Here is a 115,343-nt window from a genome sequence, read left to right as displayed (position 1 = left end):
ACTCGATCAGCTTGCCGACGCGGGCGCCCGAGACGCCGGCCCAGCCCAGACCCTGCAGGGCGCCTTCGACGGCCTTGCCCTGAACGTCCAGAACGCCGGGCTTCAGGAAGACGTGAACCTTGACCTTGGCCATTAGTGCAGTCCCCCTTGGATCACGGTCGGCATGTCCTTCATGATGCCGAGGCGGCGGGCCACCTCGGTGTAGCTTTCGATGACGTCGCCCAGGTCGCGACGGAAGCGGTCCTTGTCCAGCTTCTCGCCGGTGGTCGAATCCCACAGGCGGCAGCTGTCGGGGCTGATCTCGTCGGCCAGGATGACGCGGGCGAAGTCGTTCTCCCACACCCGGCCGAACTCGATCTTGAAGTCGACCAGGGTGATGCCGACGGCGCCGAACATGCCCGACAGGTAGTCGTTCACGCGCACGGTCATGGCCAGGATGTCGTCCAGTTCCTGGGTCGTGGCCCAGTTGAAGGCCGTGATGTGCTCTTCCGTCACCATCGGGTCGTTCAGCTCATCCTTCTTGTAGTAGAATTCGATGATCGAACGGGGCAGGGGCGTACCCTCTTCCTGGCCCAGGCGGGTGGCCAGCGAGCCGGCGACGATGTTGCGGCAGACCACTTCCAGCGGAATGATCTCGACTTCGCGGATCAGCTGCTCGCGCAGGTTCAGGCGCTTGATGAAGTGGTTGGTCACGCCGATCGAGTTCAGGCGCGACATGATGAATTCGCTGATGCGGTTGTTGATGACGCCCTTGCCTTCGAGCGTCGCCTTCTTCTGGGCGTTGAAGGCGGTGGCGTCGTCCTTGAAATACTGGATCAGCGTGCCGGGCTCGGGTCCTTCGTAAAGGATCTTGGCCTTGCCCTCATAGAGCTTCTTGCGCTTGGTGTTCATCAATCGGGTCCCGAGGGGGAAGGAAACGGACAGCCTCAAAACGAAAAACGCGCGGCCCCGGCGACGACGGGCGGCGCGATCCTTGAATCGACGGCGGCTATATAAGACCGCACGCCCTTTAGCCGAAGGGCGTCTGTGACACAAATATCGTCCTGTGACGCGGCGTCAGCCTTGCGGCGGCGAGTCCGGTTGCGTTCGCGTGCAGGGGGGCTATAGACGGCGATGCGGACCCTCAATTCCTTCCGCGACTGGAGTGACCACGCGCATGACGACCTTCGAAGATCGGGAAAAGGGCTACGAGACCAAGTTCGCCCTCGATCAGGAACAAGAGTTCAAGGCCATCGCGCGTCGCAACAAGATGCTGGGCCTGTGGGCGGCTGAAAAAATGGGCCTGTCGGCAGAGAGCGCCGAGCAATACGCCGCCGCCGTCGTCCGCTCCGATTTCGAGCAGCCGGGCGATGAAGACGTTTTCCGCAAGGTCGCCGGCGACTTCAAGGGCTCGGGCCTGACGGTGTCCGAAGGCGAGCTGCGCATGAAGATGGACGAACTGGCCTCGGTCGCGCGCGAGCAGATCCGCGCCGGCGAATAAGGCTTCGGTTTCGACCGAACGAATTCAGAAGGGCCGCGACCGGCGAGGTCGCGGCCCTTCTTTCGTTTCCGCTCGGCCTATTTCGGCATCAGCACCGTGTCGACGACGTGAACCACGCCGTTCGACTGGGCCACGTCGGCCTGGGTGATGGTCGAGGTTCCGCCCCGGGCGTCGGTGACGGTCCACTTGCCGCCGCCGGCGTCCTTCAGGGTCAGCTTCTCGCCCTGGACGGTGGTCAGCGTGGCCGTGCCGCCGTTGGCCTGGGCCTGGGCGGCGATGTCGGCGGCGGTCAGACGGCCGGGCACGACATGATAGGTCAGCAGCTTGGTCAGGGCCGCCTTCTGGGCGGGCTGCATCCAGCCTTCGCGCGTGGCGGCCGGAATCTTCTCGAAGGCGGCGTTGTCCGGCGCGAAGACGGTGAAGGGGCCGGCACCCTGCAGGCGTTCCGTCAGACCCGCGGACTGAAGCGCGCTGACCAGGGTGGTCAGATTGGCCGCTTTCGAGGCGTTGGCGACGATGGTCTCGTTCGGGTTCATGGCTGCGCCGCCGACCATGGGCTCGGCGGCGGCGGGAGCGGCGGATTCGGCGGGGGTCGCTTCGGCCGGGGCCTTCTCGACCTTGGATTCGTTATTGCCGCAGGCGGCGAGGCCCAGAAGGGCGGCGGCCGAAACGGCCGCGAAAGCGGTCGTGCGCGTGATCGTCATGATGTCTCTCCATCGAAGGCCGCCTGGCGTGGGGCCGGGCGGCGGGATCGGAGAGAATTACGGTTAAGGCCGCCAAAGGATGCGTCGTCGATCACGTTTTTCGGCGCGCGCCGTGATCAGTCCGCGAAGACCACCGTCTTGCCGCCGTGCATCAGGATGCGGTCGTGCAGGTGGTGAGAGACGGCGCGGGCCAGGACGCGACGCTCGATGTCCCGTCCCTTGCGGACCAGGTCTTCCGGCGCGTCGCGGTGGCTGATGCGCTCCACGTCCTGTTCGATGATGGGGCCTTCGTCCAGGTCGGCGGTGACATAGTGGGCGGTGGCGCCGATCACCTTCACGCCCCGGGCATGGGCCTGATGATAGGGCTTGGCCCCCTTGAAGCCGGGCAGGAAGGAGTGATGGATGTTGATGCAGCGTCCCGTCAGCCGGGCGGCCAGATCATCGGACAGAATCTGCATGTAGCGGGCCAGGACCACCAACTCGGTCCCGGTCGCCTCGATCAGGCTCAGCAACTGGGCCTCCTGCGCGGCCTTGTCGCCCTGCATGGGCAGGTGGTGGAAGGGCAGATCGCCCAGGTCGACATGGCCGATCATGTCGCGTGGATGGTTGGAGACGACGGCGGTCACCTGCATCGGCAGTTCGTCGATGCGCCAGCGATAGAGCAGGTCGGCCAGGCAGTGATCGAACCGCGACGTCAGGATCATCACCTTGCGCGGCTCTGGCCCACGCAGTGTCCAGTCCATCTCGAACCGCGCCGCCAGGGGCGCGAAGGCGAACCGTAAAGCTTCTTCGGAATCCTTCTCGGCGGGCTCGAACACCACCCGCATGAAGAAGTAGCCGCTCATGGCGTCGCCGAACTGTTGGGCGTCGGAGATATTGGCGTCCCGTTCCAGCAAGAAAGCAGAGACGGCCGCCACGATGCCATGGCGGTCAGGGCAGGAAAGGGTCAGAATCATCTGTCAGGCGGTTTATTGAGAAATGAAGTCGCTCAATATGGCCCAGCTTTTCGCCTTTGCCGACAGAGATATTGCGTGTGCCGGGCTGGTGGACGGCAGATCGATCAGGGCGACGCCGTTCAGATCGCTCAGGATGCGACGCCCCAGCTTCGCCGCCAGCCCGCCGTTGAAGGCCACGGCGCGCAGGCAGGGCAGGCGGGCGACCAAACCGCGCAGGTCGGCGGCCTCGGGCGAGCGAATCGCGGCGTCCAGACTGCCGGAGCGCTCGGCCGAGGCGATGACGTCCCATAGGCCGACCCCGCGCGCCTTCAGTCGCTCCAATCGCGCTTCATAGAAGAGGGCGGGCAGGTCTTCGCCTAGCAACTGGCCCATCAGGGGCCAGAAGGCGTTGCGCGGATGGGCGTAGTACTGGGCGGCTTTCAGGGAAGCGTCGCCGGGTAAACTGCCCAGGATCAGGACGCGCGCGCGGTCGTCGATGATCGGACCAAAGCCGATCTTGGGCATTCAGCGAACGGGCGGATCGTCGCGGAGCCAGCCGGTGATGGAGCGGCGAGCGCTCCCGGCGTAGGCTGCGACCGGGGCCACGGAATGGTTGCGCGGCGTCTTGAACACCGTCCAGACGTTGAAGCCCGGTTTGAAGCCACGAACCACGTCCCCCGCTTCATCGTGGAACAACAATTGACCGCCCCAGTCAGGCCGCCAATCCTTCGCCAGACCCAGCGTATAGGCGGCGCGGCGTTGACCCTGGTCCGTATCGTCGTGCTGGGTCAGGAAGTCGCCCGGTCGAAACCAGGTGGCCTGGGCGTCGATCTTGGTGACGCCCGCTTCGCCCGTCACCGCCTTGGCGAAGTTCATGAAGGGCAGGTCGTTGAAGAACTGCAGCAGGGCATGAGTGGCGTGGCCCGGGTCGCGTCCGTTCAGGAAGGCGGTGATGATCGGATAGGCCAGGTAGATGAAGGAGAAGCCGGTCTGTCCGTCCGCTAGAGCGCGTTGCATATGGGCGGCCAGGGCGTCACGCCCCATGGCCGCCATCTCCTGCGGAGAAAACAGACGTCCGCCCTCCGGCGTTCTGAGCGACAGATGCCAGGGCGTATCGTGCTCCAAAGCCAGGGCCAGCCATTCGGCGCTTTCGGCCTCTAGCAGGTCCGGCACCTGCACCATGCCGTCGCGCGCATAGGCTTCCGCATAGTCCCTGGGGTCCAGCCGGGGGTTCAGTCGGATCGCGCGCTCGGCCACGGTGTCAGCTTCCGAACACGCGTTGGAACACCACGTCCACGTTCTTGGTGTGGTAGCCGAGGTCGAAGAGGGCCTCCAGTTCGGCTTCAGGCAGGGTGACGCGGGCGTCGTCCTTCAGGAAGTCGATGAAGCGGCCCTCGCCGCGCCAGACCTTCATGGCGTTTTCCTGGACCGCGGCATAGGCGTCCTCGCGCGACACGCCCGCCTGGGTCAGGGCCAGCATGACCCGTTGCGAGAAGACCAGGCCGCCTAGGCGGTCCAGGTTCTTCTGCATGTTCTCGGGATAGATGTTCAGGCGTTCGATCACGCCGGCCAGGCGATGCAGGGCGAAGTCCAGGTGGATGGTGGCGTCCGGACCGATGCCCCGCTCGACCGAGGAGTGGCTGATGTCCCGCTCGTGCCACAGGGCGACGTTCTCCATCGCCGGAACGACGGAAGAGCGCACCAGACGGGCCAGGCCGGTCAGGTTCTCGGTCAGGATCGGGTTGCGCTTGTGCGGCATGGCCGACGAGCCCTTCTGGCCCTTGTCGAAGAATTCCTCGGCTTCCAGGACCTCGGTGCGCTGCAGGTGGCGGATCTCGGTGGCCAGGCGCTCGATCGAGGAGGCGACGACGCCCAGGGCGGCGAAATAGGCGGCGTGGCGGTCGCGCGGGATCACCTGGGTCGAGACGGGCTCGACGGACAGGCCCATCTTGTCGGCGACATAGGCTTCAACTTCCGGCGAGACGTTGGCGAAGGTGCCGACGGCGCCCGAGATGGCGCAGGTGGCGATCTCCTCGCGCGCGGTGACCAGGCGACGACGGGCGCGCTGGAACTCGGCGTGGTAGCCGGCCAGCTTCAGGCCGAAGGTCACGGGTTCGGCGTGGATGCCGTGGCTGCGGCCGACCGTGACGGTGTACTTGTGTTCCTTGGCGCGGGTTTCCAGCGCCGCCAGGACGCGATCGACGCCGTCCAGCAGCAGGTCGGTCGAGCGCGCCAACTGCACCGCGAAGCAGGTGTCCAGCACGTCCGAAGACGTCATGCCCTGGTGCAGGAAGCGGGCTTCCTCGCCGACGATTTCCGACACATGGGTCAGGAAGGCGATGACGTCGTGCTTGGTGGTGCGCTCGATCTCGTCGATGCGGTCGGCGTCAAAGGTCGCGTCCTTGCCGTTGGCCCAGATGGCCTCGGCCGATTCCTTCGGAATCACGCCCAGTTCCGCCATCTTGGTGGCGGCATGGGCCTCGATCTCGAACCAGATCTTGTACTTGGTCTCTTGCGACCAGATGGCGACGGCGTCGGGGCGGGAATAGCGCGTGATCATGGACGCGTCGTGTCGGTCGCGAAGGCCCGTGAGTCAAGGTTCGCCATTGACTTCGGCGCCTCTTGTCCCAGATAGGGCGGATCAGAGGACGACCTCTCCCGTTACGGGCTGGACGCCGGGACGACCCGGCACGCCATGCAAGGGAGATTGTCGTGGCCTGGATTCTTCTGCTTCTCGCCGGTCTGTTCGAAATCGTCTGGGCCTTCCTGATGAAGGCGTCGGAGGGTTTCACCAAGCCCTGGCCGACCGTGGGCACCATCGCCTTCATGATCGTCAGCTTCGGCCTTCTGTCCATGTCGATGAAGAGCCTGCCCCTGGGCACGGCCTACGCCATCTGGACCGGCATCGGCGCGGTCGGCGCCTTCGTCGTCGGCGTGGCGGTGCTGGGCGAGGCCCTGACGCCGATGCGCGTGGGCGGCGTCCTGCTGATCGTCTCGGGCCTGGTTGTGCTGAAGCTCTCCTCCAGCCATTGAGGGGGCAGCCATAGATGGGGTTCGCCCCCGCCGGAGACTCGCCATGGAACTGATCATCGGACCGCGCCTCTATTCCACGTGGTCCCTGCGGCCCTGGCTGGTTCTGAAACGGGCGGGGGCGGACTTCACCGCCCGCGAGGTCTCCTATCGCACCGAGGAGCAGAAGGCCGAGCTGCGCCGCCTGTCCCCCTCCGGCTTCGTTCCCCTGCTGAAGGTGGACGGTGAGACGATCTGGGACACCTTGGCCATCAGCGAATGGGCCGCCGAGCACTATCCCGACGCGCACCTGTGGCCCGTCGATCCGACCGCGCGGGCCCTGGCCCGCTCTGCGACGGCGGAGATGCACTCCGGCTTCCCCGCCCTGCGCGACCTGTGCGGCATGGGGCCCGATCATCCCTTGGCGGGAGAGGTGCGTTCGACCGCGCCGTCCGATCCCGCCCTGGATCGCGACCTGGGCCGGCTGGTCGTTCTCTGGCGTCAGATGCGCGCCCGGTTCGGCGTGAACGGGCCGTGGCTGTTCGGAGACTGGTCGATCGCCGACGCCTTCTTCACCCCGGTCGCGGCGCGGGTGCGTCACTATCAGATCGACCTGGGCGCCCACGGCGATGTGGACGGGACGGCGCGGGCCTATGTCGAGGCCTTGCTGGCCCAGCCCGATTTCCAGGCCTGGGAAAAGGACGGCTTGGCTAACGTCGCTTAACGGCGGACGAAAACCGACGATTAAGGAGCGTCGTTACATTCTGTCCCTCGGCGGCGAGACGCCGCGGGGGACGGATGCATGCGCACCATCAGCAGAAAGACCGACTGGAGCCGGACGGCGCGGGCCTATTTCATCGCGGCCCTGGCCATGGCCTTCATCTGGGCCCTGTTGCTGTCCAGCCTGGGCTGAGGCTCAGCGGGCGCCGCCCGGAACCACGGCCTCGGCCACCTGCAGGGCGGTCGTGACCGGCTGGGGCGGCGGGGCCACATAGTCCAGGCGGATCGGCACGGCCTTGGCGCCGGACGCTACGGCGTCCAGGGTGTTCACCGGCGCGCCCAGCATACGCTGATAGATCCAGTAGGCCGCCACGACCTTTTCCACATATTCGCGCGCCTGGGGCACGTCGATCGTCTCGATCAGCAGCAGGGGGTCGGCGTCTGCGCCCAGCTTGCGGATCGCCGCCAGCATCGGACCCGGCCCGGCGTTGTAGGAGGCCACGGCCTTCAGCAGATCGCCCTGGAAGGACTCGATCTGGAACAGGCGGTTCACATAGTCCTGGCCCAGCTTCAGGTTGGTCGCGGGGACATAGAGGCGTTCCGGGTTGCGGACATAGCCCTGGTCCCCGGTCATGTAGGCGGCGGTCGCGGGCATGACCTGCATCATGCCGTAGGCCCCGGCGCCGGATCGCGCCCCGGCGTTGAAGTCCGTCTCCTTGCGCGCGATGGCGTAGACGAGCGCCTTCTCGATGGTGAAGCCGCCCTCGGGCAGCAGTTCCGGCATCGGATAGCGGGCCGCGTCGATGCGCGCGGCGTCGGACTGGGCGGCGCGGCCGGGGGCCACGGTGCGGTACAGCCCGGCCCACAGGCGGCGGGCGCCGTCGTCGACGGCCGTGCGCAGGCCGTCGCGCGCCGACTGCTCGGCGTCGTTGCGGCGGCCGACCTCGTACAGGGCGACCGTGCGGCGGGCGGTCTCGTCGGCACGGATGAAGTCGCTGAGTTCGCGGGCGTCGACGCCGGTCGGTTCGGGCGTATAGGCGGCGTGGCGCAGGCTCGCCTCGGCATAGGGACGCGGTCCCTGGCTCTCGATCGTCGGCTCCTCGCCCAACTGGCGCAGGGCGACCTGGCCGTAGAAGGTGGCGGGCCAGCGCGCGGCGAGGCGCAGATGTTCGGTCACGCGATCCTGGCGGCCCGACTGGGCGGCGGCGCGGGCGGTCCAGAAGGCGGCGCCGGCGCGAACCCAGGGGTCCTCGGTCGGGTCCTGGGCGACGCGCTCGAAGGCGCGATAGGCGTCGGCGAACTGGTTCATCCGCCAGGCGGCCAGGCCGGCCGTCCACCAGTCGCCGATGTCGGAGCCCATGTGATAGGCGCCGGGCAGGTCGTCGTTGTTCAGGGCGACGCGCGCCGCCTTGGCCGGATCGGTGACGCCGCCGTCGCCCGTTCCGGTGACGCTGGCCCAGGTGCGGGCCAGGAAGCCGCCGGGACGCTTGGGCTCGGGCGCGCCGTCGGGCAGGCGACGCATGGCCAGGGTATAGACCCGCTGGGCCATGGGCAGGTCGGAATAGGTCTCCAGCCAGGCGGCCAGTTCGTCATAGGTGGCGACGTGGCTGGGATGGAACAGGCGTTCGAACTCGACCTGACCCAGCAGGACGCGGTCCTTGGCCTGACGCGCGGCGTCGCGGGCCATGTCCAGGTCGCCGCGACGCAAGGCGTCGAAGGCGGTGGTGTAGCTGAGGCGATCCTCGCTGCTCAGGGCCGTGGGCGTCGAGAGGCTGTTGCTGGAACCGGCGGCGGCATAGGCGCGCGCGGTGTCGTTTTCATCGACGTCCGTAGCGGCGTGGGCGGCGGTCGCAACTGTGGCGCAGAGCGCGAGAGCGAGCAGGGACGCACGACGCGTCCGACGGAAAAGATACATACGCGGCGGCCCCCTTCATCGGCGCCGTCCCGTCTCGATTCGGGATTCTGCAGCGCTCTGCGGACTGGTCTCCAAAGGCCCTAGATGCCTGAATCAGGCCGGGGGCTCAAGCTTTTCGCCCGACAGGCGAGCCGACAAATCGAGAATGTCTTTCCAAACCAAGCCCTTGGCCTGTGGTTGGCGCAGCAGGAAAGCGGGGTGCAGGGTGGCGATTACGGGGGCCGAGACGTCGCCGTCCGGCGAACGCCATTCGCGCCATTGGCCCCGGGTCCGCATGATTCCCTCCTCGATCTTCAGCACCGACTTGGCCGCCGCCGCCCCGACCAGCAGGACGGCCCGGGGACGAAGCAGGACGAAGGCGCGGTCCAGGAAGGGGGCGCAGACGGCCTGTTCCAGCGGGGTCGGGGTGCGGTTGCCCGGCGGGCGCCAGAAGACGGTGTTGGTGATGAAGGCCTGATCCAGCAGGTCCGCCGCCGCCAGGATGCGGTCCAGAAGCTGCCCCGCCTTGCCGACGAAGGGCTTGCCCTGGATGTCTTCGTCCGCGCCGGGGCCTTCGCCGACGATCATCAGGGCGCCCTTGGGATCGCCGCGCGAAAAGACCGACTGGCGCGCGCCCATTCCCTTGAGGGGGCAACCCTCGAAGGCGGCGATCGCCTCGGCCAGGTCCTCCATGCTGTTCGCCTGTGCGGCGGCGGCGCGGGCCTCGGCCACTGCGTCCGCGGCGTTCGGCGCGCGCAGGGGCGTGACGACGCCCGACGAAGCAGGGGAGGGGGCGATGGACAGGGGCGGAGCGACGAAGACCGTGCGGTCGACCGGCTCGTCCAGATAGCAGGCGTCCACGCCTGCATCCCGCCAGAAGGCGAGCAGGGCTTCGGTCGCGGCGATGTCGGGCGTCTGGAGCGTCATTCGCGGACAGGGATAAGCCTTGACCGCCGCCACGTCACCTCACGATAAGACGGATAACCACGACGATAACAAGGATTCAGGGGATCATGGGCGAGCAAGCCATCGAAGGCGGCGCGATCAACGCGTGGCAGGAAGCCGTCATCGACAAGCTCCCGCCGGCGGAAGCGCTGGAAGGCGTCGAGCGCGAGGTCATGGAATATGACGTCGTCATCGTCGGCGGCGGCCCGGCCGGCCTGTCCGCCGCCATCCGCCTGAAGCAGCGCGCCGAGAAGGACGGAAAAGAGATTTCCGTCGCCGTTCTGGAGAAGTCGGCCGAGATCGGCGGCCATATCCTGTCGGGCGCCGTGATCGATCCCAAGGCGCTGAACGAACTCTTCCCCGACTGGAAGGAACGCGGCGCGCCGCTGGAGACCCCGGTCAAGACCGACAAGTTCCTGGTGCTGGGTCCGCAGGGGCAGGCCTCGCTGCCCATGTTCGCCATGCCGCCCTTCATGCACAACCACGGTTGCTACATCGCCTCCCTGGGCAATGTCGCCCGCTGGCTGGGCGAGCAGGCCGAGGCCCTGGGCGTCGAAGTCTATCCCGGCATGGCCGCCAGCCACGTCGTCTGGGATGAGCCTTCGGGACGGGTGAAGGGCGTCGTCGCCGGCGTCTTCGGCATCGACCGCGAGGGCAAGCCGACTGGCGAGTTCCAGCCTGGTCTGGAACTGCACGGCAAGTATGTCTTCATCGCCGAGGGCGTGCGCGGCTCCCTGGCCAAGACCATCATGGCCCGACATGACCTGACGGCCAGCTCGGACCCGCAGAAGTTCGGCATCGGCCTGAAGGAGCTGTGGCAAATCCCGGCCGAGAAGCACCAGCCGGGCCTAGTCCAGCACACGACCGGCTGGCCCCTGGACGACAAGACCGGCGGCGGGTCGTTCCTGTATCACTTCGGCGACCGCTACGTGTCGGTCGGCTTCGTGGTTCACCTGAACTACAAGAATCCGTTCCTGTCGCCGTTCGACGAGTTCCAGCAGTTCAAGCACCATCCGGCCATCGCCGAGCATCTGGAGGGCGGCACCCGCATCTCCTACGGCGCGCGGGCCATCACCGAGGGGGGCTTCCAGTCGGTGCCCAAGCTGGCCTTCCCCGGCGGCGCCCTGATCGGCTGCTCGGCCGGCTTCGTGAACGTGCCCCGCATCAAGGGCAGCCACAACGCCATGAAGACCGGCATGCTGGCCGCCGACGCCGCCTATGAGGCCGTGATCGCGGGCCGCGAGGGCGACGTGCTGGAGGCCTATGAGGCCGCCTACAAGGCGTCGTGGGTCTATAAGGAACTGAAGGTCGTTCGGAACGCCAAGCCCATGCTGTCCAAGCTGGGCACCATGATGGGCGGGGCGGTTTCCATGTTCGACATGTGGGTCAACCACCTGACGGGCGGCTTCTCCTTCTTCGGCACGATGCGGCACACCAAGACGGACGCGGCCTCGACCGGCCTGGCCAAGGATTTCAAGCCGATCAAATATCCCAAGCCGGACGGCAAGCTGTCGTTCGACAAGCTGTCGTCGGTCTTCATCTCCAACACCAACCACGCCGAGGACCAGCCGGCTCACCTGAAGCTGCTGAACCCGTCCGTGCCGGTCGAGGTCAACCTGCCCAAGTACGGCGAACCTGCCCGGCTTTACTGCCCGGCGGGCGTCTATGAGGTGCTGTACGACGAGGACGGCCGCTCGAATCCGCGCTTCCAGATCAACGCCCAGAACTGCGTTCACTGCAAAACCTGCGACATCAAGGACCCGTCGCAGAACATCGTCTGGACCACGCCGGAAGGCGGCGGCGGCCCCAACTACCCGAACATGTAAGGGCGAGGGGTTTCAGCCCCTTGCGGGCGGCGGGGAAAGCGTGAAGGGTCCGTCCATGCGCTTCGTCTCCTGCCGCTCCGCCCTGTTCGCCGCCGCCTCCCTGGTCGCCCTGGGGGCGGCCGCGCCGTCTCTGGCTCAGGATACGCCGGATCCGGCGCCTGCGGCCCAGGAGGCGCCTGAGGCTCCGGCGGCCGACGAGCCGATGGGCCAGGACCCGGAGATCATCATCGCCGAGGCTCCGGAGGAGCCCAAGGTCGATCCCATTCCGGCGGAATGGTCCCCCGTGCCGACCGACGCCCAGGGCCATAGCGCCTTCGGACTCTATCTGGCGGCGCGCAACGCCCTGACCAGCGGCGAGGCCGAGGCCGGCGCCGCCTATCTGAACCGGGTCTACGCCCTGACGCCCGAGCAGCCGCGCGTGCGCGAACAGGCCTTCACCGCCGCCCTGCTGGCCGGCGACCTGGACGACGCCGCCCGCATCGCGCCGGTCGGAGAGGGGGCGACGGCGGTCATCGTCCAGGCCGGCCGTCTGGTCGGCGCGGTCCAGGCCTTCGCGCACGGCGACGCGCGCCGCGCCGACGCCATGCTGGCCGCCGCGCCGGTGGGCGAACCGCACCGTCGCGCGGGCCTCTATGTCCAGGGCTGGATCGCGGCGGCGGCCGGGGATTGGGACCGCGCCCTGGCGACGCCGCCTGTCGACCTCGATCCGATCAGCGTCCTGCTGATGCGGGCCAATCGCGCCCGCCTGCTGGAGCTGCGGCGTCGCTATGACGAGGCCGACGCCGAGTGGCGCGACCTGACCAGCCACGCCCTGGCCTCGCGCCTCTTCCGCCTGCCCTACGGCGAATTCCTCGAAAGGCGCGGCAAGCGGGACGAGGCACTGGCCCAGTACGATGCGGCCCTGACCGCCGGCGCCGAGGACCGTTCCACGACCGAGGCGCGGGCGCGCGTCCTGGCCAAGGGACGGCCGCCCGCGGCTCTGTCCTTGCGCCAGGGGGCCGCCCTGGCCATGCGCACGGCCGCCGACCAGATCATCGCCCAGCGCGGGCTGGAGTTCGGCGTGGTCTATCTGCGTCTGGCCCTGAACCTGGAGCCGGACGACCAGACCCGCCTCTACATCGGTCAGACCCTGCAGAAGGCGGAACTGGAAGCCGCCGCCCGCGCCATGCTGGCCACCGTGGGGCAGGGCGATCCGGAACTCTATTCCGCCTCTCGCGTGCAGCGCGCCCTCAGCTTCGAGAAGGCAGGGCAGTCGGAAGACGCCCTGGCCGAACTGCGCCGCGCCGTGGAGGCGCAGCCCGGCGATCCGGCGGCGGCCTATCTTCTGGCCGGGCAACTGGTCCAGATGAAGCGCTTCGAGGAAGGCCTGACGGTCTTGAACGGGCCCCAGTTGAACACGGCCGGCCAGGGATTCGAGGTCCACTTCCTGCGCGGCGCCGCCTATGAGGCACTCAAGCGCTATCCTGAGGCCGAGGCCGAGCTCTGGGCCGCCCTGCAGCAGCAGCCAAACAATCCGACGGTGCTGAACTACCTGGGCTATCTGTGGGTCGACAATGGTTCGCGGGTCGAGCAGGGGGCGGAGATGATCGCCCGCGCCCACGCCGCCGATCCGGACGACGGCAACATCCAGGACTCCCTGGGCTGGTCCCAGTACCGCCGGGGTCAGTTCGACGCGGCGGTCGAGAACCTGGAGCAGGCCGTGGCCAAGGAGCCGGCCAACGCCGAGATCAACGACCACCTGGGCGACGCCTATTGGGCGGTCGGTCGCCAGCGCGAGGCGGGCTTCCAGTGGAACCGCGTCCTGACCCTGGACGTGGAGGCGGACCGCAGGACCGAGGTGGAGGCCAAGCTGCGCGACCGGCTGAACCAGGCGCCGTCAGGCGATGCGGGCGGGGGCGATGGGGCGGCGGACTGACGTCGTGACCCTGCACGGACTGGCCCCGGCCAAGATCAACCTCTTCCTGCATGTCGGACCCGTGGCGGGCGACGGCTATCACCCCCTGGCTAGCCTGGTCGTCTTCGCCGACGTCGGCGATGCGGTGACGGTCGCTCCGGCCGAGCGCCTGTCGCTGGAGGTGACGGGGCTGTTCGGCGCGGCCCTGGCGGGCGAGGGCGACAATCTGATCCTGCGGGGCTTGCGCGCCCTGGGGCAGGCGGCGGAGATCGGCACGCCGCCCGTGGCGGTGACCCTGGACAAGCAGTTGCCCATCGCGGCGGGGCTGGGCGGCGGCTCGGCCGATGCGGGAACGGCCATCCGTCTGGCCGCGCGACTCCTGGCCCTCGATCTGGACGAGGCGGCGCTGGAGGCGGTCGCGGGCGTGGTCGGGGCGGACGGCCCCATGTGCCTGCGCGCCCGTTCGGCCTGGGCGACGGGCCGGGGCGACGATCTGAGCGATGAGCCGCGCCTGCCGCCGCTGCACGCCGTCCTGCTGAACCCCGGCCTGCCGTCGCCGACGGGTGCGGTCTATCGCGCCTATGACGACGCGCCCGCGGGCGGCGCCGACCGTCCCGAAGCGCCCGCCGACTGGTCGTCCGCCGCCGTGATCGACTGGCTGGCGCATCAGCGCAATGATCTGGAGGCGCCCGCCCTGCGCGTCACGCCGGGCATAGGCGAGGCGTTGTCGGCCATGAACGCCGCGCCCGGTTGTCGCCTGACGCGGATGTCGGGCTCGGGCGCGACGGTCTTCGGCCTGTTCGACAACGCGGCCGCCGCGCAAGGCGCGGCGCGCGCCCTGGCGCGGCCGGGTTGGTGGGTGCGGCCCTGCCTGTTGGGAAATCCCGTCTCCGGTTGAGTTTCCGGCGCGCCCGCCCTAGGGTCCGCGCTCAAATTTTGCGCTGCGAAAACGAGCCGCCGTGACGACCGAGCCCCTATCCTTTCAGGACCTGATCCTGACCCTGCACCACTATTGGAGCGAGCAGGGCTGCGCCATCCTGCAGCCCTATGACATCGAGGTCGGCGCCGGCACCCTGCATCCGGCGACGGTGCTGCGCGCGCTGGGCCCCAAGCCGTGGAAGGCCGCCTACGTCCAGCCTTCTCGTCGTCCCGGCGACGGCCGCTATGGCGAGAACCCCAACCGGCTGCAGCACTACTACCAGTATCAGGTCATCCTGAAGCCGAACCCGGACAACCTGCAGGAGCTCTATTTGGGCTCCCTGGCCGCCATCGGCATCGACCCCAAGCTGCACGACATTCGCTTCGTCGAGGACGACTGGGAAAACCCGACCGTCGGCGCCTGGGGCCTGGGCTGGGAGGTCTGGTGCGACGGCATGGAGGTGACGCAGTTCACGTATTTCCAGGGCGTCGGCGGCATTGAGGTCGACGTGGTCTCGGGCGAACTGACCTACGGGCTGGAGCGTCTGGCCATGTATGTCCAGGGCGTCGACAACGTCTATGACCTGAAGTTCAACAAGGCCAAGAACGGGGAAAAGGCGCTGACCTATGGCGAGGTCTTCCTGGAGAACGAGCGTCAGCAGTCCGAGGCCAACTTCCACGGCTATGATGTCGCCGCGCTGAAGCGCCGCTTCGAGGACATGGAGCGCGAAGCCGCCCACTTCCTGACCCTGAAGGGGCCGCAGGGCCAGCCGCTAGTCCTGCCCGCCTATGACCAGGTGCTGAAGGCCTCGCACCTGTTCAACCTGATGGACGCCCGCGGCGCCATCGCCGTCGCCGAACGCCAGAGCTACATCGGCCGCATCCGCGACCTGTGCAAAGCCTGCGCTCTGGCTCAGGTCGAACACGAACGCCAGTCCGCATGACGGTTGACGATCAGGCGCAGGCTCCCTTCCCCCTTGATGGGGGAAGGGCCGGGGATGGGGGTGTCCCCCCCGTCCGCCTGCGCCCTCGTCATCTGAACGGCGCCGTCGGCCGCGCTCGGCGCCTGCGGCGCGACATGACCTTCCCCGAGCGCATTCTCTGGGACGAATTGCGACGCCTGAAACTGAACATCCGTCGTCAGGCGCCGATCGGCCGCTACATCGCGGACTTCGTTCATCATGACAGCCGTCTGATCGTGGAAATCGACGGGCCGTTGCACGAAGAACTTGAAGCCGTCGCCTATGACGCCGAACGCACCGCCTGGCTGGAAAGCCAGGGCTTTCGCGTGATCCGCTTTTCCACCAAACAGGTGACAGGCGGCCTGCCGGACGTGGTCGATGCGATCCGTTCGGCCGTGCTGTCACCCCCATCCCAACCCTTCCCCCATCAAGGAGGAAGGGCCCTCTGGCGCGCCCGTGATCAATGGGTGCGGGACGAAAACTGATGCCCCAGCTTCTCCTCGAAATCTTCTCCGAAGAAATCCCCGCCCGCATGCAGCAGGGCGCCGCGCGCGACCTGGAACGCATGACTTCCGATCGTCTGAAGGCCGCCGGCTTGGCCTGGGACGGGTTGAACGTCTTCGCCGGGCCTCGCCGCCTGACCCTGGTGATCGACGGCCTGCCCGTCGCCACGCCCGACCGCAATGAAGAGCTGAAGGGGCCCAAGACCTCGGCCCCGGCCCAGGCTCTGGAAGGCTTCCTGCGCAAGACCGGCCTGACGCAAGACCAGTTGGTCGAACGCGACGGGATCTGGTTCGCCGAGATCAGCAGTCAGGGCCGCGCGACGACCGAGGTCGTGGCTGAAAGCGTTGATCAGATCATCCGCAGCTTCCCCTGGCCCAAGTCGATGCGCTGGGGCACGGGCACGCTGCGCTGGGTGCGCCCGATCAAGCGCATCATCGCCCTGTTCGACGGGGCGGTCGTTCCGTTCGAGGTGGACGGCGTCCAGTCCGGCGATGTGACCGAGGGCCATCGCTTCCTCGGCAGCGGCAAGCCGTTCGCGGTCAAGGACTTCGCCGACTATCGCGCCAAGCTGGAAAAGGACTACGTCCTGCTGGACGTGGCCGACCGCAAGCTGCGCATCCTGGAAGCCGCCAAGGCCGTCTGCGCGGCCAAGGGCCTGGCCCTGGTCGATGACGACGGTCTGCTGGACGAGGTCGCCGGCCTGGCCGAATGGCCGACGCCGATCCTGGGCGACATGGACCCGCAGTTCCTGTCCCTGCCGCCCGAAGTGGTCCGCCTGTCGATGAAGGTGCACCAGAAGTATTTCGCCGTGCGCGAGCCGGGCAAGGACGGCCTGGCCCCGCACTTCGTCGTCGTGGCCAATGTCGAGGCGACCGACGGCGGCAAGGCCCTGGCCGCCGGTAACGCCAAGGTCCTGTCTGCTCGCCTGAGCGACGCGGAGTTCTTCTGGACCGAGGACCAGAAGGTCGGCTTCGACGCCTGGAACGCCAAGCTGAAGGACGTCACCTTCCACGCCAAGCTGGGCACCCTGGCCGAGCGCGTCGACCGCATCGCCGCCCTGGCGCGCGAGATCGCCCCCCTGGTCGGCGCCGACCCGGCGCAGGCCGAGCAGGCCGCGCGCCTGTCCAAGGCCGATCTGGCTTCGGGCATGGTCAGCGAGTTCCCCGAACTGCAGGGGATCATGGGCGGCTACTACGCCCGTCTGGCGGGCTATCCCGACGCCGTGGCCGACGCCGTGCGCGACCACTACAAGCCGCAAGGTCCGGGCGACACCGTCCCGACCGCCCCGGTCACGATCGCCGTCGCCCTGGCCGAGAAACTGGACACCTTGGTCGGCTTCTTCACCATCGACGAAAAGCCCACGGGCTCGAAAGACCCCTATGCGCTGCGCCGCGCGGCGCTGGGCGTGATCCGGTTGGTGTTGGAGAATGGGGTGCGGCTGAGTCTGTCGTCTTTGGCGCAGTTTGGCTTCACCTCTATTCTTGACCAAGCTGGACGGAAGCACCTCGCGCGCTATCCGTACAATGGGTCCGAGGCATTCACCGACTTCATGCCTGGTGACGTGTATCAAGGCCGGGAGGCTGTTGTGGCCAAGGCGGCCGAAGGTGTTCTCGTGCTTGCGAATCCCGCTTCGCTAGGCGCAGGGAACGAAGACGGTCGCGGTTGGACCTATTCGCCCGTGCCGACGCCAGACGCGTTTGCGGCAGACCTCACCTCCTTCTTCGGCGATCGCCTGACCGTCCTCCTGCGCGATCAGGGCCAGCGTCACGACCTCGTGGCCGCCGTCTTCGCTCTGGGCGACGACGATCTGGTGCGGATCGTGCGTCGGGTGGAGGCGTTGGCCGCCTTCCTCGCCACGGACGACGGGGCCAACCTGCTGGCGGGCTACAAGCGGGCCTCGAACATCCTCAAGGCCGAGGAGAAGAAGGGGCCCTTGCCGGAGGGCATGGTTCAGACCGGTCTGGCGGGCCAGCCGACGGAGGAGGTCGCCCTGGCCCATGCCGCCGCTGCCGCCGCTTCCGCCGTGGACGCCGCCCTGGAGGCCGAGAACTTCGCCGCCGCCATGACGGCCCTGGCCGCTCTGCGCGCGCCGGTGGACGCCTTCTTCACCGCCGTCATGGTCAACTCCGACGTGGCCGAGGAGCGGGAGAACCGCCTGAAGCTGCTGGGCCAGGTGCGCGGCGTGATGAACCGCGTCGCCGACTTCGGCCAGATCGCGGGCTAGGCGGCTCAAGCCGCCGAAGGCCTAGGCGCCGCCTTCTCCCTCCCCTTCTGGGGAGGGTGGCTGGCGCGCAGCGCCAGACGGGTGGGGCGCTTCGGTTATTCAAGCGCCGCGCCTGTACCGCCACGCCTTCCCCACCCGGTCGCTGCGCGACCACCCTCCCCGAACGGGGAGGGAGAGGCGTCTTCGATACATCCTCCCACGGATTGTTACGCTCTCGGCCTCGCCTTCGCAGGTGCAGCGCGCTAGTGAAGTCCCCCGTAAGCGGGACTCACCAAATCCCGCCACAGACCACGGCTCAGGGACGGCAAGATGACCAAGTGGGTGTATGGTTTCGGCGGAGGCTCCGCCGACGGTGACGCGTCGATGAAGAATCTTCTCGGCGGCAAGGGCGCGAACCTGGCCGAGATGTCTTCCCTCGGCCTGCCGGTGCCGCCAGGCTTCACCATCACCACCGAGGTCTGCACCTGGTACTACGCCAACGGAGAGACCTATCCCGCCGACCTGGAGACTCAGGTCCAGGCGGCCCTGGCCCAGGTCGAGGGCGTGGTGGGCAAGACCTTCGGCGACGCCGCCAATCCCCTGCTGGTCTCGGTGCGCTCGGGCGCCCGCGCCTCCATGCCGGGCATGATGGACACGGTCCTGAACCTGGGCCTGAACGACCAGACGGTCGAGGGTCTGGCCGCCCTGTCGGGCGACCGCCGCTTCGCCTTCGATTCCTATCGCCGCTTCATCACCATGTATTCCAACGTGGTCCTGGGCATCGGCCATGATCAGTTCGAGGAAATCCTGGACGATCACAAGGACCGCCTGGGCGTCGTCATCGACACCGATCTGACGGCCGAGAACTGGGAGAAGGTGGTCGCGGACTACAAGGCCCTGGTCGAGCAGGAACTGGGCAAGCCCTTCCCGCAGGACCCGAAGGACCAGCTGTGGGGTGCGGTCGGCGCCGTCTTCGAAAGCTGGATGAACGACCGGGCGAAATTCTATCGCCGCATGCACGACATTCCCGAAAGCTGGGGCACGGCCGTCAACGTTCAGTCGATGGTCTTCGGCAATATGGGCGAGACCTCGGCGACGGGCGTGGCCTTCACCCGCAATCCCTCGACCGGCGAGAACAAGCTGTACGGCGAGTTCCTGATCAACGCCCAGGGCGAGGACGTGGTGGCGGGCATCCGCACGCCGCAGTCCCTGACCAGGGCCGGACGCGAGGAGATGGGCGAAACGGCCCTGTCGATGGAAGAGGCCATGCCGACGGTCTTCTCCCAGTTCGTGGACGTGACCGGGCGGCTGGAAGGCCACTATCGCGACATGCAGGACATCGAGTTCACGGTCGAGCAGGGCCGTCTGTGGATGCTGCAGACCCGCAACGGCAAGCGTACGGCCAAGTCGGCGTTGAAGATCGCCGTGGATCTGGCGCACGAGGGCGTCATCTCCCACGACGAAGCCGTGTCGCGGGTCGAGCCGGCCGCCCTCGACCAGTTGCTGCACCCGACCCTGGACCCGAACGCCGCCCGCACCGTGGTGGCCGCCGGCCTGCCCGCCTCGCCGGGCGCGGCGACGGGCAAGGTGGTGTTCGACGCCGACGAGGCCGAGCGCCTGGGCCAGCAGGGCGACGCCGTCATCCTGGTCCGCGAGGAAACTAGCCCCGAGGACATCCACGGCATGCACGCGGCGCGCGGCATCGTCACAGCGCGCGGCGGCATGACCAGCCACGCGGCCGTCGTGGCGCGCGGCATGGGGCGCCCCTGCGTCTCCGGCGCCGGTGAAATCTCGATCAATGAGAAGGCCGGAACCTTCATCGCGCGCGGCCGTGTCTTCAAGGCGGGCGAGGTCATCACCATCGACGGCGGCAAGGGCGAGGTCCTGGACGGCGCCGTGGCCATGATCGAGCCGGAACTGACCGGCGACTTCCAGACCCTGATGGCCTGGGCCGACGAGGTGCGCCGCCTGAAGGTCCGCGCCAACGCCGAGACGCCGCTGGACGCCCGCACCGCGCGCGGCTTCGGCGCCGAGGGCATCGGCCTGTGCCGCACCGAGCACATGTTCTTCGACGACACCCGGATCGCCGCCGTGCGCGAGATGATCCTGGCCGACGACGAGCAAGGCCGCCGCGCCGCCCTGGCCAAGATCGCCCCGTTCCAGAAGTCGGACTTCGTCGAGCTGTTCACCATCATGAGCGGCCTGCCGGTCACGGTCCGTCTGCTGGACCCGCCGCTGCACGAGTTCATCCCCCATTCGGACGCCGACATCGACGCCCTGGCCGCCGGTTCGGGCCTGGACGCCGAGAAGCTGAAGCGCCGCGCCCGCGAACTGCATGAGACCAACCCCATGCTCGGCCACCGCGGCTGCCGCCTGGGCGTGGCCTATCCGGAAATCTACGAGATGCAGGTCCGCGCCATCCTGGAGGCGGCGCTGGAGGTGAAGGCGGCGTCGGGCGTGGCCCCGATCCCGGAGATCATGCACCCGCTGGTCGCCCTGGGTCTGGAGATGAAGTACCTGCGCGACCTGACCGACCGCACGGCCGAGGCCGTGTTCGGCGAAGCGGGCGATCGCGTCGAATACCTGGTCGGCACCATGGTCGAACTGCCGCGCGCCGCCCTGCGCGCCGCCGACCTGGCCGAGCACGCCGAGTTCTTCAGCTTCGGTACCAATGACCTGACCCAGACGACCTTCGGCATCAGTCGCGACGATTCCGGCCGCTTCCTGCAGGCCTATCTGGACAAGGGCATCTTCGAGAACGACCCCTTCGTCCGTCTGGACCAGAACGGGGTGGGCGACCTGATCCGCATCGCCGAGGAGCGGGGCCGCACGGTCAAGCCTGGCATGAAGATGGGCATCTGCGGCGAGCACGGCGGCGATCCGTCCTCCATCGCCTTCTGCGAAGAGGTCGGCCTGGACTACGTCTCCTGCTCGCCCTACCGGGTGCCGATCGCCCGTCTGGCCGCCGCCCAGGCGGCGCTGTCGGCCCGCTCCGGCGTGGAGCGCGAAAAGGACCGCTAGGGCGAAATCGCTTCAGGCTAAAAGGCGGCCTGAAAGACAGGAATGAGAAGGCGATCCTGCAGGGTCGCCTTTTTCATGTCCATAACCTGACAATATTAGCAGAACGACGTGTGTGCCTTAGTTCTCACACGTCATAGGTGCTGTCGTTTTCGGTATGGAACGAGAAGATGGGTCTTACCATTTAGAGGCTGCTGGATGGGGCCGGTGAACAAAAGAAGTCACCGCATCTAGGAGTATGAAAAATGCGTAATCTTATTCTCGCCGCTGCTGCCGTCTCTGTTCTTGCGACGCCTGTGTTTGCTCAATCGAATCCTGAGCCGCGCGGCTATGGCTCGCTGGGCTATACCCACGTTGATGGCGACGCCGCTTCGACCGGCGCCGTGACGGGCCGTCTGGGCGTCAACCTGAACCGCTTCCTGGCCGTCGAGACCGAGGCTTCGGTCGGGGTCAAGAAGGACGACGTCACGATCAACGGCGTTGAAGGCAACATCAAGCAGGAGTGGGACGCCGCCGGTTACGTCGTCGGCAAGTACCCGATCGGCGACAAGCTGGAGTTGTTCGCACGCGGCGGCTACGGCCACACCGAGCTGAAGCGGAACGTCGACGGCGCCAAGGCCGACCTGGGCGGCGACAGCTGGAACTACGGCGTGGGCGCCAACTACTACCTGGACGGCGTCAACGGTCTGCGCGCCGACTGGACCCGTCGTGACTACCGCGACAACGCGGGCGAAGCCGACGCCTATTCGGTCAGCTACATCCGTCGTTTCTAAGATCGTCAGCTATTGAAACGACGAAGGCCCGCTCCGAAAGGAGCGGGCCTTTTCGTTGGCCGATTGGAAGAGGCCTGAGCGGTCAGGCCACGTCGGGCGCCAGGGCCCAGCGCAGTGAGCCTTCGCCGAAGGGGCGGATGAAGAAGTCGCGATAGCGTTCGAAGACCTCGATGATCTTGGCCTTCAGGTCCTGGGCGACGGATTCGCCGCGTTGGCGTTTCAACGCTGCGACGCAATTAATCACGATGTCCTGATGGGCCGAACCGCCCATATGCTGAAGCACCGTCGCCACATCACAGGCCAACGGATCGTCCAGTTTTTCCACCCAAGGTGACGCTGACTGAGTCATGCGGGCCACACCCCCTGTTTCACGACACGCGTAACCGATTGCAAAATTATACGAACAGTGCAAGCGCCGCTGGAAATAATGATTCCAGAAACCCTCGGTCAGCCGCGTTTTCTGACGAAGACCGTGCCCGCCGAATAGCCTGCGCCGAAGCTGCAGATCAGGCCCGTTTCGCCCGGCGCGAAGCCGTCGTGGTGCAGGTGGAAGGCGATGATCGACCCGGCCGAGGAGGTGTTGGCGTAGTCGTCCAGGATGATGACGTTCTCGCTCGGCTCCGGCTCGCGGCCCAGCACCTTCTTGCCGATCAGCTGGTTCATGTTGATGTTGGCCTGGTGCAGCCACAGGCGCTTCAGGCCTTGCGGGTCCAGGTCCAGTTCGGCGGCGTGGTCCAGGATCATCTCCGAGACCATGGGCACCACTTCCTTGAAGACCTTGCGGCCCTGCTGGACGAACATCTTGTCGGTCAGGCCGTCTGACGACACGGGCTCGTGCGCGTCGGTGGGCAGGGCGGCGCGGTTCAGGAAGCCGAAATTGTTGCGGATGTTGTTCGAGAAGCTGGTCTTCAGCTTCGTGCCGACAATGTCCCAGCCGCTCGGTCCGGCCTGATCCTCGGCCTCGATGATGACGGCGGTGGCCACGTCGCCGAAGATGAAGTGGCTGTCGCGGTCCTTGAAGTTCAGGTGGGCGGAACAGATTTCGGGGTTCACCATCAGCACGGCCTTGACCGAGCCCGAGGCCACGAAGTCCGCCGCCGTCTTGACGCCGAAGGTGGCCGAGCTGCACGCCACGTTCATGTCGAAGGCGAAGCCCTCGATCCCCAGGGCCTGCTGCACCTCGATGGCCATGGCGGGGTAGGGGCGCTGCATGTTTGACGCGGCGCAGATGACGGCGCCGATCTCGCTGACCGGCTTGCCCCAGGCCTTGATGGCGTCCTCAGCCGCCTTCACGGCCATCTCGGCCAGGATCGACAATTCGTCGTCGCCGCGCGCGGGCAGATTGGGCAGCATCCGCTCGGGGTCGAGGATGCCCGACTTGTCCATGACGTAGCGCGCCTTGATGCCCGAGGCCTTTTCGATGAAGGCCTCCGACGACGGCGTCTTGGCTTCCAGTTCTCCGGCGGCGATGGCCTCGGCGTTCTCGGTGTTCCAGCCTTCCGCCCAGGCGTTGTAGGCGGCGACCAGTTCGGCGTTCGAGATCGACTGCTCCGGCGTGAACAGACCGGTGGCGGAGATGACGGCTTTTTTCACTGTGTAGTTCCCTGACGCTCGGCGCGCGGCGCCTCGCTGCGTGAGGGAACATCAGGTTCCCGGCGCTCGACAAGTCTTATGTCGGCGCCTCGCGGCGAAGTTCGGGCGTCGGGCGAACGGACGAGTCCGTTGCGATGACGAACCCCCTCAATAGGCCGGTGGAAGGCTCCGGTCGAGGCTGGCCTTTATGCCTCTCCACCATCTGTTGATCCGGCCGCGCGGCGGGGCGGGCAGGGGGTGGTCGCGCGCGGCGATCAGGGCCTCGACCAGGTCCTCGGCCTCGCACGGCCAGCCGCCCGGCGTGACATAGACCGGATAGCCGATCAGGGCGGCGTGGATGACGCTCTGCAGGCTGGCGCGACGGGTGCGGCGCTCGAAGCTCAGCCGATCGTCTGTCAGGCCCCAGCCCGCATAGAAGGGGCGGCCGTAGACGCTGACCGGCTTGCCCCGCATCAGGGCCTCGAACCCGGTCAGGGAGGTCAGGGTCGCCAGCCGGTCGCAGGTGTTCAGGCAGTCGACGATGTCCAGGTCGTCGGCCGAGGCGTCGACCTCCTCCATCGCCGCATGGTCCAGCAGGCCGGGGCGGTTGCCCGCCGTCACGTCCGGGTGGTTGCGATAGATCAGGAAGGCGTCGGGATGATCCGCCCGTGCGGCCTTCACCAGGCCCGAGTTGGTGCGCAGGTCCGGCCCGCAGCCCATCATGATCGAGCGGTCGTTCTCGACCTGACCCACGACCAGCAGGATCGGCCTGTCCTTGGGCCAGTGCGCCGGAACGCCCGCGCCCTTCAGGTTGTATTTCGACAGGCCCGCCTCGACCACGCGAGCGCGCAGGGCTTCGGCCCGCGCCGCCTGATCCGGCGACGGCTCGCCTGCCTCGATCAGGCTTTCCAGGCGGCTGGGCCGGGTCGGGTCGTAGTAGACGCCCTGGTCGTCCAGGGCGACGGACAGGGCGCCGAAGAAGTCGGAGCCCAGGCCGCGGGAGCGGATGAAGCCGTCCTCCATGCGCACGACCGGCCCCTCGAAGGCGTCGGCGGCGGCGCGGATCTGCAGGGTCTCCTTGCCGGCCCACCAGATCAGCTTTCCGCCCGTGGCTCGCGCATGGGCGACGGCGGCGGACGAGCGCCAGAAATAGCGGACGCGGCCCTTGGGGCTGTTCAGCAGGCGGCGCACCGGCGGCCGCTTGGCCGGGGCGAAGCCGACGGCGGCCCAGTCGCCTGCCAGCCGGTCAGCCCGGTCGCGCAGTGCGATCAGCCGCTCCAGCGCCTGTTCGGCCTCGCACCGTTGGCCCGTCACCGGATCGACATAGCGGGTGTAGGCGATCAGGGCCGCCGCTGCGACCTGCTCTAGATCGCGCGCCTCGCCGCGTCGCCCGGTCACTACCGCATCCGTCGTCAGGCCCCAGCCCGAATAGAAGGGCGCGCCGAAGCAGCGCACGGGTAGGTCGCGCAACAGGGCCTCGAAACCAAGGGCCGAGGTCACGACATAGACCGCATCCACCGCCGCCAGCAGGTCGGCGGGCCGCACATCGCTGTCGATCAGGGTGACGCCGTCCAGTTCGCTGGCCGGGATGCAGCCCTGCTTGCGCCCCGCCGCCACGGCCGGGTGGCGCTTGACGATCAGCTGGGCGTCCGGCTCGTCGCGCCGGGCGGTCGCGAGCATGTCCGAGAAGCTCTGTTCGGTGGCCAGTCCATAGCCGATGGAGGCGTCGCCGAAGGTCTGGTCCACGATCAGCACGCGGCGGCCGGGTTTCAGCAGGGCGGCGTCCAGCGGTTCGCCCATATTGGTCTTGGACACGCCGGAAGCGGCGATACGCTCGATCAGGCCGCGCGCGCGGGTCTTCATGGCGTCATCGCACCAGTCGGGCGCGGTCTGGATCAGCTGCTCCAACCGACTGGGCCGGGTCGCGTCGTAATAGACGCCCAGATCGTCGATGATCAGGCTGAGGCTGGTCGCTCCGCTTTCGCCCAGGCCGACCGAGCGCAGGAAGCCGTCTTCCAGAGCGACATAGGGTTTGCCGCTCTTCTCGGCCCAGCGCCGTCCCGTCGCCGCCGTCGGCTTCATGCCCCAGCCGATGACGGCCTCGGTGCGCACGCCCGGAAGGGGCGACAGATCGTAGTCGGGCAGAAAGGTCGCCAGGAATGGGACTTTCAACACCCCCGGCGCGCAAACCCAGGCGCGGGTTTTCTCGGTCGGCGGCGAGGGTGCGGTCATTCGCCGTCTCTAAGGTCTGCGGAGTCGTCGCGCCAGCCTTTCGGGCCTGTGGAGCTTATCTGTCCCATTCTGGCACATCTCCGTAGAGGCCGGCCAGGAAGTCGATGAAGGCGCGGACGCGGTTCTCGGACCGCGCCCGGCCCGCCGTCAGGGCGAAGACGGCGATGTCCGAGGCGCCGGCGTACTGCGGCAGGACGGTCTGCAGCCGCCCGTCGCGAAGTTCGTCTCCCACGTCCCAGGTGGAGCGAAGCGCGATCCCGGCGCCGGCGAGGACCAGTTCGCGCGCCACCTCCGACGAATTGGTCCGCACCCGGCTACGGGCGCGGAAAACGACAGGGCCGTCGGGACCTTCCAGCCGCCATGCGGACTGGTTCTCGGCCGCCAACTGGGCGTGGCCCCGCAACTCCTCCAGGGTGCACGGCGCGCCGTGTTCGGCCAGATAGGCGGGGGCGGCGCACAGGACGCGCCGGTTGGGAGCCAGGCGGCGCATGGCGGGATCGCCGGCCTCATAGCTGCCGATACGCACCGCTACGTCCACGTCCTCGGCCATCAGGTCGACGAAGGCGTCGGTCAGGTTCAGTTCCAGGGTCAGCCGGGGATTGGCGTCGAGGAAGGGCTTCAGCAGGGGCGCCAGCCGTCGTCGCCCGAACGACGTCGGGGCCGAGACGCGCAGCAGGCCGCGCGCCTGGGTCGTGCGGCGCGATACTAGGGCTTCCAGGTCCTCGACACCGTCCAGAAGCTGCGCCGCCCGGTCATAGACCAGCCGCCCCGCCTCGGTCGGGGCCATCCGCCGCGAGGTCCGCTCGATCAGGCGGACGCCCAGTCGATCCTCCAGCCGCGCCAGGCGTCGCGAGGCCACGGCGGGCGACAGGTCCAGTCGCCGGGCGGCGGCCGACAGGCTGCCTTCCTCCAGGGCGCGGACGAAGATCTCATACTCGGCCAGCATGGCGGCGCCTCATCATTGCTATTTATGCAAAGATAATGACCGATCTTCGTCGTGGATAGCCGTTGTCCGTATCGCTAGGGTCGCGGTCGAAGGAGAACCCGCCATGTCCACGACCTATGTCCGCCACGGAAGCCTGAGCGTCGCCGCCGAACTGGACGCCTTCGTCCGCGAAGAGGCCGCGCCGGGAACGGGCGTGACGCCCGAGGTCTTCTGGGCGGGTGTCGAGGCCCTGCTGGCGGAGCATGCGCCGAAGAACCGCGAGTTGCTGGCGCGCCGCGACCAGTTGCAGGCGCGGCTGGACGACTGGCATCGCGCCCATCCGGGCCTGCCGGACCAGGACGCCTATCAGGCCTTCCTGCGCGACATCGGCTACATCGAGCCCGAGCGAAGCGACGCCCGCGCCGAAACGGCCGATGTCGATCCCGAGATCGCAAGCATGGCCGGGCCGCAACTGGTCGTGCCCCTGACCAACGCCCGCTATCTGCTGAACGCCGCCAATGCGCGCTGGGGCAGCCTGTACGACGCCCTCTACGGCACGGACGCCCTGGGCGAGGCGCCCAGGGGGGGCGGCTATGATCCGGAGCGCGGGGCCAAGGTCATCGTCCGCGCCCGCGCCCTGCTGGATCAGGCTGCGCGCCTGGCCGAAGGCAGTCATGCCGAGGCGGTCGGTTATCGCGTCGAGGGCGGGCGGCTGGTTGTCGCCCTGTCCGGCGGACGGACGACGGGCCTGGCCGATCCGATCGCCTTCGTCGGCCATGCGGGCGAAGCGTCGGCGCCCTCCGGCGTCCTGCTGCGTCATAACGGCCTGCACCTGGAGATCGTCGTCGACCGCGATCACCGCATCGGCCGCAATGATCCGGCGGGCGTGGCCGACGTCATGGTCGAGGCGGCCCTGTCGGTCATCGCCGACGCCGAGGACAGCGTCGCGGCCGTGGACGCGGAGGACAAGCGGCTGGTCTATTCCAACTGGCTGGGCCTGATGCGCGGCGACCTGTCGGCCGACTTCGTCAAGGACGGTCGGACGATGCAGCGGCGGATGAACGGCGACCGCGTCTATAGGGCGGCGGACGGATCGAGCCTGTCGCTCAAGGGACGCAGCCTGCTGATGGTCCGCAACGTCGGCCTGCACCTGACGACCGACGCCGTTCTGGACGGGGAGGGGCGCGAGGTTCCCGAGAGCCTGATCGACATCGCCATGATCGGCCTGATCGGCCTGCACGACCTGAAGCGCCCGGCGGATCAGCGCAACAGCCAGGCCGGCTCCATCTATGTCGTGCGGCCCAAGATGCACGGCTCGGAGGAGGTCGCCTTCGCCGACGCCGTCTTCGGCGCGGTCGAGAAGATGGTCGGCCTGCCGCCGCTGACGATCAAGATGGGCATTATGGACGAGGAGCGTCGCACCAGCGTCAACCTGGCCAACTGCATCGCGGCGGCCAAGGGGCGCGTGGCCTTCATCAACACCGGCTTCCTGGACCGCACCGGCGACGAGATCCATTCGGCGATGGAGGGCGGGCCGGTGGTCCGCAAGGAGGCGATCCGCAACACCGGCTGGATCAAGGCCTATGAGGATCGCAACGTCGACATCGGCCTGAAGGCCGGACTGGCCGGTCGGGCCCAGATCGGCAAGGGCATGTGGGCCGCGCCGGACCGCATGGGCGAGATGTTGGCGACCAAGGCGGGTCATCCGCGCGCCGGCGCCTCGACCGCCTGGGTCCCGTCGCCGACGGCGGCAAGCCTGCACGCCCTGCATTATCACGAGGTCGACGTCTGGAGCCGTCAGGCCGAGATCGCGGAGCGCGCGCCGACCGGCCTGTCGCCGCTGCTGACCCCGCCTTTCGCGACCGAGGCGCCCTCCGCCGACGAAATCCGGCAGGAGCTGGACAATAACGCCCAGGGCATCCTGGGCTATGTCGTGCGCTGGATCGACCAGGGCGTCGGCTGCTCCAAGGTGCCGGACATCCACGACATCGGCCTGATGGAGGACCGGGCCACCCTGCGCATCTCCAGCCAGCACCTTGCCAACTGGCTGCGCCACGGGGTGACGATCGAGGACGATGTCATGGAGGCGATGAAGCGCATGGCCGTGGTGGTCGATCGCCAGAACGCGGGCGATCCCGTCTATCGCCCCCTGGCGCCCGCCTATGACGGCCCCGCATGGCGCGCCGCCTGCGACCTGGTCTTCAAGGGGCGCGAGCAGCCGAACGGCTATACGGAGCATCTGCTGACCGCCTGGCGTCGTCGGGCGAAAAGCGGCGGATGAGCGACGTAAAAGCGTCGGTATCCCGAAATGAAACATTTTCTTGCCATTACCGAACGGTGCTCCTAGAAGCCCGGCGTTAACGTTTCATTTACCTCTTGCCGCCGGATCGGGGAGATTTCGCGGAAATATGTGCCAAAACGGGATGGCACAGGTCTTGGAACGCTGACCGAGGGTCCCCTTCGTCGTGAAGGGGGCGGCCGCAGAGCGCGGCTGGTGGGAGGCGAAGATGGGCTGGAGTTTCGGCGCATCCAGAATGTGGGCGCAGGGCGCGGCGGCGGCCGTGCTGGCGGGTTGTCTGGCGACAGCCGGCGCGGCCCATGCGGAAACCGTGGAAAGCACGAGCGGCTTCGACGTCATGGTGACGGGCCGGATCGTTTCGGACTGCGTGCTGACCGGCGGCGCCGATTTCGATCTGGGCGAACTGACGGGCGGCGAGGTCGTCAAGGCCAACCTCGGCCTGCGCTGCAACCTGCCCTTCGACCTGACCTTTGAATCCCAGCGCGGCGGTCTGGCCCATATCGCCAAGCCGCGCGGCGAGGGGCCGTTCGCCGGCCTGCTGCCCTACACGCTGCGCGTGGTCGTTCCCACCCTGGCGCCCCAGGCGGGAACCATGAGCGCGAGCTATTCGAGCGCCGACCTCATCGCTCGCCGGACCCTGTCCAGCGGCGAGGCCGTGGCGGCGGGCGGCGGCGAGATCGAGTTCCGCATGCAGCAACCCCAGGGCGCGGGCCTCCTGGCTGGAGAGTATTCCGAAACATTGAATGTGACGCTTCAGCCAAGAGTATAGATTTCACAACCACAAAATCTGCAAAGCCCGCTATCCGATGAAAATCGGGTTGCGGGCTTTTAATTTAATTTGAATAAATCGTGTCTGAATTTACCACGAAAAGAATGATTTTATTGAGAAAACATCGATTTTACGCATTGACTTGTTTTTTTACATTTCGTTTACTCCTCACCAGATCGAGGGGGTTACTTCATCTCGGTCGATCGAATTGATCTGAACCTCGCTTGGAGAAACACTATGAAAAAGATCGCTACCCTTCTGGCCGGCGTCGCCGCCGTCGCCCTGACCGCCTCGGCCGCCTCGGCCGACACCATCAACCGCGGCCAATTCGGCGGTAACGGCGCGCTAGCCGTTAACGTCCAGGGCGGCACCTTCCTTGGTGACATCGCTGCCCTTGCGAACCGCATCAATGCCCAGAGCGGCGCCTCGCCGATCTCGGCCTGGCACGCCTTCGGCGGCTCGCAGGGCAACAACGGCACCGCCGCCAACCAGGACGGCGCCACCTTCACCCTGAAGGGTGCGGTGACGACGGACTGCGCCTACTACTCGGGCAGCAGCACCTCGCAGACGATCGACTTCGGCACGATCGGCATCTACGCCTCGGACAACACCGGTCCGGCCGCCGCCTTCGACATGACCGCTCCGGCCAACGTCACGATCGACAGCAACCTGGCGGGCTGCAACACCTCCAACACCGTGACCCTGTCCAAGTCGGACATCCGGGGCCTGGTGAACAACAGCTCGGCCGGCTACGACAACAACGTCTTCCAGGCCAACCTGCCCTTCTCGGTGACCGCCAACTACACGGCCGGCGCTGTGGGTGTGGCCGGCGCCGCTTCGCCGACCTCGCTGGTTCTGGCCTCCGGCTCCAACAGCGTCAGCGCTCAGCACGGCGCCTGGAAGTCGGCCATGGCTCTGAACGTCAACATCCCGGTTCCTTCGAAGTCGCTGCTGGCCGGCAACTATGAAGGCGACCTGACCGTCAACATCGCCGCCTTCTAATCGCGACAAGACGACGACGGATGACGCGCGGCGCGGCCCAGGCTGCGTCGCGCGTTTTCTTTTCAGTGATCATTGGTCTTTACAGTTGGCAAGACTTTTCGCGCTTGGCGCGAAGTTTGCGATCCGTTGGATGAACGCCCTAGGGCGAGCAGAAAAGGGACACCGTCCGGCGGGACGGGCTGGAAGGGGAAGCGTGCAGCGATGATGCGACGGAAAAAGCACTTTTCGTGGGGCGCGCGGATCGCCTCTGGCGGGATCGCCATGCTGGTGGGCCTGCTGTGCATGACGGCGGCCTGGGCCATGCGCGTGTCGCCCATGGTGTCTGAACTGACCACGTCCGGCGCCGGCTCGGCGGCGCGGATCGAGGTAGGCAACGTCGGCTCGGCGGCCTTGCCGTTCGAGACGCGCATCACCCGCATGGACGTCGACGCCGACGGCAAGATCGTCGAGACGCCGGCCGACGACGACTTCCTGGTCTTCCCCCCGCAGGGTCTGGTGCCGGTCAACGGACGCCAGGTGGTCCGCGTCCAGTGGATCGGCGATCCGAGCATCGACGTGTCGCGCGCCTACTACCTGTGGGTGCGGCAACTGCCTGTGGCGACCGACGCCAAGGCCGCTGAGGGCGGAGGCGCGGTTTCCGTCCAGGTCCTCTATACGATGAAGGCCCTGATCGTGGTGGCGCCTCCCGGCGCGGAGCCCAAGGTGGAGGTGGTCTCGGTGACGCCCGCCATGGTGACGCCGCCGGCGCCGGAAATCGATCCTTCCCTGACGGGCGGCCAGGCCGCGCCGCCGCCACCGGCGGAGCCGGGCGTCGAGATCGTCGTCGCCAACAGCGGTAAGCGGTATGCGCTGATGAGCGGCGCCACCTGGGTGCTCGAAGGCACTGACAAATCGGGCCAGCCCTTCCGCCGCGAATACAACAGCGACGAAGTCTCGAAGACCGTGGGCGTGGGCTATCTGGCGCCCGGCGGCGCGCGACGCACCTTCAAGGTGCCGACGGGGGTCGAGCTGGACCCCGCCAAGCCGGTGAGCCTGCGGTTCGCACGATGAACGGCGAGGGGGAGGGGAAGATGCGAACGGCGGTATCGCGCATCGCACTGATCGCGGCGCTGGTGTCGGCCTCGGCCGGCGCCGTGCGCGCCCAGGATGCAGGCCAGGAACCTCAGGCGGCTGAAGCTCCCGCAGCACCCGCTGCGGCTCCGCAGACGGCTTCGGCCGATCAGACCGCGCCGACTGCGCCGCCGCGCCCGAACATCAATCCCTATGATCGCGACATCGCCATGACGGTGCCGTTGAACTTCAACCGGCGCGTGCTGGGCGAAATGCCCGTCGTCCTGACCAGGGACGATCGTTTCATCGTCGACAGCGAGGGCTTCAAGCGTCTGATCGACCCGCTTCTGACGCCGGAGGCGAAGGCGGAACTGGCGGCGCGGCTGGCGGGAATCTCCTCCTTCGCGCCCGAGGAGATCAACGAGACCGGCATCCGGCTGGAGTATGACCCCGATCAGCTGGCGGTTCTGGTCCTGCGGATCGATCCGACCAAGCGGTCGATGGAATCCCTGTTCCGCGGCGGCAGACCCGACGAGCCGGGCAGCGCGCCCGAGAACTTCTCGGCCTATCTGAACAGCAACCTGCTGGTGCAGCGCCGTCAGTCGGACGGGGACGTCAACACGCCCAGCGTCTATTTGAACGGCGCGGTCCGGTACAAGAACCTGGTGTTCGAGGCCGACGTTCAGGGCCGTGAAGACCTGTTCTCCGGCGACTACGAAGTCGATCGTCGCTACGCCCGCTTCGTCTATGACCAGCCGGAGGAATTCCGTCGCTGGTATCTGGGCGATATGGACCCCGAGACCCGGGGACGGCAAGGCTATGTGCAGATGGGCGGCGTCGGCGTGGCGCGGCAACGTCAGCGGTTCGAGGCCTTCCGCAACAATGTCCTGGCCGGCGGGCGACAACTGGTTCTGCAGGAGGCCTCGACCGTCCGCGTCCTGCGCAACGGCGTCTTCGTGCGGGAATTCCGGCTTGATCCCGGCCAGTACGACCTGTCCAACCTGCCGCTGGAAACCGGTTCCAACGACATCCAGCTGGAGATCCAGAACGAGTCAGGCCTGCGCGAGACCGTCGCCTACAGCGCCTATCTGGACGCCATCGATCTGGAGCCCGGCGACTACGAGTACGGCGCCTATCTGGGCGTGACCAACACCGGTCTGTTCGGCTCGCCGGACTATAGCGACGGCGAACTGGCCTTCACAGGCTATTGGCGCAAGGCTTTCGAGAACCGTCCGGCCATAGGCATCGGCGTCCAGGCGTCGGAGCAGGTCCAGAACCTGACCGGCCAGACCCAGTTCATCCTGCGCAACGGCGCTCGCGCCCGCATCGACGTATCCGCCAGCAACAGCGATCGCGGCGCGGGTTACGCCTACGCCCTGAGCTATGACCATGCGGTCGATCGCGGCGACACCTTCGACAGTTGGACCGTGGTGGCGGATTTCACGTCCGAGGATTACGCCAGCCTGGGCAACGCCACGGCGCAGAATCCGATTTCCTGGATCTTCACCGGCGCCTATTCGCACCGGTTCTCGGCCGATTGGCTGGCCAACCTCACGGCCTCCTATCGGATGAGCCGCAGCGCCTTCATGGATGATTCCTACAGCGTCGGCGCGACGACCACCTATCGCATCACGCCGCAGTGGGGCGTGCAGTTCGGCGCGGAATATACGGACTACGGGTCGACCTTCGGCATCAACCGCGACGGCTTCGGCTTCACCTTCGCCCTGATCTGGTCGCCGCGCTACGACCGTCGCGGCGAGGCGCGCTACAGTTCCGCCCGCAACAACGGCAGCGTCCGCTTCCAGCAGTCGACCGAGAACCGCGTCGGATCCTGGGGCTATTCGGTCCAGTCCAACTACGACGACGGGCCTGGCTCTGTGTCTGGACAGCTGGACTATGTGGGCAACCGCTTCGACGCCAGCCTGTCGCACTACGCCTTCGGTCAGGATTTCAGCAGCATCGGGGACGAGCAGGTCACCACCCTGCGCCTGGGCAGCTCCATCGCCACGGCGGGCGGCAAGGTGGCGGTCGGACGCAACATCTACGACAGCTTCGCCATCGTCTATCCTCACCGGACCCTGAACGATCACCGGGTGATCGTCGGCGAGTCCTTCGAGCGTGGGGAATATGTGTCGCGCAGCGGCGCCTTGGGGCCGGCGGTGTCCAATACTCTGACCTCCTATGTGAACCAGTCGGTGCGCTACGACGTGCTGGACGCGCCGCTGGGGTACGACATCGGCGAAGGCATCCTGCGGGTGCGCCCGGCCTACAAGAGCGGCTACGCCATCCAGGTGGGCAGCGACGCCTTCATCTCGGCCCTGGGCCGGATCGTCGGCAACGGCGGCCGCCCGGCCGCCCTGCTGTCCGGTCGCGTCCGTCCGGCGGACGAGCCGAACGCCGAACCCGAACTGTTCTTCACCAACTCCGTGGGCCGTTTCGCGGTCCAGAAGTTGAAGCCCGGCAAGACCTATCGCGTCGAACTGTTCACCAGCCCGTCTGCAGGCTTTGAGTTCACGGTTCCGGCCGACAACGAGGGCCTGCTGGACATGAAGACTGTGACCCTGCCGATCGACGTGCCTGAAGAATGACTGGAAGGAAGACGAGCATGATTTCCGCAGCTCTGAGAAACGCCGCCCTGGCGTCCCTCTTCTTCTTCGGCGTCCTGGGCGCCGGCGGACAGGCGGCGGCGCAGGCCAAATGCGCCCTGACGATCGATTCCACCTCGGATCAGTGGGTCATCCGCTACAATCCGCTGGAGGACGACGTGGCTGTGCGCGAGTTCGACCTGACGCTTCGCAACAGCGGCGGCACGCCCTGCAACGGACGCATCAACACCTCGCTTCGCGGCGAAGCCTATGGTCTGACTTCACCGGGATCTTCGGTGCGCGTCCCCTACGGCATGCGCGACCAGCAGTCCGGCGCCAACATCACGCCGACCTCCGGTCAGTCCAACATCAACTCGGGCCCGCAACTTCAAGTCCCCAGGGAAGGGCAGGTCGTGGCGAAGATCCAGGTTGCGGTGAATCCGCCCGCCAATCTGGGATATGGGCGCTACACCCAGACCGTCTACATCTCCCTGCGCGCCGCCAACGGAGAGGTGCATGCAGAAGAGCCGATCGTCCTGGTGCTGGAGGCGGCGCCCGCCGCCATCATCGGCCTGAAGGGCGAGTTCACCCGCCAGGGCGGAACGCCGACGATCGATCTGGGCCAGTTGACCCAGGGCGTCCGCACGCTGAACACCAGCGTCTATGTGCACAGCACGGGCGGCTATCGGATGTCCGTCACATCCCAGAACCAGGGGCGGCTGCGTCAGACGGGCACAGCCTGGTACATCGACTATGGGCTGAAGCTGGGAACGCGGCCGGTCAACATGACCGCGCCCTACAGCTTCGACGTGGTGTCGAGCCAGGCGCGCAACGACGACTATCCCCTGACCATCAGCGTCGGCGATACCGCCGGGAAGCGGGCTGGGGACTATAGCGACATCCTGACCTTCACCATCGCGGCCATCTGAGGACGCCTCTGGCGACTGACGAAGGAAAACGCCCCGCCGGTCGATCCGGCGGGGCGTTTCTTGTCTAGGGCGTCGATCCGATCAGATCGGCTGGATGGTCAGGGCCAGGATCAGCGGCTCGTCCAGTTCCACCTCGTCGAAGCGATAGGCGACGCTGCGAATGGTGGCCATGTTGGAATGGCGCAGTTCCTGAATGCCGGACTTGGACAGCTCCAGGGCGCGGTCGCCATAGATCATCCGCGCCTTTTCCTTATCGGAGAGAGGGCGGTAGTGGGCCGAGACCGTGAACCCGCCGGGGCTGTTGCACGCCTCGACGACGGAGCCCGTGCGGCCAGCTTCGGCCATGACGGTTTCCGCCGGGCGCACCCAGCAGGCGACGGGCACGGTGGCCCGCAGCCGGTAAGAGTGCCCGGCCGTGGATGCGGCCGACGCGCCGGTCGCCGTCGCCGCGACCATGGCGCCTGCGGCGATGGCCAGAAGCGCGCCGCGTTTTGCCAGCTTCAACTTCCTCATGACGTCCTCGTCATCCTTGATGTCGAGGGTAAGATACTGGCGGCGTCTTAAGGTAAGGCGATCAGATAGACTTAGCGGCGATTGAACGTCTATCGTAAACTATCGCTAACCTTAATGTCCGGCGACAGGCGTGAAAAAGGGCGCGACCTGGAAGGCCGCGCCCTTTTCAGGCGGAGGGAAGGGGGCGGAGCGTCAGGTCTTGGCGCCGGCCCGGCCGCGGCCCAGTTCACGATTCAGCCACAGGGCCAGCAGGGTGCAGATCGCGCCCGACAGCAGATAGCCGCCGCCGGCGACCAGGCCGAACTTGCCCGACAGGGCCAGGGCCGCCAGCGGGGCGAAGCCCGCGCCGAACAGCCAGGCCAGGTCCGAGGTCAGGGCCGAGGCGGTGTAGCGGTTGGTCAGGCTGAAGCTGGAGGCGATGGCGCCCGAGGCTTGGCCGAACGACAGGCCCAGCAGGACGAAGCCCAGGATCATGTAGGCCAGCTCGCCGACCGGTCCGCCGTCCAGCATCTGGGGCGCGAAGCCCGAGAAGGCGGCGATGCCGGCGGCCGTGACGGCCAGCAGGGCGCGACGGCCGTAGCGGTCGGCCAGCCAGCCCGAGGCCAGGATGGCGGCTAGGCCGAAGACGGCGCCGACCAGTTCGATCATCAGGAAGCGGGCGGGCGATTCCTCCGTGTAGAGGAAGACCCAGGACAGCGGGAAGACCGTCACCATGTGGAACATGGCGAAGCTGGCCAGGGGGGCGAAGGCGCCGATGACGATGCCGCCGCCTTCCTCGCGCACGGCCTTGCCGACCGGGGTGGGGTGCAGCTCAAGCGTTTCGAAGGCGGCCTGGAAGGCGGGCGTCACCACGATGCGCAGGCGGGCGAACAGGGCCACCACGTTGATGGCGAAGGCCACGAAGAAGGGATAGCGCCAACCCCAGTCCAGGAAGTCGGCGGCCGTCAGCTTGGTCAGGAAGTAGGCGAACAGGGCGCTGGCCACCATCAGGCCGAAGGGCGCGCCCAGCTGCGGGACCATGGCGTACCAGCCGCGACGGTTCTCAGGCGCGCTGACGGCCAGCAGGGAGGCCATGCCGTCCCAGGCTCCGCCCAGGGCCACGCCCTGGCCGATGCGCAGGACGATCAGCATGACCGCCGCCCAGTGGCCGACCTGGGCGTAGCTGGGCAGGAAGCCCAGGCAGACCGTCGACAGGCCCAGCAGGAACAGGGCGATGGTCAGCTTGGTCCCGCGTCCGAAGCGTCGGTCGATCTCGATGAACAGGGCCGTGCCGAGCGGGCGGGCGATGAAGGCCACGGCGAAGACGGCGAAGGACAGCAGGGTCCCGCCCAGCGGTCCGGCATAGGGGAAGACCAACTGCGGGAAGACCACGACCGAGGCGATCGCATAGACGAAGAAGTCGAAGAATTCCGACGTGCGGCCGATGATCACGCCGATGGCGATTTCGCCCGCGTCTATTTTGCCGTGTCGTGCGTTGATGTGGCTGGCGTCCCGCTCGAGGGGCTCTGAAGAAGGCGCGCCGCTGGTGGCGTTCATGACCGATGACGTTCCCTGGACCCGGGCGCGACACGCGCGCCGACACGGTAAGAATGACGAAGGCCGCCATTTGCTCCCGATCCTCGTCGGGGGGGATAGGACGGATTGTCCAATGTCGTCCCTCGACCGGCGGCGCTACGGGCCGCGCAACATGACCGAGCCAGCACCCAATTTCCGGACAGGAGCCCTCGTGCGCCGCCTGCGACCTCTCCTGCTGTTGCCCCTCCTGGCCCTGTTGCCGGGGTGCGAGGCCGTCGTCCTGTCGCCGGCCGGCGACATCGCCGCCCAGCAGCGCGACCTGCTGGTCATGTCGGTCGTCCTGATGCTGATCATCGTCGTGCCGGTGATGGCGATGATCGTCTTCTTCGCCTGGAAGTACCGGGAATCGAACAAGAAAGCCCGCTACGAGCCGGACTGGGACCACTCGACCCACCTGGAGCTGGTGATCTGGGCCGCGCCCCTGCTGATCATCATCTGCCTGGGCGCCATCACCTGGTCGGGCACCCACCTGCTGGACCCCTATCGCCCGCTGGACCGCATCCACGCCGACAAGGGCCTGGCCGCAGAGGTGCAGCCGCTGCAGGTCAACGTGGTCGCCATGGACTGGAAGTGGCTGTTCATCTACCCGGAATACGGCGTCGCCACGGTCAATGAACTGGCCGCCCCGGTGGACCGGCCGATCCGCTTCCACATCACCTCGACCGGGGTGATGAACTCCTTCTACATCCCCGCCCTGGCCGGCCAGATCTACGCCATGCCGGGCATGGAGACCAAGCTGCACGCCGTTATCAACCGCCCGGGCGAATACGTCGGCTTCTCGGCCAACTATTCCGGCGACGGCTTCTCCAACATGCGCTTCGCCTTCCACGGCCTGGACCAGGCCGGCTTCGATCAGTGGGTCGCCGGCGTGCGCGCCGCCGGCCAGGGCCTGGACCGCGAAACCTATCTGGAGCTGGAGAAGCCCAGCGAGAAGGTGCCGGTCATCCACTACGCCTCGGTCGACGCAGGTCTGTTCGACGCCGTCCTGAACATGTGCGTCGAGCCGGGCAAGATGTGCATGGGCGAGATGATGGCCATCGACAAGAAGGGCGGCCTGGGTCTGACTGCCGTCCACGCCACCTGGCCGCTGGTCTATGACAAGTACGCCCGTCGCGGCGACGCCGTCTTCGGTTCGGGCGAGTCCTACGTCATGGCCGTCTGCACCCCGCTGGAGGCCGAAAAGGCCGCCGTCGACGCGGCCCGCCGTCGTCAGGAGCTGGCCGTCCAGTTGGAGCGTTCCGCCCCGGTCGCCCGGGTGACGGGCGCCGGCCTGGCCCGTCCGGGCCAGCCGATGGAGCTGGCCCAAGAACGGGTTCCGGCCGCTCCGTCCGCCGTTTCCGCCTTCGCCGCCGCGTCGCAATCCTGAGCGCCTGACCGACATGTCTATTGATCACATCGCATCCATGATCTTCGGCCGGCTGGACTGGAACGCCCTGCCGTTCCACGAGCCCATCCTGGTCGCCACCTTCGCCGTCGTGGTGCTGGGCGGCCTGGCGACGCTCGGCCTGATCACCCGCTACAAGCTGTGGGGCTATCTCTGGACCGAGTGGTTCACGACGGTGGACCACAAGAAGATCGGGATCATGTACATGATCCTGGGTCTGGTCATGTTCCTGCGCGGCTTCGCCGACGCCCTGATGATGCGCCTGCAGCAGGCCATGGCCTTCGGCGGGGCCGAGGGCTACCTGAACGCTCACCACTACGACCAGATCTTCACCGCCCACGGCGTGATCATGATCTTCTTCGTGGCCATGCCCCTGATCACCGGCCTGATGAACTATCTGGTGCCGCTGCAGATCGGGGCGCGGGACGTCTCCTTCCCCTTCCTGAACAACTTCAGCTTCTGGATGACGACGGCGGGCGCGGTCCTGGTCATGGCCTCGCTGTTCATCGGCGAGTTCGCGCGCACCGGCTGGCTGGCCTATCCGCCGCTGTCGGGCATCGGCTACAGCCCCGGCGTCGGGGTCGACTACTATATCTGGGCTCTGCAGATCGCCGGGGTGGGGACCACCCTGTCCGGCATCAACCTGATCGCCACCATCGTGAAGATGCGCGCGCCGGGCATGGGTCTGATGAAGATGCCGGTCTTCACCTGGACCTCGCTGTGCGCCAACGTCCTAATCGTGGCCTCCTTCCCGGTGCTGACCGCCGTCCTGGCCCTGCTGTCGGCCGACCGCTACATCGGCACCAACTTCTTCACGAACGACTTCGGCGGCAATCCGATGATGTACGTGAACCTGATCTGGATCTGGGGCCACCCCGAGGTCTACATCCTGATCCTGCCGCTGTTCGGCGTCTTCTCCGAAGTCACCTCGACCTTCTCGGGCAAGAAGCTCTTCGGCTACACCTCTATGGTCTATGCGACGGTGGTGATCACCATCCTGTCCTACCTGGTGTGGCTGCACCACTTCTTCACCATGGGCTCGGGCGCCAGCGTGAACTCCTTCTTCGGGATCACGACGATGATCATCTCGATCCCGACAGGGGCCAAGCTGTTCAACTGGCTCTTCACCATGTACCGCGGCCGCATCCGCTTCGAACTGCCGATGATGTGGACGATCGCCTTCATGCTGACCTTCGTGGTCGGCGGCATGACGGGCGTCATGCTGGCGGTGCCGCCGGCCGACTTCGTCCTGCACAACTCCCTGTTCCTGATCGCCCACTTCCACAACGTCATCATCGGCGGGGTGCTGTTCGGCCTGTTCGCCGCCATCAACTTCTGGTGGCCCAAGGCCTTCGGCTTCAAGCTGGACAAGACGTGGGGGCTGGTCAGCTTCTGGTGCTGGGTGGTCGGCTTCTGGGTCGCCTTCATGCCGCTCTACGTCCTGGGCTTCATGGGCGTGACGCGCCGGATGCGGGTCTTCGACGATCCGGCCTATCAGATCTGGTTCATCATCGCGGCCGTGGGCGTGGTCATCATCGCTGTCGGCATCCTGGCCATGCTGATCCAGTTCGCCGTCTCCATCATCAATCGCGACAAGCTGCGCGACGAGACGGGCGATCCCTGGCAGGGCCGCACCCTGGAATGGGCCACCTCCTCGCCCCCGCCGGACTACAACTTCGCCAAGACGCCGATCATCCATGACTCCGACGCCTGGTGGGACATGAAGGCGCGCGGCTACCAGCGCCCGACCGAAGGCTTCAAGCCCATCCACATGCCCAGCAATACGGGCGCGGGCGTGATCCTGTCGGGTCTGGCCCTGGTCGTGGGCTTCGCCCTGATCTGGTACATGTGGTGGCTGGCGGCGCTCGGCTTCTTCGCCCTGATCGCCTACGCCATCTTCCATACCTTCAACTACAAGCGCGACTACTACATCCCGGCCGAGACGGTGCAGGCGACCGAGGACGCGCGCTCCAAGGCCCTGGCGGCCGCAGCGTCGCAGGGGTGATCCGATGAGCCACGCTTCCTCCCTGAACCCCGACTACGTCGACGAGGCCGGCCGGCCGATCTACCACCCGGTCGAGGAGCCGCATCACCCGGAAGGCCACAGCACCATGCTGGGCTTCTGGATGTATCTGATGAGCGACTGCCTCATCTTCGCGATGCTGTTCGCCGTCTATGCGGTGATCGGCGGCAACTACGCCGCCGGCCCGTCGCCCAAGGACCTGTTCGACCTGCCGCTGGTGGCGCTGAACACCTCCATGCTGCTGCTGTCGTCGATCACCTACGGCTTCGCCATGCTGGCCATGGTCAAGAACCGCACGGCCCAGATGCAGACCTGGCTGGCGATCACCGGCGTCTTCGGCCTCTGCTTCCTGGGGATCGAGCTCTATGAGTTCGCCCACATGATCCACCTGGGCGCCACGCCCCAGCGCAGCGGCTTCCTGTCGGCCTTCTTCTTCCTGGTCGGCACCCACGGCCTGCACGTCACCTTTGGCTGCATCTGGCTGGTGACGCTGATGGTGCAGGTTTGGCGCAAGGGCCTGATCCAGGCCAACAAGCGCCGGCTGATGTGCCTCAGCCTGTTCTGGCACTTCCTGGACGTCATCTGGATCGGCGTCTTCACCTTCGTCTATCTGTTCGGGATGCTGCGATGAGCGCCGAGGCCCACAACGAACACGCTGTCGATCATCATCACGACGATCACCACCACGGCGACGACCACGATCATGGCTCGTTCAAGACCTATATGATCGGTTTCCTGCTGTCGGTCGTGCTGACGGCGATCCCGTTCTGGCTGGTCATGACCGAGGCCCTGGCGCCCCAGACGACGGGCCTGATCATCACGGCCTTCGCCGTGGCGCAGATCATCGTCCACATGATCTTCTTCCTGCACATGAACCATAGGTCCGAGGGCGGGTGGAACATGCTGGCCCTGATCTTCACCATCGTGGTGGTGGTGATCGCCGTCGCGGGTTCGGTCTGGGTGATGTATCACCTGAACACCAATATGATGCCCGTCCACGACATGCAGACGATGGGCTGACCCCGCGCGGGAGACGCCCTTGCCGCCTTCGCCTGACAGTCCTGCTCCAAAAGGCCGGTTCCGGCTGGCGGCGGGGGCCGTGGTCTTCGCCGTCCTGTTCGCCGGCTTCTCGGCCCTGGGCGTCTGGCAGGTCCAGCGCCTGGCCTGGAAGCAGGATCTGATCCGCCAGGTCGAGACCCGCATCCACGCCGCGCCCGTCGCCGCGCCCGCGCCCGATCAAGTCGTCACGCGCGCCGCCGACCAGTATCGCCGCGTCGCCGTCAGCGGCCGTTTCGATCATGGCCGCGAGACCCTGGTGAAGGCGGTGACGGATCTGGGGCCGGGCTACTGGGTCCTGACCCCGCTGGCGACCGATCGCGGCTTCACCGTCCTGATCAATCGCGGCTTCGTCCCGGCCGAACGCGCCGCGCCCGCCGCGCGCGCGGAAGGCCAGGTCGAAGGGGCGCGCGACGTCGTCGGTCTTCTGCGCCTGACCGAGCCCAAGGGCGGCTTCCTGCGCGCCAACGACCCGGCGGGCGACCGCTGGTTCTCGCGCGACGTGGCGGGGATCGCCGGGGCGAGGGGCCTGTCAGGGCCGGTCGCCGCCTATTTCATCGACGCCGACGCCGCGCCCAATCCCGGCGGCTGGCCGCGCGGGGGGCTGACGGTCGTGCGCTTCGCCAACAGCCACCTGATCTACGCCCTGACCTGGTTCGGCCTGGCGGGCCTGTGCGTCCTCGGCTTCTGGCTCTTCCGTCGCGAGGAAGTCCGGCGACGGGGAGGGGGCGTCTGATGGCCCTGATGCGCGTCCTGCGCGGTCTGACCGGCCTGGACGACCGGGACGAGGCGCCGGTCTCGCCCGGCGCGGCCGGGCGGCGCAACATGCTGCTGCTGATCCAGTTGCGCTGGCTGGCGGTCATCGGCCAGGTGGTGACGATCGCCGTCGTCCACTGGGGGCTGAAGATTCCCCTGCCTCTGGGCATGCTGCTGCTGGCGCCGGCCGGGCTGGCCCTGATGAACGTGGCCAGCGCCCCCGTGACCCTGCGCCGCCATACGGTCACGGACCCGGAACTGCTGCTGGCCCTGTTCGTCGACGTGGCGGCCCTGACCTGGCTGCTCTTCTTCAGCGGCGGTACCGGCAATCCCTTCGCGGCCCTCTATCTGATGCAGATCGTCCTGGCGGCGGTGCTCCTGCGGCCCTCCTACGCCTGGGGCTTCGTCCTGATCACCAGCGCCTGCCTGGGCCTGCTGGCGGTGTGGCGCCTGCCCCTGCCCCTGCCGCCCGGCGCGGACGAGAGGCTGGGCCTCCTGCAGGCCGGGGCCCTGGTCAACTTCATCCTGATCGCCGTCCTGCTGGTGGCCTTCGTCACCCGCACGAGCAAGAATCTGCGGGCGCGCGACGCCTATCTGGCCGAGGCGCGGCAGCAGGCGGCGGAGCAGGATCACATCGTCCGCATGGGCCTGCTGGCTTCCGGCGCGGCGCACGAACTGGGCACGCCCCTGGCCTCGCTCTCGGTCATCCTCAGCGATTGGAAGCGCATGCCGGCGCTGAAGGCCGACGCCGATCTCAGCGCCGACATCGTCGAGATGCAGGCCGAGGTCGAGCGCTGCAAGACCATCGTCACCGGCATCCTGATGTCGGCGGGCGAGGCGCGGGGCGAGGCGCCGACCGTCACGACCCTGGGCGGTTTCCTGACCGAGATCACGGCCGAGTGGCGCGAGAAGTCGAACGACGCCATGGCGGTGATCCTGCGCGTCCCGACGCCCCTCGACCCGCGCATCATCGCCGATCCGGCCCTGAAACAGGTCTTCAGCGCCCTGCTGGACAACGCCCATGAGGCCGGGGCCGAGCGCATGGTGGTCGCCGCCGCACTGGACGACGACCTGCTGTCGGTCGAGTTCAACGACGACGGCCCCGGCTTCTCGCCCGAAATCCTCGAGCGCCTGGGCCAGCCCTATCAATCGACCAAGGGACGGGCGGGGGCCGGGCTGGGCCTCTTCCTGCTGGTCAATGTGATGCGCAAACTGGGCGGCGGCGTCGTGGCCGCCAATCGACGCGACGGCGGCGCCTGCGTCCGCCTGACCCTGCCTCTGGAGGCTTTGGCTCCGAAATGACCGACACCGACGCCCCCCGCCGCCTGCTGATCGTCGAGGACGACGAGGCCTTCGCCCGGACCCTGCGCAAGTCGTTCGAGCGACGCGGCTACGAGGTCGTCTCGGCCCGCAGCCACGAACAGCTTCAGGACCTGCTGAAGGTGCATCACCCGCAATACGCCGTGGTGGATCTGAAGCTGGGGGCGGCCTCGGGCCTGACCTGCGTCCAGACCCTGCACGCCTTCGACCCTGAACTGGTGATCGTGGTCCTGACCGGCTTCGCCAGCATCGCCACGGCGGTGGAGGCCATCAAGCTGGGCGCCCGCCACTACCTGGCCAAGCCCGCCGGCACGGACGAGATCGAGGCCGCCTTCGCCCGTCAGGACGGCGACCCCGACGCGGCCCTCAGTGCCCGCCCGACCTCGATCAAGACCCTGGAATGGGAACGCATCCACGAGGTCCTGGCCGAGACTGATTTCAATATTTCCGAGACCGCGCGGCGCCTGGGCATGCACCGCCGCACCCTGGCCCGGAAGCTGGAGAAGCGTCAGGTGACGTGAGGCGGCGCAGCGCCTCTCAGTGCGCGCCGCGTCCGAACAGCTTCAGGCCCTGGTGCAGCAGGACGGCGATCAGGCCGCCCAGGATCAGGCCCAGCACGGCGGACAGCAGGGCCGTGATCGTCCAACCGGCCACGCCGCCCAGAGGGCCCAGGGCGCCGCCGACCGCATGGGCCAGGTGCTCGATCGGCTCGGCCGGCCAGGCCAGGCCCAGAGTGTGCGAGCCATGCACCAGGATGCCGCCGCCGACCCACAGCATGGCCACGGTGCCGATGACGGACAGGGCGGAAAAGACGCCCGGCATGCCCTTCACCAGTCCGCGTCCGATCGCCTGGCTGGACCTGGACGGACGCTTGGCCATGTGCAGGCCGATGTCGTCCAGCTTCACCAGCAGGGCGACCGCGCCGTAGACGGCCACGGTCATGGCCAGGGCGACGACGATCAGCACGCCCGCCTGGGTCGCCAGGGGCGCGTCCGTCACATCGGCCAGGGCGATGGTCATGATCTCGGCCGACAGGATCAGGTCGGTGCGCACGGCGCCGGAAACCGTGGCCTTTTCCAGATGGGCGGGGTCGTCGCTGACCGGCTTCTCTTCCGCCTCGTGGCCGCCGAACATCTCCATGACCTTCTCGGCGCCCTCGAAGCACAGATAGGCGCCGCCGCACATCAGCAGGGGCGTGATGGCCCAGGGGGCGAAGGCGGTCAGCAGCAGGGCGACCGGCAGGATCAGCAGCAGCTTGTTGCGGATCGACCCCACGGCGATCTTGCCGATAATCGGCAACTCCCGGCTGGGCGACAGGCCGGTGACGTATTTCGGCGTCACCGCCGCGTCGTCGATCACCACCCCCGCCGCCTTGCTCGCCGCCTTGCCCGAGGCCGCGCCGATGTCGTCGACGGAGGCGGCGGCCAGCTTGGCGATGCTCGCGACATCGTCGATCAGGGCCATGAGACCGGAGGGCATGGGACAGCACCGAGAAAGGAAAGGGGATTCAGAATCCCTTCCTGCCCGCGCCGACGCCCCTTGGGAAGGGCCAAGCTTCGTCTCGAACGCGGCGCGTTCATGCTGATCGACCCGAGGCTTCCACGACTGGGCCTCCGCAACGGCGGCGCCGAATGTCGAGCGGGCGTCTAGGAAGCGACTCAGAAGTGCATGCCTTGCAGGCGGATGGACGCAGCGCCAACTCTTCGCTGCACGATCACTTCGAGTGGGACGACAGCATCGCGGCGAGCCGTATCGTGGTCTGACGTCGCAATCGCCCGTCCAGGTTGTCAGCGGATAGGTAGAATCCGTTTGAAGGGGAACTTCTTAGATATCGGCTACATCGCGCAGTCGCACGCCGGAGAAGTTCACCGCACTCAATGCATCAAACATCGCGCGGTCGCAGATGGGAGGCGCTCCCATGCGATCCTGGCGGAAGATATGGGCATCTCCCACAAGATCTTGTTTGAACACCAGGCTGGCTCCGCCGACGAGGCTGTAAAGTTGCTCGTCCTCGCCGGTCTGATAATTGTGATCGAGCTTGATCCTCACGCGAGAGGCCGCTTCATCCAGGGCGTCGATCCTGCGCAGCACATTGCCTAGGTAATACTGAGGGCCGGAGCTCCCGTCAGCAAGGCTGAAGTCGCATGCCGCAAATGCAAACGCCTCAGCATCCATCTGCTCAAACAGTTGCTTCAAAGGCTCAGACACAATCCATATGCCAGCGAACTCTTCCAGATCGCGCGGCATTCCGCCCTTCTCCGGTACATGAACCAGGCGGGGGCGCTCCGGATACTGATCTGGCGTTCCGTTAGGACGCGAGACGACGTTCATCCCCGGATGGATCAGCTTCTCTTCGTTGGCGATTTCTATGCCGGCAACCCTGCCGTTACCCAAGAAGCCGGCGTCGACTAGAAAAAATTCGCCCTTATGAGGTGCAGCTTCGACTGAAATTTCGATGGCGGTCAGCTCGGTTACGAAACGGGGAAGCAGTTGAGCCGATGCTAGCCGACCTTCCGAACACCAGCTAGGGGCGGTTAGCCGCCGTCTAACTGAAACGACGAAAGCCTGCCCTCCGAAGAGAGCGGGCCTCGATAGCTAAGCATGGCTACTGCTCAGTGTTGCACGCGGCGGTGCGTGGCGCCGCGGCCCTAGCCAGAACCGGGCGTTCAACCAGGAATATCGGGGATTCAAGCGCTGCCTTCTCCTCCAGGACCGTTGCGCGTTCAGTCGCCTCCGAGGCGGAAGCGCAATCCAGCCTCAGCATCTCCGCCGACTGGCTGGCACCGACTATTGAAGGCGAGGCCTTGGCCTGCGCGTTCAGGACGGTTTTCGCAGACGGGCTCCACAGGCGCCGGTGTCCCCATTGAAGCGACCGTGCGGGTTCCGCACTGGAACGCATACCCCTTCGCCGCCTCGTCATGGTTGCAGTTTGCAAAAGCGTCGGGGCTCAGACCTTCGGGCAGCTTGTCACCCATTGCGCCCGCAAGCATTGATCGCACCCGCGCCTGGCACTGGGCCAGGGGTTCATCCTTGCGGATGAAGGGGCTGCACTGCGATCGCTCCCAGCCATAGGGATCGGCTAGCGCCTGTGCGGGCAATGCTGGAGCGTTGGCTGCAGGGGAGGCTTCCGCTGCAGCAGGAGGGGGCGGCGCGTCGGACCAGGTGAGGGCGGGGCCCGTCTGTTGGAGAGCCAGGACGAAAAGCAAGGCGACAGGCATTCTGCACTCTCCAGGGGCAAATTATTTTACAATGCGCCGCCAATCTGGCGGGTCTTCGCACTATGGGTCCAACTTCCGCATTTAATCCAGCAAAATGGCTGCGGCGATTTGGCTACTCCGGAACAAAGCATCCCCTGCGCAGGTAGACTCCTGTTCTTCACGGGCGCAAGGTGGGCCTATCGTGGGCTGACGGTATCGGGCGCTCGCGGCTGGAAGAGATCGGTAGCGTGCGCCGCAAACTCCCGCCGGTAAGGTTCGGGAGGAATCCGTGACCTATTTCTGTTTTGTTGAATCGATCATCCTCGGCATCCCGCACATGGAGCCGCTGGACGCTCAGACCGATGAGGAAGCCGTCGTCGAGGCTGAGGCGCTTCTGAAAAGCCACTTCAGCGGGATCGCCGCCCATGTCTTCCTGGGGGAGGAGCGTGTGATCAGCATCCGTCAGGATCAGACTATCCCCGGATAGACCCGTTCGACATCGAGAGAACCCAACGGGCTCAGCCCACAAAACGCATGCCAGCGATCAGACCGCCGATCATCTGGCGACCCTCCTCGGCGGCAAGGTTGGGCCGGTGGCGATCCTCTAGATCGCGGTCGAGCGCTCCTGATTCTCTCGCAAAGGCCTCATCAGGGCCGACAGGTTGATTATCCATGCCCGTCGCCCGACCCGGAGGCGACCCCTGCTGCCGGATTTTGAGGATGGCGAGTCAATTGCTCTGTCTTTGTTCTCGCTCTGCATCAAGCACGGACAGCATGGGGGAGCGCCAAAGTCTCACGGCGCCGTCTTGTTCAAGACGCACCACGGCCCGAAACGTGGCCCAAACATCTGAAATGTAAGGAAAGACGATGGTGGGTGATCACAGGTTCGAACTGTGGACCCGCTGATTAAGAGTCCCCTTATCTAGTTTGAATTTATTGCGCTTTTTCCCAAACCGAAGGGAAAAGAGCCGATGCCCAATCAATACGTTAGCAGGAGAGTCCAAACCGACTCAGACCCTGACTTGCTCGATTTGCTTGGGCCGATTGGACCGCCTGAAACGCAAAACGCCGCCCCGGCTGCAACCGGAAGCGGCGTTGAATGCGATGACATCTTGGGCGACGTCGGTACGGACTATAACGATGTTCCTGTTGCAAAGAAAGAGACGCCTGTCTCTCCGCTCGACCGGCAACTGATCATAACGCGCTTCGCCAATGAGTACGCGAAGCAGCAGACACGGGTAGGCACCACGCTTCGGCTGTTCGCTGACCTGATCGATGGGACCCGCGCCACATCTAAGAAATCTCTGCCTTGGCTGAAGCTGGCCCGGTTCGGAGACGTTCCTAAGCTGCCAGGTGGGTCTCTGCGCCATGACGCCAACTTGGAGACAATCGACGGGGTCGAGGGTGATTATGACGCTGGCGTCGTCACCCTAGATGAAGCGGCCAAGCGCCTACGTGCGGCAAACCTAGCAGGTATCCTGTACACCACGCCGTCGCACACGCCTGAGGCTCCCCGCTGGCGCGTCCTGTGTCCGACATCAGAAGCCCTGTCGCCTGATGAGCGGTACGCGTTGATGGCGCGCGTCAATGGTGCTCTTGGCGGCATCCTCGCAGGCGAGTCCTTCACCCGATCTCAGTCCTACTATTTCGGGGCGGTCGGGAAGGGCGAGTATCACACCGTGGGATTGGTCGAGGGCCGCCCCGTTGATATGGCCCTCGAGATTGTCGCTCTAGACAAAGGCGGCGGACCTTACGTCGATGTTGAGGATCTGCTGGCCGGCATCGAGCCGATCCAGCCTGTGGCGCCAGTTGCTGACCTCGATGAGGATGATGATCTAGAAGCTCTCCTATTCGAAAGCAGAGTGGACCGGATCAATGCCGCTCTTGCTTTCGTACCCGCAGACGATCGTGACGAATGGCTTCGCATCGGGATGGCGATCAACGCCGCGTCGAGCGGCTCTGAACGCGGCTTCGAGGTATGGGAAGCTTGGTCGCAGGGCAGCGACAAGTACGATGCGAAGGATCAACGAAAGAAGTGGGACTCGTTCGGGCACCGGAGCGGAAAAACACTCGGGATCGGCTCGCTGTTCGATCTAGCCAAAGCCTATGGCTGGAACGCTACGCTGGCTGAGGCGCCGAAGCCGGCCACACCGTCTCGCCTCACCTTCCTGTCGCCTGCCCAGTGTGAGTCCACGCCGTCGCGTGGCTACGTGCTGAAAGGAATTCTGGCCCCCGGCGACGTCGGTTGCATCTTTGGCGCGCCTGGCGCCGGCAAGTCGCTGATCAGTCCCCACATCGGCTACGCCGTGGCGCAAGGCCGTGAGGCGTTCGGGATGCGGTCGAAGCCGGGCCGCGTGTTCTACATCGCAGCTGAAGATCCGCACGGGATGCGGGGCCGGGTGACGGCGCTAAAAATGAAACACGGTGACGCCGCAGACTTCACCTTGGTTGAGGGTGTCAGCGACTTGCTGGCCGAGGATAGCCCGGACCTGGCGGCGATGCTGGAAGCCATTCAAACGCAGCGTCCGGCGCTCGTCTTCCTCGATACGCTGGCGATGGCGTTCCCTGGCCTTGAGGAGAATAGCGCCGAGGCCATGGGGCGCGTCGTCGCTGTGGCGCGCGGCTTGGCCCAGTGGGGCGCGGCCGTCGTCCTGATCCACCATGACACCAAGGCGGAGGGGAAGACGCCGCGCGGGCATAGCTTGCTGAATGGCGCGCTCGACATGGCGATGCACGTCAGCCGGGATGATGTCGGAGTCGTCCGGGGCAACCTGACGAAGAACCGCAACGGCTCCTGTGATCGCGACATGGCGTTCATCATCGAGACGCGGACGCTCGGCGTGGACGAAGACGGCGACCCGATCACTGCCGCCCTGGTCGGGGAACTGGCCGCAGGCACGGCGCCGAGGGCCGACAAACTGTCACCCAGTGCTCGCGCTGCATTGGACATCCTGACCGTTCTTGAGGCGGACAATGCGAGGGTGTCCGGGGACTGTCCGCCCTTGTCCGGCGTGTCCGAGCAGGAGTGGCGGGAAGCCTGTATTGCCGGCAGGGCCGTGTCCGGGTCCGAAAAAGAGGACACACGGCGAAGGATGTTCACAAGGGCATGTCGCGATCTGGCCGGACAAGGTCGGACAATTATGCTCGGCGACCGCGTGATGGTGAACAAGGTCAACCAGATCAACGGCTTTGACGATGGTGGGGATGGGTTCGATGATTGATCGGACAACACTCGGACAAGGCCGGACACGGGTCGGACAAGCCCCCTCGCCATGCTGTCGACTGACCGGACAGACACGGACAACCCCCTTAAGGGGTGTCCAGATGTCCGGGTCGGCAGGCGCACCTATTCCCATATTCGATCTGGAGCGTTCCCCGCCGTCCCTGTGGATAGCGGGGGCAGTGCAAGGGCGTACCCGGCTTTGGCTTGGCGCCGAGACTGATTCGCCCTCATTGCTAAATGTGCCGGCAAAGCAAGAGACCCGCCGGGGGCAATCCGACGGGCCTCGATCTGCGCAGCGTCGGCTGGCAGGAGCGGCGTCCGGGGGAGGTTTCGAAGCCTTCCCCGGACGACCTATAGGTGCCCATAACCTGACACCCACGCAAGCAGCTTCGATCACCCTGATCGTGCTTGCCGTGGAAAACCCGGTGCGGGCCACCACGCGGCCCTTCGATGGGGCGCACATTGATCCCATCAGTGGAACCGGGGGTCCCTTTGGGGGGCGCTACCAATGCGGGGGCAAAGGACCCCGGTATTTCGCGCGCTGCAATTTTTCTGAAACCCATTTCCGAGGTCCAGCATGACTGCGCTCGACCACAGTGACCACATCGTGGACCTACTGGCGCCTATTGCCGTCGCCCATAGCGACGAGTCTGCGCCGTCACGCGTCGCACCGATCGCAACGACGGCCGCCCTTTGTGAGATCCGTTGCTCCAAAGCGGACTTGGCCGCGTTCCTCGGCATCACCGCGCGCAGGATCAGCCAGTTGGTCGAGGACGGCGTGGTCAAATCGGTTGGCCGCGGGCGTGACGCTTTCAATGTCGCCGATGCAACGCGCACCTACTGCGCCTTCTTAAGCGACAAGGCGCGGGGGCGACTGGGCGAAGGCGACCCATTGAAGGAACAGAAGATCAGGCAAGCGAGCGAAGCAGCTGACCGACTGGCCATGCAGAACGCCCGTGATCGGGGAGAGTTGGTGTCCGCTGCTGCGGTTGAGGCCGAATGGGGAGCTACCCTGCGCGGCGTTCGGGCTGCGATGCTGGCCGTCCCAGCGCGCGTTCACTCGCGCGTGCCTACGCTTACGGCGCACGACCTGGCCGAACTGGATCGGGAAATCCGCGACGCCCTTACAGAGATCGGGGAGGGCAGGGCATGACCACGACGCTTGACCGGGTCCGCACGAACGCCCTGCGCGCCCTGATCCCGCCGCCCCGCCTGAATTTGGCCAACTGGATCGAGTCCGAGATGCGTCTACCGGAGGGCGTCAGCGCCACGCCGGGCCGCGTTCGCCTGTGGCCTTTCCAACGGGGCATTGCAGACGCCATCTCTGATCCGGGCATTGAGCGGGTGACGCTCATGAAGTCGGTTCGCGTGGGTTTGTCGACGCTGATCAGCGCGACCGTCGCCAGCTACGTGGCAAATGAACCGTCGCCTATCCTGGTTCTGCTGCCGACTGAAGATGACGCCCGCGACTTCGTCGTCAGCGACCTTGAACCGATTTTCGAGGCAACGCCGGCATGCGCTGGCCTGCTGTCCGACGATAGCGAGGAGGGCGGACGCAACACCCTCATGTCTCGCCGGTTCGCGGGGGGCTCGCTGAAGGTTGTCGCGGCCAAGTCTCCTCGTAACCTGCGCCGGCACAATGTCCGCATCCTCCTGATGGATGAAATTGACGCCATGGAGTCCACCGCCGAGGGCAACCCGCTCACCCTGGCCGTGAACCGGACCTTGTCGTTCGGCAACCGCAAGATCATCTGCGGGTCGACGCCGACCGATGACCTGACATCGAACGTGGCGCGGCTATATGCGCAATCGGATCAGCGTGTGTTCGAGGTCCCATGCCCGTCATGTGGCACCTTCGCTGAGATCCTATGGCGACACATCGAATGGGAGAGGGGGCGGCCGGAGACCGCCGCATTCCGTTGCCCGCACTGTGAGGATTTGATCGAGGAGCGGCACAAGCCGGCCATGATCGCCGCCGGCACCTGGCGAGCCACGCAGCCCGAAGTTCAGGGACATGTAGGCTTCAAACTCAACGCCCTTGTGTCGACGTTGGCGAACGCGTCGTGGGGCAAGTTGGCCGCCGAGTTCCTCGCGGCGAAGGGGCAGCCGGATCAGTTGCAGACCTTCGTGAATACCATCCTAGCCGAGACGTGGCGCGAAACAGCCGACGACCTGGATGAGACCAACTTGGCGGCGCGTGCTGAACCGTTCGGGTTGGAAGCGATCCCAACTGAGGTGCTGTTCCTTACTGTCGGCGTGGATGTGCAAGACGACCGCTTTGAACTGACCTACCTCGGCCATACACGCGAAGACACGGTGCTGATCCTCGGCTCGTCCGTCATTTGGGGGCGGCCGACCGATGACTCGTCGTGGGCCGAGTTGGACGACGCGCTGAAGGCAACCTGGCCACATCCCAACGGCGGCACGTTGCGCGTGGATGCGACCTTCATCGACAGCGGCGACGGCGGCGTGACCGATCAAGTCTATGCCTTCGCCAAGCCTCGACTCTCGCGCCGCGTGTTCGCCATCAAAGGCGTTGGCGGGTTCGCGCGACCGATCATTGAGCGATCGCAGGCGAAGAATATTACCCTGATCCTGGTCGGTGTGGATTCGGCCAAGGCGCAACTGATGAGCCGGTTAAAGCATGGGACTGGTATCCGCTTCAGTGCGTCCTTGGACGCCCGCTTCTATGAAGAGTTGACGTCTGAACGGCGCGTGGTCCGCTACAGTCGTGGGCGTCCAGTTCGGCGCTTCGAGCGTATTCCAGGACGCCGGGCCGAGGCGCTGGACTCGACGACCTACGGCATCGCCGCGCGTCAGATGATCAGCACGAACCCAGATCAAAGGGAGGCTGAGTTGGGGACGGCCGGCATAGTGAGGCCAGTCGTTCGGCGGGCACCCCCGCGACCTGGTTCGCTGCCAGCGTATCGGATCTGAGCGTAGACTTGATGAACTGCGTTCCGCCCGGCCATACTCCCCTAAAGGGAGGGCTGAATGGCTGATCATAAAGAAAACGGCTGGCCGCGAAATCGATTCACTGGCCCCGGCGGTGGTTTGTTCACGGGTCCCGGCGGCGGTTTGTTCACGGGTCCAGATGGTGGGGCATTTACAGGACCCGGTGGAGGACTGTTCACTGGCCCCGGGGGAGGCCTCTTTACAGGACCCGGTGGCGGACTATTCACCGGGCCGGGCGGTGGCCTCTTTACAGGACCCGGTGGCGGCTTGTTCACAGGCCCTGGTGGAGGTCTTTTCACGGGTCCTGGGGGTGGTTTGTTCACGGGGCCAGGCGGGGGACTCTTTACTGGTCCCGGCGAACCATACCGAAGCATTGTTCCTCCGATCCCGCGCTTTATCTCTGAATTGCGAAAACGCGGGATGGATCGGGCAGCCGATATTTTGGCTCGGGCGCATAGGGTCGAGAGCTAAAGTCCGCCGCTTCAGTCCAGCTTGAAATCGGTGGTGAATGTAACTCTGGACTCAGTCGGTGTGCCATCGACAGTGCGCGGGCTGAGGCGTCCACTACGTGCAGCCCTTAGAACGGCTTGGCCGAAGCCTGCCCCAGCGGGTGTTTCATCGACGATGCGACAGTCTGAGAGTGAGCCGTTTCCGCTGAATTTGCAGCTTACCGTCGCTGCCCCTTGGGTAATCCCGCGGGATTGCGCCCGCTCGGGGAACTCGGGGCTCACCTGGCGCGACCATTGGACGTCCGTGATTTCCGTTGGGGTGTCCGCTTTCGCGGCAGCGGTCCTCTTCGCTTCGATCACCTCGAGCAGCAGGTCGATCGGCTCTTTGGTGTAGTCGGCGTCAGGATCTAAGCGCTTCGAACTGCGCCAAGATGTGCAACTTGCCGAGAGGTCCTGACCTTCCCCGCATCGCGTCCAATATCCGGAATAGAATGTGGACAGGGCGGCATAGGTCCCCTGAGTACGCCGACCCGTAGGCTCTATCGAGAAGCCTTGATCGTTGAGCAAGTTTTGCAGGCCTCGAACAAGGGAGCGATCCATCTTGTCGATATCGATGACGACTCGACGCCACACTTGGCCATCAATGGTGCGTGGATTGGTGCGAGGCACCCCACAGGCGTCTAGCGCCTGATTGATCGCTACCGCAGAGCCACCCAGCGGGATGTTGAACTGGTGGGGCGTGCCGGAGAAGTCTTCGTACTCGAGCACCATCCTGGAGCCTGAGGCCATCCAACGTGCCACCTCTCCTGGCGCGTCGGCAAACAACCCATCCTTAGAAGTTGAGGAATCCCACACATCTTCCTGAACTTCACCACCATCGATCCGGTAGCGGACGTTTGCATCGTCGTCACCGACATAGCCGCCTAGGAAGTATGTTTCGAGGAGGTCGCTTTTGCAGCGAACTACCATGGCGAACCCGCGACCGCGTACTGATGCTGTCACAGTTCGCTTGTCGCTGAAGGCATCGGTTGACGACTCTACTCGCCACGCTTGGGCCTGCGCTCCTTCCGCCGCCGATAGCGCGGCGAGGGTGATGGCGATGAAAACTGGTGCGACGTGATTCATGTGCCCTTTATGGGCGAACGTCGTCATTCGAGCAAATGCCGCCGGGTGGGGGCTTATCTCTACTTTGTAGATATTTGTCTCTATTAAGCAGACTTAAATATATATTGACGTCGCGAATTGTATTCGCTCATTATGTTTGTATCGCAACAGCAGTTGCGGTCGCGGTCGAAGGCGGTTTAGAGGGGGGGAGGTGTCTAGCTATGGCCAGGCGCTGACGCGGGGCTTTGCCCGCTGCTGTTCCTCGGCAGTACTTCGAACGCGTTAGTGTCTGGCCACCAGCGTCGAAGACTGTTGGTCAGATTTCACAATGAGGAATCTATGACCGCAAGCACCTATTCCCCTTCGTGGGATCAGATGAACGCCATGGGCGAGGCTGAGGCTACGTACCTAGTTCGCGAGGCAGTTGAGACGGAAAATCCCTGCCTAATCGTGGCTCGTATTCGAGCAATGATGGGTTCGGCTTCTGAGGACGGCCGAGACGTCGGTTTCATGTTTTACCTGGCGCACGCAGCAATGCGCGGAATCCGAAATGGTTGACCTGCCGCCACCGCCAGTCTTCCTTCGAATGGAGCAGATGGTGGCGCGGCTCGCCATCAGTCGAAGTACAATTTACAGATTGATCAAGGAGGAAAGCTTTCCTCGCCAGATAAGAATCTCGCACAGGGTTGCGGTTTGGATTGAGTCTGAGGTTGACGCTTGGATGATGTCGCATAGCGAACTCAGAGATTTGCCGGTGAAGCGCCGCTCTCGCCGCTAGGTTTTACCGGGATGCGTTGAGGCGTCGCATTCGATTGCGGCGTGCGACCGTGTCCATTCGGGCGTGGGCTGAAGTCAGCGACAAGCCTTCGCCAGTCGGGGAAGAACTTCTCGGCCTCCTCCTGCAGCTCCGCGTGCAGTTGCGCGTAATCCCAATTCGCCATTGTCGCTCCGATTGTTCGAGATGAGCGCCGCACAGCAGGGAAGCCTGTGCAGCGCTCGCCTCAACTCCAACCCGCGAGAGGCGGGTCAATGGCCTAGCACCGTGCGCTGCAGCGCCGCTCCTGTACCGTAGGGCTGCGCGCCGACCGCGATGTACGCGGCGCTTGATGCCTTCTCATGCCGGCCAGCATCATCAAGCAATATTAGCTTGATTTATGTTCGGCCTATTTTCAATAAATATTGACTCTTCTAGCCAAAATTCCCAATCAATGGGGCATGGGTCGTGATAAGAATTCAAAAATCTTAAGTAATGAGACAGATGTCTCATTCAATGAGATTTCTGTCTCATTGCAGTTGAACGTGAAGGCGGCTGCCACACTACTAACGGCGGTGGCGGCTTTTGCGGTTCCGTTGGCGGCGGTGATCGATCGACATCTGACGGCGGCGAACGACGGCGGGGTTACAATCCAGCCCAATGATCGGCCAGCCTTCCATGCGGACTTTGCTCGTACGCTCACCACTTTGGCAGTGGGCCGAGGTGTCGCTTACGGCCTTGAAGTTGGGCAGGCTTTTGCACTGCTGGCCGAAGACGTCGACGCCCACGGGACGGTATTTGAAGAAATTTCCCGTATCCTCGAACCGCACTGTCAGATTGCCGCCTTGGCGGTGGCCCATGTAGCGGGACGCGCCTGATGGCGGACAGCGGCCGCGACGTCAAACTCGTAGTCAAGGCCGAGGACAACACGGCGCCGGGCCTGCGGAAGGCTGAGGCCGCGTTGCAGCGCTTCGCGTCGGCCGCGCAGAAGGCTCAGGCTCGACGGGCGGCCCGCTCCACGGCTGACGCGGCCGTGGCCAAGGCTGCTGCCGACTACGAGCGGGCCACAGCTGAGGCGACGAAGTTCGGTCGCCAGCTGAAGCAGATCGAGAACTTCCAGTGGACCAATGAGGTCGTGGAAGCGCCGGAGCGTCTCGCAGAGAACTTCGAGCGTGCCCGCGAAGAAGCACGCCGCACCAAGATTGAACTCGAGCAGGCCCGCGCCGGGGTGGCGCGGTTCACGCAGTCGGGCAACGGGCTGGCGACGCTCGAGGGCCGCATGGCCTCGATGGCGACCGAGACTGCTCGGACCGACGGTGCGGTGGATCAGCTTGCTGCCGGGCTGACGCGCCTCAACGGGGTCCAATCGACGGCGGCTGCACGCGCCAATGCGACCGCTGGCGCCCTGCGCAATCAGGCGCGGGCCGGAGACCTCGCCAGCAAGATCACCAACGCCTATTCGACGCGTCAGGGCCGCGGGCCGCTTGGCCTTCGTCCCTACGAGTTGCAGAACCTGGGCTACCAGGTCAACGATCTGATCACGCAGATCGCCAGCGGCACCAGCCCGATGCAGGCGTTCGCGCAGCAGGGCGGCCAGATCGCCCAGATCTTCCCTAAGGCGACCGGCGCCATCATCCGCTTCATCCCGGTCATCGCACTGGCCGGCGCCGCGCTTGCACCGTTCATCAGCGCCATGAACCGGGCCAACACCGAGGCGTCGCGGCTCACCAACGTCGAGCGCATCCTGAGCACCTCTGGCAACGCGGCCCAGTACAGCGCGCCCCGACTGGCCGCGTTCGCCGCACGTCTCGAGGAAATCGGCGCCACCGCCGACGAAGCCATGGCAATCACCCGGGACGCGGTGCGCCGAGCCGTCGACCCCGCCTATCTGGACCGCTTCGCCAAGGCGGCCGGCGACATGGCGAAGGTGCTCAAGGTCGACGTCAAGACGGCGGCCGAGGACGTGATGAAAGCGTTCACCGGCAACGCCGATGCCGTGCTGGCGCTGGACGACGAACTCGGATTCCTCACCGAAGCCGAGCGCAAACACATCGAGCAGCTGCGCGAGTCCAAGAAGGACGCCGAGGCCCGCACCCAGGCCTTCGACATCTTCGCCAAGAAGTACGGCGACACGGCCGCCCAGATGAAGGGACCGTGGTCGCAGATCCTGGCCGACTTCGGGGCCGCGTGGCGGTCGTTCGTCGACTGGGTCAACTTCATCGACTGGACGAAGGCCAAAGCTGAGATCAACGCGCTGTTGAGCCTGGTGCAGGAACTCACCTCGGCCTTGCCAGGCGCCCGCGCTCGCACCGTGGATGTGGTCGCTGACGACGTGGCGAAGGCATACGGCCGCGTCATGCAGAACGAGGCGACGAAGGCCCGGCTGCTCGCCCAGGGCAACCGCATGGGCGCCGCTCAGATCGACCGCTCCATCCAGCAGGATCGCGGCGTGATCGCGCTTGGTGAGACCCGGCTCGCCGGGATGAGCCTGATCAACGGCACCAGCGAACTGACGCGGCCTCGGCCGGTTGCTGACACGACGACCCGGCCGCCGGCCGCCGCCAATCGCAACGCCGGGCGGGGTGCCGGCGACGCCGAACGCAAAGCCAAAACACAGAGCAGCTTCCTTGCGTCACTGCTGGCTGAGAACGACGCCCGCGCTTTCCAGATCAGCCTGCTGGATGAAGCCGAGCGTCAACAACTGGTGCTAATCGCGCTCCGTGAGAAGGAGAGGGCTGCGGCGGAAGCCGGTTTGACCCTGACCGCTGCGCAGAGGCAAGCGATCACCGACGGCGTCACGCGGCTCTACGACGAGCAGAAGGCGCGCGAGGCGATCAAGACCATCGATCAGGCTCGCCTCGAACTGACGAAGGCGCGGGGTGAAGTCGAGACGCGCGACGCCTATGTGCAGCGGCAACTGGCGGCCCAGATGGTCGGCGCCACCGAGGAGCAGCGCCGGGTTTACGGCGAGATCCTCGGCCAGATGTACGACATCGAGGAGTCCAAGCGGCGTCAGGTTGAACTTGAGAAGGGTGTCTCAGACCTTGAGGCGCAGCGCGCCGAGTTGCAGCGACAGATCCTGTTCGCTCAGGAGACCGGCAATGAAAGCGGAGCGGAGCGCCTACAGGAGCAGCTGACGGCCGTGAACACACAGCTGCTGACGGCCATTGACAATATGCTGGCTTTCTGGCGCGCGACCGGAGGACCGGAGGCTCAAGCTGCAATACTGGCACTGGAAGGTGCCCGCGATCGAGTGCGGGGGATTGGCGGCACCTCTGTAGTGACCGGCAAGCAGATCAATGACGCTTTCGCGGGGCAGGCCGCTTCAGCCATCGACCGCTTCTCGCAGAACCTCGCTGAGACTGGGGACCTCTTCGGCTCGCTGAAGGATGCCTTCCTGCAGTTCGCCGCCGACTTCCTGCGGCAGATCGCCATGATGATCATCCAGCAGATCATCCTCAATGCAGTGTCGGGCGGGACAGCTGGCGGCGGCGGTGCGGGTGGGGCAGGCGGCTTCGTCGCAAAGCTGTTCGGGTCCAAGCATACCGGCGGACTGGTCGGCCATGGCGGCGGCTTCCGTGCCGTGAACCCGGCCGTCTTCGCTGACGCTCAGCGCTACCACTCCGGCGGGCTCGTCGGGAATGAAGTGCCGATCATCGCCAAGCGCAATGAGGAGGTGCTGACCGAGGATGATCCCCGGCACCGTTTCAACGGCGGTGGTGCTGCGCAGGGCATCATCAACAAGATCATCAACGTGCTCGATCCGGGTGACGTGATGGAAGCCAGCTTGGCCACGGAGCGCGGTGAAAAGTCGTTCTTGAATTTCATCACGCGCAATGCCTCGGCCGTGAAGGCGGTGATCGGATGAACTTGAGCCTCAGCAACCTCCTGCGTCCGTTCGCGTTGCGCGCCCGCTCGGCACCAACTGTTCGACGGTACGATGCCGCTTTAGGCCAACCGTGGGGCGATCAACCGCGTTTTGGCCGCGTGGCCAGCGAGACGTTGACGGCGGTCAGCACGGTTCGTGCGCGCGCTCGCCATGCCTACGCGAACGACCCTTATTGTCGAGCGGCCGTCGAGGCTTGGGTAACGGCTCTCGTCGGTGCCGGCGCCCGTCCGACGTCCGCCCATCCTGATGCGGATGTGCGTGCCATGATCGGCGGCGCCGTGGACGACTGGGCTGATGTCGCAGACTTGGCCGGACGTACGGATTACTGGGGCCTTCAGGCTGACCTCGTTCGCGCCATGGTGCTGGACGGTGAAGCGCTGGCTCTCATGATCAACACGCCAGAGGGTCTGCGGCTGCGGCAGATTCCGGCCGAACTGCTGGACGAAAGCGAAACCCGCGACCTGGGGCAGGGCGTTCATACGGTCGGTGGGGTTGAGTTCGACAGGTACGGTCGCCGGGTCGCCTATTGGATTAGGCCTGAAATTCCCTCCTCAATCTACGCCGCCTGGGCGCCGCCCGAGCGGATTGATGCACGCGATGTGCTGCACATCTTCAAGGCAATGGGACCGGGACAGGCGCGCGGCTTGTCATGGTTGGCGCCCATTCTGTTGACGGCGAAGGAAGTCGACAAACTACAGGCGGCGCTCATCACTGGTGCGCAGGTCGCAGCGATGATGGTCGGCTTCGTCAAAAACACGATGAAGACGAGCGACGATCTCGTCAGCGCAGGCATGGCCTACACTCCTGGTCCGGTCGAGTATCTCGAGCCTGGGACGGTCAAAAATCTCGGCAATGATCAAGACTGGGTCACCGCAACGCCGCCGCCGCAATCGCAGCATGGCCTTGGTTTTTTGTCAGCCCAGCTTCGGGCGATCGCAGTCGGCGTCGGTGTTCCCGCCCATTTGGTCAGCGGTGACCTATCGAGCGCGAATTATGGATCACTTCGAGCCGATCTAATCGCCTTCAAACAGCGCGCTGAACAGGTTCAATATGCCGTGCTCGCGCCTCAGCTTTTGAGGCCTGTCTATGCACGCGCCGTCACCGCGCTTGTTTTTATGGGCGAGATCGACGCGCGCGATTTCGAGACGGCAACGCGCGATTGGACGCGCGCGGAGCATTTGTTCCCGGCACCGCCCTGGATCGATCCCGCCAAGGATGCGGCGGCTGAGCGCGACCTGGTCGCAGCCGGTTTTAAATCGCGAAGCCAGGTGATTGCCGAGCGTGGTTGGTCTGCTGCCGCGGTTGATGCCGAAATCGCCGCAGATCACGCGCGTGAAAGGGCCCTTGGACTGTCATTCGGTGCCACCGCCAGCGCCGCCTCTCGACCTGCCACAACAGAGGAGTTGGTCAACAATGCCGACGCTTGAACTAGAGGTGCGACGGGCGTCGTTCGCGCCTTCTACATGGAACGCGGAGGCGCGGACGGTTGAGGCGGTCATCTCAACCGGCGCCGACGTTGAGCGGCGCGACGCCAAAGGGCCGTATATCGAACGACTGGACCTCTCCGGCATCGACCCGGCGTCCCTGATCGGCCTGCCAATCCTGCGCGACCATGCGCAGTCTGTCGGCTCGACAGTTGGCGTCATCGCCGCCGCACGCCGCGAGGGCGGCGACCTTGTGGCGCTGATCCGCTTCAGTGCTGCCGTAGACGCTCAGGACACCGTGACGAAAGTCGCTGAGGGCGTCCTGCGCGGTGTCAGCATTGGCTACGGCCTGACTCATATCCGCGAGACGACCGAAGCCGGTCGCCGCGTTCGGACCATCACCCCCAAAATCCGCGAAGCCTCGCTGACGCCGATCCCGGCCGACGCTGCTTCACTCATCAGGAGCAATACGGATATGCCTACCCCAATCGTGCAGGACGTCCCCGCCATCGTTGCCCCGCCTGCCGTGGTGGCCGCTGGCGCCGTTGAGACCCGCGCTGCGGTCAACGCACAGATTCGCGCCATGGCTGAGACGGCAGGCCTGGATCGCAGCTGGGCGGACGCCCAGATCGACGCGGAGTCGGACATTGGCGCCGCGCGTGCCGCTGCCTTCGAGGCAATGGCGGCCCGTTCCGCGCCGGCCGCCGGCATCCGCGCGCACGTCGGTGCCTCGCATGAAGATCCGACCGTGATCGCCGAGCGTCAGGCCGAGGCGCTGGCGCAGCGCATGGGCGGGGCGGAAGCGTCGGAAGCCGCTCGCCCCTATATCGGCCTAGGCTTCACCGACTACGCGAGGCAGGCGCTGGTCCGAGCTGGTGAGCGCGTTGATAACCTGTCAGCCGACGCCATTCTGACGCGCGCCATGCAGACGACCTCGGACTTCCCGCTGCTACTTGAACAAGGCGGCAACCGGGTCTTGTCGACTGCCTATGCAGCAGCAGAGTCGCCGCTGAAGGCGATCGCCGTCCGTCGCGAGGTTTCGGACCTGCGTGACGTTACTGTCGCCAAACTGGGCGAAGGCTCCGGCCTGGAGAAGGTCAGCGAAGCCGGCGAAATCACCTATGGGTCGTTCGGCGAAGGCGCTGAAAGCTACAAGGTCGAGACGTTCGGTAAGTTGTTCAACCTGTCCCGCAAGCTGTTGCTGAATGACCAGTTCGGAGCGTTTGGCGACGTCATGCGCCAGATGGGCCAACTGGCCGCCGCGGCCGAGGCCAGCGCCCTGGTCGGGATGCTGGCCGCTGGCGCTGGGGCAGGCCCGGCAATGAGTGACGGTAAGCGCCTGTTCCACGCTGACCACGGTAATCTCGCTGCAACGGGCGCTGCTCCGTCGATCGCGACCCTTTCGGACGCTCGCCTTGCCCTGCGGTCGCAGAAGGGCTTGGACGGTGTGACCCCCGTCGGCGTGACCCCGACATACTTTGTCGTCGGTCCAGCGCTGGAAACGGTCGCGGAGCAACTGTTGGCGACATTGGCTGCGACCAAGTCGGCGGACGTGAACCCGTTCAGTGGTACGCTGCAACTGATTGTCGAGCCGCGCATCACTGGGCTCGACTGGTACATCTTCGGGGACAAGGCTAACGCCCCGGTCCTTGAAATGGCCTACCTCGCCGGAGCGTCCGGTCCGCAAATCCTATCGCGGGACGGTTGGAATACCCTCGGCCGCGAGTATCGCGTCACCTTGGATCTAGGCGTTGGCGCGACTGACTGGCGCGGCGCCTATCGCAATCCGGGCGCTTGATCATGACCTTGGCCGAGCGTCTGGCTGAAGCGGAGGCAGCCCTTCATGGGCTGCTGACCGGCCGCGCAGTCGTCCAAGTGACTGACCAGTCGGGCGAATCCATCAGATACGCCCAGGCGTCGGCCCCGAAGCTGCAGGCCTATGTCGCTCAGCTTCGGGGAGAGGTCGCGGGCGCTCGCCGGACTCCCTCTTCATATCGATACATCACAAAGAAGGGCTACTGAGCCATGGCTACCAATCACGTTCAGCGGGGCAAAACCCTGACCATTCCAGCCCCCGTAGCCGTCCAATCCGGCGGTGTTGTCGTCGCTGGCGCCATTATTGGCGTTGCTCAGGGTGACGCCGAGGCCGGCGCTCTGGTCGACGTTCAGGTTGATGAGGTGTGGGACCTGCCCAAGGTCGCAGCGCTCGCCATCGGCTTGGGCGACGTTGTGTACTGGGATGCGGCTGCAGGCCTCGCAAACAAGACCTCGGCCGGCAATACGAAGCTGGGGGTAGCCACCCAAGCGGCGGCTAATCCGTCGGGGACGGTGAGGGTTCGCCTGAGCGGTTTCTGATCGATAGTAGATGAGGGGTCAGCTTTTATAGGGCTGGCCCCATTTTCTTGCCGGGCATTGATTGAGACGACTGTCACGGCAAGTGAGACAACTGTCAAATATGGTGTGACAACTGTCTCAGTGCGTTGAAATCCTTGCAAAATGTCGATTGTCGAAGCATAAGGTCTTTCAACGGGCGCCAAAGTGCGCGAACGGAAGCGAGAGCCACAATGCCGACCTTGCTGACCATCGAAGAGGCGGCCGAACGTCTGGCTGTCCCGTATAAATCCCTGCGCCGCGCCGCCGTGCAGCATGGCCACCTGATCCGCATTGGCCGCGCCATCCGCATCGACGCTGACATGCTGCCTGACCTAGTCGCGCGCTGTCGCCAGCCGGTGGGGCAGGGCTGATCTCGTGAAGGCACCCGCGACTTTCAAACAGGCTGACATCACGCGGGCGGTTAAGGCTGTCCGCGCCATGGGGCTTGAGATTGTCGCTACCGTCATCGGTCCGGACGGTTCGATTAGACTTGAGCACGGGCCTGAAGTGGCGAAGAATTCGAGCGACGCCGCTGAAGCGGCGCTGGCCGGATTCATGAAGACACATGCGCGTTAAGCTATCGGGCGTTCACACGACGACGAAGGTCCTCGCCGACGGGTCCCGCCGCAAATACTACTACCTCGGCAAGGGTGGTCCGCGCCTAGAGGGCGAGCCCGGTTCGCCGGCCTTCGTCGCCAGCATCCACACGGCTAGAGAAGCGCTGAAGCGCGTTCCGCCGAATACGCTCGCGACGATCCTGGACGCCTACCGCAGTTCGGTCGAGTTCAAGGACAAGAAGCCATCGACCGTGCGCGACTACACGCGTCACCTCAAGGCCATCGAAGCCAAGTTCGGCGCGCTGCCGATCGCTGCTCTAGGTGCACGACAGATCCGGCAAGTCTTCAAGTCATGGCGCAGCGAGATTGAGGCCGAGTCCGGCGCCAGAACGGCTGACTACGTGTTTCAGGTCTTTGCCGCTGTCCTCGCATGGGCGAACGATGAAAGCCTGATCGAGCATCATCCGCTGAAGCGCATCGGGCGCCGATATAAAGCCGCTCGCCGCGACAAGCTGTGGTCGCGTGAAATCGAAGCCTACTTCATGAGCAGCGCGCCGTCGCATCTGCGCTTGCCGCTTCTTCTGGCGCTATGGACCGGCCAACGTCAGGGCGACATCCTGAAAATGACCTGGTCCGATTACGACGGACAGTCGATCCGGGTGCATCAGGACAAGGGCGGCGAGAAGGTGCTGATCCGCGTCGGCGCCCCGCTCAAAGCCGCCCTTGATGCTGAGAATCTGGCCGCTGCTGCGAAGGCGAAGAAGCGTGACCGGCAGCAGTCGCCATTCATCGTCACCAATCTGCGGGGTGCCGCCTGGACGAGTGACGGGTTCAGAACCTCATGGGGAAAGGCCGTCAGCGACCTAGAGATCGAGGGCCTGACCTTCCACGATACGCGAGGGTCAGCCGTCACTCGGTTGGCTGAAGCGGGGTGTGAGGTGATCGAGATCGCGTCGGTGACCGGGCATAGCCTGAAGTCTGTCGAGGCGATCCTGGATGCGCACTATCTGAGTAGGTCGCAGCGCATCGCAGACAACGCCATAGCCAAGCGCGAAAACGCCGAAAGCTCCAAACCGGACTCCAAACCGAGCCCAAACGCTGATAGCCTGCAAATTGAGGAAGCGCGGTAAAGCCTTGAACTAGCAAGGAAAGACGATGGTGGGTGATCACAGGTTCGAACTGTGGACCCGCTGATTAAGAGTCAGCTGCTCTACCAACTGAGCTAATCACCCATACCGTCGTCTGCGCCCTTGGTGTGGCGCCGGTCCTTCGCGGCGGCCGTTGGCCTCCCGAAGGGCGCTCCTCATACTCAGGATGGCGGGGGCTGACAAGGCTGAATCCGGCATTTTCTAAAGTTTCTTCCGCGCGCTATGGTCGCGGCTGGAATCAGCCGCCGACAGACGCGGTGTATGGGGGAGTATGCGTTCATGGCTTTCTGGAATCGTCGGCGCTCGATCGACGCCATGCTGGCCCCGCATGACGGGCCGGCCCTGAAGAAGACGCTCAGCTGGCCGCACCTGATGGCTCTCGGCGTCGGCGCCATCGTCGGCACCGGCATCCTGACCCTGATCGGGGTCGGCGCCGGCCTGGCCGGTCCGGCCGTGCTGATCAGCTTCGCCCTGGCGGGCCTGGTCTGCGCCTGCGCCGCCCTGGCCTATGCCGAGCTGTCGACCATAATGCCCGCCTCGGGCAGCGCCTACACCTATTCCTACGCCGCCCTGGGCGAGATCTTCGCCTGGGTCGTGGGCTGGAGCCTGATCCTCGAATACTCGCTCGTCGTCTCGGCCGTGGCCGTGGGCTGGTCGGGTTACGCCGTGCCCTTCCTGGCCGGGTGGGGGATCGACCTGCCCCTGGCCCTGACGGTGGGACCGCACGTCGAGGGCGGGCTGATCAACCTGCCCGCCGTCTTCATCATCGCCGTGGTGACGGGCCTGCTGCTGCTGGGCACGCGTGAAAGCGCCACGCTGAACGCCGTCCTGGTGGTCATCAAGATCGCCGCCCTGATCGCCTTCGTGGCCATCGCCCTGCCGAACTTCGACGCGGCCCACTTCACCCCCTTCATGCCCAACGGCTTCGGCGCGCCCTTCGTCCAGACGGGGGTCATGGCGGCGGCCGCCATCATCTTCTTCGCCTTCTACGGCTTCGACGCCATCGCCACGGCGGCCGAGGAGACCAAGAAGCCCGAGCGCGACCTGGCCATCGGCATCGTCGGTTCCATGGTGGTCTGCACCATTCTCTATATCGCCGTCGCCGCCGCCGCGATCGGCGCCGCCCCGGTCGCCAGCTTCGCCGACAGCCCCGAGCCCCTGGCCCACATCATGCGCGGCCTGGGTCAGGGCGTTGCGGCCCAGTGGATCGCCGCCGCCGCCGTGGTGGCCCTGCCGACCGTGCTGCTGGCCTTCCTGTTCGGCCAGAGCCGCATCTTCCTGGGCATGGCCCGCGACGGCCTGCTGCCCAACCGCCTGGCCAAGATTTCGAAGCGCGGCGTGCCGACCGTGGTGACCATCTTCACCGCTGTCGTCGTGGCCTTCCTGGCCGGGATCATGCGCCTGGACGAACTGGCCTCCCTGGCCAACGCCGGCACTCTGATGGCCTTCATGGCCGTGGGCGTCAGCCTAATCGTCCTGCGCCTGCGCGAGCCGAACCGCGAGCGCAAGTTCAAGGCCCCGCTGTGGCAGTTGGTCGGCGGCATCGCCATCATCGGCTGCATCACCTTCTTCTTCAGCCTGAAGGCCTCGACCCAGCTCTATTTCCTGCTGTGGAACCTGTTCGGCCTGGTCATCTACCTGGTCTGGTCCTCGCGTAACGCTCGCTTGGCCAAGGAAGGCTCCGGCTCTCACCTGGCCAAGGAAGGCTGATGGCGCGTCGTGATCTGACGGGGGCGGTGGACTTCACCGTCCTCGAGGCCATGACCGGCGGCATGGACGACGTCACCGAAGAGGTCCTGGGCCTCTTCGTCCAGCAGGCGGCCCTGTGGTCGAGCCTGCTGGACGCCTCGTCCGAAGGCTGGCGCGACGCTGTCCACACCATCCGGGGCGCGAGCGCGGGCATAGGCGCCCGCGACCTGGCCGCCATCTGCGCCGAGGTCGAACATGGGGAACAGGCGGCGGCCCCCGCCGGCATGGAACGGGTCCGCACGGCCCTGGACGCCGCCCTGTCCGACGTCGCCGCCTACCGCCACGAACTGGCGCTCAGAAGCCTGAAGGTCTGAACCATGCTTCCTTCTCCCCTTGTGGGAGAAGGTGGGGCCGAAGGCCTCGGATGAGGGGGGTCGGCGCGACGCTTGAATCCAGCGTCGCCCAGCCGACCGCAGTCATCAACTGGACGCTCGGGCCCTCACACCCCTCATCCGTCAGGCTCCGCCTGCCACCTTCTCCCACAAGGGGAGAAGGGGTTATTGCGCTACACCTTCGGCTGCTTGAGCGCATTCTCCCACAAGGTGGGAAGGGTCTTGTCAGCCCCGCGTTTGGTCCCAGGACGCGAACTCGTGGGCGATGCAGCGGTCGATCAGCAGGCGCCAGACCGGCTCGGCGATGTCGGGCGACAGGCCGGCGGGCTCGGCCGCCTTCAGCACCTTGGCCACCACGTCGTCGATGCGCGCCTGATCGAAGACGGCGTCGCGGTTCGGCTTGATGCGGGCGGCGGCGTCCATGTAGCGCTGACGCTCGGCCAGCAGGGTCACCAGGGCGCGGTCCAGAGCGTCCACGCCCTGACGCACGTCGAGCATGGTGGCGCAGTCTTCCGGCGCCTTGCGGTCGTCGATCGTCACGCTGCGGGGCGCGGTCATCAGGTCAGCCGACAAAGGCGCGCTCCAGGACATAGTCGCCCGGTTCGGCGTTGGAGCCTTCCTTCATGCCGTAGGATTCCAGCAGCTCGCCCGTCTCCTTGATCATGGCCATGGAGCCGCACAGCATGACGCGGTCGCTGTTGGGCGAGAAGCCGATGGGCAGTTGCAGGTCGGCGAAGACGTCGCCCGACTTGATGCGGTCGGTGATGCGGCCCGGCGTTTCGAACCGTTCGCGCGTGACGGTCGGGTAATAGGTCAACTGCGCCCTGGCTTCGTCGCCGATCAGCGGGTCGTCGTGAATCTCATGGCTGAAGAAGTCGCGATAGGCCAGGTCGTCCACATTGCGCACCGTGTGGCAGACGATGACCTGCTTGAAGCGCGAATAGGTCTCCGGATCGCGCGCCACCGACAGCCAGGGCGCCAGGCCCGTGCCTGTGCCGATCAGCCACAGGCGCTCGCCGCCGGTCAGGGCGTCCAGCACCAGGGTCCCGGTCGGCTTCTTGCCCATCAGCACGCTGTCGCCCGCGACGATCTTCTGCAGGCGCGAGGTCAGGGGGCCGTCCTCGACCTTGATGGAGAAGAACTCCAGCTCCTCGGCCCAGAAGGGGCTGGCGATGGAATAGGCGCGCAGGACGGGCTTGCCGCCGTCTTCGCCCGGCAGGCCGATCATGACGAACTCGCCCGAGCGGAAGCGGAAATCCTCGGGGCGCTTCACGCCGAAGCTGAACAGCTGGTTGTTCCAGTGGCGGACCCACAGGACTTCCAACTCATGGAACGGACTGGCCTTGACGGGCGGCGCGGAGAGGGAGGCGTCGGACATGGCGTTCTACCTAGGCCGTCGCGGCCGGTTGCGAAAGTCTCGCGAGGGTCGCAGCGGGACAAGAATGCGGATGACGGCGAAAGATTCCGCCTCTAGCTTCCCCGGCCATGCGCACATTTCTTCTCGCTTCGACGATCCTGATGGCTGCGACCTCGGCCTTCGCCCAATCCACCCCCCAGCCCGCCGCCCCGCCCGCCGCCACGGCCCCGGCCTCCTCGATCCTGACGGTCGAGCGGGTCTTCGCCAATCCGTCCCTGGCGGGGCCGGTGGCCAAGGGGGTCAGCCTGTCGCCCGACGGCGAACTGGTCGCCTTCCTGCGTTCGCGGGACGACGACGTGGACGTCCTGGACCTGTGGGCCGCGCCGGTGAAGGGCGGAGAGCCGTTCAAGCTGATCGACGCCCGCGCCTTGGTTCCCGACGCCGGCGAACTGTCCGAGGCCGAGAAGGCCCGGCGCGAGCGGATGCGCATCAGCCAGCGCGGCGTGGTCGAATATTCCTGGGACGAGCAGGGTCGCTACATCCTGGCGCCGCTGGAAGGCGACGTCTTTCTGGCCAACCGCGCCGACGGCGCCGTGCGCCGCCTGACCGAGACGGCGGCGGACGAGATCGACGCCAAGGTCTCGCCCAAGGGATCCTTCGTCAGCTTCGTGCGCGATCAGAACCTCTTCCTCGTCAACCTCGAGACCGGGGCCGAACAGGCCGTCACCACCGAAGGCAAGGACCTGATCACCTGGGCGACGGCCGAGTTCATCGCCCAGGAAGAACTGGACCGCGACACCGGCTACTGGTGGAGCCCCGACGAACGCTACATCGCCCTGCAGCGTACGGACGAAAGCACGGTCGACGTCATTCCGCGTCTGGACATCACCGGCGGCGGCGCCTCGGTCATCTCGCAGCGCTATCCGCGCGCGGGCCGTCCCAACGCCGTGGTCGAGCTCTACATCCAGGACGTGCAGGCGGGCCGTCGGGTCAAGGTCGACCTGGGCGCCGACAACGACATCTATCTGGGCCGGGTGAACTGGGCGGCGGACGGTTCGGTCGCCTATGTCCAGCGCCTGTCGCGCGACCAGAAACGTCTGGATCTGCTCAGCGTCGACCCGACCACGGGCGCCGGCCGCGTGATCGCCAGCCAGACCTCGAACGCCTGGGTCAACGTCACCCATGACTTCAAGGCCCTGAAGGACGGGAACTTCATCTGGTCCAGCGAGGAGAGCGGGTGGCGTCACCTCTATCTCTACAACAGGGACGGCCGTCAGCTTCGGGCGATCACGCGCGGCGACTATCCGGTCAAGTCCCTGGCGGGCGTCAACCAGGACACGGGCGAGGTCTTCTTCACCGCCTCCATGCGCGACGGCAAGGAATACCCGATCGAGCAGCAGCTGTTCCGCGCCGGCTACAGGCGGACGGCGGCGCCGGCCGAGGTCACGCCGCGCGGCGGCTGGTGGAGCGCGTCGGTCAACAACACCGGCACGGCCTATGTCGGCAACTATACCGACGTGAACACCCCGGCCCAGTCAGCCCTCTACGGCATGGACGGCAGGCGCGTCCGCTGGATCGAGGAGAACCGGCTTCAGCCCGGCCACCCCTTCTGGCCCTATGCCGAACGCCAGCAGAAGCCGACCTTCGGCACGCTGCAGAGCCACGGCGAGACCCTGGTCTGGCAGATGACGACGCCGCCGGGCTTCGATCCGTCCAAGCGCTATCCGGTGGTCATGCAGGTCTACGGCGGCCCCTCGGGCGGCGGGGTCAAGAACGGCTGGCAGCCGGCGACCAACCAACTGCTGACCGAGGCCGGCTACATTGTCTTCCGTCTGGACAACCGGGGTGAGGGCGACCGTTCGGCCGCCTTCAAGCAGGCCCTCTACCTGAAGATGGGGCAGCCCGAGATCGAGGATCAGGTGATCGGCGCCGACTATCTGCGCTCTCTGCCCTACGTCGACGCCGACCGCATCGCCATGATGGGCTGGTCCTACGGCGGCTTCATGAGCCTGATGGCTCTGACCGAGCCCAAGATGGGCCTGGCCTCGGCCCTGGCCGGCGCCCCGCCCACGGAATGGAGCCTCTACGACACGGCCTACACCGAACGCTACATGTCGACGCCCCAGGGCAATGTGGCCGGTTACGCCGCCTCGGACGTGCTGGGCCGTCTCGATCGCCTGACCGGCCGTCTGTTGCTGCTGCACGGCATGGCCGACGACAACGTCATCTTCGAAAACACCACGCGGGTGCTGAACGCCCTGCAGGAAAAGAGCATCCCCTTCGAGACCATGCTCTATCCCGGACAGCGTCACGGCGTTCGCGGCAACGACCGCCAACTCCACCTGTGGCGCACCTACCTCGACTTCCTGGACCGCACCATCGGCACGCGGGCGCCCACAAACTGACGCCCATAAACTCCTCCCTCGCTTGGCGGGGGAGGGGGGCCACCGAAGGTGGTGGAGGGGGCGAACTTCAGGTGCGTCGATTTCCTGTGTGGGGCGGGGCGGCGTGAAACGATGAAGGCTGGGCTCTCGCAGCCGCTCCCTCCACCCCGCTGCGCGCGGTCCCCCTCCCCCGTGAACGGGGGAGGAGTCAGAAGCGTCTAATCAATCCCGATAGTTCAGCGCCGGGGTGCGGTCGCCCAGCAGGGCGCGGTACTGGAAGTCGGGGCCGCGGCGGCGTTCGAACTCGGTCTTGGCGGCCTGGACGGTGTCCGGGCTCTGGAACAGCTCGGCGGTGGTCAGGGCCAGGGTCTTGGCCGCCAGGTGCGCGCCCTTCAGGCCGATGGTCGTGCCCGCCGCCACCACGTTCTGCCAGGAATGGCCGGCCGAGCCGGGGACGAAGGTCGCCGTCGACAGGCCCACCGTCGGCGTGACCCAGGACACGTCCGACACGTCGGTCGAGCCGCCGAAGTCGCCGCCGATCACGGCGTCCTCGATCTGGCCGACGGAGGCCAGGTCGGGCTTGGTGGTCAGGGTCTTCTGGATCTCGGTCGCCAGGGCGATCTCCTCCGGCGTCCACGTAATGCCGCCGACGCTGCGCAGGTTGCGGTCCATGACCCGCATCAGGACCTCGTTCGGCAGCATGGAATAGACGCCGCCAATGGCCTCGAACTCGACCCGGGTGCCGGTGCCCAGGGCCGCGCCGTCGGCCGCCTTCTTCACCCGGTCCAGCACGTCGCGGACGATCTCAGGGTCGTTGTGGCGGACGTAGTAATAGGCCTCGGCATAGGCCGGGACGACGTTGGGCGCGCGGCCGCCGTCGGTGATGGCGTAGTGGATGCGGGTGCGGTCGGGAATGTGCTCCCGCATCATGTTGACCATGTAGTTCAGCGACTCGACGCCATCGAGCGCCGAGCGGCCCTTGTCCGGGGCGGCGGCGGCGTGGGCGGCCGTGCCGTAGAAGCGGAACTTGCCCGAGACATTGGCCATGGTGTCGCCCTGGCGGGCGCTGTTGACGTTGCCGGGGTGCCAGTGGACCGAGACGTCCACGTCGTCGAACAGGCCGTCGCGGACCATGTAGACCTTGCCTGATCCGCCTTCCTCGGCTGGCGTCCCGTAGACGCGCAGTTCGCCCTTGATGTTGTTGGCGGCCATCCATTCCTTGACCGCTATGGCCGCGTGGACTGAGGCCGCGCCGAACAGGTTGTGTCCGCATCCGTGGCCCGCGTGGCCGCCGGCCGATTCCTGCACCGGGTTCAGGGTCTGGGACAGGCCGGGCAGGGCGTCGTATTCGGCCAGGATCGCGATGACCGGGCCGTCGCCGGTCTTGAAGCTGGCCAGGAAGGCGGTCGGCTCGCCCGCGATCCCCGGCGTGACAGTGAAGCCCGCCTCGCGAAGCTGGCCCTGCAGCAGGGCGGTGCTCTGCGTCTCCTGATAGCCCAGCTCCGCGAACTTCCAGATGTCCAGCGCGGCCTGGTCCAGGGCGGGCTGGTTGCGGTCGACCGCGCCGGTGATCTGGGCCTGGGCTCGGGGCGACAGCTCGGCGGCGGCGACCGGCGCGGCCAGTCCCGCCAGGGCGGCGGCCAGGGCCAGGGCGCGCATCGAAACAGGTTTCATCGGGAACTCCAGTGCAGGCGGACTCTGAAAACAGGAAAGGGCGGGAGACAGCCTCGCCTCCCGCCCGAAAGACCTCAAGACCCGATCAGAAGGTCTTGCGGATGCTGACGTGCCAGTAGCGGCCGTAGGGCTGGTAGACGGTGCCCACATAGCCCGCGCCCGCCAGGGGCGGCTGCTCGTCGGTGACGTTGCGCAGGCCCACCCGGACGGCGGTGTCGGCCAGCAGGCCGTCGTCGAACTGATATTCGGCGTAGATGTTGGCGGTCAGGGTGGAATCCACCGTCCAGTAGTCCCCGGCCGAGTTGACCAGGCCGCTGTCGTACAGGGACGAGATGTACTGGGTGAAGGCGCCCAGGGTCAGGTTCTGATAGCGCCAGCTGCCCGACAGCGACCATTTCCACTCCGGTCGGCCCAGGTCGCCGATCATGTCGCCCATCCGCCCGCCGAAGGTGATGGAGGGGGCGATGGCGCCGGACTCCTTGGCGTCCGACAGGGCCTTCATGCCCGGTGACATCTCCAGATAGTATTTCAGCAGGTGGGAGACGTTCAGGTTCAGGCTGAAGTCGCCGGCCTTGGTGCCGCGCAGGCTCCACATCAGGCCCAGGTCCAGGCCCTCGACCGTCTGGGGCTGCTGGTTGGTGTAGGCGTCGGTGATGTAGAGGACCTCGCCCGCCGCAGCCAGGCCGGTGCCGGCGAAGATCGCCTGGTCGGCCGCCGTCGGATCGGCGCGCACGACGTTCGGGTTGGAGCCGCCGCTCTTGCGCAGCAGATAGTCCAGGATCAGGGCGTTCTGGCCCCGGAACAGGCCGACCATCCCCGTCTGCTCCACCTGCCACCAGTCGGCGGTGAAGGTGAAGTTCCCCAACTGCTCGGGCAGGAAGCGGGGCTGGATCACCACGCCGACCGAGGTGGTTTCTGACTCCTCGGGCTGCAGGTCCGGATTGCCCGAGCGCCGCTCGGCCGTCAGCTTGCGGACGTGGTTGGTGTTGATGTTGGCGAACTCGCTGACCGCGTTCGTGGGGCTGTAGGAGGCGCCGCACTGGTTCATGTTGGTCATGCCGGTGGCGGCGGCCCCGCGTTTGATCAGGGCCTCGCAGTAGATGTAGTCGTTCGAGCTGTTCGACCGGGTGATCACCGTGGCGTTGATCTGCTCCAGGTTCGGCGCCCGGAAGCCCTGGGCCCAGGAGGCGCGGATGCGGAAGCCGTCGACCAGGTCCCAGGCCGCCGCGACCTTGGGCTTGGCCACGTCGCCGAAGTCGGAATAGTTCTCGAACCGACCCGCGATCTGGACTTCCAGGTTGTGGACCAGGGGAATGTTCATCTCGGGCGAGACCAGCGGAGCCGCGAACTCCAGATAGGCCGACAGGACGTCGCGCTCGCCGTAGGTGTCGGGGTTCTCGGAGGAGTTGATCAGGTCGCTGTAAATCGCGCCCGACTTGTCCGTGTAGCGGATGGTTCCGTCGATGCGGCTGTCGCGGTCGTCCAACTGGCTCTCGGTGCGGGCCTCGACCCCCGCCGCCACCCCGACCGGGCCGCCGGGCAGGGTGAACAGATCGGGGCGCGAGACCTTGAAGTCCCACAGGCCCAACTCGGTCTTGGTCTTGCGGACCATGTCGACGCGGATGGCGTTCAGGGCCGCCTCATTGGAGGGCGTCGAGTCGCCGTAGCGCGGATGGGTCGGGTCGCCGCCGTTGAAGAAGTTGTAGGCGTCGGGCGTCGACTTGGCCGCCCATTCGGCCAGGCGCGTCGTGGAGATGTTGTCCGACACGTCCTTGGCCGAGGCTTCTGACCACAGCAGGGCCGATTCCCAGTTCCAGCCGCGCCACTCGCCGCGCAGCCCGCCCAGGATGCGGTACTGCTCATTGGTCACGTCGACGTTGATCGGCCCCATGTCGTTGAAGCGGTAGCCGGTCAGCAGGATGTCCCGCTTGAACGGGTTGTAGAAGTTGGCGCCGGGGATGGTCATGACCACCGACGACAGGGTGTTGATCGGCGCCTGGCGCGCATGGGACTTGGCGTAGTAGCCGCCCAGTTCGCCAAAGGCCTCGACCGCGTCATTGATCTTGTAGCGGCCGGTCAGGAACAGGTTGAAGCGGTCGATCTCCGGAATGACGGTCAGGTCTTCCAGGGCGGTGTCGCCGCGCAGGCTGGGATCGACGGTCGTCGTCTTCTTCAGGCACAGCCCGCTGCCGAGCGAGGCCGCGCAGCCGGCCAGGCTGTCGGGCTGGATGGTGAAGGTGGTGAACTGCTGGCCGCCATAGGTTCCGGTGGCGCGGTTCGCCAGGGTGAATTGGCCCCAGGGCGTCAGGGTGGAGACCCCGTTCAGCGAAGCGTTGTTCTCGAAGCCCGTCCCGGCGAACAGGGGCCGCTTGTCGTCCGAGGCCGTATAGGCCTGCTCCAGCGTCGTCAGTTCGTCGCGGTGGTCGTAGTTGAAGAAGAGGGAGAGGTTGCCGCGCCCCTCCGCGACATCCGTGCCGCCGTAGAGGGAGAAGTTGAACTCCCGCATGCCCGTGCCCTCGGCGCCGCCGTACTGGCTCGACACCGTCCAGTCGTTCATGTCGTCGCGCAGGACGGTGTTGACCACCCCGGCCACGGCGTCGGCGCCGTAGATGGCGGCGGCGCCGTCGCGCAGCACCTCCAGGCGCTTCAGGCCCGACACCGGAATGGCGTTGGTGTTGTAGGTCAGGACCGGCACCAGGTGCTCGTTGGCCTGGCTGGTCGGGTGGCCGACCACGCGGCGGCCGTTCAGCAGGACCAGGGTGTTGCCGATGCCCAGGCTGCGCAGGTTGACCGAGCCCGTGTCGCCGCGGGCCGAGTTGGAACTGGCCGGCAGGTAGGAGGAATTGAAGGTGACGTCGCCCATCTGCGGGATGGTGCGCAGCAGTTCGTCGCCGGACGTGGCGGCCGCCGCCAGGATCTGCTCCTCGCCCACCACGGTGACGGGCAGGGCGGCCGTCACCTTGGCGCCGCGGATCTGGGTGCCGACGACGACGATGTCCTCGACCTGGGTGGCCTGGGCGTCGGTCGCTTCCTGGGCCGCGGCGGCTCCGGCGGCGCCGAACAGGGCGGTGGTGGCCAGCATGGCCGTCCTCAGGCTTCGACGGGCGAAGGCGGTGCGCATGATATTCATCCCCTTGGTGGTCATCGAACTCGGTATCCCCCCGATGCTCGCCCCGGCGACGGCCGGTTCTTGAATGCGGTGCGAGGCCGGTCCGCGAGCGGCGCGTCTGACGCGAAGCAACCCGCACGCGGAACATCTTCCTCTTTTTGGACTAGAAACCGACACATTCCCCGGCGTCAACCGCTTAGGGTTAAATATTGCTGTTATTCAATATAATGAGCAAACTAATCACTCAATTCCGCCCTTGAGTTCGTCGTTTTAGCAATGCTATCGCTCAATTCAGATGTTCTGGCTTGTAGGCTGAGCTGTTTCGGGCTCTCCGCTTCGGATTTCGAGCGAGGCCGATTGTGACGGGGGTGTTCATGCGTTTTGGTCTGAAGACGACGGCGGTCGCGGCGGCGGCCCTGCTGGCGGCGCCTCTGGTCGCCCTGCCGGTTCTGGCCCAGGAGGCGCCGGCCCAGATCCGGCCCTCGACCGGCAGCGGCGGCGACATCGTCAACTACGGCCAGATTCACAGTCCGGTCGTCGGACGCGGCGGCATGGTGGTCAGCCAGAGCGATCCGGCCACCCGCGTCGGGGTCGAAATCCTGCGGCGGGGCGGCAACGCCGTGGACTCCGCCGTCGCCGTCGCCTTCGCCGAGGCCGTGACCCTGCCGCGCGCGGGCAATATCGGCGGCAGCGGCTACATGGTCGTGCACATGGCCGCCACGGCCGATCGTCCGACCCAGGACATCGCGGTCAACTATTACGGTACAGCGCCGGCGGCCACGACGCCCGAGCTGCTGTTGGGCGCGGACGGCAAGTTCGACCGCAGCAAGCCGTCCGGCTTCATCAACGTCTCCGTCCCCGGCACAGTCATGGGCATGTGGGAGGCGCACTCGCGCTTCGGCTCCCTGCCCTGGGCCGAACTGATCGCCCCGGCGATCCGCCTGGCGGAGGAGGGCTATGTCCTGTCGGACGGAGAGGCGGACGCCACGGCGGGCCGCGCGCGGGTCCTGGCGACCGACCCCGGCGCGCGTGAGGCCTATCTGAAGGCGGACGGCACGGCCTACCGGGCCGGCGAGGTCTTCCGTCAGCCCCTGCTGGCCGAGAGCCTGCGCAAGGTGGCGCGCGGCGGGGCGGACGAGTTCTACAAGGGCGAACTGGCGCGCCAGATCGTGGCCGGAATTCAGGCGCGGGGCGGGATCATCACCCTGGCGGACATGGCCGCCTATCGCGCCGACGTCACCGCCCCGATCTGGAGCAGCTATCGCGGGAACCGTATCGCCTACATGCCGCCGACGGCCTCGGGCGTCAGCGTGGCCGAGGCGCTGAACCTGCTGGAGCATTTCGACCTGAAGGCCATGGGCTGGGGCAGCGTCGACGGCCTGCACCTGATCTCGGAGGCGATGAAGATCACCTCGTCCGACCGTCGCCTGATCGGCGGCGCGCCGCAGTGGGATACGCCCGCCCGGGGCCTGGCCAGCAAGGAGTTCGCCGCCGAGCGGGTCAGGCTGATCGCCATGGACCGCTCGCTGAAGGCGGCCGACATCCCCGAGGGCAACCCCTATCCCTATGAAAGCCAGGACACGACCCATTTCTCGGTCGCGGACGCTCACGGGAACGCGGTGTCCAACACCTACACCCTGTCCAACTCCTATGGCGCCCATGTCGCCCCGGTCGGGACCGGCATCCTGCTGAACAACCACCTGGACAACTTCTCCTGGGGCACGCGGGACGAGCCCAACTCGCCCGCGCCGGGCAAGCGGCTGGGATCGACCATCACCCCCATGATCGTCTTCAAGGACGACAAGCCCTGGCTGGTCACGGGCACCCCGGGCGGCGGCTACATCATCGCCACCATGGTCCAACTCGTCTCCAACGTCGTCGACCACAACCTGAACGTGGCCGAGGCGGCCATGCGTCCGCGCCTGAACCAGGGCGGCGGCGACAGCCCGCTGGAGCTGGAGGGCGGCTTCTCTCCTGACGTGGAGCGACTGCTGCGCGAACGCGGCCATACGGTGCGTCCGTCGATGACTATGGGCAGCACCCAGTCCATCATGGTCGAGGGAGATCGATTCCTGGGCGCGGCCGACACCCGTCGGCCCGACGCCCTGGCGCTCGGGGTCCGGTGATCCGGGCCTCGGCGGTCCAAGGTTTCTAGGGGGAGTTCAGGATGATGTTGCGCAAGATTCTGCTGGCGAGCGCCGCCGGCCTGGTTCTGGCCGCGGGGGCGGCTCCGGTCCTGGCTCAGACCTCTTCTTCGGCCGCGTCTTCGACCGCGACTGCAGCGCCCGCGCCGGGCGAATGGAGGAACGGCCTGTTCGGCGTGCGGGTCGACCGGCAGAAGGGCAAGGCGACGGTGCGCCTACCCGCACCGGGCGCGGACGGGGTCCTGGGCCGCTACCTGTATCAGCCGGGCCTGTCCGCCGGGGTGGGCATGGATGGCATGGGTCTGGACCGCTCGGGCCTGGGCCAGACCCAGGTCGTCGCCTTCCGCAAGGTCGGCAACCGCGTCTTCGCCGAGTTCGAGAACCACCGCTTCCGCGCCCAGAACGCCGACGCCGATCAGGTGAACGCGGTCGCCGCCTCCTTCTCGCCCTCGGTCGTCTGGTCGGGCGAGGCGATCGAGACGGGGGCCGACGGTTCCGTGACGGTCGACATCTCCGGCTTCCTGGAGCGCGACGCGATCAACGCCGTGGGCCGCCTGAAGCGGGCGCGGCTGGGCGCCTTCAAGGCGGCGCCGACCCTGGGCTATCTCGACGCGGACCAGACCCTGGTCTTCCCCGACAACGTCGAGTTCCAGACCGTCCAGACCTACACCAGCGACGAACCGGGGCCGGAGCTGTCGCGCGTGACGCCGGAATCCCGCTCCGTCACCCTGGCCGTGCGCCACTCCTTCATCCGCCTGCCGGACGATGGGTTCCGCCCGGTCCTGCATGATCCGCGTTCGGGTACCTCGGCCCAGGTGACGGTGACCGACTTCGCCGCCGACCTGGATCAGCCGGTGGTCAGCCGCCTGGCCCGCCGCTTCAGGCTGGAGAAGACGGACCCCGCCGCCGCCCGCTCGCCGGTCAGGAAGCCGATCGTCTTCTATGTCGATCGCGCCGCGCCCCCGGCCATTCGCCAGGCCCTGATCGAGGGCGGGAACTGGTGGGCCCAGGCCTTCGACCGCGCCGGCTACATCGACGCCTTCCGGGTGGAGGTCCTGCCCGAAGGGGCGCACCCGATGGACGCCCGCTACAACATCATCTCCTGGGTCCACCGTGAGACGCGCGGCTGGTCCACCGGGACCAGTGTCAACGATCCCCGCACCGGCGAGATCGTGCGCGGGGTGGTTCAGCTCGGCTCGCTGCGCGACCGCCAGGACAAGATGATCTTCGAGGGCCTGGTCGGCGCCGCCCGCAGCGGCACGGGGGCCGAGGACGATCCGGACCGACTGGCCTATCACCGCCTGCGCCACCTTTCGGCGCACGAGATCGGCCACGCCCTGGGCATCTCCCACAACTTCGCCGCCTCGACCTTCGAGGGCCGGGCCTCGGTCATGGACTATCCGGCGCCCTGGGTGATCGCAGACGGCGACCGGCTGGACTTCAGCCAGGCCTATACGACCGGGGTCGGGGCCTGGGACCGCTATGTGATCGACTGGCTGTACGGCGACGCGCCGGGCCAGGACCCCGCCGCGCGCCGCGCCGCCCTGGCGGCCGAGGTCCAAGGCAAGGGCTATCGCTTCGTCAACGACGACGACACCCGGCCCCTGGGCAGTCTGCAGCCCTATGGCGCCATGTGGGACAACGGGACCGATCCGACGGCCGAGTTCGCCAACACCCTGGCGGTGCGCCGCATCGCCCTGTCGCGCTTCGGCCTGGCCAATCTGCCGGCCGGCGCCCCGGCCTCGGACCTGCGCCGGGTGATCGTCCCCATCTATCTCTACCACCGCTACCAGACCACGGCGGTCGGCCGGCAGGTGGCCGGGGTGGACTACGGTTACGCCGTCAGCGGCGACGGCCATGAGCGGGCCGAGGTCGTCCCCGCCGACAAGCAGCGCGCGGCGCTGGAGGCCCTGATGCAGGCCCTGTCCCCGGTCGAGCTGGACCTGCGCGACGACCTGATCGACCTTCTGTCCTCGGGCCAGTCCGGCAACGCCGACCGCCAGACCGAGATCGAGCTGTTCGAGGGCCGCACCGACGCGGTCTTCGATCCGTCGTCGGCCGCAGCGGCGGCGTCCGAGGTGGTGTTCGAGACCCTTCTGGCGCCCGCGCGCCTGAACCGTCTGGTCGAACAGCAGCGCCGCGATCCAGGCCAGCTGGGCCTGGCCGAGGTGCTGGACCGGGTGGCGACGGCCGTGGGCTCGACCGGAAGCCTCAGCCCGCGCCAGGCCGAGCTGCGCCGCGTCGTCCGCGCCCGCTACGCCGCCTATCTGGCCGCCCTGATCCAGGGCAAGGACCTGTCGTCCACGGCCCAGGGGGTGGTGCGCGACAGCGCCCGTCGCTTCGGCGAGCAGTTGAAGCGCTGCCGCGGCGACCGTCTGGAAACGGCCCAGTGCGCCTATCTGGCCGAGGTCCTGACCGGTTCGCCCGAGGCCCTGAAGGCGCTCAGCGAAACCCTGCCGGTCGCCCAGCCCGTCCCGCCCGGCGCCCCCATCGGCGGCGGCGACTGGAGCTGATCCCGGTTCGCGCAATCCAAGGGGCGCGGGTCATCCCGACCTGCGCTCCGCGATTGCGCCGGGTCGGGGCAGGGGCCATAGTTCGAGCCATGCAGATGGCGGTTCACTTCCAGCGATAGCGTCCGTGCGGGCTTGACGCCCCCGAGCGGCGCGCCTCCCGCAACCGGTCTTCGCCGGTCGCCTGGGGCTGCGCGTTTTCCTGAACCAGACCATTCCGCGGCCTCCCGGCGACGACCGGGCGCGGCCGCCTGCAAGAGATCTTCATGACCCAGGTTTTCGAAAGCCCCTTCAAGGGCCGACTGTTGTCTGAACAGACGACCAATCCCAACATCCTCGTCGGGCGCTACAGCTATTACTCCGGCTATTATCACGGCCACGGTTTCGACGACTGCGCCCGTTTCCTGATGACGGAGCCGGGCGTGGACCGGCTGATCGTCGGCGGCTTCTGCTCCATCGGCAGCGGCGCGGCCTTCATCATGGCCGGCAACCAGGGGCACCGGTACGACTGGGTCAGCTCCTTTCCCTTCTTCTACATGCCGGAGGTTCCGCATTTCGCGGGGGCGGTCGACGCCTTCCGACCGGCCGGCGACACGGTGATCGGCAACGACGTCTGGATCGGCAGCGAGGCGATCATCATGCCGGGCGTGACCGTGGGCGACGGCGCCGTGATCGGCACGCGGGCCCTGGTGACGCGCGACGTGGAGCCCTACGCCATCGTCGGCGGCAACCCGGCCAGGCTCATCCGCAAGCGTTTCGACGAGGCGCGGATCGCCATGCTGCTGGAGATGAAGTGGTGGGACTGGAGCGACGCCTGGCTGGCCGAGGCCATGCCCATGCTGACCGGCGGCGACATCCCGGCCCTGCACGCCTTCTGGCGGGCGCGGGTCGAGGCCTGACGGGCCGGGGCTGAAGACCCAAGGGCGGGGTCGGACGGCGTCGCCGCTCGGTCCCGCCTTTTCCTGACCCGACGCGGGCGGGGGGAGGTGCAATCGCGCGCGGCAATCGGTATGAGGCGAAGATGATCCGTCGTCTTCGCCCCGTTCCGTTCGCCCTCGGGCCTGTCCACTTCGTCGGCATCGGCGGCATCGGCATGAGCGGCATCGCCGAGATCATGCTGAAGATCGGCTATCAGGTGCAGGGCTCGGACGCCAAGGCCAGCGCCAACACCGAACGGCTCGAGAAGCTGGGCGCCCGAATCTACATCGGCCACGACGCTGCCCATGTGACCGAGGGCGTCTCGGCCGTGGTCTATTCGACGGCGGTCAAGTCGGACAATCCGGAACTGTCGGTGGCGCGCGAGCGCCGCATCCCCCTGGTCCGCCGGGCCGAGATGCTGGCCGAACTGATGCGGCTGCAGTTCTCGGTCGGCGTCGGCGGCACCCACGGCAAGACCACCACGACCTCGATGGTCGCGGCCCTGCTGGACGCCGGCTCGCTGGATCCCACGGTGGTCAACGGCGGCATCATCAACGCCTACGGCACCAACGCCAAGGTCGGCGACGGCGACTGGATCGTGGTGGAGGCGGACGAGAGCGACGGCTCCTTCCTGCGCCTGAAGTGCACGGTCGCGGTCATCACCAACATCGACCCGGAACACCTCGACCACTACGGCGACTTCGACGCGGTCAAGAAGGCCTTCTGCGACTTCATCGAGGACATTCCCTTCTACGGCTTCGGCGTGGTCTGCCTGGACCATCCCGAGGTGCAGAAGCTGGCGGCGCGGATCGACAACCGCCGCCTCGTCACCTACGGCCTGAACCCCCAGGCCATGGTCCGCGCCGACAATGTGCAGATGTCGCCCGACGGCTCGCGCTTCGACGTGGTGATCCAGGGCCAGGGCCTGTCCGCGCTTGAGGAGCCGACCCGGATCGAGGGCCTCTATCTGCCCATGGCCGGCTGGCACAACGTGTCCAACTCCCTGGCCGCCATCGCCGTGGCGCGCGAGCTGGGCGTGGACGACGACTCCATCCGTCAGGGCCTGGCCGGCTTCGGCGGGGTCAAGCGCCGCTTCACCACCACGGGCGTGGTCGACGGCGTCCGCGTCATCGACGACTACGGCCACCACCCGGTCGAGATCGCCGCCGTCCTCAAGGCCGCTCGTCAGGTGGTCCAGTCGGCCGACAACCCCGGCCGCGTCATCGCCGTGGTCCAGCCGCACCGCTACACCCGCCTGCGCGACCTGATGCAGGAGTTCTCGACCTGCTTCTCCGACGCCGACAGCGTCCTGGTCGCGGACGTCTATCCGGCGGGCGAACAGCCGCTCGAGGGCGTCGACAAGCACGCCCTGGTCGAGGGCGTCCGCCGCTACGGCCACCGCAATGTCGCGGCCCTGGAAAACGCCGCGGTCCTGCCGCGCGTCATCAAGGACGAGGCCCGGCCGGGCGATCTGGTCGTCCTGCTGGGCGCCGGGGACATCACCTCCTGGGCCTATGCCCTGCCGGCGCAGCTCGAAGCCCTGGGCTAATCCTTAGCCCAGGTAGCGGGCGATCATCGCGCCGAACATGAAGCAGAGCAGGCTGGTCATGGCGAAGGCCGTGACGAAGGCCCCCAGCCATTCGACGCGGCCCTGAAGGCGCAGGGTCTCGGTCGGGTCCAGCAGGCCTGACCGGATCTTCTTCATGTCGCCTTCCAGCGCCAGCATGACGACGGCCATGCCGCCCAGCAGCGGCAGCCAGGCCGTCAGCAGGGTCGCCAGCGATCCCGCCGAGGCCCGGCCGGAACTGAAGCGGGCGATGAAGCCCTGAAGGACCGCCTGATGGCCCAGCGGCAGATAGACGAAGAGCAGAAGGCCGATCGCCGCCAGATAGAGCAGGGCGTAGACGGTCCGCTGTCCCAGGCTGATCGGCACGGCGGGCGGCGGCTCCGTCGGCTCTGAAAAGGCGTCCGGCATGGCGGCGCCGCTCAGAAAATGGCCAGCCTGCCGCTTCTTCTCGATGTGCCAGAACCAGCGATAGGTCCCGGCGTGGCACAGAGGCAGGAAGAAAAGCGCCATCAGCACGGCCAGGACGCCGTTGAAGGCCTCCTCGAACGTCAGGCTGCGGCCCATGCCCTCCGCCGCGAACAACAGGCCGATGCACAGGGCGCCGATCCCGATCACGCCGGGCGGAACGATCACCAGGATCAGCAGGATGGAGCGAAAGGGCTCCGCCAGATCGGGCAGGAACCGCTTCCCCTTGCGTGTCGGCGTGGTTCGGGGCATCGCAGCCTTATCGCACATCCATCGTGCGCCGCGAGACCCGAATGACGACCTGGACCCAGACCCTTCCCGCCGTGCGGGGCAAGCTGCTGCTGAACGAGCCCCTGGCTCCCTACACCTGGTTCCGCGTCGGCGGGGCGGCGGACGCCCTCTTCATTCCGGCGGACGCTGACGACCTGGCCGACTTCCTCAAGGCCGTTCCCGACAGCGTGCCGGTCACGGTGATCGGCGTCGGCTCCAACCTGATCGTGCGCGACGGCGGCGTCGAGGGGGTGGTGATCCGTCTGGCGGGCCGCGCCTGGGGCCAGGTGACGACCGACGGCGTCACGGTCACGGCGGGCGCGGGCGCGCTCGATAGCATGGTGGCGCGGGCCTCGGCCAAGGCGGGCATCGCCGGGCTGGAGTTCTACGCCGGCATTCCCGGCTCCATCGGCGGCGCCCTGACCATGAACGCGGGCTGCTACGGCTCGGAGACCAAGGACGTCCTGGTCTCGGCCTGGGGCCTGAACCGCAGGGGCGAACGGGTCGAGCTGGCCCTGGCCGACTTCGGCTATACCTACCGCCACTCCAACGCCCCGGCGGACGTCATCTGGATCGAGGCGACCTATCGCGGGACGCCCGATGCGCCCGAGGCCGTCGCCGCCCGCATCAACGAGATCACCGAGCGTCGCGAGAAGACCCAGCCGATCCGTGAGAAGACCGGCGGCTCGACCTTCAAGAACCCTGAGGGCCATTCCTCGTGGAAGCTGGTGGACGAGGCGGGCTGGCGCGGCAGGCTGCACGCCGAAACCGGCGGCGGCGCCAAGTTCAGCGAGCTGCACTCCAACTTCATGATCAACCCGGGCGAGGCCACCGCCGCCGACATCGAAGGCCTGGGCGAAACCGTCCGCGCCGACGTCCTGGCCAAGACCGGCGTCCAACTGGACTGGGAAATCAAGCGCATCGGCCGGAAGTAAAGCCATCTCCTCCCCTGCGAAGCGGGGGAGGGGGACCACCGAAGGTGGTGGAGGGGGCGAGGATCGGGCTGTGTGTTCCGGGTAGCGGCAGGCGACGGCGAGATAGCTTCAGCGTCGCGGCTGTGGTCGCCCCCACCACCACGCTTACGCGCGGTCCGCCTCCCCCGCAGGCGGGGGAGGAGCTTAGGGAGCCTTAGGCCCGCAGGGCCTCGACGCCGGGCAGGACCTTGCCCTCCATCCATTCCAGGAAGGCGCCGCCGGCGGTGGAGACGAAGCTCATGTCCTCGGCCGTGCCCGCGTGGTTCAGGGCCGCGACCGTGTCGCCGCCGCCGGCCACGGCGACCAGCTTGCCGGCCTTGGCCAGTTCTGCGGCGTGCCTGGCGGCCTCGACCGTGGCCTTGTCGAAGGGCGGAACCTCGAACACGCCCAGGGGGCCGTTCCAGATCAGGGTCTTGGACAGGTCCATGGCGCGGTTCAGACGGGCGACCGTCTCCGGCCCGGCGTCCAGGATCAGGTCGTCGGCGGCGATGCGGTCCAGGGCGCGCACGCCCGACTCGATCCCCGGCTTGACGCCCTTGGCCACAACGACGTCGACCGGCAGCAGCAGTTCGCAGCCCTGACGGCGGGCTTCCTCGATGATCTCGCGGGCGGTGTCGGCCAGGTCCTTCTCGCACAGCGATCCGCCGACATCGACGCCCTGGGCGAACAGGAAGGTGTTGGCCATGCCGCCGCCGATGGCCAGGTAGTCCAGCTTGGCCACCAGGTTCTTCAGCAGGTCCAGCTTGGTCGAGACCTTGGCCCCGCCGACGATGCCGATGACCGGCTTCTGCGGGGCGCCCAGGGCGGCGTCGAGGGCCTGAAGCTCGCGCTTCATGGCTTCACCGGCGTAGGCGGGCTTGAGGCGAGCCAGGCCCTCGGTCGAGGCGTGGGCGCGGTGCGCGGCCGAGAAGGCGTCGTTGACATAGAGGTCGCCCAGTTCCGCCAACTGGGCGGCGAAGGCCGGGTCGTTCTTTTCCTCGCCCTTGTGGAAGCGGACGTTCTCCAGCAGCAGCACGCCGCCGGCGTCCAGGTCGGCGATCGCCGCCTTGGCCTCGTCGCCCACGCAATCGTCGGCGAAGCGCACCGGGCCGTGCAGCAGCAGCTCCAGCGGCTCGACCACCGGCTTCAGGCTCATCGAGGCCACGCGCTCGCCCTTGGGCCGGTCGAAGTGGGCCAGCAGCACCACCTTGGCGCCGGCTTCACGCAGGCGATGAATGGTCGGCAGGGCGGCCTTCAGACGGGTGTCGTCCGTGACCTTGCCGTTCTCCATCGGCACGTTGAAGTCCACGCGGACCAGGGCGGCCTTGCCGGAAAGATCGGAAACGTCGTCGAGGGTGCGGAAGGTCATGATTGCGTCCGAGCATAGAGAATGGCTGACGTCTGAGGATCGATGGCGCGGACCACATCGGAGGTCCAAACGAACTCGATCTCTTCTCCGTTTACGTCAGGGGAAACGTTGAGGGTCGTGTGTTCCCACTCGTCCCCCATGTCGCGGCCATAGGCGCTATTGAACGCTCTAAGGGTGCGTCCATCGGTCAGCACCAGCAGCGTTAGCTGCCCGCCGCGGGCTTTGAGCAAATTGACCAGCTCAAAGCCGCGACCTGGGACAAGATCGCCCGGTCCCTGATCCTGGTACCGGGCGGTCTTCATCAGAGGAACTTCGCCATCACCAGGGCGGTGTCGGCCATGCGGGTCGCGAAGCCCCACTCGTTGTCGTACCAGCTCAGGACGCGGGCCAGCTTGCCGTCGATGACCTGGGTCTGCGGCAGGGCGGCGGTCGAGGAGGCGGCGATGTGGTTCAGGTCCGACGAGACCAGGGCGTCGGTCGTCGTGAACAGGACGCCGTTCATCGGGCCGTCGGCTGCGGCCTGCAGGGCGGCGTTGATTTCCTCGACGGTCACGTCGCGGGCGGCGACGACCTTCAGGTCGACGACCGAGACGTTCGGGGTCGGGACGCGGATCGACGAGCCGTCCAGCTTGCCCTTCAGTTCCGGCAGGACCAGGCCCAGGGCCTTGGCGGCGCCGGTCGAGGTCGGGATCATGGACAGGGCGGCGGCGCGGCCGCGGTACAGGTCCTTGTGCATCGTATCCAGCGTCGGCTGGTCGCCGGTGTAGGCGTGGATGGTGGTCATGTAGCCGCGCTCGATGCCGAACAGGTCGTTCAGCACCTTGGCCACCGGGGCCAGGGCGTTGGTGGTGCACGAGCCGTTCGACACCACGATGTCGTCGGCGGTCAGGGTCTCATGGTTGACCTTGAAGACGATGGTCTTGTCGGCGTTGTCGGCGGGGGCCGAGACCAGGACGCGCTTGGCTCCGGCCTTCAGGTGGGCCGAGGCCTTGTCCTTGGAGGTGAAGATGCCGGTGCATTCGAAGGCGATGTCGACCTTCAGCTCGGCGTGCGGCAGGTTGGCCGGGTCGCGCTCGGCCGTGACCTTGATCTTGCCGGTGCCGACGTCGATCCAGTCCTCGCCCGAGGTGATCGTGCCGGGGAAGCGGCCGTGCACCGAGTCATAGCGCAGCAGGTGGGCGTTGGTCTCGACCGGACCCAGGTCGTTGATCGCCACGACCTCGATGTCCTTGCGGCCGTGCTCGATGATCGAGCGAAGGACAAGGCGGCCGATGCGGCCGAAGCCGTTGATGGCGACGCGAACGGTCATGGGGAGGTCTCCTGAGCAGGGCGGATGGTTTTCGGCGGCCTTAGTGGGACGGAGCGCGCGCGGTTGCAAGCCCGTCGCCGTAACAAGGTGTGATAGCAGGTTACGCAAGCCCGCGCCCCGCCTCGCCGAAACCTCGCTGAGGAGGCGTCTCTCCTGTCAGGTCGCCAGGGATCAGGCCGCCAGGCGCCAGTTCGATCGGGCCGGGGCCGCCGGCGCGTGGAACTCGTCCCACAGGGCGTCTTCATCCGTATAGCGGCCGGCCGAGGCGCAGATGACGTCGACGACCTGTTCCTCCTGACGGTCCCAGATGACGGCCAGGTCGCTTTCGGCCTCGCAGGGCACGATCATGTAGCGGTCGGCCATGGCCTTGCGGGCGGTCTTCTGGACGGTGGCGGTGCGGGTGAAGGCCATGTCGGTCGTCTCCTGAAGCGATTGCCTCTTGCTGATGTTCGGAGCATGAGACAGCATTGCGTCAAATTCGGACGTAGGCCTGTGGAGGAAATCGACGTGCGGCACGACAAGGCGGCGATGATCATCGATCTGGCGCGGGGCATGGCCGCCAGCGCCGAAGGCCTGTCGCTGGCTGACATGCAGACGCAGCTGGGCGCCGGACGCCGCACCACGGAGCGGATGCGCGACGCGGTCCTGATGCTGTTTCCCCAGGTCGAGGAGATCAGCGATCCCCCGTCCAAGCGCTGGCGCATCCGCGGCGGCCTCTCGGCCTTCGAGCAGGCGCCGACGGCGACCGAGATGCTGGAACTGACCAAGGCGGCGGCCGGTCACCGCGCGGCGGGCGAGGCGGCCCGGGCCGCGGCCCTGGAAGGTCTGGAGCGCAAGGTGAAGGCGGCCATCCGCTCGACCACCCTGAACCGGATGGCGCCGGATCTGGAGGCCCTGGTCCGGGCCGAGACCATCGCCGTCCAGGCCGGGCCGCGCCCGACGGCGGACGAGACGGTCCTGGCCGAGATTCGCGGAGCCGTCCTGGCCGAGCGGCCGCTGAGCTTCATCTACGCCCGGCCGGGGGCGGAGGCGCGGACCCGCAGCGTGGCCCCGTGCGGCCTGATGTTCGGCCGCGCCAACTATCTGGTGGCGGCGGACCGGGAGAGCGGGCGCATCCAGACCTTCCGCCTGGACCGTATGAGCGCGGTCGAGGCGGGCGAAGGGACGGCCCGTCCGCCGGCGGACTTCGACCTGGGCGCCTTCGCCGGCCAGTCCTTCGGCATCTATCAGGACGAGATCGAGGATGTGGTCCTTCGCATCGCGCCCGAGGGCGCGGACGAGGCGCGCGGCTGGCGCTGGCACCCGACCCAGACCCTGACGGAGGAGGCGGACGGATCGGTGACGGTCCGGTTCCGCGCCTCGGGCATGCGGGAACTGGCCTGGCACCTCTTCACCTGGGGCGAGCAGGCGACCATCCTGGGGCCGCAAAGGCTGAAGACGGCCATGGTCGAGGCCCTGGCGGCCGCGGGCCGCGCCCTCGAACGGGCGCAAATCTGAGGAAACCGTAAGGTGACGGCCGGCGTTCGGCCTTTCTAAGCTGCGCCGTAGCTATTGTCCGGAGACGTCCCGCTTGCGCCTGAAAGCCCTGACCCTTCCCCTACTGGCCGGCGCCGCCCTGCTGTCGGCCTGTTCGACGACGGCCGCGCCCAGGAGCGCCTGGAACTTCGCCTATGCCCCGGCGGTGACGGTGACGCGAGAGGGCGAGACCCTGACGGTGGACTATGAGTTCAGCCGCGTCGCGCCGGTCTGGGCCTTCATGGATTCGGCCCTGATCGCCGACGTGCGGGAGCCGTGGCGGCCGCGTCAGTGGACGGTCGAGACGCCCGGCGTGGTCATGGAGCGGCGCGGTCATTACGACATCATCCGCAGCCTGGACGGCGGTCCGGTCCCCAGCCGCGTGCGCTTCACCGTGCGGCCCAAGGCGGAGGAACTGGAGGCGGAGTACAAGACCCTGGTCTTCTCGGATGGGGCGGTCGCCCTGCCGACCCGCCAGATGGACGTCTTCGCCCTGGCCTCGCCCGAGGCGGCCGAGACGACGTCCAGCGACCTGAACGGGGTGAGCGTCGACGGGGGGCCGTCGCGCGTGACCTGGCGGGACCGGGACGGCGCGGTGCTGTTCAACGGCGAACGCCATGCCGAACTGACCACCACGGGCGAACGCTCCTATGTCCTGCTGGGCGAGGCGCGGCTGACGCCGGGCGAGGGCCTGACCACGGTCATGGACCCCAACCTGCCGCCCTGGATCGGAGAGAAGATCCGCGACTTCGCCCCGCGCGTGGGCCAGTTCTACGCCCACCGCCTGGGACAGCCCGGCGCGGGCGGGGACAAGCCCGTGGTCATGGTGTCGTGGAACGGCCCGACCGAGCGGATGAGCAGCATGGGCGGCAGCGTCCTGCCCGGCCTGATCGTCATGTCGTTCGAGGGCGTGGGCGTGACCCGGCCGAGCGCGGAGATGGAGCAGGTCTCGCGCTGGTTCATCGGCCACGAGAGCGCCCATTTCTGGCTGGGCCAGACGGTGCGTTATGAGTTCGCGCGCGACTCCTGGATCACCGAAGGCGGGGCCGACCTCATGGCCGTGCAGGCGTTGAAGACGCTGGACCCCGCCTATGACGCCCAGAAGGCCCTGCAGGAAGAAGTCGACGACTGCGCCAAGCTGAGCCAGGGGCGCGGCGTGGCCGGCGCCGGCGACCGGGGCGAGCACCGGGCCTACTACGCCTGCGGCGCCGTCTTCGCCATGACGGCGGCGGCCGCCCAGCATGGGCGCGACGGCGGCGACTGGTTCGACTTCCTGCGTCCTCTGCTGGACGCCAATCGGAAGGACGGGGTGCTGACGCGTCCCGAATGGCTGGCGGCCCTGACCCGGGTCTCGGGCGATCCGAGCCTGGCGGCCGACATCGAGCGGATGTTGGATCAGGGCGTCGCCGACCCGACGGCGGAGATCGCCTCCCTGTTCCGCCGGGCGGGCGTGCCGCATGTCGTCGAGAACGACCGGGTGATCTTGACCTCCTGATCGTCGATCAAGGCTATTTGATCCGGATCAAGGGCGGAATCCGCTCGTCGGGCGTTTCATGTCTGCGCGCCAGAGGAGGCCGTCATGACCTGGTCCAGCCTGATCGTCTATGTCGACGACGAAGCCGACAACACCCATCGCATCCAGCAGGCCTGTCGCCTGGCCCAAATGGAGGGCGCCCATCTGATCGGGGTGTCGGCTTGTGCGCCCGAGACGCCCCTGGCCGACGCCTACGGCGCGGGCATCCTGCTGGGCGAGGTGCTGACCCTGCAGCACGAACGCGCCGAAACCGCGCTGCGCAAGGCCGAGGACCGCTTTCGCGACATCGCGACCGGGGCGGGCCTGTCCTGCGAATGGCGGGCGGAGGTCGGCGACCCCACGGCCCTGCTGACCCGTCACGCCCGCGCCGCCGACGTGCTGATCGTCGGGCGGGACGCGGCGGCCGAGAGCGGGTGGCGCGCGCCCCATCCCGCCGACCTGGTCATGCGGGCTGGGCGGCCCGTCCTGGTCATGCCGCCCGTCCCGGCGCGGCCTCTGGACGGCGCTCCGGTCCTGCTGGCCTGGACCGACGGCCGTGAAAGCCGCCTGGCCGCCCAGCTGGCCCTGCCCCTGATGCGGCGGGCCGAGGCGGTGCGGGTGCTGGAGCTGTGCGACCCCATGGACGTCGAGGGCGCCCGGGCCCGCGTCGCCGACGTCGTCGCCTGGCTGAAGCGCCACGACGTCAGGGCCGAAGGCGAGGCGCGCGCCCACGACGACCGCTCCACCGGCCGCCGCCTGATCGACTGCGCCGAGGAGATGCAGGCCGGCGTCGTGGTCAGCGGCGCCTGGGGCCATGCCCGGATGCGCCAGTGGATCTTCGGCGGCGTGACCCAGACCCTGCTGAACGACTGCCCCGTGGCCCTCCTGCTGGCCCACTGACGCAGAACAATCCTCCCCTGCGCAGCGGGGGAGGGGGACCGCCGAAGGTGGTGGAGGGGGCGAGACCTAGAGGCGACGGTTGCTCTTCCGACTCGGGAAATCGACGAGAGACGGCTGCGTTACGGTCGTAGCCGCCTTAGCTAGGCGAACGGATAGGGGCTGACCGATTTCGACCAGTCGTCCACCGTCAGGGCGCGGCCCACGGGCGGAGCGGCGCGTTCGGCGCAGGGGTGGCGTTCACACAGTCGGCAGGCCGGGCCGATCGGCGTGACCTCCGGCTTCTGCAGGTCCAGGCCGCGCGCATAGATCAGGCGGTGGGCGTGCTTCAACTCGCAACCCAGGCCGACGGCCAGGTCCTGGCCCTCGGTGAAGGCGTCCTGGCCCTGGCGGTCCACGGTGCGGGCCAGGGTGAACCAGCGCCCGCCGTCAGGCGTCTCGATGATCTGGGTGACGATGCGGCCGGGGGTTCTGAACGCCGAGTGCAGCCGCCAGCGCGGGCAGGCCCCGCCGAAGCGCGAGAAGGGAAAGGCGCCGGACGCATAGCGCTTCGACACGTTCCCTGCCTGATCCACCCGCATCAGGAAGAAGGGCACGCCGCGCGCCGTGGGGCGGGACAGGGTGGTCAGCCGGTGCGCCGCCTGTTCGAAGCCGACGCCGAACCGCGCCTGGAGCCGGGCCAGATCATAGCCCGTCTCCTCCGCCGTGCGCTGGAAGGCGGCGTAGGGCATGAGGACGGCGGCCGCCAGGCTGTTGGTCAGGGAGGTCTTCAGCAGGTTGCGCGTCGGCGCATCGGGGGCGTTCGCCGTCTCGGCCATGGTCTGAAGCGCCTGGCCGTGCTCCATCAGCGCCAGCTGGCTGACCACGGCGAAGGCGCGCGAGGAGGGGCCCAGGGCGTCGGACAGCAGCAGCCGCCCCCGGTGGGGATCGAAGCGGCGGGTCCATTCCACCATGACCTCGGCCGGCAGGGTGCGGACCGTGAGGCCGTGCCGGGCGAACAGCCGCCCTCTAGCCAGGGCCTCCAGGCTCTCGTCCGGGGCGGGCGCTTCGGCCCGCAGGGCGTCGTGCAGGGCCTCGCCCAGGGCGTCGAGGTCGGGGAAGTGGTTCTGGCGCGCCTGGACGTATTCCCGCACCCATTCGGAGGGGCTGTCGGTCGGGGCTGCGCCGCCGCCGGCTTCGCTCTCGGCCCGGTCGCGCACCCGGCGATCCGAAAAGGCGCGATACAGCCTCAGAACGGCGTCGGCCGCGGCGGGCTGATCCTCCGCCAGTTGCATGATCTCGTGGCGGGGCACGGCCAGGCCCTGGAACAGGGGATCGGCGAAGACCTCGGACAGTTCGGCTTCGGACGCCGGGCCGCCGGACTGACCCAGGTTCCTCAGGTCCACGTCATAGGTTTCGGCCAGGCGCAGCAGCAGTTGGGCGGAGACGGGGCGCTGATTGCGCTCGATATGGTTCAGATAGGAGGGGGAGACCCCCAGGTCCGCCGCCATGGCCGTCTGCGACAGGTCGAGATCGCGCCGCAGCCGCTTGAGGCGGCCGCCCAGGAACAGCTTGCGATCGGCGGCGGCGTTCATGGCGCGATCATGTCACGATATGACTAATCTGCAAGGGTCATGATGTGACTGTTTGACTTGAAATGAAGCGGTCATGGTGTGTCAATCATGACGTCGGCGTGATTGTTTCATCGGGACGGCGGCTCCGGCCGCGCTTTATTTGAGCCCGAGACGATCATGACGACCTTCGCTGACCTGGTTCCCTCGCCCAAGGGCCGCTTCGACGGCATCGAGCGCCCCTATTCGCCGGAGGACGTCCTGCGTCTGCGCGGTTCGGTGCCGATCACCTATTCCCTGGCCGAGCGTGGCGCCAACCGTCTGTGGGAGCTGCTGCACAGCGAGCCCTACATCAACGCCCTCGGCGCCGTGACCGGCAACCAGGCCATGCAGATGGTCCGTGCGGGCCTGAAGGCCATCTATCTGTCGGGCTGGCAGGTCGCGGCCGACGCCAACACCGCCTCGGCCATGTACCCCGACCAGTCGCTCTATCCGGCCAACGCCGCGCCGGAACTGTGCCGCCGCATCAACCGCACCCTGCAGCGCGCCGACCAGATCGAGCACGCCGAGGGCGGGGCCAAGCGTGACTGGTTCGCCCCCATCGTCGCTGACGCCGAGGCCGGCTTCGGCGGCCCGCTGAACAGCTTCGAGATCATGAAGGCCTTCATCGAGGCGGGCGCCGCCGGCGTTCACTTCGAGGACCAACTGGCCAGCGAGAAGAAGTGCGGCCACCTGGGCGGCAAGGTCCTGATCCCGACCCAGGCCCATGAGCGCAACCTGATCGCCGCCCGCCTGGCCGCCGACGTTTGCGGCACGCCGACCCTGACGGTGGCGCGCACGGATGCGGAATCGGCCCAACTGATCACCTCGGACATCGACGAGCGGGACCACCCCTTCATCGACCGCGAGAACCGCACGCCGGAAGGCTTCTATCGTCTGAAGCCGGGCACGGGCCTGGACCACTGCATCGCGCGCGGCCTGTCCTACGCCAAATACGCCGACCTGCTGTGGTGGGAGACCTCGCACCCCGATCTGGACGACGCCAAGAAGTTCGCCGAAGCCGTCCAGAAAGAGCATCCGGGCAAGCTGATGGCCTACAACTGCTCGCCCTCGTTCAACTGGGAAGCCAAGCTGGACAAGGAAACCATCGCCAAGTTCCAGCGTGAGCTGGGGGCCATGGGCTACAAGTTCCAGTTCGTCACCCTGGCCGGCTTCCACAGCCTGAACAACGGCATGTTCGAACTGGCCACGGGCTACCGCGATCGCGGCATGGCGGCCTATTCCGAGCTGCAGCAGCGCGAGTTCGCCAATGAGTCCATCGGCTACACCGCCACGCGCCACCAGCGCGAGGTCGGCACCGGCTACTTCGACGACGTCGCCACGGTCATCTCCTCCGGCCAGTCCTCGACCACGGCCCTGAAGGACTCGACCGAGACGGCCCAGTTCCACGCCGCCTGAGTTCCACGCCACACAGGAAAGGAAAAGACATGGAACCGCTGAGCAGACCCCAGGCCATCATCGACTTCTGTCTGGCCCCCCTGGGGCTCGACGGATCGGGCGAGGGCGAACGTGAAGTGCGCCGTCGGCTGGAGCACGTCATCAAGACCTTCCAGTCCAAGGCCTCGCGCCCCCTGACCGTGGACTTCTCCAACATGCCGAGCCAGGTCATCAACGAAGCGGCCCACGGCTACGAATAGGGGAGGGGAGCGCGCGCCTCAGGCCGCCTGAAAGGCGGTCTGGGGCGCCGTCGCGGCCAGTTCCTGCACCAGGGCCGTCAGGGTCTCGACATTGAACGGCTTGGCCAGATGACGGTCGGCGCCCGCCTCGGCGCCGGCCGTCACGTGTTCGGGCAGGGCGTTGGCCGTCAGCATGATGATCGGGACGCGCGGCCGTCCGGCCTCGCTTTCCAACCGCCGCAGCTCCCGCGTGGCGGTCAGGCCGTCCATGACCGGCATCTGCATGTCCATCAGGACCAGGTCGAAGCGCGAGCGGTCGAAGGCCTCCACCGCCTCGGCCCCGTTCTCGACCGTGACCAGGTCGAAGTCCATCGGGTCCAGGATCATCTCGATCAGGCGGCGGTTGGTGGGGTGGTCGTCGGCGGCCAGGATGCGAAGGCGTCGCGGCGTTTCGGCGACTGCGTCGACCGCAGCGGGGGCGGCGGGCGTCGGCGCCTCCGGCTCGGCCACGATGCGCAGCGGCAGGGTCAGGATGAAGGCCGCGCCTTGTCCCGCCGCGCTTTCGCACGCCAGGGCGCCGCCCATCATGTCCGCCAGCTCGCGACAGATGGCCAGCCCCAGGCCCGAGCCGCCGAAGCGGCGGGTGATGTCGCCGTCGGCCTGTTCAAAGCGGCCGAACAGCCGGGCGCGGGCTTCCTCGCTGATGCCGATGCCGGAATCGCGCACGACGAAATGCAGGTCGCGCAGTCCGGCCTGGACCGTCAGGCTGACGAAGCCGGAAGAGGTGAACTTGACCGCATTGGACACCAGATTGGTCAGGACCTGCTTCAGCCGCACCGCGTCGCCGCGTACCCAGATCCGGGCCTCTGGCGAGATATTGACCGAGAAGTCCAGGTGCTTCTCGCGCGCGGCGGAGGCGTAGAGGCGGCCGGCCTCCTCTACGGTGGCGGCCAAGTCGAAGGGCTCGTCGCACAGTTGCAACCGGCCGGACTCGACCCGGGCCAGGTCCAGGATGTCGCTGAGCAGGGCCTGAAGCGTGTGGCTGGAGGCCTGGATCAGGTCCAGCATCTCGCGCTGGCGCGGATCCAGCGTGGTGCCGGACAGGGTCTGGGCCACGCCGATGACGCCGTTCAGGGGCGTGCGGATCTCGTGGCTCATGTTCGCCAGGAAGCGGCTCTTGGCCAGGTTGGCGGCGTCGGCGGCGTCGCGCGCCTCGGCCAGGTCGGCCGCGTCGCGCTTCATGTCGGTGATGTCGGTGCAGACGGTGACGGTGCCGCCCCCGGCCGTCTTGCGGTCCTGGACCAGCAGCCAGCGGTCGCCGATCCTCTGTTCCATGGCGCCGGTCGGGTGGCGGCGGTGCGCCATGCGCTCCTCGATCCATTCCTCGGCCCGACCTTCGGCGCAGGGATAGAAGCCGGAACGCGCGCCCGCGCGCAGGATGTCGACGAAGGGAACCCCGACCTTCAGCACTGACGCGACCTCATGGTTCACGGCGGCGAAGCGGCGGTTCCAGATCAGCAGGCGGTCGTCCGAATCGAACAGGCCCAGGCCGTCGGGCATGGCGTCGATGGCCTCGCGAATCTGACCCAGCGAACTGTGGCGCGCCCACCAGACCATGCCGCCCAGAAAGGCCGCGATCATGGCGAGAAGGACGACGCTGACCGCCAGCCAGACCGTCATCGTGGCTTCGGCCGCGCCGCCGTGCGGCATGTGGGCGCCGGGCACGGGGTGCAGGGCCACTGCGCTCATGGCGGTGAAGTGCAGCCAGCAGACCCCCAGGGCGCCGAGGGCCGCGCCCAGGAACAGGCGCTTGACCCCCATCCGGCGCGGCAGGGCGCCGGCTCCGCCGATCAGGGCCATGCCGCCCGTGATCCCCAGGACGATCAGAGGAATGTTCCAGTGGATGACGGCGTCTTCGATGCGCAGGGCCGCCATGCCGATGAAATGCATGGCCGCCACCCCGGCGCCGCAGGTCAGGGCGGCCAGGACATGGGCTAGCCGGCTGTTCTCGACCAGGGCCAGGTGGATGGCGGCGGCGAAGGCCAGGACGATGATGATCAGGGACCCCGCCGTCAGCGGTATGTCGTAGCGGATCTGAACCCCGACCTCATAGGCCTTCATGGCGATGAAGTGGGTGGTCCAGACGCCCAGTCCCGCCACCAGGGGCGTCGCGATCAGATAGGCCCGCCGCGACCGTCGGGCCACGTGCCGCGCCCGACTATAAAGAGACAGGGCCACCAGCAGGCTGAAGGCGCAGACGAGGACGGCGAGCGGTAGGATCCGCCAATCATGTTGCTGAACCAGGCAGTTCAGTATGGTGTTCACGTCGCAAGCCCTCCGGACTGATGCAGACTGCCGCAAATCGGTGAACAAACTAGGCTATGCGCGAGGTTCGGTTGCGGGCGGCCGTCGACACGAGTCGCGCTTAGAATATCCGCAGTCGCTGAATAATGGGATAACGTCGCTTTCCATGCCCTATGAGCATTCGCCGTCGCCGGTCGCTCCGACCGCCTCGTCCCGTCTGTGGACCGCAGGCGCCAGCGGAGGCGTGGCGATCCTGGTCATGGCGGCCCTGGCGGTGATGAAGCCTGAACTGGCCGGATGGCTGGCGGCGGGCGGGGCGGCGGTGGCCGTGGCGACCTGGCTGGTGAACCGTCGACCCCCGGCGCCCCTGAGCGTGGCCGAGATCGAGGCGGCCGCGGCGGGCGACCTGACGCCGGACGCCAGCCTGCTGGCCGACGTCTTCGAGGCCCTGGGCGACCCCGTCCTGATCGTCAGCGGCGGAGAGGCCGACGACATCGCCGGCCGCCGCATCGTCCTGGCCAATGCGGCGGCGCGCGAGCTGTTTCGTCTCGGCGGGGCGGGCGGAGCCCTGCTGGTCTCGGTGATCCGCGATCCCAAGGTGCTGGAGGCGGTGGACGAGGCCCTTTTCGGCGGCGTCGGCGGCACGGTCGACTATGTCGGGGGCGGGGCGCAGGAGCGGCACTGGCGGGCGGTCGTGCGTCCTCTGCCCGCCCGCGACGCCTACAGCTGGGGCGCGGGGGCGATCGCCCTTCTGGCGCTGCGCGATGAGACCGACGCCCGGCGCATGGAGATGATGCGCGTCGACTTCCTGGCCAACGCCAGCCACGAACTGCGCACGCCCCTGGCCTCGCTGTCCGGCTTCATCGAAACCCTGAAGGGCCACGCCAAGGACGATCCCAAAGCACGGGACAAGTTCCTGGACATCATGGCCATCCAGGCCGACCGCATGGGCCGCCTGGTCGCCGACCTGCTGTCGTTGAGCCGGATCGAGTTGAACGAGCACATCGCGCCCCAGGGACGGGTGGACCTGTCGCGGGCGGCCTCCGACGTGGTCGACGCCGTCAGCGTCCTCTCACGCGAGCGCGGCGTGACCATCCGGGCGGACCTGGGGCAGGGCGGGGCCTCTGTCTCCGGCGACCGCGACGAGATCGTCCAGGTGATCCAGAACCTGATCGACAACGCCCTGAAATATTCCAGCAACGGCGGGACGGTCGAACTGACGATCGAGCGCGACCGCACCCTGGACGAGGCCATGACCGCCCGCATGGCCGAGGGCACGCGCCTGTCCCTGGCCACCCCGGACCGCGAGGCGGGCCAGCGCTACGCCGTGGTGACGGTGCGCGACCATGGGCCGGGCATGGCGCGCGAGCACCTGCCGCGCCTGACGGAACGCTTCTATCGCGTCGAGGGCCAGAAGAGCGGCGAGCGTCAGGGCACCGGCCTGGGCCTGGCCATCGTGCGGCACATCATCATCCGCCACAGGGGCGGGCTGACGGTGGACAGCGCCCTGGGCCAGGGGGCGATCTTCGCCGCCTGCTTCCCCGTCGCCCCTGCGCGAACGATGGAATCCACAGGCGGACCTACGCCGTAACAGAACTGTCACGCAGCCGTCGTAATCCGCTCGCCAATCGCAGGCAGTTTCCGGGCCGAAACGCACCGGACCCGGCGCGTTCTGATTCACGCGCGCACGGACCCGGATGCTCTGGATTTTCCTGTTACTGCTGATCGCCTTTTCCGTGCTGGCCTATCTGGGCGGGCGCGGCCTGGCGGCGCGTCGCGGCGCCGGCGTCCGTTCGCACTCGCGGCCCGGACAGCACGGCTTCTACGCCCTGATCTGGGTCGGCGTCCCGGCCCTGGCCGTCCTGGCGGCGGCCTCCATCTTCTCGACCCCGCTGGAGCGGCAGATGCTGGCGGCCGGCGCGCCGGACAGCGTGACGCAGCTGGAGCCCTTCCGTCGCGAGGCCTTCTTCTCCGACGCGCGCCGCATCGGCCACGGGCTTGAGGCCCAGCAGATCTGGCCCGCCCCCTTCGCCGAGGAGCTTCCGGCCGAGGGGCGTCGCGCCCATCGCATCCAGTCGACCCTGAACTGGGGCGGGGGCGTCGCCGCCCTGATCGCCGCCGTCCTGGGCGGCCTGTTCGTCTTCACCCGCATCCGTCCGGACCTGCGCGCGCGTAACAAGGTCGAGGGCTGGATCAGCGTCGTCCTGTTCGCCTGTTCGGCCGTGGCGGTGCTGACGACCGTGGGCATCATCTTCTCCCTGGTGTGGGACAGCCTGCGCTTCTTCTCCTCCGTGCCGATCACGGAGTTCCTGTTCGGGACCAAGTGGAGCCCGCAGATGGCGATCCGCGCCGACCAGGTCGGCTCGTCCGGCGCCTTCGGGGCCGTGCCCCTGTTCGCGGGCACCTTCCTGATCATGATCATCGCCATGCTGGTGGCGGGTCCGATCGGTCTGTTCTCGGCCATCTATCTGTCGGAGTACGCCGGTCGCCGCACCCGCGCCGTGGTCAAGCCGCTGCTTGAGGTCCTGGCGGGCGTGCCGACCGTGGTCTACGGCTTCTTCGCCGCCCTGACGGTCGGACCGGCCTTCCGCGTCTTCTTCAACTCCATCGGCGCCATGCTGGCCGGCGGTCCGCTGGACGGGCTGGGGCAGTACCTGTTGCTGGTCCAGAACCAGATGGCCCTGGTGGCGGGCGCGGTCATGGGGATCATGCTGATCCCCTTCGTCAGCTCCCTGTCCGACGACATCATGAACGCCGTGCCGCAGTCCCTGCGCGACGGTTCCTACGCCATGGGCGCGACCAAGTCCGAAACGGTCAAGAAGGTGCTTCTGCCGGCCGCCCTGCCGGGCATCGCCGGGGCCTTCCTGCTGGCGATCTCGCGCGCCATCGGCGAGACCATGATCGTGACCATGGCCGCCGGCCTGGCCGCCCGCCTGACGCTGAACCCGCTGGAGACGGTCACGACCGTCACCGTGCAGATCGTCACCCTGCTGACCGGCGACCAGGAGTTCAACAGCCCCAAGACGCTCGCCGCCTTCGGTCTGGGCCTGACCCTGTTCGTCGTCACCCTGCTGCTCAACATCGTCGCCATGCGCATCGTGCAAGCCTATCGGGAACAGTATGACTGACGCCGCCTCTCCCTCGACCGGCGTCAGCCCGCGCACCCAGCGCCTGAAAGCCCGCCTGCGCAGCCGCTATGGGCGCGAGACCCGCTTCAAGTGGTACGGCCGGGCGGCCATCGGCTTCGCCCTGGTCTTCCTGGTGATCCTGCTGGGCAGCATCATCATGCAGGGCCGCACGGCCTTCTACACCCACAGCGTGACCCTGCCGGTCTACATGGACGCGTCGCGCATCGACCGCTCCTATCCGCAGGGCGCGAACTTCGAGCAGATCGTCGCCGAGCAGCAGTTGCGCCGCCTGGGGGTCCAGGACGACGCCCAGGGCTCCAAGGCCGCGGCCATGAAAGCCCTCTTCTCCTCGGAGCTGAAGTTCCAGGCGGCGAACATGATCGCGCGCCAGCCCGGCCTGCTGGGCCAGACCGTGCCTGTCGTCGCGCCGTTGTCGGACGACGCCGACCTCTATCTGAAAGGCGAGATCACCAAGGCCACGCCCGAGGATCAGCGCCGCGTCAGCAACGAACAGATGGCCTGGCTGGACCGGATGAAGGCCTCTGGCTCAATCCGCGCCCACTTCAACACCGCCCTGTTCACCAAGGGCGACTCGACCCAGCCGGAACTGGCGGGCCTGCTGGGCGCCGTGGTCGGTTCGGCCCTGATGCTGCTGGTCACGGCCCTGATCGCCATTCCGGTCGGCGTCGGCGCCGCCGTCTGGCTCGAGGAATATTCGCCGCGCAACCGCATCACGGCGATCATCGAGGTCAATATCAACAACCTCGCCGCCGTGCCCTCGATCGTCTACGGCCTGCTGGGTCTGGCCCTCTTCATCAACTTCATGCACCTGCCGCGCGCCAGCCCCCTGGTCGGCGGTCTGGTCCTGGCCCTGATGGCCCTGCCGACGGTGATCATCGCCACGCGTTCGTCGCTGAAGGCCGTGCCGCCCTCGATCCGCGAGGCCGCCCTGGCCATGGGCGCCAGCCGCACCCAGACGGTGTTCGGCCACGTCCTGCCCCTGGCCATGCCGGGCGTCATGACCGGCGCCATCATCGCCATGGCCCACGCCCTGGGCGAGACGGCGCCCCTGCTGCTGATCGGCATGATCAGCTTCGTGCCGGGCGTGCCTCACGCCATCGACGAGCCGGTCGGCGCCCTGCCGTCCCTCATCTATATCTGGGAGAACGCGTCGGAGCGCGCGTTCCACGAGCGGACCGCCGCCGCCATCCTCGTGCTCCTCGCCTTCATGATCGTCATGAACGCCGCCGCCATCCTGCTGCGTCGGCGCTTCGAACGCCGGTGGTAATCCTATGAAGTCCCGTATCTTCCGCGCACCCGAAGGCCAGGCCGGAGGCGGTTCCGCCGCCGAGGCCGGAACTCCCGGCATGGTCGCCCCGACCGTCGGCGCCCACGCCTCCGCGCCGCTCGGCCCGGTCAAGATCGCCGCGCGCGACGTCAGCGTCTTCTACGGCGAGAAGCAGGCCCTGTTCGGCGTCTCCCTGGATATTCCGGACAAGACCGTCACGGCCCTGATCGGCCCGTCGGGCTGCGGCAAGTCGACCTTCCTGCGGACGATGAACCGCATGAACGACACCATCCCCGGCTGCCGCGTCACCGGCGAGATCGAGATGGACGGCGGCGACATCAACGACCGCAAGATCGACCCCGTGCTGCTGCGCGCCCAGGTCGGCATGGTGTTCCAGAAGCCGAACCCCTTCCCCAAGTCCATCTACGAGAACGTGGCCTACGGACCCAAGATCCACGGCCTGGCCTCGTCCAAGGGCGAGATGGACGACATCGTCCAGAAGGCGCTGAAGCGCGCCGGCCTGTGGGACGAGGTCGCCGACCGCCTGCACTCGCCGGGCACCGGCCTGTCGGGCGGTCAGCAGCAGCGTCTGGTCATCGCCCGCGCCATCGCGGTCGAGCCGGAAGTCATCCTGATGGACGAGCCCTGCTCGGCCCTGGACCCGATCGCCACGGCCAAGATCGAGGAACTGATCGACGAACTGCGCGAGCGCTACTGCATCGTCATCGTCACCCACTCCATGGCCCAGGCGGCCCGCGTGTCGCAGCGCACGGCCTTCTTCCACATGGGCAAGCTGGTCGAGACCGGCGACACCGAAGAAATCTTCACCAACCCGCGCGAGCGCCGCACGCTCGACTACATCACCGGCCGCTTCGGCTGAGGACCCGACGATGAACCAGCATACGGTCAAGGCCTACGGGGACGAGCTGAACCAGCTGACGGCCGAAGTCGTCCGCATGGGCGGCCTGGCCGAGGCCCAGGTGGCGGACGCCATCGAATCCGTGGCCCGTCGCGACGTGGCCCTGGCCAAGGCGGTGATCGAGCGCGACAGCCGCCTGGACGCCCTGCATCGCGACATCGAGAAGAAGTCGATCCGCCTGATCGCCCTGCGCCAGCCGGTGGCCTCGGACCTGCGCCGGACTCTGGGCGCCATGAAGCTGGCCTCGGATCTGGAGCGGACCGGCGACCTGGCCAAGAACATCGCCAAGCGGGCCCTGATCCTGGCCGAGGGCGAGCCGATGCAGGTGCTGACCCGCTCGATCGAGCGGATGGGCCGCCTGGTCTCCACCCGCCTGCGCGACGTGCTGGACGCCTACACGGCTTCGGAGGTCGAGCGCGCCCAGTCGGTGTGGAGCACCGACGACGAGGTGGACGAGCACTACAACGCCCTGTTCCGCGAACTGCTGACCTATATGATGGGCGACCCGCGCACCATCACGGCCTGCACCCACCTGCTGTTCATGGCCAAGAACCTGGAGCGGATCGGCGACCACGCGACCAATATCGCCGAGACCGTCTACTATGAGATCACGGGCGAGGACCTGCTGGGCGAACGGCCCAAGGCCGTCCCCGGACCGGGCGAGGAAGCCACGCCCACCCCCCATCTGTCGCCGACCGACTCGGCGGCGGACTGACCGCCTGCCTGCTGCAAGCTGACGACTTCGACCGACCGGAGAGCCTGACGTGCAACCCTATATTCTGGTGATGGAAGACGAGGACGCCCTGGCCACCCTGCTCCAGTACAATCTGGAAAAGGAAGGCTATGACGTGACCGTGGCCGCCGACGGGGAGGAGGGGCTGCTGCAGGTCGACGAACGTCTGCCCGACCTGGTCCTGCTGGACTGGATGCTGCCCAAGCTGTCGGGCATCGAGGTCTGCCGCCGCCTGCGCGGACGGCCAGAGACGCGCAACATGCCGATCATCATGCTGACGGCGCGGGGCGAGGAGACGGACCGCGTGCGCGGCCTGGACACCGGCGCCGACGACTACATGACCAAGCCCTTCTCGATGACCGAGCTGACGGCCCGCATCCGCGCCGTCCTGCGTCGCATCCGTCCGGGCCTGGCCGACGACCGCATCAACCACGCCGACATCGTCATCGACCGCGTCGCCCACCGCGTCCGGCGCGCGGGCAAGGAGGTCCACCTGGGCCCGACCGAGTTCCGCCTGCTGGACCACCTGATGAAGCATCCGGGCCGGGTCTTCAGCCGCGAACAACTGCTGGACGCCGTCTGGGGCTCGGACGTCTATGTCGAGGCCCGCACCGTCGACGTCCACGTCGGCCGCCTGCGCAAGGCGCTGAACGTCGAAGGCACGGTCAACCCGATCCGCACCGTCCGCTCGGCCGGCTATTCGCTGGACCTGAACAACTAGGCCGGGCGCGCCGGCGACGGTCGGCGCGTTAAATTTCGGTCATCCGCATCTGTAGCCGGGTCGCGCCGCCTCATGATGAGAAATCATGGGGAGAGGGGCCATGCCTGACGCAGTCATAGCCATGTTCGGATGGGTCGGCGCCGTCGCCCTGGGCGGTTTTCTGGCGGCGATCCTGATGAAGGGCCGCGTGCAGTGGGCCTGGCTGATCGCGGCCCTATTGCTGACGGCGGTCTATGACGCCGTGCTGACGCGCGGCTACGGCCATATCCCCCTGTCGTTCGGTTCGTCGGACTGGAACTGGGAGGGCAAGGCGATGGCCGTCCTGCTGTCCCTGGTCGTGGCCGGCCTGCCGATCATCGGCTGGCGGCGCGCGGGCCTGACGCTGAAGCAGGATCGTCGGGGCCTGACGGGCGCCCTGGTTCTGTCCGGACTGTTGGTCGCCCTCTTCCTGGGATTGGCGCTCTATTTCCCGGGGCAGGGGTTCGATCTCGACAGCCTGGCCTTCCAACTGACCATGCCGGGACTGGACGAGGAGCTCTTCTATCGCGGCGTGCTGCTGCTGATGCTGAACGAGGCCTTCGGCAGGCCGGTGCGCATCCTGGGCGCGCCCATGGGCTGGGGCGCGGTCTTGTCGTCGCTGGCGTTCGGCCTGACCCATGCCCTGGGCTATGCGGACGGCGGCTTCACGTTCGAGCCGTTGCTGATGGTCTCGACAGGAGGAGCGGCCCTGCTGCTGGTCTGGCTGCGCGAGAAGACCGGCAGCGTCCTGCTGCCGATCCTCCTGCACAACTACGGCAATGCGATCTTCATGCTGGTCTAGGACCCGGACCCATGGACGGGCCTAGGCGACCGGCTGTTCGATCTCGCTCGGATCGATCTCATAGACGGTCGAGCAGTATTCGCAGGTCGCGCGAATCTTGCCGTCCTCCTCGATCATTTCGGCGCGGTCCTCCGCAGGGAAGGACTGCATGACCGCGACGATCCGCTCCTTGGAGCAGCGGCAGACGGCGGCCAGGCCTTGGGCGCCCTCCAGCCGCACCCCGTCCTCGTGGAACAGGCGGAACAGCAGGGTTTCCGGGCTGATGGTCGGATCGATCAGCTCGTCGTCGCCCAGGGTGGCGAACAGGGCGCGAGTGCGCTCCCACACCTCCTCGGTCGAGCCGCGGGCCTCGTCGCCGGCGATGACCTGAATCATGGCCCCGCCCGCGCGCCAGGCGGTCCCGACCTCGGTCGTCGCCTGACCCACGGCCAGACGCACCTTGGTCGGCACCTGCTCCGACTGGGTGAAGTAGTGCTCGGCGCACAGCGACAGGCTCTCGCCCTCGATCGGGGTGATGCCCTGAGTGCGTTCGAAGTCCTCGCCCCGGTCGATGGTCATGATGAAGACCCCCTTGCCCAGCAGGGTCTGTGCGCCGGGCCGGGCGAAGCCCTCCGAAGCCTTGGCGACCTCGTCGGGATCGAAGCGGCAGAAGCCGCGCAGGGTCCCCGCCGTGTCGTAGTCGGCCACGACATAGCGCACCGGGCCGTCGCCCTGGGCCTGGACGATCAGCCGCCCTTCGAACTTCAGCGCCGAGCCGACGATGGCGGCCAGGACGCAGGCCTCGCCCAGCAGGGCGGCGACCGGTTCGGGATAGTCGTGGGCCGACAGGATCCTGTCCACGACCTCGCCCAGGCGGACCAGGCGGCCGCGCACGGGCCAGCCCTCGATCTGGAAGGCGGCGGCGAGGTTGTCGGTCAGCGAGGCGGCGGGCGCGTGATCGGTCACGGCGGTGATCCTGAAATCTGGAGGCGAACTGTCGGAAGCGGCGCAACATAGGGAGGCCTCGCCCGCATTGTAAGGGGCGCGGAACAAGGACGCAGGACCGGGGCGAAGCCTTGCAGCTTGGCCGTTTGTGAAGGAACCTCCGGGCGTCCGGTTCGCTCCTGTCATGACGACGACGTTCCGTAGAAAAGAGGTTTCCCGCCGATGGTTCAGCAGTTCAACGCCGTGGACGAGGTCCGCAAGCATCCCGGGATCGCCGTGGGCGTGGTCGCCGTCCTGGCCGGGATCGGCCTGGCGACCATCCTTCTCAATCAGCGCACCGGTCCGACCCGGTACGAGCGCATCCGCGAGCGGATGAGCCCGCGCGGCTGGTTCGACGCCGAGGCCCTGCGCCAGAGATTCGACGACATCGCGCGCGGCGTCCGTCACGGCGCCGACGACCTGGGCCACAGGGCGGCCGACCTGGGCGGCTACGCCGGGGATCGCGCTGGACGGTTCGGCGACGAGGCCCGGGCGAGGGCGGAGGAGTGGCTGCGCCGCTCCCGCAAGAAGACGCGCAAGCCCATGCGCCGCTACGCCAAGCAGGCCCGTCGCTACGCCGAGGACGCCGGCGACTTCGCTCGCGATCACGCCAAGGAGGGCGGCGCCCTGCTGGCCGTGGCCGCCATCGCCGCCGCCGTGGGCGCGGCGGCGCTCGAGAACCGTCGCCGCGGCGGCATGGGCAAGCTGTGACGCTTTTGGAAAAATCGTGCGGAAAGGGGCGCTGAGGCGCCCCTTTTTATTGCTGCAACTGCGAAGGTCGGCTAGGTGCGGGGCATGACTTCGCCCGTTTTCATCTTCGACTTCGATTCCACCCTGGTGCGCGTCGAGACGCTGGAAGCGCTCGCTGACATCGCCCTGTCGGACGCGCCCGACGCGGCGGCGCGCAAGGCCGAGATCGCCGCCCTGACCGACCAGGCCATGAGCGGCCAGGTCGCCTTCGAGGACGCCCTGCGTCGGCGGCTGGAGCTGCTGTCGCTGAAGCGAAGCCATGTCGAGGCCCTGACGGACCGCATCCTGGACGAGGCCACGGCCTCCATTCGCCGCAACCTCGACTTCTTCGAGCGTCATGCGGAGCGGGTCTACATCCTGTCCGGCGGCTTCCGCGAGGTGATCGCCCCCCTGGCCGAGCGGCTGGGGATCGCTCCGGATCACGTCCTGGCCAACGACCTGGTCTATGACGACGAAGACCGGGTCGTCGGGGTGGACGAGGCCAACCCCCTGTCGCGCGCCGGCGGCAAGCCCGAGGTGATCCGGGCGTTGAACCTGGCGGGACCGGTGGTCATGGTCGGCGACGGCTGGACCGACGCCGAGGTCAAGCTGGCCGGCGCCGCCGACCGCTTCCACGCCTTCACCGAGGTGGTCAGCCGCCCGAAGGTGGTCGAGGTCGCCGACGCCGTCGCCGCCTCCCTGGACGAGGTCCTGTTCGTCGAGGGCGTGGCCGGGCGCTGGTCCTATCCGCGCAACCGCATCCGCATGCTGCTGCTGGAGAACATCCACCCCGCCGCCGTCGAGCGGCTGGAGGAGGCCGGCTATTCCGTCGAGACGGTCAAGGGCGCCCTGGACGAGGACGACCTGATCGAGGCGATCAAGGGGGTGCACGTCCTGGGCATCCGCTCCAAGACCAACGTCACCGCTCGCGTGTTGGAACAGGCCGACCGCCTGCTGGCCGTGGCCGCCTTCTGCATCGGCACCAACCAGATCGACCTGGAGGCCGCGGCCGCCCATGGCGTGGCGGTGTTCAACGCCCCCTATTCCAACACCCGCTCGGTGGTCGAGCTGGCCATCGGCCTGACCATCGTCCTGATGCGCGACGTGGCCGACAAGTCGGCCGCCATGCACAGGGGCGAGTGGAACAAGTCGGCGACCGGATCGCACGAACTGCGCGGCAAGACCCTGGGCATCATCGGCTACGGCGCCATCGGCAGCCAGCTTTCGGTCCTGGCCGAGAACCTGGGCATGCGGGTGGTCTTCCATGACCTGTCGGAACGGCTGGCCCTGGGCAACGCCCGGCGCATGCGCTCCCTGGATGCGCTGCTGGCCGAGGCCGACGTGATCAGCCTGCACGTCGACGGCCGCAAGGAGAACAGCCTGATCATCGGCCCCGCCCAGTTCGCCAGGATGAAGCCCGGCGTCCTGTTCCTGAACCTGGCGCGCGGTCATGTGGTGGACGTGGACGCCCTGACCGAGGCCCTGCGGTCGGGCCGGGTCGCCGGCGCCGCCGTCGACGTCTTCCCGGAAGAGCCGCGCACCAATTCCGACCCCTTCGACAGTCCCCTGCGCGGACTGAAGAACGTCATCCTGTCCCCGCACATCGGCGGCTCGACCGAGGAGGCGCAGGAATCCATCGCCGAGTTCGCGGCCGAACGCCTGCTGGGCTACATGAACCGGGGCGACACCACCTTCTGCGTCAACCTGCCGAACGTGCAGTTGGCCGAGGTGTCGCGGGCCCACCGCCTGCTGCACATCCACCGCAACCAGCCCGGCGTCCTGGCCGAACTGAACCGCGCCCTGTCGGACGCGGGGCTCAACATCCTGGGCCAGCACCTGAAGACGGACGAGCGCACCGGCTACGTCATCACCGACGTCGATCGCGACTACGACCCCGAGGTGCTGAAGGTCCTGCGTGACCTGCCGGGCACAGTGCGGTTCAGAATGCTTCACTGATCGCTGTTCAGCTTCCCTTGGGGCATCTTGCGCTGACGGCAAAGCGGCGCATCCTCCCGATAACGACCGCATACTGACGGTCGAGGGAGGAACACCGATGTCTCGTCTTCTTCGCGGAGCCGCTCTGGCGGCCCTGACGCTGGCCGCCGTTTCGGCCGCGGGCGCCGCCGGGGCGCAAACCTACAACCGCCTGGTCGTCTTCGGCGACAGCCTGTCGGACAACGGCAATCTGCGTCTGGCCAGCGGCGGGACCACGCCCGCCTCACCGCCCTACTGGCAGGGCCGTTTCTCTAGTGGGCCGGTCTTCACCGAGCGCCTGGGCTTCAACACCGCCAACTTCATGGGACCGGTGACGGGCAGCATCAACTACGCCTTCGGCGGCGCGCGCACCGACAGCCAGGCGTCGCCGCCGGGAATGCGCGTCCAACTGGCCCAGTATCAGGGACGGGGCGGGACCTTCGGGGCCAATGACCTGGTCAGCATCCTGGGCGGCGCCAACAACATCTTCCAGGGCCTGCCGGCGGCGGGCGCTTCCGCCAATCCGCAGGGCGCCATCGCGCCGGTCGCCCAGTCGGCGGCGACGGACGTCAACTTCATCGTCAACGCCGTGGCCCAGGCCGGGGCGGGGACGGTTCTCGTCACCAACCTGCCGAAGCTGAGCCTGACGCCCCAGTTCCGGAACACCCCGGCGGCGCCCCTGGCCGACTACGCCGTCACCACCTTCAACGGCGCCCTGCTGACGGGTCTGGCCACTACGGCGGCGGCGCGGCCGGGCACGAACATCATCATGATGGACCTGTTCAAGGTCGGCGACGTCATCGCAGGGAACCCCACGGCCTTCGGCGTAAGCAATGTGACCCAGGCCTGCTTCAACGGCGTCACGGTCTGCGCCAATCCCGACGACTACTTCTACTTCGACGGCGTCCATCCGACGGCCAAGGGTCATGCCGTGATCGCGCGCCTGGCGACCGACTACCTCTACTACGGCGACCTGGGCAGCCAGACCGCTGTCCTGGGCGAGACGGCCTGGCGCCATCGCGAGGACGCCCTGGACGGCTCGACCGCCGCCCTGTCGGGCCGCGAGGCCTGGACGGCGGGCACGGCCATCTCGGTCGGCGCCCTGGCGGACCGGACCAAGACGGACGCGCGCGGCGCGATCGGGGAGGCCAAGTCCGACGGCTACGGCGTGCGCATCGCCCTGGAGAGCGGGACCGAAAGCCTGCGCTTCGGCCTGGCGGGCTCCTATCGCAATGCGGACGTCGACGCCGGCGCCCTGAACGCCGAGGTCGACAGCTTCGGACTGGACGTCTACGGCGGCTGGCGGTCGGGGAACCTGTTCGTCAACGCGGCGGCGGGCGTGGCCCAGGACGACTTCGACGACGTCAGCCGTCTGACCAGCCTGGCGCCCATCGTCCACACCGGTTCGACCCGGGGCGTCTCGACCGGGGCGCGGGTGCAGGGCGGCATGTGGTTCGACATGGGCGGCTTCGGCGTCTCGCCGCGCGCGGCCCTGGCCTGGATCAACAGCGACGTGGACGGCTTCGACGAGCAGGGGCCGGCGGCGCAGTACGCCTACGGCGACCGTTCGGTCCAGGCCCTGACGGCCGAGCTGGCCGTCCGCGCCGAGGGCGGAAGCGACCGCGTCCGCTTCTATGTCGAGGGCGGCTACCGCGACAGCCTCAGCGACGACAGCGACGCCGTGCGCACGGGCATCGCGGGCAATCCCGCCCACGTCCTGGCGCGCGAGGTCGAACTGCCCTTCGGCGGCCAGTTCCTGGCGTCTGCGGGGCTGGAGGGCAGGGTGATGGACCGCCTGAAGGTCAGCATCGGCTACAAGGGCCGCTTCGGCGACCAGGCCGACAGCCACATGGGCGCCGTGCAACTGACCCTGCCGCTGTAGGCGCGCTTTACGCACACGAACTCCTCCCCTGCGAAGCGGGGGAGGGGGACCATGCGAAGCATGGTGGAGGGGGCGAAGGATCGGGCGCCGGTTTCTGCGTTTGGGGCGACGCGGCGATGGAAACAGATTGCGCGTTGCATCTGTGGCTCGCCCCCACCACCACTCCGTGGTCCCCCTCCCCCGCAGGCGGGGGAGGAGTTCGCCGCACCCTTGAGGGGGGGCTTTGGCGGCAGTTCCCCCCGTGCGACGCCGTGTCGCCCCTTCGGCGCCCCATTCAGGTCCCGGTGTAATTGCAAAGGACGGTCAAATCGGCCGTCGGCGATCGACTATCTCGCCATCCACGCCGCCTGTCCGGCGTGATCATGACGGCTTCTCCTGCTCAGCATGAGCGTCAGGAGCTGTGTCCGCAGCATGCGTTTCATTCCCACGGCCGCCCGGCCGTATGTCGTTCGTTTCGGCCAGACCGGCGTCGTGGCCGCCACCGCCCTTCTGGCCATGGCCGCCGCCCCCCTGGGCGCGGTCGGGGCGCCGCCGCCGGCCGACGACCTGTCGGTTCCCGCCCCGCCGCCCGTCACGGCGGTCGCTCGTCCCGCCGGGCCCGTCACCCGCAAGATCGTCTTCGAGGCCCCGTTGAAGGGCTATCGCATCAACTCCCCCTTCGGCCTGCGCAAGCTGTCGATCGAGGCCAAGGCCCGGGCGCACAAGGGCGTGGACATCGCGGCGCCCAAGGGAACCGGCGTCTATGCGACGGCCGAGGGCCAGGTGGTGCGCGCCGGCTACCAGGCTGGCGGCTACGGCAACTTCATCGAGGTGAAGCACCCCAACGGCATGAGCAGCCTCTACGGCCACCTCAGCCGCATCGACGTCCACACGGGCAAGGTCGTCGCGGCGGGCGAGCGGATCGGCCTTGTCGGCTCCACCGGCTATTCGACCGGCCCGCACCTGCATTTCGAGGTGCGCCGCGACGGAATCCAGGTCAATCCGGCCAAGGTCGTGGGCCAGAGCTTCAACGTGAAGACCCGGATGCCCGATCTGCCGCCCCCGGATCATGACGAATTCGTAATGTAAAACTCCCTTTCCATGGCGCCCGCCTCGCCGCTAGATTTCGTCTCCAAGACGAAGGGCGAAGACATGACAGCGGCTTTGAGGCTGGACGGGGTCAGCAAGAGGTACGGCGCCTTCCAGGCGGTGTCGGACCTGAGCTTCGAGGTCGAGAAGGGAAGCATCTGCGGCTTCCTGGGGCCGAACGGGGCGGGCAAGACCTCGACCCTGCGGATGATCCTGGGCCTGCAGCCGGCGACCAGCGGCCGCATCGACATCCTGGGCGAGGATGACGGGCGCAAGGTGCGCGACCGCATCGGCTTCCTGCCGGAGGAGCGCGGCCTCTACAAGAAGATGACGCCGGTGGACGCCATCGCCTTCTTCGGCGGCCTGAAGGGCCTGCCCCTGCCCGAAGGCCGCCGTCGCGGCCGCGAGATGCTGATCCAGATGGGCCTGGGCGAGGCGCAGAAAAAGAAGATGAAGGAGCTGTCCAAGGGGATGGCCCAGAAGGTCCAGTTGATCGCCTCGGTCGTGCATAAACCCGAGTTCGTGATCCTGGACGAGCCCTTCTCCGGCCTGGACCCGATGAACCAGCAGGGGCTGGAGGCCATGATCCGCGCCCTGGCCGCCGACGGGGCGACGGTGCTCTTCTCGACCCACGTCATGCAGCATGCAGAACGCCTGTGCGACAAGGTGGTGCTGCTGGCCCGGGGCCGTAAGGCGTTCGAGGGCACGGTGGACCAGGCGCGGGCGACCTCGCCCCGCTTCCTGGAGCTGGAGGGCGCGCTGGACCTGAACGCCGTGGCGGCCCTGCCGGGCGTCGACGGCGTCGAGACCCTGGCCGAAGAGGGCGGGGTGCGATCCCTGCGGGTCGGCCTGACCCCGGGCGCCGAGGCCCAGGCCGCCCTGCGCGCCGCCTTCCTGGGCGGGCTGGACGTCCGGCGCTTCCAGATGAAGGAGCCGACCCTGCATGACGCCTTCATCGCCCTGACCGGCGACCATCCGGACGAGGACCAGTCCGTCTCCAAGAACGACACGAAGGCGGAGGCCGCCCGATGAGCCGCATGCTCCTGATCGCACGCCGCGAATTCCTGGCCTACGCCAAGACGGTCGGCTTCTGGCTGTCGCTTCTGGCCTTCCCCCTGTTCGCCGTCCTGGGCGGCGCCCTGCCGGCCCTGATGAAGCACGCCGAGCCGATGCGCGCCGTCGCCGTCGTCGACGAGACGCCCGCCGGCTCCGGCGTCGCCGAGGCCGTGCGCCAGGCCCTGGCCGCCGAACAGACCCGGGCCGACATCGCGGCCCTGCGCATGGCCGCCGTGCCCGAGGCCGGACCGGCCGGGGGCGATCGCGTGCGCCAGATCGCCGAGCGCGACGGCTTCGCGGCCGGACTGGCCGCCCTGAAGACCGAGGCGCCGCGCGCCGCCGAGGGCTTCAAGACGCCCAGGCGGTCGTTCGAGCTGGTGAAGACCCCCGCCGACCTGGCCGCCGCCGCCCCGGGCGAGGCGCGCGACGCCCTGGCCCGCCGCTATGTCGGCGACGACGCGCCCAAGGCCGAGCGCCTGAACGCCGTGGTCTTCCTGACCGAGGCCGAGGGCAAGCCCGCCGCCCGCGTCTGGGCCCATCGCGCCACCGACGACGTAGTCGAGGACGCCGTTCGCGAGGCCCTGAAGGGCGCCAACCGCAGCCGGGTCTTCGTCGCCGGCGGGATCGACCCCGCCGTCGTGACCCAGGCCGAGCGCTTCCGTCCCGAGGTGTCGGTCTTCTCGCCCCGCGCCGTGTCGGGCGGCGAGGTGTCCTTCCGCGACAAGCTGCCGGTGGTGGTGGGTCTGGCGGTCGGCTTCATCCTCTGGTCGCTGATCATCACCGGCGCCTCCATCCTGCTGAACAGCGTGATGGAGGAGAAGTCGAACAAGATCCTGGAGGTCCTGCTGTCCTCGGCTTCCGCGACAGAGATCCTGGCGGGCAAGGTGCTGGGCGTGGCCCTGCTGACCCTGGCCATCCTGCTGGCCTGGGGCGGCATCGGCGCCGTCGGCCTGATCGCCGCCATGCCCGAGATGGCGCGGGACGTCGGTTTGGTGCTGCTGACCGACGGCCTGTTCGTCTACTTCCTGCTGTTCCTGGTGGGCGGCTATCTGATGTATGCGGTGCTGTTCGCGGCCATCGGCGCCTTCTGCGACACGCCGCGCGACGCCCAGACCCTGATGGGGCCGATCATGATGGTGCTGATCGTGCCGATCCTGGTCATGCAGATGGCGATCCGCACCCCCGACGCCATGGTGGTGAAGATCATGAGCCTGATCCCGCCCTTCACCCCCTTCGTCATGGCCGCCCGCGCCCCCAGCGGACCGCCCCTGATCGAGATCGTCGGCGGCCTGGTCGGCATGTTCCTGTTCGCCGCCGTCATGGTCTGGGCGGCGGGCCGCGCCTTCCGCGCCGGCGCCCTGTCCGACGTGAAGCTGAGCTGGAAGAGCTTCATCGGCGCCGTCGCGGGGCGGTGAGGGCGGCAACCGACCTGCATCGAAAATCCTTGGGCCTTGCATGAAGGATGGACCCGACGCACCCATAGGGCGGGCTTCGATCCTTTCAGGAGAAGCAGGATGATGCAGACGATGAGCCGCCGGACGACCGGCCTTTGGCGTCTGGGGCTGTGGGGCGGAATCGCAGCGATTCTGGCGGCGCCGCTGATCGCCATGCGCTTTACCGACGAAGTGGCCTGGGGCGCCGCCGACTTCCTGTTCGCGGGCGTGCTGCTGGTCGGGGCCGGACTGATGTTCGAACTGATCGCCTGGCGGACGCGCAGCCTGCGGTTGCGGCTTCTGCTGGGCGGCCTGCTCCTGGGGGCCGTGCTGCTGATCTGGGCCGACGCGGCCGTCGGCGTCTTCTAGGGTTTCAGGCAAAAGAAAAGGCCCGCTCCGGTCATCCGGAGCGGGCCTTTGATCTTTTCAGCCGCAGGCCGGTCTTAACGACCGCGGGGCTTCGGGGCCGGCAGCAGGCCTTCGCGCTGGGCGCGCTTGCGAGCCAGCTTGCGGGCGCGGCGGACAGCCTCGGCCTTTTGACGGGCGCGCTTTTCCGACGGCTTTTCGAAGTGCACGTGGCGCTTCATTTCGCGGAAGCTGCCTTCACGCTGCATTTTCTTCTTCAGGGCTTTCAGCGCCTGATCGACATTGTTGTCGCGGACAAAAATCTGAACCAGGGGTCTCTCTCCTTTGGCCGCCCGCCGCGTCCTTTCCAAGGGAGACGGGCAGACAAAACAAAACCACGCCCGAGAGGAGGCCTCCCGAGTGAAGGCGCGCTGATACATGATCGGCGGGGCCGTGTCCAGATCGTCGCGCCCAATCGTGATGGCTCGAAACGCCCGCCGGATGGGCGTATCCTGCCGCCCATGACCGAGACCGCCGAGACTGCTCCCAAAGGCGATTGGGCCGAGCGCACCGAACAGGCCGTTCTGGACGCGGCCCTGGAACGCGCGCCCGTCCTGGGCTGGAACGCCCGCCTGACCCGCGCCGCCTGCGAGGCCAGGGGCCTGTCCCTGGGGGATCAGGAACTGCTTCTGCCCAACGGCCCGCGCGACCTGGCGGCCCTGCTGTCGCGCCGTCACGACGCCCGCGCCCTGCAGGCCCTGGAGGCCACGCCCGCCGCCACGATGAAGATTCGCGAGCGAATCGCCGCCGCCGTCTCGGCCCGGATGGAGGCGGGCGCCCAGGACCTGGAGGCCTGCAAGCGCTGCGCGGGCTTCCTCAGCCTGCCGACCAATGTCGACCTGGGCTTCAAGCTGGCGTGGGAGACGGCCGACCACCTGTGGCGCTGGGCCGGCGACACGGCCACGGACCAGAATCACTATTCCAAGCGGGCGATTCTGGGCGGCATCCTGATTCCCGCCCTGACCATGCGCTGGTTCGACGGCCGCGAGGCGGCCGAAGCCTTCGTCGCCCGCCGCATCGACAACGTCATGGCCTTCGAGAAATGGAAGGCCGGCAAGGATTTCGACGCCCCGGTGCGCACGATCACCGACATGCTCGGCCGCATGAGATACGGCGCGAAGGCGTAACTCCCTCTCCCATCGGGAGAGGGGTCAGAGGATGCGATTCACGTGCGCCATCTTGCGCCCGGCGCGGGCTTGGCGCTTGCCGTAGAGGTGCAGGCGGGCCTTGGGTTCGGCGGCCAGGGCGGGCCAGTCCGCGACCTCGTCGCCCAGCAGGTTGGTCATCTCGATGCGGGCGTGAGCCTCGGTCGGGCCCAGGGGCCAGCCGACCACGGCGCGGACATGCTGTTCGAACTGGTCGCAGACGCAGCCGTCCTGAGTCCAGTGGCCGGTGTTGTGGACGCGCGGGGCGACCTCGTTCACCAGCAACTCGGGCTTTCCTTCGGCATCGGGTCCCATGTCGAACAGCTCGATGCCCATGACGCCGACATAGTCGAGGCCGTCCAGTACGGCGGCGGCGATCTGTTCGGCGCGTTCCTGGGTGGCGGAATCGACGGCGGCGGGGGCGGTGGTGGTCTTCAGCACCCCGTTCCTGTGGACGTTCTCGCCCAGGGGATAGACGGCCACGACGCCGTCGCGGCCGCGCGCGGCGATGACCGACAGTTCGCGCTGGAAGACGGCGGCGGCCTCCAGCACGGCGGGGAGGCGGCCGATGGCGTCGAAGGCGCTCGGGGCGTCGGCGGCGTCGCGGATCCAGACCTGGCCCTTGCCGTCATAGCCCTCGCGCCGGGTCTTCAGCAGGGCGGGCAG

98 protein-coding genes and 1 tRNA gene (2 of these 99 running past the window's edge) are annotated in these 115,343 nt (G+C 67.2%); 65 read left to right on the top strand and 34 right to left on the bottom strand.

The features are described 5' to 3' along the window. Both purS and purC read right to left on the bottom strand, forming a co-directional pair. Positions 1–133: the 5' portion of a phosphoribosylformylglycinamidine synthase subunit PurS gene (gene purS, locus ABIE19_RS14365; protein WP_354089900.1), read on the bottom strand. It extends 107 nt beyond the left edge of the window; the window shows 133 of its 240 coding nt (coding positions 1–133); the start codon lies at positions 131–133; its stop codon lies off the left edge, out of view. Beyond that, the gene (purC, locus tag ABIE19_RS14360) at positions 133–891 is read right to left on the bottom strand and encodes a phosphoribosylaminoimidazolesuccinocarboxamide synthase (RefSeq protein ID WP_354089899.1); all 759 of its coding nucleotides are present in this window, start codon (positions 889–891) and stop codon (positions 133–135) included. The genes purS and purC overlap by 1 nt, the downstream gene beginning before the upstream one ends. Before the next feature lie 265 nt (positions 892–1,156). On the opposite strand from purC, the gene ABIE19_RS14355 reads away from it, so the two are divergent. Next, positions 1,157–1,480 (top strand): DUF1476 domain-containing protein, encoded by a 324-nt coding sequence (locus ABIE19_RS14355; protein ID WP_354089898.1) that lies wholly within the window; start codon positions 1,157–1,159, stop codon positions 1,478–1,480. 77 nt (positions 1,481–1,557) lie between these two features. Here the strand turns inward: ABIE19_RS14355 and ABIE19_RS14350 are convergent, their stop codons facing one another. The 5 genes from ABIE19_RS14350 to purB form a co-directional block, all read right to left on the bottom strand. After that, positions 1,558–2,184 (bottom strand): fasciclin domain-containing protein, encoded by a 627-nt coding sequence (locus tag ABIE19_RS14350; protein ID WP_354089897.1) that lies wholly within the window; start codon positions 2,182–2,184, stop codon positions 1,558–1,560. Between the two features lie 116 nt (positions 2,185–2,300). Then, on the bottom strand, positions 2,301–3,140 hold the full coding sequence (gene purU, locus ABIE19_RS14345; RefSeq protein ID WP_354089896.1) for a formyltetrahydrofolate deformylase: 840 nt from the start codon (positions 3,138–3,140) through the stop codon (positions 2,301–2,303). 12 nt (positions 3,141–3,152) lie between these two features. Next, positions 3,153–3,644 (bottom strand): DNA-deoxyinosine glycosylase, encoded by a 492-nt coding sequence (locus ABIE19_RS14340; protein WP_354089895.1) that lies wholly within the window; start codon positions 3,642–3,644, stop codon positions 3,153–3,155. Further along, the gene (locus ABIE19_RS14335) at positions 3,645–4,376 is read right to left on the bottom strand and encodes a 2OG-Fe(II) oxygenase (protein WP_354089894.1); all 732 of its coding nucleotides are present in this window, start codon (positions 4,374–4,376) and stop codon (positions 3,645–3,647) included. It lies immediately after the preceding gene. 4 nt (positions 4,377–4,380) lie between these two features. Further along, complete coding sequence (gene purB / locus ABIE19_RS14330) at positions 4,381–5,679, bottom strand: adenylosuccinate lyase (RefSeq protein ID WP_354089893.1); 1,299 nt, start codon at positions 5,677–5,679, stop codon at positions 4,381–4,383. A 152-nt stretch (positions 5,680–5,831) separates the two neighbouring features. On the opposite strand from purB, the gene ABIE19_RS14325 reads away from it, so the two are divergent. Further along, on the top strand, positions 5,832–6,152 hold the full coding sequence (locus ABIE19_RS14325; RefSeq protein WP_354089892.1) for a DMT family transporter: 321 nt from the start codon (positions 5,832–5,834) through the stop codon (positions 6,150–6,152). 43 nt (positions 6,153–6,195) lie between these two features. After that, a complete protein-coding gene (locus ABIE19_RS14320; protein ID WP_354089891.1) occupies positions 6,196–6,852 on the top strand; it encodes a glutathione S-transferase in 657 nt (218 codons plus the stop codon). Between the two features lie 192 nt (positions 6,853–7,044). On the opposite strand, the gene ABIE19_RS14315 is transcribed toward ABIE19_RS14320, so the two are convergent. Together ABIE19_RS14315 and ABIE19_RS14310 are read right to left on the bottom strand one after the other, a co-directional pair. Continuing rightward, positions 7,045–8,763 carry a lytic transglycosylase domain-containing protein gene (locus ABIE19_RS14315; RefSeq protein WP_354089889.1) on the bottom strand — a complete coding sequence of 573 codons (1,719 nt, stop codon included), beginning with the start codon at positions 8,761–8,763 and terminating at the stop codon, positions 7,045–7,047. A gap of 93 nt (positions 8,764–8,856) precedes the next feature. Then, a complete protein-coding gene (locus ABIE19_RS14310) occupies positions 8,857–9,669 on the bottom strand; it encodes a uracil-DNA glycosylase (protein WP_354089888.1) in 813 nt (270 codons plus the stop codon). Positions 9,670–9,860: 191 nt separating this feature from the next. On the opposite strand from ABIE19_RS14310, the gene ABIE19_RS14305 reads away from it, so the two are divergent. The 8 genes from ABIE19_RS14305 (at position 9,861) to ABIE19_RS14270 (ending at position 21,785) form a co-directional block, all read left to right on the top strand. Further along, the gene (locus ABIE19_RS14305; RefSeq protein ID WP_354090094.1) at positions 9,861–11,513 is read left to right on the top strand and encodes an electron transfer flavoprotein-ubiquinone oxidoreductase; all 1,653 of its coding nucleotides are present in this window, start codon (positions 9,861–9,863) and stop codon (positions 11,511–11,513) included. A 55-nt stretch (positions 11,514–11,568) separates the two neighbouring features. Beyond that, the gene (locus tag ABIE19_RS14300) at positions 11,569–13,428 is read left to right on the top strand and encodes a tetratricopeptide repeat protein (RefSeq protein WP_354089887.1); all 1,860 of its coding nucleotides are present in this window, start codon (positions 11,569–11,571) and stop codon (positions 13,426–13,428) included. Positions 13,429–13,432: 4 nt separating this feature from the next. Continuing rightward, positions 13,433–14,305 (top strand): 4-(cytidine 5'-diphospho)-2-C-methyl-D-erythritol kinase, encoded by an 873-nt coding sequence (locus ABIE19_RS14295; protein WP_435521154.1) that lies wholly within the window; start codon positions 13,433–13,435, stop codon positions 14,303–14,305. Positions 14,306–14,366: 61 nt separating this feature from the next. Further along, complete coding sequence (locus tag ABIE19_RS14290; protein ID WP_354089885.1) at positions 14,367–15,269, top strand: glycine--tRNA ligase subunit alpha; 903 nt, start codon at positions 14,367–14,369, stop codon at positions 15,267–15,269. Continuing rightward, a complete protein-coding gene (locus ABIE19_RS14285) occupies positions 15,266–15,772 on the top strand; it encodes an endonuclease domain-containing protein (protein WP_354089883.1) in 507 nt (168 codons plus the stop codon). Before ABIE19_RS14290 ends, ABIE19_RS14285 begins: the two co-directional genes overlap by 4 nt. Continuing rightward, positions 15,772–18,015, top strand: coding sequence for a glycine--tRNA ligase subunit beta (glyS, locus tag ABIE19_RS14280; RefSeq protein ID WP_354089881.1), 2,244 nt, complete (start codon positions 15,772–15,774; stop codon positions 18,013–18,015). The genes ABIE19_RS14285 and glyS overlap by 1 nt, the downstream gene beginning before the upstream one ends. A 309-nt stretch (positions 18,016–18,324) precedes the next feature. Continuing rightward, positions 18,325–21,015: a pyruvate, phosphate dikinase gene (gene ppdK / locus ABIE19_RS14275; protein WP_354089880.1), complete on the top strand. Its 2,691-nt coding sequence runs from the start codon at positions 18,325–18,327 to the stop codon at positions 21,013–21,015. Positions 21,016–21,257: 242 nt separating this feature from the next. Next, complete coding sequence (locus ABIE19_RS14270; protein ID WP_354089879.1) at positions 21,258–21,785, top strand: porin family protein; 528 nt, start codon at positions 21,258–21,260, stop codon at positions 21,783–21,785. An 82-nt stretch (positions 21,786–21,867) separates the two neighbouring features. Here the strand turns inward: ABIE19_RS14270 and ABIE19_RS14265 are convergent, their stop codons facing one another. The 4 genes from ABIE19_RS14265 to ABIE19_RS14250 all read right to left on the bottom strand — a co-directional run bounded on the left by ABIE19_RS14265 (position 21,868) and on the right by ABIE19_RS14250 (position 26,535). After that, positions 21,868–22,134, bottom strand: coding sequence for a hypothetical protein (locus ABIE19_RS14265; protein WP_354089878.1), 267 nt, complete (start codon positions 22,132–22,134; stop codon positions 21,868–21,870). 98 nt (positions 22,135–22,232) lie between these two features. Then, positions 22,233–23,378 (bottom strand): beta-ketoacyl-ACP synthase III, encoded by a 1,146-nt coding sequence (locus ABIE19_RS14260; RefSeq protein ID WP_354089877.1) that lies wholly within the window; start codon positions 23,376–23,378, stop codon positions 22,233–22,235. A gap of 147 nt (positions 23,379–23,525) precedes the next feature. Next, the gene (locus tag ABIE19_RS14255; protein ID WP_354089876.1) at positions 23,526–25,589 is read right to left on the bottom strand and encodes a capsule polysaccharide biogenesis protein; all 2,064 of its coding nucleotides are present in this window, start codon (positions 25,587–25,589) and stop codon (positions 23,526–23,528) included. 55 nt (positions 25,590–25,644) lie between these two features. After that, complete coding sequence (locus tag ABIE19_RS14250) at positions 25,645–26,535, bottom strand: LysR family transcriptional regulator (protein ID WP_354089875.1); 891 nt, start codon at positions 26,533–26,535, stop codon at positions 25,645–25,647. Between the two features lie 103 nt (positions 26,536–26,638). Between ABIE19_RS14250 and ABIE19_RS14245 the strand changes: the two genes are divergently transcribed. The 6 genes from ABIE19_RS14245 (at position 26,639) to ABIE19_RS14220 (ending at position 35,148) form a co-directional block, all read left to right on the top strand. Further along, complete coding sequence (locus ABIE19_RS14245; RefSeq protein ID WP_354089874.1) at positions 26,639–28,795, top strand: malate synthase G; 2,157 nt, start codon at positions 26,639–26,641, stop codon at positions 28,793–28,795. A gap of 226 nt (positions 28,796–29,021) precedes the next feature. Continuing rightward, entirely contained in the window at positions 29,022–29,582 is a 561-nt protein-coding gene (locus tag ABIE19_RS14240) for a hypothetical protein (RefSeq protein ID WP_354089873.1), read from the top strand. 237 nt (positions 29,583–29,819) lie between these two features. After that, positions 29,820–30,584 (top strand): hypothetical protein, encoded by a 765-nt coding sequence (locus tag ABIE19_RS14235; RefSeq protein WP_354089872.1) that lies wholly within the window; start codon positions 29,820–29,822, stop codon positions 30,582–30,584. 201 nt (positions 30,585–30,785) lie between these two features. Further along, positions 30,786–31,634: a fimbrial biogenesis chaperone gene (locus ABIE19_RS14230; RefSeq protein ID WP_354089871.1), complete on the top strand. Its 849-nt coding sequence runs from the start codon at positions 30,786–30,788 to the stop codon at positions 31,632–31,634. Positions 31,635–31,654: 20 nt separating this feature from the next. Next, positions 31,655–34,222, top strand: a complete 2,568-nt coding sequence (locus ABIE19_RS14225; RefSeq protein WP_354089870.1) for a fimbria/pilus outer membrane usher protein — start codon at positions 31,655–31,657, stop codon at positions 34,220–34,222. A 17-nt stretch (positions 34,223–34,239) separates the two neighbouring features. Further along, on the top strand, positions 34,240–35,148 hold the full coding sequence (locus tag ABIE19_RS14220) for a hypothetical protein (protein ID WP_354089869.1): 909 nt from the start codon (positions 34,240–34,242) through the stop codon (positions 35,146–35,148). A gap of 81 nt (positions 35,149–35,229) precedes the next feature. Here the strand turns inward: ABIE19_RS14220 and ABIE19_RS14215 are convergent, their stop codons facing one another. Both ABIE19_RS14215 and ABIE19_RS14210 read right to left on the bottom strand, forming a co-directional pair. After that, on the bottom strand, positions 35,230–35,661 hold the full coding sequence (locus ABIE19_RS14215) for a hypothetical protein (RefSeq protein WP_354089868.1): 432 nt from the start codon (positions 35,659–35,661) through the stop codon (positions 35,230–35,232). 192 nt (positions 35,662–35,853) lie between these two features. Then, positions 35,854–37,197 carry an MFS transporter gene (locus ABIE19_RS14210; RefSeq protein WP_354089867.1) on the bottom strand — a complete coding sequence of 448 codons (1,344 nt, stop codon included), beginning with the start codon at positions 37,195–37,197 and terminating at the stop codon, positions 35,854–35,856. 190 nt (positions 37,198–37,387) lie between these two features. Here ABIE19_RS14210 and cyoA point away from each other — a divergent pair, with 190 nt between their 5' ends. The 7 genes from cyoA to ABIE19_RS14175 are packed head-to-tail and all read left to right on the top strand — an operon-like array spanning position 37,388 to position 44,296. Continuing rightward, positions 37,388–38,602, top strand: coding sequence for a ubiquinol oxidase subunit II (cyoA, locus tag ABIE19_RS14205; RefSeq protein ID WP_354089866.1), 1,215 nt, complete (start codon positions 37,388–37,390; stop codon positions 38,600–38,602). A gap of 13 nt (positions 38,603–38,615) precedes the next feature. Continuing rightward, positions 38,616–40,625 (top strand): cytochrome o ubiquinol oxidase subunit I, encoded by a 2,010-nt coding sequence (cyoB, locus tag ABIE19_RS14200; RefSeq protein WP_354089865.1) that lies wholly within the window; start codon positions 38,616–38,618, stop codon positions 40,623–40,625. Between the two features lie 4 nt (positions 40,626–40,629). Beyond that, on the top strand, positions 40,630–41,274 hold the full coding sequence (gene cyoC, locus ABIE19_RS14195) for a cytochrome o ubiquinol oxidase subunit III (protein ID WP_354089864.1): 645 nt from the start codon (positions 40,630–40,632) through the stop codon (positions 41,272–41,274). Continuing rightward, a complete protein-coding gene (cyoD, locus tag ABIE19_RS14190) occupies positions 41,271–41,663 on the top strand; it encodes a cytochrome o ubiquinol oxidase subunit IV (protein ID WP_354089863.1) in 393 nt (130 codons plus the stop codon). The genes cyoC and cyoD overlap by 4 nt, the downstream gene beginning before the upstream one ends. A 19-nt stretch (positions 41,664–41,682) precedes the next feature. Further along, positions 41,683–42,435 carry an SURF1 family protein gene (locus ABIE19_RS14185; RefSeq protein ID WP_435521153.1) on the top strand — a complete coding sequence of 251 codons (753 nt, stop codon included), beginning with the start codon at positions 41,683–41,685 and terminating at the stop codon, positions 42,433–42,435. Next, positions 42,435–43,757, top strand: a complete 1,323-nt coding sequence (locus ABIE19_RS14180; RefSeq protein WP_354089862.1) for an ATP-binding protein — start codon at positions 42,435–42,437, stop codon at positions 43,755–43,757. Before ABIE19_RS14185 ends, ABIE19_RS14180 begins: the two co-directional genes overlap by 1 nt. After that, positions 43,754–44,296, top strand: coding sequence for a response regulator transcription factor (locus ABIE19_RS14175; protein ID WP_354089861.1), 543 nt, complete (start codon positions 43,754–43,756; stop codon positions 44,294–44,296). Before ABIE19_RS14180 ends, ABIE19_RS14175 begins: the two co-directional genes overlap by 4 nt. A 16-nt stretch (positions 44,297–44,312) precedes the next feature. Here the strand turns inward: ABIE19_RS14175 and ABIE19_RS14170 are convergent, their stop codons facing one another. Both ABIE19_RS14170 and ABIE19_RS14165 read right to left on the bottom strand, forming a co-directional pair. Further along, positions 44,313–45,254: a DUF808 domain-containing protein gene (locus ABIE19_RS14170; RefSeq protein ID WP_354089860.1), complete on the bottom strand. Its 942-nt coding sequence runs from the start codon at positions 45,252–45,254 to the stop codon at positions 44,313–44,315. 345 nt (positions 45,255–45,599) lie between these two features. Continuing rightward, entirely contained in the window at positions 45,600–46,226 is a 627-nt protein-coding gene (locus ABIE19_RS14165; RefSeq protein WP_354090092.1) for an imm11 family protein, read from the bottom strand. Positions 46,227–47,261: 1,035 nt separating this feature from the next. On the opposite strand from ABIE19_RS14165, the gene ABIE19_RS14160 reads away from it, so the two are divergent. Next, entirely contained in the window at positions 47,262–47,459 is a 198-nt protein-coding gene (locus ABIE19_RS14160; RefSeq protein WP_354089859.1) for a hypothetical protein, read from the top strand. A gap of 31 nt (positions 47,460–47,490) precedes the next feature. On the opposite strand, the gene ABIE19_RS14155 is transcribed toward ABIE19_RS14160, so the two are convergent. Next, entirely contained in the window at positions 47,491–47,646 is a 156-nt protein-coding gene (locus ABIE19_RS14155; protein ID WP_354089858.1) for a hypothetical protein, read from the bottom strand. A 348-nt stretch (positions 47,647–47,994) separates the two neighbouring features. On the opposite strand from ABIE19_RS14155, the gene ABIE19_RS14150 reads away from it, so the two are divergent. The 3 genes from ABIE19_RS14150 (at position 47,995) to ABIE19_RS14140 (ending at position 53,132) form a co-directional block, all read left to right on the top strand. After that, positions 47,995–50,193 (top strand): AAA family ATPase, encoded by a 2,199-nt coding sequence (locus ABIE19_RS14150; RefSeq protein WP_354089857.1) that lies wholly within the window; start codon positions 47,995–47,997, stop codon positions 50,191–50,193. Positions 50,194–50,772: 579 nt separating this feature from the next. Further along, positions 50,773–51,348, top strand: coding sequence for a hypothetical protein (locus ABIE19_RS14145; protein WP_354089856.1), 576 nt, complete (start codon positions 50,773–50,775; stop codon positions 51,346–51,348). Next, on the top strand, positions 51,345–53,132 hold the full coding sequence (locus tag ABIE19_RS14140; protein WP_354089855.1) for a phage terminase large subunit family protein: 1,788 nt from the start codon (positions 51,345–51,347) through the stop codon (positions 53,130–53,132). The genes ABIE19_RS14145 and ABIE19_RS14140 overlap by 4 nt, the downstream gene beginning before the upstream one ends. 500 nt (positions 53,133–53,632) lie before the next feature. Here ABIE19_RS14140 and ABIE19_RS14135 read toward each other — a convergent pair whose 3' ends face one another. Then, the gene (locus ABIE19_RS14135; RefSeq protein ID WP_354089854.1) at positions 53,633–54,751 is read right to left on the bottom strand and encodes an energy transducer TonB; all 1,119 of its coding nucleotides are present in this window, start codon (positions 54,749–54,751) and stop codon (positions 53,633–53,635) included. Between the two features lie 502 nt (positions 54,752–55,253). Between ABIE19_RS14135 and ABIE19_RS14130 the strand changes: the two genes are divergently transcribed. From ABIE19_RS14130 to ABIE19_RS14090, 9 genes are all read left to right on the top strand, one after another. Further along, positions 55,254–55,481 (top strand): helix-turn-helix transcriptional regulator, encoded by a 228-nt coding sequence (locus ABIE19_RS14130; protein ID WP_354089853.1) that lies wholly within the window; start codon positions 55,254–55,256, stop codon positions 55,479–55,481. Positions 55,482–55,882: 401 nt separating this feature from the next. Continuing rightward, the gene (locus ABIE19_RS14125) at positions 55,883–56,335 is read left to right on the top strand and encodes a hypothetical protein (RefSeq protein ID WP_354089852.1); all 453 of its coding nucleotides are present in this window, start codon (positions 55,883–55,885) and stop codon (positions 56,333–56,335) included. After that, positions 56,335–59,325, top strand: a complete 2,991-nt coding sequence (locus tag ABIE19_RS14120; protein ID WP_354089851.1) for a phage tail length tape measure family protein — start codon at positions 56,335–56,337, stop codon at positions 59,323–59,325. The genes ABIE19_RS14125 and ABIE19_RS14120 overlap by 1 nt, the downstream gene beginning before the upstream one ends. Next, a complete protein-coding gene (locus ABIE19_RS14115) occupies positions 59,322–60,773 on the top strand; it encodes a phage portal protein (RefSeq protein ID WP_354089850.1) in 1,452 nt (483 codons plus the stop codon). Before ABIE19_RS14120 ends, ABIE19_RS14115 begins: the two co-directional genes overlap by 4 nt. Next, positions 60,760–62,568, top strand: coding sequence for a prohead protease/major capsid protein fusion protein (locus tag ABIE19_RS14110; RefSeq protein WP_354089849.1), 1,809 nt, complete (start codon positions 60,760–60,762; stop codon positions 62,566–62,568). The genes ABIE19_RS14115 and ABIE19_RS14110 overlap by 14 nt, the downstream gene beginning before the upstream one ends. Positions 62,569–62,570: 2 nt before the next feature. Further along, positions 62,571–62,792, top strand: coding sequence for a gpW family head-tail joining protein (gpW, locus tag ABIE19_RS14105; RefSeq protein ID WP_354089848.1), 222 nt, complete (start codon positions 62,571–62,573; stop codon positions 62,790–62,792). A 3-nt stretch (positions 62,793–62,795) separates the two neighbouring features. Next, positions 62,796–63,125 carry a DUF2190 family protein gene (locus tag ABIE19_RS14100; RefSeq protein ID WP_354089847.1) on the top strand — a complete coding sequence of 110 codons (330 nt, stop codon included), beginning with the start codon at positions 62,796–62,798 and terminating at the stop codon, positions 63,123–63,125. Between the two features lie 209 nt (positions 63,126–63,334). Next, positions 63,335–63,514 (top strand): helix-turn-helix domain-containing protein, encoded by a 180-nt coding sequence (locus ABIE19_RS14095; protein WP_354089846.1) that lies wholly within the window; start codon positions 63,335–63,337, stop codon positions 63,512–63,514. A gap of 194 nt (positions 63,515–63,708) precedes the next feature. Next, entirely contained in the window at positions 63,709–64,830 is a 1,122-nt protein-coding gene (locus ABIE19_RS14090; RefSeq protein WP_354089845.1) for a tyrosine-type recombinase/integrase, read from the top strand. Positions 64,831–64,856: 26 nt separating this feature from the next. Here the strand turns inward: ABIE19_RS14090 and ABIE19_RS14085 are convergent. After that, positions 64,857–64,932: transfer RNA gene (locus tag ABIE19_RS14085), tRNA-Lys, on the bottom strand. 195 nt (positions 64,933–65,127) lie between these two features. Between ABIE19_RS14085 and ABIE19_RS14080 the strand changes: the two genes are divergently transcribed. Next, the gene (locus ABIE19_RS14080) at positions 65,128–66,558 is read left to right on the top strand and encodes an amino acid permease (RefSeq protein WP_354089844.1); all 1,431 of its coding nucleotides are present in this window, start codon (positions 65,128–65,130) and stop codon (positions 66,556–66,558) included. Then, the gene (locus ABIE19_RS14075) at positions 66,558–66,911 is read left to right on the top strand and encodes an Hpt domain-containing protein (protein WP_354089843.1); all 354 of its coding nucleotides are present in this window, start codon (positions 66,558–66,560) and stop codon (positions 66,909–66,911) included. The genes ABIE19_RS14080 and ABIE19_RS14075 overlap by 1 nt, the downstream gene beginning before the upstream one ends. Positions 66,912–67,154: 243 nt before the next feature. Here the strand turns inward: ABIE19_RS14075 and ABIE19_RS14070 are convergent, their stop codons facing one another. Together ABIE19_RS14070 and ABIE19_RS14065 are read right to left on the bottom strand one after the other, a co-directional pair. Then, the gene (locus ABIE19_RS14070; protein WP_354089842.1) at positions 67,155–67,487 is read right to left on the bottom strand and encodes a chorismate mutase; all 333 of its coding nucleotides are present in this window, start codon (positions 67,485–67,487) and stop codon (positions 67,155–67,157) included. Positions 67,488–67,491: 4 nt separating this feature from the next. Next, positions 67,492–68,307: a ferredoxin--NADP reductase gene (locus tag ABIE19_RS14065; protein WP_354089841.1), complete on the bottom strand. Its 816-nt coding sequence runs from the start codon at positions 68,305–68,307 to the stop codon at positions 67,492–67,494. A 140-nt stretch (positions 68,308–68,447) separates the two neighbouring features. On the opposite strand from ABIE19_RS14065, the gene ABIE19_RS14060 reads away from it, so the two are divergent. After that, the gene (locus tag ABIE19_RS14060; RefSeq protein WP_354089840.1) at positions 68,448–70,691 is read left to right on the top strand and encodes a S9 family peptidase; all 2,244 of its coding nucleotides are present in this window, start codon (positions 68,448–68,450) and stop codon (positions 70,689–70,691) included. 201 nt (positions 70,692–70,892) lie between these two features. On the opposite strand, the gene ABIE19_RS14055 is transcribed toward ABIE19_RS14060, so the two are convergent. Next, entirely contained in the window at positions 70,893–72,344 is a 1,452-nt protein-coding gene (locus tag ABIE19_RS14055; protein ID WP_354089839.1) for an amidohydrolase, read from the bottom strand. A gap of 85 nt (positions 72,345–72,429) precedes the next feature. Beyond that, positions 72,430–75,465, bottom strand: coding sequence for a TonB-dependent receptor plug domain-containing protein (locus ABIE19_RS14050; protein ID WP_354089838.1), 3,036 nt, complete (start codon positions 75,463–75,465; stop codon positions 72,430–72,432). 362 nt (positions 75,466–75,827) lie between these two features. Between ABIE19_RS14050 and ggt the strand changes: the two genes are divergently transcribed. The 4 genes from ggt (at position 75,828) to murC (ending at position 82,574) form a co-directional block, all read left to right on the top strand. Beyond that, positions 75,828–77,579 (top strand): gamma-glutamyltransferase, encoded by a 1,752-nt coding sequence (gene ggt, locus ABIE19_RS14045; RefSeq protein ID WP_354089837.1) that lies wholly within the window; start codon positions 75,828–75,830, stop codon positions 77,577–77,579. 41 nt (positions 77,580–77,620) lie between these two features. Further along, positions 77,621–80,110, top strand: coding sequence for a zinc-dependent metalloprotease (locus tag ABIE19_RS14040; RefSeq protein WP_354089836.1), 2,490 nt, complete (start codon positions 77,621–77,623; stop codon positions 80,108–80,110). Between the two features lie 263 nt (positions 80,111–80,373). Next, positions 80,374–81,006 carry a type B chloramphenicol O-acetyltransferase gene (gene catB, locus ABIE19_RS14035; protein WP_354089835.1) on the top strand — a complete coding sequence of 211 codons (633 nt, stop codon included), beginning with the start codon at positions 80,374–80,376 and terminating at the stop codon, positions 81,004–81,006. Positions 81,007–81,128: 122 nt separating this feature from the next. Beyond that, positions 81,129–82,574 (top strand): UDP-N-acetylmuramate--L-alanine ligase, encoded by a 1,446-nt coding sequence (gene murC, locus ABIE19_RS14030; RefSeq protein ID WP_354089834.1) that lies wholly within the window; start codon positions 81,129–81,131, stop codon positions 82,572–82,574. Between the two features lie 3 nt (positions 82,575–82,577). Here murC and ABIE19_RS14025 read toward each other — a convergent pair whose 3' ends face one another. Beyond that, positions 82,578–83,309 (bottom strand): hypothetical protein, encoded by a 732-nt coding sequence (locus ABIE19_RS14025; RefSeq protein ID WP_354089833.1) that lies wholly within the window; start codon positions 83,307–83,309, stop codon positions 82,578–82,580. A 41-nt stretch (positions 83,310–83,350) separates the two neighbouring features. On the opposite strand from ABIE19_RS14025, the gene murB reads away from it, so the two are divergent. Further along, positions 83,351–84,262 (top strand): UDP-N-acetylmuramate dehydrogenase, encoded by a 912-nt coding sequence (gene murB / locus ABIE19_RS14020; RefSeq protein ID WP_354089832.1) that lies wholly within the window; start codon positions 83,351–83,353, stop codon positions 84,260–84,262. A 193-nt stretch (positions 84,263–84,455) separates the two neighbouring features. Here the strand turns inward: murB and ABIE19_RS14015 are convergent, their stop codons facing one another. From ABIE19_RS14015 to ABIE19_RS14000, 4 genes are all read right to left on the bottom strand, one after another. Continuing rightward, a complete protein-coding gene (locus ABIE19_RS14015; RefSeq protein WP_354089831.1) occupies positions 84,456–85,649 on the bottom strand; it encodes a phosphoglycerate kinase in 1,194 nt (397 codons plus the stop codon). Further along, positions 85,646–85,951, bottom strand: a complete 306-nt coding sequence (locus tag ABIE19_RS14010) for a hypothetical protein (protein WP_354089830.1) — start codon at positions 85,949–85,951, stop codon at positions 85,646–85,648. The genes ABIE19_RS14015 and ABIE19_RS14010 overlap by 4 nt, the downstream gene beginning before the upstream one ends. Next, the gene (gene gap, locus ABIE19_RS14005; RefSeq protein WP_354089829.1) at positions 85,951–86,958 is read right to left on the bottom strand and encodes a type I glyceraldehyde-3-phosphate dehydrogenase; all 1,008 of its coding nucleotides are present in this window, start codon (positions 86,956–86,958) and stop codon (positions 85,951–85,953) included. The genes ABIE19_RS14010 and gap overlap by 1 nt, the downstream gene beginning before the upstream one ends. A gap of 171 nt (positions 86,959–87,129) precedes the next feature. Next, positions 87,130–87,369, bottom strand: a complete 240-nt coding sequence (locus tag ABIE19_RS14000) for a hypothetical protein (protein WP_354089828.1) — start codon at positions 87,367–87,369, stop codon at positions 87,130–87,132. Positions 87,370–87,465: 96 nt separating this feature from the next. On the opposite strand from ABIE19_RS14000, the gene ABIE19_RS13995 reads away from it, so the two are divergent. From ABIE19_RS13995 to ABIE19_RS13985, 3 genes are all read left to right on the top strand, one after another. Next, entirely contained in the window at positions 87,466–88,455 is a 990-nt protein-coding gene (locus tag ABIE19_RS13995) for a WYL domain-containing protein (RefSeq protein ID WP_354089827.1), read from the top strand. Between the two features lie 73 nt (positions 88,456–88,528). Next, positions 88,529–89,968, top strand: coding sequence for a hypothetical protein (locus ABIE19_RS13990; protein WP_354089826.1), 1,440 nt, complete (start codon positions 88,529–88,531; stop codon positions 89,966–89,968). Between the two features lie 84 nt (positions 89,969–90,052). Beyond that, the gene (locus tag ABIE19_RS13985) at positions 90,053–90,886 is read left to right on the top strand and encodes a universal stress protein (protein ID WP_354089825.1); all 834 of its coding nucleotides are present in this window, start codon (positions 90,053–90,055) and stop codon (positions 90,884–90,886) included. Positions 90,887–91,026: 140 nt separating this feature from the next. Here the strand turns inward: ABIE19_RS13985 and ABIE19_RS13980 are convergent, their stop codons facing one another. After that, positions 91,027–92,457: a helix-turn-helix domain-containing protein gene (locus ABIE19_RS13980; RefSeq protein WP_354089824.1), complete on the bottom strand. Its 1,431-nt coding sequence runs from the start codon at positions 92,455–92,457 to the stop codon at positions 91,027–91,029. Between the two features lie 156 nt (positions 92,458–92,613). Between ABIE19_RS13980 and aceA the strand changes: the two genes are divergently transcribed. Both aceA and ABIE19_RS13970 read left to right on the top strand, forming a co-directional pair. Then, a complete protein-coding gene (gene aceA / locus ABIE19_RS13975; protein ID WP_354089823.1) occupies positions 92,614–93,891 on the top strand; it encodes an isocitrate lyase in 1,278 nt (425 codons plus the stop codon). 29 nt (positions 93,892–93,920) lie between these two features. Beyond that, on the top strand, positions 93,921–94,130 hold the full coding sequence (locus ABIE19_RS13970) for a hypothetical protein (protein WP_354089822.1): 210 nt from the start codon (positions 93,921–93,923) through the stop codon (positions 94,128–94,130). Positions 94,131–94,148: 18 nt separating this feature from the next. On the opposite strand, the gene ABIE19_RS13965 is transcribed toward ABIE19_RS13970, so the two are convergent. After that, positions 94,149–96,434 carry an ATP-binding protein gene (locus tag ABIE19_RS13965; RefSeq protein ID WP_354089821.1) on the bottom strand — a complete coding sequence of 762 codons (2,286 nt, stop codon included), beginning with the start codon at positions 96,432–96,434 and terminating at the stop codon, positions 94,149–94,151. A gap of 145 nt (positions 96,435–96,579) precedes the next feature. On the opposite strand from ABIE19_RS13965, the gene ABIE19_RS13960 reads away from it, so the two are divergent. The 7 genes from ABIE19_RS13960 (at position 96,580) to ABIE19_RS13930 (ending at position 104,022) form a co-directional block, all read left to right on the top strand. Beyond that, positions 96,580–98,004 (top strand): sensor histidine kinase, encoded by a 1,425-nt coding sequence (locus ABIE19_RS13960; RefSeq protein ID WP_354089820.1) that lies wholly within the window; start codon positions 96,580–96,582, stop codon positions 98,002–98,004. Between the two features lie 106 nt (positions 98,005–98,110). After that, positions 98,111–99,541: a phosphate ABC transporter permease subunit PstC gene (pstC, locus tag ABIE19_RS13955; protein WP_354089819.1), complete on the top strand. Its 1,431-nt coding sequence runs from the start codon at positions 98,111–98,113 to the stop codon at positions 99,539–99,541. Then, a complete protein-coding gene (gene pstA / locus ABIE19_RS13950; RefSeq protein ID WP_354089818.1) occupies positions 99,534–100,829 on the top strand; it encodes a phosphate ABC transporter permease PstA in 1,296 nt (431 codons plus the stop codon). Before pstC ends, pstA begins: the two co-directional genes overlap by 8 nt. A gap of 79 nt (positions 100,830–100,908) precedes the next feature. After that, the gene (gene pstB, locus ABIE19_RS13945; RefSeq protein ID WP_354090091.1) at positions 100,909–101,709 is read left to right on the top strand and encodes a phosphate ABC transporter ATP-binding protein PstB; all 801 of its coding nucleotides are present in this window, start codon (positions 100,909–100,911) and stop codon (positions 101,707–101,709) included. A 10-nt stretch (positions 101,710–101,719) separates the two neighbouring features. Then, positions 101,720–102,463 carry a phosphate signaling complex protein PhoU gene (phoU, locus tag ABIE19_RS13940; protein ID WP_354089817.1) on the top strand — a complete coding sequence of 248 codons (744 nt, stop codon included), beginning with the start codon at positions 101,720–101,722 and terminating at the stop codon, positions 102,461–102,463. A 49-nt stretch (positions 102,464–102,512) separates the two neighbouring features. Then, on the top strand, positions 102,513–103,202 hold the full coding sequence (phoB, locus tag ABIE19_RS13935; RefSeq protein WP_354089816.1) for a phosphate regulon transcriptional regulator PhoB: 690 nt from the start codon (positions 102,513–102,515) through the stop codon (positions 103,200–103,202). A gap of 100 nt (positions 103,203–103,302) precedes the next feature. Continuing rightward, positions 103,303–104,022 (top strand): CPBP family intramembrane glutamic endopeptidase, BDIM_20840 family, encoded by a 720-nt coding sequence (locus tag ABIE19_RS13930; protein ID WP_354089815.1) that lies wholly within the window; start codon positions 103,303–103,305, stop codon positions 104,020–104,022. 21 nt (positions 104,023–104,043) lie between these two features. On the opposite strand, the gene ABIE19_RS13925 is transcribed toward ABIE19_RS13930, so the two are convergent. After that, positions 104,044–104,967, bottom strand: coding sequence for an Hsp33 family molecular chaperone (locus tag ABIE19_RS13925; protein WP_354089814.1), 924 nt, complete (start codon positions 104,965–104,967; stop codon positions 104,044–104,046). 201 nt (positions 104,968–105,168) lie between these two features. Between ABIE19_RS13925 and ABIE19_RS13920 the strand changes: the two genes are divergently transcribed. The 7 genes from ABIE19_RS13920 (at position 105,169) to ABIE19_RS13885 (ending at position 113,496) form a co-directional block, all read left to right on the top strand. Next, entirely contained in the window at positions 105,169–105,696 is a 528-nt protein-coding gene (locus ABIE19_RS13920; RefSeq protein ID WP_354089813.1) for a hypothetical protein, read from the top strand. 84 nt (positions 105,697–105,780) lie between these two features. Then, positions 105,781–107,670, top strand: a complete 1,890-nt coding sequence (gene serA, locus ABIE19_RS13910; protein WP_435521152.1) for a phosphoglycerate dehydrogenase — start codon at positions 105,781–105,783, stop codon at positions 107,668–107,670. A 97-nt stretch (positions 107,671–107,767) separates the two neighbouring features. Continuing rightward, on the top strand, positions 107,768–109,570 hold the full coding sequence (locus tag ABIE19_RS13905; protein ID WP_354089812.1) for an autotransporter domain-containing protein: 1,803 nt from the start codon (positions 107,768–107,770) through the stop codon (positions 109,568–109,570). Positions 109,571–109,981: 411 nt separating this feature from the next. Next, on the top strand, positions 109,982–110,638 hold the full coding sequence (locus ABIE19_RS13900; protein ID WP_354089811.1) for a M23 family metallopeptidase: 657 nt from the start codon (positions 109,982–109,984) through the stop codon (positions 110,636–110,638). A 63-nt stretch (positions 110,639–110,701) separates the two neighbouring features. Then, on the top strand, positions 110,702–111,670 hold the full coding sequence (locus ABIE19_RS13895; RefSeq protein ID WP_354089810.1) for an ABC transporter ATP-binding protein: 969 nt from the start codon (positions 110,702–110,704) through the stop codon (positions 111,668–111,670). Further along, the gene (locus tag ABIE19_RS13890) at positions 111,667–113,109 is read left to right on the top strand and encodes an ABC transporter permease (protein ID WP_354089809.1); all 1,443 of its coding nucleotides are present in this window, start codon (positions 111,667–111,669) and stop codon (positions 113,107–113,109) included. Before ABIE19_RS13895 ends, ABIE19_RS13890 begins: the two co-directional genes overlap by 4 nt. A gap of 99 nt (positions 113,110–113,208) precedes the next feature. Further along, on the top strand, positions 113,209–113,496 hold the full coding sequence (locus ABIE19_RS13885; RefSeq protein ID WP_354089808.1) for a hypothetical protein: 288 nt from the start codon (positions 113,209–113,211) through the stop codon (positions 113,494–113,496). Between the two features lie 74 nt (positions 113,497–113,570). Here ABIE19_RS13885 and rpsU read toward each other — a convergent pair whose 3' ends face one another. Further along, positions 113,571–113,804, bottom strand: a complete 234-nt coding sequence (gene rpsU / locus ABIE19_RS13880; RefSeq protein ID WP_167177709.1) for a 30S ribosomal protein S21 — start codon at positions 113,802–113,804, stop codon at positions 113,571–113,573. A 189-nt stretch (positions 113,805–113,993) separates the two neighbouring features. On the opposite strand from rpsU, the gene ABIE19_RS13875 reads away from it, so the two are divergent. Continuing rightward, positions 113,994–114,659: a COQ9 family protein gene (locus ABIE19_RS13875; protein WP_354089807.1), complete on the top strand. Its 666-nt coding sequence runs from the start codon at positions 113,994–113,996 to the stop codon at positions 114,657–114,659. 24 nt (positions 114,660–114,683) lie between these two features. Here the strand turns inward: ABIE19_RS13875 and ABIE19_RS13870 are convergent, their stop codons facing one another. Continuing rightward, positions 114,684–115,343, bottom strand: partial view of a 5-(carboxyamino)imidazole ribonucleotide synthase gene (locus ABIE19_RS13870; RefSeq protein ID WP_354089806.1) — the 3' portion only. Its footprint extends 429 nt past the window's final position; only the last 660 of its 1,089 coding nucleotides appear in the window; its start codon lies beyond the right edge, outside the window — the gene reads right to left on this strand; its stop codon occupies positions 114,684–114,686.

The organism is Brevundimonas faecalis, from assembly GCF_040549405.1.
In the GTDB taxonomy this organism is placed as follows: Bacteria; Pseudomonadota; Alphaproteobacteria; order Caulobacterales; family Caulobacteraceae; genus Brevundimonas; species Brevundimonas faecalis.
Note: the sequence above shows the minus strand (reverse complement) of the source record. Positions and strands in the feature narration are given on the sequence as shown.

Bases quoted from the DNA above. Each gene is read 5' to 3' on its own strand.
- ABIE19_RS14070 (WP_354089842.1), bottom strand. From the start codon at position 67,487: ATGACCGCGCCCCGCAGCGTGACGATCGACGACCGCAAGGCGCCGGAA.
- purB (WP_354089893.1), bottom strand. From the start codon at position 5,679: ATGATCACGCGCTATTCCCGCCCCGACGCCGTCGCCATCTGGTCGCAA.
- ABIE19_RS14315 (WP_354089889.1), bottom strand. From the start codon at position 8,763: ATGTATCTTTTCCGTCGGACGCGTCGTGCGTCCCTGCTCGCTCTCGCG.
- ABIE19_RS14025 (WP_354089833.1), bottom strand. From the start codon at position 83,309: ATGCCCCGAACCACGCCGACACGCAAGGGGAAGCGGTTCCTGCCCGAT.
- ABIE19_RS14090 (WP_354089845.1), top strand. From the start codon at position 63,709: ATGCGCGTTAAGCTATCGGGCGTTCACACGACGACGAAGGTCCTCGCC.
- ABIE19_RS14140 (WP_354089855.1), top strand. From the start codon at position 51,345: ATGACCACGACGCTTGACCGGGTCCGCACGAACGCCCTGCGCGCCCTG.
- pstB (WP_354090091.1), top strand. From the start codon at position 100,909: ATGGTCGCCCCGACCGTCGGCGCCCACGCCTCCGCGCCGCTCGGCCCG.
- ABIE19_RS14075 (WP_354089843.1), top strand. From the start codon at position 66,558: ATGGCGCGTCGTGATCTGACGGGGGCGGTGGACTTCACCGTCCTCGAG.
- ABIE19_RS14310 (WP_354089888.1), bottom strand. From the start codon at position 9,669: ATGACGCTCCAGACGCCCGACATCGCCGCGACCGAAGCCCTGCTCGCC.
- murC (WP_354089834.1), top strand. From the start codon at position 81,129: ATGATCCGTCGTCTTCGCCCCGTTCCGTTCGCCCTCGGGCCTGTCCAC.
- ABIE19_RS14060 (WP_354089840.1), top strand. From the start codon at position 68,448: ATGGCTGCGACCTCGGCCTTCGCCCAATCCACCCCCCAGCCCGCCGCC.
- ABIE19_RS13920 (WP_354089813.1), top strand. From the start codon at position 105,169: ATGGTTCAGCAGTTCAACGCCGTGGACGAGGTCCGCAAGCATCCCGGG.
- ABIE19_RS14235 (WP_354089872.1), top strand. From the start codon at position 29,820: ATGAAAAAGATCGCTACCCTTCTGGCCGGCGTCGCCGCCGTCGCCCTG.
- ABIE19_RS14350 (WP_354089897.1), bottom strand. From the start codon at position 2,184: ATGACGATCACGCGCACGACCGCTTTCGCGGCCGTTTCGGCCGCCGCC.
- ABIE19_RS14095 (WP_354089846.1), top strand. From the start codon at position 63,335: ATGCCGACCTTGCTGACCATCGAAGAGGCGGCCGAACGTCTGGCTGTC.
- ABIE19_RS13970 (WP_354089822.1), top strand. From the start codon at position 93,921: ATGGAACCGCTGAGCAGACCCCAGGCCATCATCGACTTCTGTCTGGCC.
- ABIE19_RS14100 (WP_354089847.1), top strand. From the start codon at position 62,796: ATGGCTACCAATCACGTTCAGCGGGGCAAAACCCTGACCATTCCAGCC.
- ABIE19_RS14285 (WP_354089883.1), top strand. From the start codon at position 15,266: ATGACGGTTGACGATCAGGCGCAGGCTCCCTTCCCCCTTGATGGGGGA.
- ABIE19_RS14230 (WP_354089871.1), top strand. From the start codon at position 30,786: ATGATGCGACGGAAAAAGCACTTTTCGTGGGGCGCGCGGATCGCCTCT.
- ABIE19_RS13895 (WP_354089810.1), top strand. From the start codon at position 110,702: ATGACAGCGGCTTTGAGGCTGGACGGGGTCAGCAAGAGGTACGGCGCC.
- ABIE19_RS13980 (WP_354089824.1), bottom strand. From the start codon at position 92,457: ATGAACGCCGCCGCCGATCGCAAGCTGTTCCTGGGCGGCCGCCTCAAG.
- ABIE19_RS14080 (WP_354089844.1), top strand. From the start codon at position 65,128: ATGGCTTTCTGGAATCGTCGGCGCTCGATCGACGCCATGCTGGCCCCG.
- ABIE19_RS14040 (WP_354089836.1), top strand. From the start codon at position 77,621: ATGATGTTGCGCAAGATTCTGCTGGCGAGCGCCGCCGGCCTGGTTCTG.
- ABIE19_RS14000 (WP_354089828.1), bottom strand. From the start codon at position 87,369: ATGGCCTTCACCCGCACCGCCACCGTCCAGAAGACCGCCCGCAAGGCC.
- ABIE19_RS13905 (WP_354089812.1), top strand. From the start codon at position 107,768: ATGTCTCGTCTTCTTCGCGGAGCCGCTCTGGCGGCCCTGACGCTGGCC.
- purC (WP_354089899.1), bottom strand. From the start codon at position 891: ATGAACACCAAGCGCAAGAAGCTCTATGAGGGCAAGGCCAAGATCCTT.
- ABIE19_RS13900 (WP_354089811.1), top strand. From the start codon at position 109,982: ATGCGTTTCATTCCCACGGCCGCCCGGCCGTATGTCGTTCGTTTCGGC.
- ABIE19_RS14015 (WP_354089831.1), bottom strand. From the start codon at position 85,649: ATGACCTTCCGCACCCTCGACGACGTTTCCGATCTTTCCGGCAAGGCC.
- ABIE19_RS14180 (WP_354089862.1), top strand. From the start codon at position 42,435: ATGGCCCTGATGCGCGTCCTGCGCGGTCTGACCGGCCTGGACGACCGG.
- ABIE19_RS14050 (WP_354089838.1), bottom strand. From the start codon at position 75,465: ATGCGCACCGCCTTCGCCCGTCGAAGCCTGAGGACGGCCATGCTGGCC.
- ABIE19_RS14340 (WP_354089895.1), bottom strand. From the start codon at position 3,644: ATGCCCAAGATCGGCTTTGGTCCGATCATCGACGACCGCGCGCGCGTC.
- ABIE19_RS13875 (WP_354089807.1), top strand. From the start codon at position 113,994: ATGACCGAGACCGCCGAGACTGCTCCCAAAGGCGATTGGGCCGAGCGC.
- murB (WP_354089832.1), top strand. From the start codon at position 83,351: ATGACGACCTGGACCCAGACCCTTCCCGCCGTGCGGGGCAAGCTGCTG.
- ABIE19_RS14355 (WP_354089898.1), top strand. From the start codon at position 1,157: ATGACGACCTTCGAAGATCGGGAAAAGGGCTACGAGACCAAGTTCGCC.
- ABIE19_RS13960 (WP_354089820.1), top strand. From the start codon at position 96,580: ATGCCCTATGAGCATTCGCCGTCGCCGGTCGCTCCGACCGCCTCGTCC.
- ABIE19_RS14220 (WP_354089869.1), top strand. From the start codon at position 34,240: ATGATTTCCGCAGCTCTGAGAAACGCCGCCCTGGCGTCCCTCTTCTTC.
- ABIE19_RS14115 (WP_354089850.1), top strand. From the start codon at position 59,322: ATGAACTTGAGCCTCAGCAACCTCCTGCGTCCGTTCGCGTTGCGCGCC.
- ABIE19_RS14010 (WP_354089830.1), bottom strand. From the start codon at position 85,951: ATGAAGACCGCCCGGTACCAGGATCAGGGACCGGGCGATCTTGTCCCA.
- ABIE19_RS14250 (WP_354089875.1), bottom strand. From the start codon at position 26,535: ATGCTGGCCGAGTATGAGATCTTCGTCCGCGCCCTGGAGGAAGGCAGC.
- ABIE19_RS14225 (WP_354089870.1), top strand. From the start codon at position 31,655: ATGCGAACGGCGGTATCGCGCATCGCACTGATCGCGGCGCTGGTGTCG.
- cyoC (WP_354089864.1), top strand. From the start codon at position 40,630: ATGAGCCACGCTTCCTCCCTGAACCCCGACTACGTCGACGAGGCCGGC.
- gap (WP_354089829.1), bottom strand. From the start codon at position 86,958: ATGACCGTTCGCGTCGCCATCAACGGCTTCGGCCGCATCGGCCGCCTT.
- ABIE19_RS14065 (WP_354089841.1), bottom strand. From the start codon at position 68,307: ATGTCCGACGCCTCCCTCTCCGCGCCGCCCGTCAAGGCCAGTCCGTTC.
- ABIE19_RS14215 (WP_354089868.1), bottom strand. From the start codon at position 35,661: ATGAGGAAGTTGAAGCTGGCAAAACGCGGCGCGCTTCTGGCCATCGCC.
- glyS (WP_354089881.1), top strand. From the start codon at position 15,772: ATGCCCCAGCTTCTCCTCGAAATCTTCTCCGAAGAAATCCCCGCCCGC.
- ABIE19_RS14170 (WP_354089860.1), bottom strand. From the start codon at position 45,254: ATGCCCTCCGGTCTCATGGCCCTGATCGACGATGTCGCGAGCATCGCC.
- ABIE19_RS14210 (WP_354089867.1), bottom strand. From the start codon at position 37,197: ATGAACGCCACCAGCGGCGCGCCTTCTTCAGAGCCCCTCGAGCGGGAC.
- ABIE19_RS14055 (WP_354089839.1), bottom strand. From the start codon at position 72,344: ATGAAACCTGTTTCGATGCGCGCCCTGGCCCTGGCCGCCGCCCTGGCG.
- ABIE19_RS14240 (WP_354089873.1), top strand. From the start codon at position 29,022: ATGGGCTGGAGTTTCGGCGCATCCAGAATGTGGGCGCAGGGCGCGGCG.
- ABIE19_RS14135 (WP_354089854.1), bottom strand. From the start codon at position 54,751: ATGACGACGTTCGCCCATAAAGGGCACATGAATCACGTCGCACCAGTT.
- ABIE19_RS14110 (WP_354089849.1), top strand. From the start codon at position 60,760: ATGCCGACGCTTGAACTAGAGGTGCGACGGGCGTCGTTCGCGCCTTCT.
- cyoD (WP_354089863.1), top strand. From the start codon at position 41,271: ATGAGCGCCGAGGCCCACAACGAACACGCTGTCGATCATCATCACGAC.
- pstA (WP_354089818.1), top strand. From the start codon at position 99,534: ATGACTGACGCCGCCTCTCCCTCGACCGGCGTCAGCCCGCGCACCCAG.
- ABIE19_RS13985 (WP_354089825.1), top strand. From the start codon at position 90,053: ATGACCTGGTCCAGCCTGATCGTCTATGTCGACGACGAAGCCGACAAC.
- phoU (WP_354089817.1), top strand. From the start codon at position 101,720: ATGAACCAGCATACGGTCAAGGCCTACGGGGACGAGCTGAACCAGCTG.
- ABIE19_RS14175 (WP_354089861.1), top strand. From the start codon at position 43,754: ATGACCGACACCGACGCCCCCCGCCGCCTGCTGATCGTCGAGGACGAC.
- purU (WP_354089896.1), bottom strand. From the start codon at position 3,140: ATGATTCTGACCCTTTCCTGCCCTGACCGCCATGGCATCGTGGCGGCC.
- ABIE19_RS14155 (WP_354089858.1), bottom strand. From the start codon at position 47,646: ATGGATAATCAACCTGTCGGCCCTGATGAGGCCTTTGCGAGAGAATCA.
- gpW (WP_354089848.1), top strand. From the start codon at position 62,571: ATGACCTTGGCCGAGCGTCTGGCTGAAGCGGAGGCAGCCCTTCATGGG.
- ABIE19_RS14320 (WP_354089891.1), top strand. From the start codon at position 6,196: ATGGAACTGATCATCGGACCGCGCCTCTATTCCACGTGGTCCCTGCGG.
- ppdK (WP_354089880.1), top strand. From the start codon at position 18,325: ATGACCAAGTGGGTGTATGGTTTCGGCGGAGGCTCCGCCGACGGTGAC.
- ABIE19_RS13885 (WP_354089808.1), top strand. From the start codon at position 113,209: ATGATGCAGACGATGAGCCGCCGGACGACCGGCCTTTGGCGTCTGGGG.
- aceA (WP_354089823.1), top strand. From the start codon at position 92,614: ATGACGACCTTCGCTGACCTGGTTCCCTCGCCCAAGGGCCGCTTCGAC.
- cyoB (WP_354089865.1), top strand. From the start codon at position 38,616: ATGTCTATTGATCACATCGCATCCATGATCTTCGGCCGGCTGGACTGG.
- ABIE19_RS14255 (WP_354089876.1), bottom strand. From the start codon at position 25,589: ATGACCGCACCCTCGCCGCCGACCGAGAAAACCCGCGCCTGGGTTTGC.
- ABIE19_RS14145 (WP_354089856.1), top strand. From the start codon at position 50,773: ATGACTGCGCTCGACCACAGTGACCACATCGTGGACCTACTGGCGCCT.
- ABIE19_RS13930 (WP_354089815.1), top strand. From the start codon at position 103,303: ATGCCTGACGCAGTCATAGCCATGTTCGGATGGGTCGGCGCCGTCGCC.
- pstC (WP_354089819.1), top strand. From the start codon at position 98,111: ATGCTCTGGATTTTCCTGTTACTGCTGATCGCCTTTTCCGTGCTGGCC.
- ABIE19_RS14130 (WP_354089853.1), top strand. From the start codon at position 55,254: ATGGTTGACCTGCCGCCACCGCCAGTCTTCCTTCGAATGGAGCAGATG.
- ABIE19_RS14265 (WP_354089878.1), bottom strand. From the start codon at position 22,134: ATGACTCAGTCAGCGTCACCTTGGGTGGAAAAACTGGACGATCCGTTG.
- ABIE19_RS13890 (WP_354089809.1), top strand. From the start codon at position 111,667: ATGAGCCGCATGCTCCTGATCGCACGCCGCGAATTCCTGGCCTACGCC.
- ggt (WP_354089837.1), top strand. From the start codon at position 75,828: ATGCGTTTTGGTCTGAAGACGACGGCGGTCGCGGCGGCGGCCCTGCTG.
- ABIE19_RS14270 (WP_354089879.1), top strand. From the start codon at position 21,258: ATGCGTAATCTTATTCTCGCCGCTGCTGCCGTCTCTGTTCTTGCGACG.
- serA (WP_435521152.1), top strand. From the start codon at position 105,781: ATGACTTCGCCCGTTTTCATCTTCGACTTCGATTCCACCCTGGTGCGC.
- ABIE19_RS14120 (WP_354089851.1), top strand. From the start codon at position 56,335: ATGGCGGACAGCGGCCGCGACGTCAAACTCGTAGTCAAGGCCGAGGAC.
- catB (WP_354089835.1), top strand. From the start codon at position 80,374: ATGACCCAGGTTTTCGAAAGCCCCTTCAAGGGCCGACTGTTGTCTGAA.
- ABIE19_RS14245 (WP_354089874.1), top strand. From the start codon at position 26,639: ATGTCCACGACCTATGTCCGCCACGGAAGCCTGAGCGTCGCCGCCGAA.
- ABIE19_RS14305 (WP_354090094.1), top strand. From the start codon at position 9,861: ATGGAATATGACGTCGTCATCGTCGGCGGCGGCCCGGCCGGCCTGTCC.
- ABIE19_RS14300 (WP_354089887.1), top strand. From the start codon at position 11,569: ATGCGCTTCGTCTCCTGCCGCTCCGCCCTGTTCGCCGCCGCCTCCCTG.